The sequence below is a fragment of the Enterobacter sp. DC1 genome (genome assembly GCF_000568075.1).
GTDB lineage: Bacteria > Pseudomonadota > Gammaproteobacteria > Enterobacterales > Enterobacteriaceae > Enterobacter > Enterobacter asburiae.
Genome location: NZ_AZUA01000001.1, coordinates 230,687 through 346,029, shown reverse-complemented (window position 1 = coordinate 346,029; position 115,343 = coordinate 230,687). Strand labels below are relative to the sequence as shown.

Annotated in this window: 103 protein-coding genes and 1 pseudogene (2 of these 104 running past the window's edge); 57 read left to right on the top strand and 47 right to left on the bottom strand. The window is 57.6% G+C overall.

From position 1 onward, the window contains the following. Together P346_RS19800 and P346_RS19805 are read left to right on the top strand one after the other, a co-directional pair. Positions 1–823 carry the 3' portion of an AraC family transcriptional regulator gene (locus P346_RS19800; RefSeq protein WP_032657035.1) on the top strand. 92 nt of this gene lie to the left of the window's left edge, so only the last 823 of its 915 coding nucleotides appear in the window; the start codon falls outside the window, past its left edge; its stop codon occupies positions 821–823. Between the two features lie 123 nt (positions 824–946). Further along, positions 947–1,531: a hypothetical protein gene (locus P346_RS19805; RefSeq protein WP_032657033.1), complete on the top strand. Its 585-nt coding sequence runs from the start codon at positions 947–949 to the stop codon at positions 1,529–1,531. 42 nt (positions 1,532–1,573) lie between these two features. On the opposite strand, the gene silA is transcribed toward P346_RS19805, so the two are convergent. The 4 genes from silA to P346_RS19825 are packed head-to-tail and all read right to left on the bottom strand — an operon-like array spanning position 1,574 to position 7,742. Continuing rightward, a complete protein-coding gene (silA, locus tag P346_RS19810) occupies positions 1,574–4,714 on the bottom strand; it encodes a Cu(+)/Ag(+) efflux RND transporter permease subunit SilA (protein ID WP_032657031.1) in 3,141 nt (1,046 codons plus the stop codon). Positions 4,715–4,724: 10 nt separating this feature from the next. Continuing rightward, entirely contained in the window at positions 4,725–5,975 is a 1,251-nt protein-coding gene (locus tag P346_RS19815) for an efflux RND transporter periplasmic adaptor subunit (protein WP_032657029.1), read from the bottom strand. Positions 5,976–5,986: 11 nt separating this feature from the next. Next, positions 5,987–6,328 (bottom strand): cation efflux system protein CusF, encoded by a 342-nt coding sequence (gene cusF, locus P346_RS19820; RefSeq protein WP_032657028.1) that lies wholly within the window; start codon positions 6,326–6,328, stop codon positions 5,987–5,989. Positions 6,329–6,356: 28 nt separating this feature from the next. Beyond that, positions 6,357–7,742 (bottom strand): efflux transporter outer membrane subunit, encoded by a 1,386-nt coding sequence (locus P346_RS19825; RefSeq protein WP_032657027.1) that lies wholly within the window; start codon positions 7,740–7,742, stop codon positions 6,357–6,359. 162 nt (positions 7,743–7,904) lie between these two features. Here P346_RS19825 and P346_RS19830 point away from each other — a divergent pair, with 162 nt between their 5' ends. Together P346_RS19830 and P346_RS19835 are read left to right on the top strand one after the other, a co-directional pair. After that, positions 7,905–8,588: a copper/silver response regulator transcription factor gene (locus P346_RS19830; RefSeq protein ID WP_032657026.1), complete on the top strand. Its 684-nt coding sequence runs from the start codon at positions 7,905–7,907 to the stop codon at positions 8,586–8,588. After that, a complete protein-coding gene (locus P346_RS19835; RefSeq protein WP_032657025.1) occupies positions 8,578–10,032 on the top strand; it encodes a Cu(+)/Ag(+) sensor histidine kinase in 1,455 nt (484 codons plus the stop codon). Before P346_RS19830 ends, P346_RS19835 begins: the two co-directional genes overlap by 11 nt. Positions 10,033–10,035: 3 nt before the next feature. Here P346_RS19835 and P346_RS19840 read toward each other — a convergent pair whose 3' ends face one another. Next, positions 10,036–10,941: a LysR family transcriptional regulator gene (locus P346_RS19840; RefSeq protein ID WP_032657024.1), complete on the bottom strand. Its 906-nt coding sequence runs from the start codon at positions 10,939–10,941 to the stop codon at positions 10,036–10,038. Between the two features lie 117 nt (positions 10,942–11,058). Between P346_RS19840 and P346_RS19845 the strand changes: the two genes are divergently transcribed. Then, complete coding sequence (locus P346_RS19845; RefSeq protein ID WP_032657023.1) at positions 11,059–12,462, top strand: MFS transporter; 1,404 nt, start codon at positions 11,059–11,061, stop codon at positions 12,460–12,462. Between the two features lie 102 nt (positions 12,463–12,564). On the opposite strand, the gene P346_RS19850 is transcribed toward P346_RS19845, so the two are convergent. The 3 genes from P346_RS19850 to P346_RS19860 are packed head-to-tail and all read right to left on the bottom strand — an operon-like array spanning position 12,565 to position 15,275. Then, positions 12,565–13,560 carry a DUF2891 domain-containing protein gene (locus P346_RS19850; RefSeq protein ID WP_032657022.1) on the bottom strand — a complete coding sequence of 332 codons (996 nt, stop codon included), beginning with the start codon at positions 13,558–13,560 and terminating at the stop codon, positions 12,565–12,567. Positions 13,561–13,569: 9 nt separating this feature from the next. Further along, positions 13,570–14,556 carry a DUF979 domain-containing protein gene (locus P346_RS19855; protein ID WP_032657021.1) on the bottom strand — a complete coding sequence of 329 codons (987 nt, stop codon included), beginning with the start codon at positions 14,554–14,556 and terminating at the stop codon, positions 13,570–13,572. Further along, a complete protein-coding gene (locus P346_RS19860) occupies positions 14,553–15,275 on the bottom strand; it encodes a DUF969 domain-containing protein (protein ID WP_032657020.1) in 723 nt (240 codons plus the stop codon). Before P346_RS19860 ends, P346_RS19855 begins: the two co-directional genes overlap by 4 nt. Before the next feature lie 199 nt (positions 15,276–15,474). Here P346_RS19860 and P346_RS19865 point away from each other — a divergent pair, with 199 nt between their 5' ends. Beyond that, positions 15,475–16,020 (top strand): winged helix DNA-binding protein, encoded by a 546-nt coding sequence (locus P346_RS19865; RefSeq protein ID WP_023335754.1) that lies wholly within the window; start codon positions 15,475–15,477, stop codon positions 16,018–16,020. 2 nt (positions 16,021–16,022) lie between these two features. Here the strand turns inward: P346_RS19865 and glgX are convergent, their stop codons facing one another. Genes glgX through treZ form a run of 3 tightly spaced genes read right to left on the bottom strand, consistent with a single transcriptional unit; the run spans position 16,023 to position 22,366 of the window. Continuing rightward, on the bottom strand, positions 16,023–18,098 hold the full coding sequence (gene glgX / locus P346_RS19870; RefSeq protein WP_032657018.1) for a glycogen debranching protein GlgX: 2,076 nt from the start codon (positions 18,096–18,098) through the stop codon (positions 16,023–16,025). A gap of 15 nt (positions 18,099–18,113) precedes the next feature. Then, entirely contained in the window at positions 18,114–20,582 is a 2,469-nt protein-coding gene (gene treY, locus P346_RS19875; protein ID WP_032657016.1) for a malto-oligosyltrehalose synthase, read from the bottom strand. Next, positions 20,579–22,366 carry a malto-oligosyltrehalose trehalohydrolase gene (gene treZ, locus P346_RS19880; RefSeq protein WP_032657014.1) on the bottom strand — a complete coding sequence of 596 codons (1,788 nt, stop codon included), beginning with the start codon at positions 22,364–22,366 and terminating at the stop codon, positions 20,579–20,581. Before treZ ends, treY begins: the two co-directional genes overlap by 4 nt. Positions 22,367–22,498: 132 nt before the next feature. Here treZ and P346_RS19885 point away from each other — a divergent pair, with 132 nt between their 5' ends. The 4 genes from P346_RS19885 (at position 22,499) to P346_RS19900 (ending at position 25,903) form a co-directional block, all read left to right on the top strand. Further along, positions 22,499–23,026 carry a GNAT family N-acetyltransferase gene (locus P346_RS19885; protein WP_032657012.1) on the top strand — a complete coding sequence of 176 codons (528 nt, stop codon included), beginning with the start codon at positions 22,499–22,501 and terminating at the stop codon, positions 23,024–23,026. Between the two features lie 86 nt (positions 23,027–23,112). Beyond that, positions 23,113–23,862, top strand: a complete 750-nt coding sequence (locus P346_RS19890; RefSeq protein WP_407363999.1) for a 5'-nucleotidase, lipoprotein e(P4) family — start codon at positions 23,113–23,115, stop codon at positions 23,860–23,862. Between the two features lie 141 nt (positions 23,863–24,003). Continuing rightward, positions 24,004–24,990 carry an MBL fold metallo-hydrolase gene (locus P346_RS19895; protein WP_032657009.1) on the top strand — a complete coding sequence of 329 codons (987 nt, stop codon included), beginning with the start codon at positions 24,004–24,006 and terminating at the stop codon, positions 24,988–24,990. A gap of 1 nt (position 24,991) precedes the next feature. After that, the gene (locus tag P346_RS19900) at positions 24,992–25,903 is read left to right on the top strand and encodes a LysR family transcriptional regulator (protein WP_032657007.1); all 912 of its coding nucleotides are present in this window, start codon (positions 24,992–24,994) and stop codon (positions 25,901–25,903) included. On the opposite strand, the gene P346_RS19905 is transcribed toward P346_RS19900, so the two are convergent. Beyond that, positions 25,894–26,778, bottom strand: coding sequence for a LysR substrate-binding domain-containing protein (locus tag P346_RS19905; protein WP_032657006.1), 885 nt, complete (start codon positions 26,776–26,778; stop codon positions 25,894–25,896). The genes P346_RS19900 and P346_RS19905 overlap by 10 nt on opposite strands. 113 nt (positions 26,779–26,891) lie before the next feature. Here P346_RS19905 and P346_RS19910 point away from each other — a divergent pair, with 113 nt between their 5' ends. Continuing rightward, on the top strand, positions 26,892–28,379 hold the full coding sequence (locus P346_RS19910; protein WP_032657004.1) for a UbiD family decarboxylase: 1,488 nt from the start codon (positions 26,892–26,894) through the stop codon (positions 28,377–28,379). A gap of 28 nt (positions 28,380–28,407) precedes the next feature. Here the strand turns inward: P346_RS19910 and P346_RS19915 are convergent, their stop codons facing one another. Genes P346_RS19915 through opgC form a run of 5 tightly spaced genes read right to left on the bottom strand, consistent with a single transcriptional unit; the run spans position 28,408 to position 32,514 of the window. Continuing rightward, positions 28,408–28,833, bottom strand: coding sequence for an ATP-binding protein (locus tag P346_RS19915; protein WP_032657002.1), 426 nt, complete (start codon positions 28,831–28,833; stop codon positions 28,408–28,410). After that, a complete protein-coding gene (locus P346_RS19920; protein WP_032657000.1) occupies positions 28,834–29,172 on the bottom strand; it encodes an STAS domain-containing protein in 339 nt (112 codons plus the stop codon). Next, entirely contained in the window at positions 29,162–30,376 is a 1,215-nt protein-coding gene (locus P346_RS19925; protein WP_032656998.1) for a PP2C family protein-serine/threonine phosphatase, read from the bottom strand. Before P346_RS19925 ends, P346_RS19920 begins: the two co-directional genes overlap by 11 nt. A gap of 9 nt (positions 30,377–30,385) precedes the next feature. Further along, positions 30,386–31,285, bottom strand: coding sequence for a hypothetical protein (locus P346_RS19930; RefSeq protein ID WP_084492142.1), 900 nt, complete (start codon positions 31,283–31,285; stop codon positions 30,386–30,388). A gap of 11 nt (positions 31,286–31,296) precedes the next feature. After that, positions 31,297–32,514 carry an OpgC domain-containing protein gene (gene opgC / locus P346_RS19935; protein WP_032656994.1) on the bottom strand — a complete coding sequence of 406 codons (1,218 nt, stop codon included), beginning with the start codon at positions 32,512–32,514 and terminating at the stop codon, positions 31,297–31,299. A 280-nt stretch (positions 32,515–32,794) separates the two neighbouring features. Here opgC and P346_RS19940 point away from each other — a divergent pair, with 280 nt between their 5' ends. The 9 genes from P346_RS19940 (at position 32,795) to P346_RS19980 (ending at position 45,814) form a co-directional block, all read left to right on the top strand. Further along, positions 32,795–34,612 (top strand): glycosyltransferase family 2 protein, encoded by a 1,818-nt coding sequence (locus tag P346_RS19940; RefSeq protein WP_032656993.1) that lies wholly within the window; start codon positions 32,795–32,797, stop codon positions 34,610–34,612. After that, positions 34,609–35,940 (top strand): DUF3131 domain-containing protein, encoded by a 1,332-nt coding sequence (locus P346_RS19945; RefSeq protein ID WP_032656991.1) that lies wholly within the window; start codon positions 34,609–34,611, stop codon positions 35,938–35,940. Before P346_RS19940 ends, P346_RS19945 begins: the two co-directional genes overlap by 4 nt. Continuing rightward, positions 35,937–37,484, top strand: a complete 1,548-nt coding sequence (locus P346_RS19950) for a DUF3131 domain-containing protein (protein ID WP_032656990.1) — start codon at positions 35,937–35,939, stop codon at positions 37,482–37,484. Before P346_RS19945 ends, P346_RS19950 begins: the two co-directional genes overlap by 4 nt. Further along, complete coding sequence (locus P346_RS19955; protein ID WP_032656988.1) at positions 37,469–38,863, top strand: DUF3131 domain-containing protein; 1,395 nt, start codon at positions 37,469–37,471, stop codon at positions 38,861–38,863. Before P346_RS19950 ends, P346_RS19955 begins: the two co-directional genes overlap by 16 nt. After that, complete coding sequence (locus tag P346_RS19960) at positions 38,860–39,285, top strand: globin (RefSeq protein WP_032656986.1); 426 nt, start codon at positions 38,860–38,862, stop codon at positions 39,283–39,285. Before P346_RS19955 ends, P346_RS19960 begins: the two co-directional genes overlap by 4 nt. Positions 39,286–39,296: 11 nt before the next feature. Continuing rightward, positions 39,297–41,972: a response regulator gene (locus tag P346_RS19965; protein ID WP_032656984.1), complete on the top strand. Its 2,676-nt coding sequence runs from the start codon at positions 39,297–39,299 to the stop codon at positions 41,970–41,972. Next, a complete protein-coding gene (locus tag P346_RS19970) occupies positions 41,962–44,133 on the top strand; it encodes a glycoside hydrolase family 2 protein (RefSeq protein WP_032656982.1) in 2,172 nt (723 codons plus the stop codon). Before P346_RS19965 ends, P346_RS19970 begins: the two co-directional genes overlap by 11 nt. Positions 44,134–44,226: 93 nt before the next feature. Beyond that, positions 44,227–44,514: a VF530 family DNA-binding protein gene (locus tag P346_RS19975; protein ID WP_032656980.1), complete on the top strand. Its 288-nt coding sequence runs from the start codon at positions 44,227–44,229 to the stop codon at positions 44,512–44,514. Between the two features lie 7 nt (positions 44,515–44,521). Beyond that, complete coding sequence (locus P346_RS19980) at positions 44,522–45,814, top strand: glycoside hydrolase family 10 protein (protein WP_032656978.1); 1,293 nt, start codon at positions 44,522–44,524, stop codon at positions 45,812–45,814. A 41-nt stretch (positions 45,815–45,855) separates the two neighbouring features. Here P346_RS19980 and dsbG read toward each other — a convergent pair whose 3' ends face one another. From dsbG to P346_RS20015, 7 genes are all read right to left on the bottom strand, one after another. After that, complete coding sequence (gene dsbG / locus P346_RS19985; protein WP_032656976.1) at positions 45,856–46,614, bottom strand: thiol:disulfide interchange protein DsbG; 759 nt, start codon at positions 46,612–46,614, stop codon at positions 45,856–45,858. 41 nt (positions 46,615–46,655) lie between these two features. Next, entirely contained in the window at positions 46,656–47,267 is a 612-nt protein-coding gene (locus tag P346_RS19990) for a DsbA family protein (RefSeq protein WP_032656974.1), read from the bottom strand. A gap of 7 nt (positions 47,268–47,274) precedes the next feature. Next, positions 47,275–49,299 (bottom strand): protein-disulfide reductase DsbD family protein, encoded by a 2,025-nt coding sequence (locus P346_RS19995; RefSeq protein WP_032656973.1) that lies wholly within the window; start codon positions 49,297–49,299, stop codon positions 47,275–47,277. A gap of 47 nt (positions 49,300–49,346) precedes the next feature. Then, positions 49,347–49,718: a hypothetical protein gene (locus P346_RS20000; protein WP_032656971.1), complete on the bottom strand. Its 372-nt coding sequence runs from the start codon at positions 49,716–49,718 to the stop codon at positions 49,347–49,349. A gap of 87 nt (positions 49,719–49,805) precedes the next feature. After that, positions 49,806–50,366, bottom strand: coding sequence for an RNA polymerase sigma factor (locus P346_RS20005; RefSeq protein ID WP_084492141.1), 561 nt, complete (start codon positions 50,364–50,366; stop codon positions 49,806–49,808). Between the two features lie 5 nt (positions 50,367–50,371). After that, complete coding sequence (locus P346_RS20010; RefSeq protein WP_032656966.1) at positions 50,372–50,791, bottom strand: hypothetical protein; 420 nt, start codon at positions 50,789–50,791, stop codon at positions 50,372–50,374. A gap of 158 nt (positions 50,792–50,949) precedes the next feature. Further along, entirely contained in the window at positions 50,950–51,189 is a 240-nt protein-coding gene (locus P346_RS20015) for a hypothetical protein (protein ID WP_032656965.1), read from the bottom strand. 166 nt (positions 51,190–51,355) lie between these two features. Between P346_RS20015 and P346_RS20020 the strand changes: the two genes are divergently transcribed. Further along, positions 51,356–52,147 (top strand): hypothetical protein, encoded by a 792-nt coding sequence (locus tag P346_RS20020; RefSeq protein WP_032656963.1) that lies wholly within the window; start codon positions 51,356–51,358, stop codon positions 52,145–52,147. 381 nt (positions 52,148–52,528) lie between these two features. Here P346_RS20020 and P346_RS20025 read toward each other — a convergent pair whose 3' ends face one another. The 8 genes from P346_RS20025 to P346_RS20060 all read right to left on the bottom strand — a co-directional run bounded on the left by P346_RS20025 (position 52,529) and on the right by P346_RS20060 (position 63,515). After that, positions 52,529–54,079, bottom strand: a complete 1,551-nt coding sequence (locus P346_RS20025; RefSeq protein WP_032656961.1) for a methyl-accepting chemotaxis protein — start codon at positions 54,077–54,079, stop codon at positions 52,529–52,531. Between the two features lie 89 nt (positions 54,080–54,168). Further along, entirely contained in the window at positions 54,169–55,185 is a 1,017-nt protein-coding gene (locus P346_RS20030) for a LacI family DNA-binding transcriptional regulator (RefSeq protein WP_029741322.1), read from the bottom strand. Between the two features lie 28 nt (positions 55,186–55,213). Beyond that, the gene (locus P346_RS20035) at positions 55,214–56,620 is read right to left on the bottom strand and encodes a sucrose-6-phosphate hydrolase (protein ID WP_032656959.1); all 1,407 of its coding nucleotides are present in this window, start codon (positions 56,618–56,620) and stop codon (positions 55,214–55,216) included. Next, positions 56,620–57,990 (bottom strand): sucrose-specific PTS transporter subunit IIBC, encoded by a 1,371-nt coding sequence (locus P346_RS20040; RefSeq protein WP_032656958.1) that lies wholly within the window; start codon positions 57,988–57,990, stop codon positions 56,620–56,622. The genes P346_RS20035 and P346_RS20040 overlap by 1 nt, the downstream gene beginning before the upstream one ends. 66 nt (positions 57,991–58,056) lie before the next feature. After that, complete coding sequence (locus P346_RS20045) at positions 58,057–59,574, bottom strand: carbohydrate porin (protein WP_032656957.1); 1,518 nt, start codon at positions 59,572–59,574, stop codon at positions 58,057–58,059. A gap of 173 nt (positions 59,575–59,747) precedes the next feature. After that, positions 59,748–60,638, bottom strand: coding sequence for an aminoimidazole riboside kinase (locus P346_RS20050; protein WP_032656956.1), 891 nt, complete (start codon positions 60,636–60,638; stop codon positions 59,748–59,750). A gap of 88 nt (positions 60,639–60,726) precedes the next feature. Then, positions 60,727–61,938 (bottom strand): diguanylate phosphodiesterase, encoded by a 1,212-nt coding sequence (locus P346_RS20055; RefSeq protein WP_032658295.1) that lies wholly within the window; start codon positions 61,936–61,938, stop codon positions 60,727–60,729. A 95-nt stretch (positions 61,939–62,033) separates the two neighbouring features. Further along, positions 62,034–63,515: an alpha/beta hydrolase gene (locus P346_RS20060; protein WP_032656954.1), complete on the bottom strand. Its 1,482-nt coding sequence runs from the start codon at positions 63,513–63,515 to the stop codon at positions 62,034–62,036. Between the two features lie 266 nt (positions 63,516–63,781). Here P346_RS20060 and P346_RS20065 point away from each other — a divergent pair, with 266 nt between their 5' ends. Genes P346_RS20065 through P346_RS20095 form a run of 7 tightly spaced genes read left to right on the top strand, consistent with a single transcriptional unit; the run spans position 63,782 to position 70,617 of the window. Continuing rightward, positions 63,782–64,636, top strand: coding sequence for a MurR/RpiR family transcriptional regulator (locus P346_RS20065; RefSeq protein ID WP_032656952.1), 855 nt, complete (start codon positions 63,782–63,784; stop codon positions 64,634–64,636). A gap of 12 nt (positions 64,637–64,648) precedes the next feature. Then, positions 64,649–65,224 (top strand): D-alanyl-D-alanine dipeptidase, encoded by a 576-nt coding sequence (ddpX, locus tag P346_RS20070; RefSeq protein ID WP_023311885.1) that lies wholly within the window; start codon positions 64,649–64,651, stop codon positions 65,222–65,224. A 15-nt stretch (positions 65,225–65,239) separates the two neighbouring features. Next, entirely contained in the window at positions 65,240–66,772 is a 1,533-nt protein-coding gene (locus tag P346_RS20075; RefSeq protein WP_032656951.1) for an ABC transporter substrate-binding protein, read from the top strand. A gap of 24 nt (positions 66,773–66,796) precedes the next feature. Then, the gene (locus tag P346_RS20080; RefSeq protein WP_032656950.1) at positions 66,797–67,819 is read left to right on the top strand and encodes an ABC transporter permease; all 1,023 of its coding nucleotides are present in this window, start codon (positions 66,797–66,799) and stop codon (positions 67,817–67,819) included. Then, positions 67,816–68,709, top strand: coding sequence for a D,D-dipeptide ABC transporter permease (gene ddpC / locus P346_RS20085; RefSeq protein WP_032656949.1), 894 nt, complete (start codon positions 67,816–67,818; stop codon positions 68,707–68,709). Before P346_RS20080 ends, ddpC begins: the two co-directional genes overlap by 4 nt. Further along, entirely contained in the window at positions 68,709–69,695 is a 987-nt protein-coding gene (locus tag P346_RS20090; protein ID WP_032656948.1) for an ABC transporter ATP-binding protein, read from the top strand. Before ddpC ends, P346_RS20090 begins: the two co-directional genes overlap by 1 nt. Next, complete coding sequence (locus P346_RS20095; protein ID WP_032656947.1) at positions 69,688–70,617, top strand: oligopeptide/dipeptide ABC transporter ATP-binding protein; 930 nt, start codon at positions 69,688–69,690, stop codon at positions 70,615–70,617. The genes P346_RS20090 and P346_RS20095 overlap by 8 nt, the downstream gene beginning before the upstream one ends. On the opposite strand, the gene P346_RS20100 is transcribed toward P346_RS20095, so the two are convergent. Further along, entirely contained in the window at positions 70,614–71,363 is a 750-nt protein-coding gene (locus P346_RS20100; RefSeq protein ID WP_032656946.1) for an SDR family NAD(P)-dependent oxidoreductase, read from the bottom strand. The genes P346_RS20095 and P346_RS20100 overlap by 4 nt on opposite strands. Before the next feature lie 133 nt (positions 71,364–71,496). Between P346_RS20100 and P346_RS20105 the strand changes: the two genes are divergently transcribed. After that, positions 71,497–72,402 (top strand): LysR family transcriptional regulator, encoded by a 906-nt coding sequence (locus tag P346_RS20105; RefSeq protein WP_032656945.1) that lies wholly within the window; start codon positions 71,497–71,499, stop codon positions 72,400–72,402. A 23-nt stretch (positions 72,403–72,425) separates the two neighbouring features. Here P346_RS20105 and P346_RS20110 read toward each other — a convergent pair whose 3' ends face one another. Further along, on the bottom strand, positions 72,426–72,854 hold the full coding sequence (locus P346_RS20110; RefSeq protein ID WP_023311893.1) for an OsmC family protein: 429 nt from the start codon (positions 72,852–72,854) through the stop codon (positions 72,426–72,428). Between the two features lie 115 nt (positions 72,855–72,969). Here P346_RS20110 and P346_RS0121375 point away from each other — a divergent pair. After that, positions 72,970–73,928, top strand: a pseudogene (locus P346_RS0121375) (hypothetical protein). Positions 73,929–73,935: 7 nt separating this feature from the next. Here the strand turns inward: P346_RS0121375 and P346_RS20115 are convergent. Beyond that, a complete protein-coding gene (locus tag P346_RS20115) occupies positions 73,936–74,811 on the bottom strand; it encodes a LysR family transcriptional regulator (protein WP_032656944.1) in 876 nt (291 codons plus the stop codon). Positions 74,812–74,921: 110 nt separating this feature from the next. Between P346_RS20115 and P346_RS20120 the strand changes: the two genes are divergently transcribed. The 6 genes from P346_RS20120 (at position 74,922) to adhP (ending at position 81,674) form a co-directional block, all read left to right on the top strand. Continuing rightward, positions 74,922–75,773: a Vmh family MBL fold metallo-hydrolase gene (locus P346_RS20120; RefSeq protein WP_032656942.1), complete on the top strand. Its 852-nt coding sequence runs from the start codon at positions 74,922–74,924 to the stop codon at positions 75,771–75,773. 232 nt (positions 75,774–76,005) lie between these two features. Beyond that, positions 76,006–76,221 (top strand): biofilm-dependent modulation protein, encoded by a 216-nt coding sequence (bdm, locus tag P346_RS20125; RefSeq protein ID WP_013096534.1) that lies wholly within the window; start codon positions 76,006–76,008, stop codon positions 76,219–76,221. Positions 76,222–76,316: 95 nt separating this feature from the next. Then, a complete protein-coding gene (sra, locus tag P346_RS20130) occupies positions 76,317–76,454 on the top strand; it encodes a stationary-phase-induced ribosome-associated protein (protein ID WP_008501714.1) in 138 nt (45 codons plus the stop codon). Between the two features lie 176 nt (positions 76,455–76,630). Next, positions 76,631–78,328 (top strand): NAD-dependent malic enzyme, encoded by a 1,698-nt coding sequence (locus P346_RS20135; protein WP_023311897.1) that lies wholly within the window; start codon positions 76,631–76,633, stop codon positions 78,326–78,328. Between the two features lie 424 nt (positions 78,329–78,752). Continuing rightward, positions 78,753–80,465, top strand: coding sequence for an ABC-F family ATP-binding cassette domain-containing protein (locus P346_RS20140; protein ID WP_032656939.1), 1,713 nt, complete (start codon positions 78,753–78,755; stop codon positions 80,463–80,465). A 198-nt stretch (positions 80,466–80,663) separates the two neighbouring features. Next, positions 80,664–81,674 carry an alcohol dehydrogenase AdhP gene (adhP, locus tag P346_RS20145; RefSeq protein ID WP_032656937.1) on the top strand — a complete coding sequence of 337 codons (1,011 nt, stop codon included), beginning with the start codon at positions 80,664–80,666 and terminating at the stop codon, positions 81,672–81,674. A 43-nt stretch (positions 81,675–81,717) separates the two neighbouring features. Here the strand turns inward: adhP and P346_RS20150 are convergent, their stop codons facing one another. Further along, positions 81,718–82,224, bottom strand: coding sequence for an RrF2 family transcriptional regulator (locus P346_RS20150; protein WP_029740891.1), 507 nt, complete (start codon positions 82,222–82,224; stop codon positions 81,718–81,720). A gap of 130 nt (positions 82,225–82,354) precedes the next feature. Here P346_RS20150 and P346_RS20155 point away from each other — a divergent pair, with 130 nt between their 5' ends. The 7 genes from P346_RS20155 to P346_RS20185 all read left to right on the top strand — a co-directional run bounded on the left by P346_RS20155 (position 82,355) and on the right by P346_RS20185 (position 90,813). Continuing rightward, positions 82,355–83,557 carry an NAD(P)/FAD-dependent oxidoreductase gene (locus P346_RS20155; protein WP_032656935.1) on the top strand — a complete coding sequence of 401 codons (1,203 nt, stop codon included), beginning with the start codon at positions 82,355–82,357 and terminating at the stop codon, positions 83,555–83,557. A gap of 141 nt (positions 83,558–83,698) precedes the next feature. Continuing rightward, positions 83,699–85,318 carry a TIGR04028 family ABC transporter substrate-binding protein gene (locus P346_RS20160; protein ID WP_032656933.1) on the top strand — a complete coding sequence of 540 codons (1,620 nt, stop codon included), beginning with the start codon at positions 83,699–83,701 and terminating at the stop codon, positions 85,316–85,318. A gap of 10 nt (positions 85,319–85,328) precedes the next feature. Beyond that, entirely contained in the window at positions 85,329–86,273 is a 945-nt protein-coding gene (locus tag P346_RS20165) for an ABC transporter permease (protein WP_024909556.1), read from the top strand. Further along, a complete protein-coding gene (locus P346_RS20170) occupies positions 86,270–87,118 on the top strand; it encodes an ABC transporter permease (protein WP_032656932.1) in 849 nt (282 codons plus the stop codon). Before P346_RS20165 ends, P346_RS20170 begins: the two co-directional genes overlap by 4 nt. Then, entirely contained in the window at positions 87,118–88,725 is a 1,608-nt protein-coding gene (locus P346_RS20175) for a dipeptide ABC transporter ATP-binding protein (protein WP_032656931.1), read from the top strand. The genes P346_RS20170 and P346_RS20175 overlap by 1 nt, the downstream gene beginning before the upstream one ends. After that, positions 88,722–89,711 carry a putative FMN-dependent luciferase-like monooxygenase gene (locus P346_RS20180; protein WP_032656929.1) on the top strand — a complete coding sequence of 330 codons (990 nt, stop codon included), beginning with the start codon at positions 88,722–88,724 and terminating at the stop codon, positions 89,709–89,711. Before P346_RS20175 ends, P346_RS20180 begins: the two co-directional genes overlap by 4 nt. Before the next feature lie 10 nt (positions 89,712–89,721). Next, entirely contained in the window at positions 89,722–90,813 is a 1,092-nt protein-coding gene (locus P346_RS20185; protein WP_032656927.1) for an alkylhydroperoxidase domain protein, read from the top strand. A gap of 6 nt (positions 90,814–90,819) precedes the next feature. On the opposite strand, the gene araJ is transcribed toward P346_RS20185, so the two are convergent. The 3 genes from araJ to P346_RS20200 all read right to left on the bottom strand — a co-directional run bounded on the left by araJ (position 90,820) and on the right by P346_RS20200 (position 93,059). Further along, entirely contained in the window at positions 90,820–91,995 is a 1,176-nt protein-coding gene (gene araJ / locus P346_RS20190; RefSeq protein WP_032656925.1) for an MFS transporter AraJ, read from the bottom strand. 189 nt (positions 91,996–92,184) lie between these two features. Then, on the bottom strand, positions 92,185–92,691 hold the full coding sequence (locus P346_RS20195; protein WP_032656923.1) for a YbjP/YqhG family protein: 507 nt from the start codon (positions 92,689–92,691) through the stop codon (positions 92,185–92,187). Then, complete coding sequence (locus P346_RS20200) at positions 92,691–93,059, bottom strand: hypothetical protein (protein ID WP_032656922.1); 369 nt, start codon at positions 93,057–93,059, stop codon at positions 92,691–92,693. The genes P346_RS20195 and P346_RS20200 overlap by 1 nt, the downstream gene beginning before the upstream one ends. A gap of 254 nt (positions 93,060–93,313) precedes the next feature. Here P346_RS20200 and ppk2 point away from each other — a divergent pair, with 254 nt between their 5' ends. The 3 genes from ppk2 to P346_RS22240 all read left to right on the top strand — a co-directional run bounded on the left by ppk2 (position 93,314) and on the right by P346_RS22240 (position 94,745). Continuing rightward, entirely contained in the window at positions 93,314–94,132 is an 819-nt protein-coding gene (gene ppk2 / locus P346_RS20205) for a polyphosphate kinase 2 (RefSeq protein ID WP_032656920.1), read from the top strand. A gap of 101 nt (positions 94,133–94,233) precedes the next feature. Then, positions 94,234–94,422, top strand: coding sequence for a hypothetical protein (locus tag P346_RS0121370; RefSeq protein WP_032656918.1), 189 nt, complete (start codon positions 94,234–94,236; stop codon positions 94,420–94,422). Next, positions 94,386–94,745, top strand: a complete 360-nt coding sequence (locus P346_RS22240) for a CcdB family protein (protein WP_338010680.1) — start codon at positions 94,386–94,388, stop codon at positions 94,743–94,745. The genes P346_RS0121370 and P346_RS22240 overlap by 37 nt, the downstream gene beginning before the upstream one ends. A gap of 51 nt (positions 94,746–94,796) precedes the next feature. Here the strand turns inward: P346_RS22240 and fdnI are convergent, their stop codons facing one another. Genes fdnI through fdnG form a run of 3 tightly spaced genes read right to left on the bottom strand, consistent with a single transcriptional unit; the run spans position 94,797 to position 99,389 of the window. After that, on the bottom strand, positions 94,797–95,453 hold the full coding sequence (gene fdnI / locus P346_RS20210) for a formate dehydrogenase-N subunit gamma (RefSeq protein ID WP_032656916.1): 657 nt from the start codon (positions 95,451–95,453) through the stop codon (positions 94,797–94,799). Beyond that, positions 95,446–96,330, bottom strand: a complete 885-nt coding sequence (gene fdxH, locus P346_RS20215) for a formate dehydrogenase subunit beta (RefSeq protein WP_032656914.1) — start codon at positions 96,328–96,330, stop codon at positions 95,446–95,448. Before fdxH ends, fdnI begins: the two co-directional genes overlap by 8 nt. An 11-nt stretch (positions 96,331–96,341) precedes the next feature. After that, positions 96,342–99,389, bottom strand: coding sequence for a formate dehydrogenase-N subunit alpha (gene fdnG, locus P346_RS20220; protein WP_152537837.1), 3,048 nt, complete (start codon positions 99,387–99,389; stop codon positions 96,342–96,344). 221 nt (positions 99,390–99,610) lie between these two features. On the opposite strand from fdnG, the gene yddG reads away from it, so the two are divergent. The 3 genes from yddG (at position 99,611) to P346_RS20240 (ending at position 102,711) form a co-directional block, all read left to right on the top strand. After that, entirely contained in the window at positions 99,611–100,489 is an 879-nt protein-coding gene (gene yddG / locus P346_RS20230) for an aromatic amino acid DMT transporter YddG (protein ID WP_032656912.1), read from the top strand. A gap of 621 nt (positions 100,490–101,110) precedes the next feature. Next, the gene (gene ompC / locus P346_RS20235) at positions 101,111–102,193 is read left to right on the top strand and encodes a porin OmpC (RefSeq protein WP_032656910.1); all 1,083 of its coding nucleotides are present in this window, start codon (positions 101,111–101,113) and stop codon (positions 102,191–102,193) included. A gap of 77 nt (positions 102,194–102,270) precedes the next feature. Further along, a complete protein-coding gene (locus P346_RS20240; protein ID WP_032656908.1) occupies positions 102,271–102,711 on the top strand; it encodes a GFA family protein in 441 nt (146 codons plus the stop codon). On the opposite strand, the gene P346_RS20245 is transcribed toward P346_RS20240, so the two are convergent. Beyond that, a complete protein-coding gene (locus P346_RS20245; RefSeq protein WP_029741105.1) occupies positions 102,701–103,645 on the bottom strand; it encodes a LysR substrate-binding domain-containing protein in 945 nt (314 codons plus the stop codon). The two genes, P346_RS20240 and P346_RS20245, sit on opposite strands and share 11 nt — an antisense overlap. 170 nt (positions 103,646–103,815) lie before the next feature. On the opposite strand from P346_RS20245, the gene P346_RS20250 reads away from it, so the two are divergent. From P346_RS20250 to P346_RS20280, 7 genes are read left to right on the top strand one after another with little or no spacing between them, the layout of a single operon-like run. After that, a complete protein-coding gene (locus P346_RS20250) occupies positions 103,816–104,766 on the top strand; it encodes a branched-chain amino acid ABC transporter permease (RefSeq protein WP_032656906.1) in 951 nt (316 codons plus the stop codon). An 8-nt stretch (positions 104,767–104,774) separates the two neighbouring features. After that, positions 104,775–105,881, top strand: coding sequence for a branched-chain amino acid ABC transporter permease (locus tag P346_RS20255; RefSeq protein ID WP_032656904.1), 1,107 nt, complete (start codon positions 104,775–104,777; stop codon positions 105,879–105,881). After that, the gene (locus P346_RS20260; RefSeq protein WP_032656902.1) at positions 105,878–106,645 is read left to right on the top strand and encodes an ABC transporter ATP-binding protein; all 768 of its coding nucleotides are present in this window, start codon (positions 105,878–105,880) and stop codon (positions 106,643–106,645) included. The genes P346_RS20255 and P346_RS20260 overlap by 4 nt, the downstream gene beginning before the upstream one ends. Then, on the top strand, positions 106,638–107,357 hold the full coding sequence (locus P346_RS20265; protein WP_032656901.1) for an ABC transporter ATP-binding protein: 720 nt from the start codon (positions 106,638–106,640) through the stop codon (positions 107,355–107,357). Before P346_RS20260 ends, P346_RS20265 begins: the two co-directional genes overlap by 8 nt. 28 nt (positions 107,358–107,385) lie before the next feature. Then, positions 107,386–108,543, top strand: a complete 1,158-nt coding sequence (locus P346_RS20270) for a branched-chain amino acid ABC transporter substrate-binding protein (RefSeq protein ID WP_032656899.1) — start codon at positions 107,386–107,388, stop codon at positions 108,541–108,543. 18 nt (positions 108,544–108,561) lie between these two features. Beyond that, complete coding sequence (locus P346_RS20275; protein WP_032656897.1) at positions 108,562–109,044, top strand: L-2-amino-thiazoline-4-carboxylic acid hydrolase; 483 nt, start codon at positions 108,562–108,564, stop codon at positions 109,042–109,044. Further along, positions 109,041–110,267, top strand: coding sequence for a Zn-dependent hydrolase (locus P346_RS20280; RefSeq protein ID WP_032656895.1), 1,227 nt, complete (start codon positions 109,041–109,043; stop codon positions 110,265–110,267). The genes P346_RS20275 and P346_RS20280 overlap by 4 nt, the downstream gene beginning before the upstream one ends. A gap of 39 nt (positions 110,268–110,306) precedes the next feature. Here the strand turns inward: P346_RS20280 and P346_RS20285 are convergent, their stop codons facing one another. After that, on the bottom strand, positions 110,307–112,190 hold the full coding sequence (locus P346_RS20285) for a potassium transporter Kup (RefSeq protein WP_032656893.1): 1,884 nt from the start codon (positions 112,188–112,190) through the stop codon (positions 110,307–110,309). A 77-nt stretch (positions 112,191–112,267) separates the two neighbouring features. After that, on the bottom strand, positions 112,268–113,755 hold the full coding sequence (locus P346_RS20290) for an MFS transporter (protein ID WP_032656891.1): 1,488 nt from the start codon (positions 113,753–113,755) through the stop codon (positions 112,268–112,270). A 116-nt stretch (positions 113,756–113,871) separates the two neighbouring features. Here P346_RS20290 and P346_RS20295 point away from each other — a divergent pair, with 116 nt between their 5' ends. After that, positions 113,872–114,447, top strand: a complete 576-nt coding sequence (locus P346_RS20295; protein WP_032656889.1) for a TetR family transcriptional regulator — start codon at positions 113,872–113,874, stop codon at positions 114,445–114,447. Positions 114,448–114,618: 171 nt separating this feature from the next. On the opposite strand, the gene P346_RS20300 is transcribed toward P346_RS20295, so the two are convergent. Together P346_RS20300 and nhoA are read right to left on the bottom strand one after the other, a co-directional pair. After that, on the bottom strand, positions 114,619–115,068 hold the full coding sequence (locus tag P346_RS20300; RefSeq protein WP_032656887.1) for a hypothetical protein: 450 nt from the start codon (positions 115,066–115,068) through the stop codon (positions 114,619–114,621). Between the two features lie 95 nt (positions 115,069–115,163). Beyond that, positions 115,164–115,343: the 3' portion of an N-hydroxyarylamine O-acetyltransferase gene (nhoA, locus tag P346_RS20305; protein ID WP_032656885.1), read on the bottom strand. 666 nt of this gene lie beyond the right edge of the window; the window shows 180 of its 846 coding nt (coding positions 667–846); its start codon lies off the right edge, out of view — the gene reads right to left on this strand; its stop codon occupies positions 115,164–115,166.

Below are 115,343 nucleotides of genomic sequence, written 5' to 3'. Positions count from 1 at the left end.
CGTAGAAGGACTAGAATTATTCCGGCGAAATGAACCCGCTCCGCCGGTGAGCTGCCTGGTCCCTCCCAGTATCGTTCTGGTGGCCGACGGCGCGAAGATCATGTGGGTTGGTGGTGAACCTTACGAATACAATGCGGAAAAATTCCTGATCACCTCTCTTGACCTGCCAGCCAGCTCGGAAGTATTACAGGCGTCGGCAACCCGGCCCTGTGTCGGCGTAGCCTATAAACTTGACCAGCGCGTGCTGATGGAATTAATTGCACAGGGAAGCCTGCCGCCCGTCAAAAAACGAGACGCGGGAACGGGTGTAGGGATTGGTACAGTTACTGATGTTTTACTGGAGCCTTTCTGCCGCCTGCTCTCTTTGCTTGACGAGCCTCAAGCCATTCCTGTTATCGGGCCGCTGATCCAAAGAGAGATACATTACAGGCTTTTGATGAGCGATCGGTCCGATCATATCCGGCAGATTGCCGCAGTAGACGGCCATGGCTACCGTATCGGTAAAGCTATTGACTGGTTAAAGACCCATATCGCGTCACCTTTACGTGTCGAGGAGTTGGCAAGCCGCGTGCAAATGAGCACGCCCTCTTTCCACCAACATTTCAGACAGCTTGCAGGAATGAGTCCACTCCGTTATCAGAAATGGCTGCGCCTCAATGAAGCCAGAAGACTGATGCTGAATGAGCATTACGATGTCACCACGGCGGCCTATGCTGTCGGTTACGAAAGCTTATCCCATTTCAGCCGGGAATATTCGCGGATGTTCGGTCAATCGCCTAAGAGGGATATTACTGTGCTGAGAAAGTCTGCCGGTAAGCTTTAATATTTCCTGAGCTGACATGTTTCACTGCGAGGATATGAAGTGACATTTCTATTACTCGATGGGCTTATTCCCTACCCGTTCCGGTACTCAAGGAGTGAGAGAAACAAAACATTGATTATTAATATGATTAAAATAGTATCCCGTCACCTGCAACGCTGTAACGAGGTGGCTACCAGCATAAGCAATGCCTCCCCAACACAGCTGCAACAGCTAAAAACTGAGTTGGCTGACGAAATGGGCAAACCTGTAGGTCTACACACCATGGGTATTCCAGCGGCGATCAGTACCCTCGGGGTGATTGTCAGTTTCGCTATTCCTCAGCTGTGGCTGGGGTATGGCGTACTCGCCGGACTCGACCAGCCAGCGGAACACGTATTCGTCTGGGTTGTCCTGATCGCCCTTCTGTTCGCTGGCCTTAACGGCGTGACGATGTTTATGATTGGCAAAGGCAGCATGCGCGCCGTGCGGTTACACCTTACGCTGGCGGTGATAAGCCTGGTATTAACAGCAGCCTATCTGCTGGTCGCGCTGAGCGGTAGCGCAGCTCCGGGCGTCAGTCTGACCGCGGCGCTAGTGAGTATCGGCATGCTACTGCTTAGCGGCAGCTGTATCCTTTCAACCGCCTTCTATAAGATGCTGCTGTTTACTCTGCATAATCGAGCCTGGCGCAAGCTTCTCAGCCACACGCGTGCTAAAACAGCGCGCTGAGCGTTCGTCCCGTAAAAAACCCGCCATCGCTGGCGGGTTTTTTTATGGCTTTTTATGCCTGCGCAGCCAAATTAACTTATACGCCGCAGGAATAATAAACAGCGATAGCAGCGGAGCCGTAATCATCCCGCCAATCATCGGTGCGGCTATCCGGCTCATGACCTCTGACCCGGCACCGGTCCCCCACAGAATGGGCAGCAGACCGGCAATAATCACCGCGACGGTCATTGCCTTTGGCCGCACGCGCAGCACGGCGCCATGATAAAGAGCGTCATCAAGCCCCTGTTCGGTGAACGTTTCCCGATGGGATAACGCCGGCTGTGCCTCAACGGCATGACGCAAATACATCAGCATGACCACCCCAAATTCTGCCGCCACCCCGGCCAGAGCGATAAAACCGGTGCCGGTTGCCACAGACATGTGGAAGCCCTGCCAGTAGAGGAACCATATTCCCCCGACCAGGGCGAACGGCAGGCTCATCAGGATCAGCAGCGCTTCATCCACGCGACGGAACGCCAGATACAGCAGAATAAAGATGATCATCACCGTCATCGGCACCATCAGCTTCAGTTTCTTGTTAGCGTGCTCGAGCAGCTCAAACTGCCCGGAGAATGAGACGCTGGTGCCCGGCCTCAGCTTTACGTCCTGGCTGATGGCCGTCTTAATGTCGTTCACCACCGACACCATATCCCTGCCGCGGGCATCGATATAAATCCAGCTCGCAGGCCGGGCATTTTCCGTTTTCAGCATCGTGGGGCCGGAAACCACGTTGATGTCCGCCACATCGCCCAGCGTGATCTGCTGCTTCATCGGCGTGAGGATAGGCATCTGCTTCAACGCGCTCGGGCTGTTCCGGTAGTCCTGGGGATAGCGAATATTAATCGGGTATCGGGCGACGCCTTCCACCGTTTCACCCACCGTCGCTCCGCCGATGGCCGAGGAGACGAACAGCTGCACATCGCCCACCGTCATCCCGTAGCGGGAGGCTTTTTCCCGGTTGATATCAACGTCAATGTAGCGCCCCCCCTCCAGACGTTCAGCCAGGGCAGATACCACGCCCGGCACCGTTTTGGCTACCGCCTCGATGCTCTGCGCCGTAGCGTCGATATCCGACAGAACGGTACCTGACACCTTGATACCAATCGGGCTCTTGATGCCGGTCGAAAGCATATCGATGCGGTTACGAATGGGTGGAACCCAGAGGTTCGCCAGGCCGGGCAACCGAACGGTCTTATCGAGCTCGTCAATAATCTTGTCAATCGTCATGCCGGGCCGCCACTGATCCTCAGGTTTGAGCTGAATGGTGGTTTCCACCATTTCGAGCGGCGCGGAATCCGTAGCCGTTTCGGCCTTACCCGTCTTGCCGAAAACAGAGGCCACCTCAGGCACGGTTTTGATTAACTTGTCCGTCGTCTGTAACAGCGCCGCCGCTTCTGCCGGAGAGACGCCCGGCAATGTTGACGGCATATACAGCAGATCGCCTTCGTTGATCTTCGGTAAAAACTCGCCGCCCACCTGGCTGAGAGGCCAGATCACCGTGAAGATGGACAAGGCCGCAACCAGCAGGGTTGTTTTTGGCCAGTGGAGCACCCTAATCAGTAGCGGGTGGTAGGCTTTAATCAGCAGCCTGTTCAATGGGTTACTGGTCTCAGCGGGAATCTTACCCCGGATCCAGAATCCCATCAGGATGGGGATAACGATGATGGCCAGCGCGGCCGCACCCGCCATGGAGTACGTTTTGGTGAAGGCCAGCGGACCAAACAGCCGCCCTTCCTGACCTTCAAGAGTAAAGATGGGAATGAAAGACAGGGTGATAATCAGCAGGCTGATAAACAGCGCGGGGCCTACCTCGACAGAGGCGTTGGTGATCACCTTCCAGCGGGTGGCGTTATCAATCTGTTCTCCCGGATGCTGGTGATCCCACTCTTCCAGCCGCTTGTGCGCGTTTTCAATCATGACGATGGCGGCATCCACCATCGCGCCGACCGCAATGGCAATGCCGCCCAGCGACATAATATTGGCGTTTAGTCCCTGGAAATGCATGACGATAAAGGCGATACACAGGCCAAGCGGCAGAGAGATAATCGCGACCAGCGCAGAGCGAACGTGCCACAGGAACAGGGCGCAGACGATGGCCACCACGATAAACTCTTCGAGCAGCTTGGAACTCAGGTTGTCGATTGCCCGATCGATGAGCTGGCTGCGATCGTAGGTTGTGACAATCTCAACGCCTTCCGGCAGGCTGGCCTTCAGCGTCTCCAGCTTATCTTTCACCGCCGTAATGACCTCACGCGCATTTTTGCCCGAACGCAGGATCACCACGCCGCCCGCAACTTCCCCCTGCCCGTTTAATTCGGCAATACCGCGGCGCATTTCCGGCCCCGTTTGTACGCGGGCAACATCGCGAAGATAAATCGGTACCCCGTTCTCTCCGGCTTTCAGGACAATGTTATTGAAATCGTCCATCGTCTGCAGATAGCCGCTGGCCCGGACCATATACTCCGCTTCCGCCATTTCAACTGACGATCCTCCTGCCTCCTGGTTAGACGACTCAAGGGCCTGCTTCACCTCCAGCAGGCTAATGCCGTACTGTGCCAGTTTTAACGGATTGACCTGGATCTGATACTGCTTCACCACGCCGCCGACGGAGGCCACTTCGGCCACGTTAGGGATCGTTTTCAGCTCAAATTTCAGGAACCAGTCCTGCAACGAGCGTAACTCTGCGAGATCGTGTTTTCCGCTGCGATCCACCAGCGCATACTCAAATATCCAGCCAACGCCCGTGGCATCAGGACCGATTTCAGAGCTCACGCCGGCAGGCAGCTTGCCCTGAACCTGGTTCAGATACTCCAGCACGCGCGAACGCGCCCAGTACAAATCGGTGCCATCTTCAAAAATGACGTACACGTACGAATCGCCAAACTGCGAAAAACCGCGCACGGTCTTTGCGCCGGGAACCGACAGCATGGTGGTCGTCAGTGGATAGGTGACCTGGTTTTCGACAATCTGCGGGGCCTGGCCGGGATAGCTGGTTTTGATAATCACCTGAACGTCAGAGAGGTCGGGCAAGGCATCGACCGGAGTGTTGATAATGGTCCATGTCCCCCAGACGCTGAGAAACAGCGCCCCCATCATGACCAGGAAACGGTTGGCGACCGACCGCCGGATAATCCATTCAATCATCATCGTCTCCTTAATGGCCAGAGTGCGCGCCGTCAGCGGCTTCAGCGTGGCGCATGCGCTCCAGCGCGCCGGTAATATTGGCCTCGGAGTCAATCAGGAACAGACCGCTGACCACTACCGACGCCCCCTCTTCCAGCCCGCTGCCAATGCCGGACTGCTGCTGAGATTCATGCAGAATGTGGATCTTTTTCGGTACAAAATTCCCGTCCGCATCAACCGTAATCACGCGCTGTTCTTTGCCGGTATCAATAACGGCCTGGGAGGGGATCAGCAGCATTTCCTGGCTTCGGGTATTCAGCTTCAGGTAGGCATTCATGCCCGGTTTCAGCAGCTCATCCTTGTTAGCGACCTGCAGGCGCACCTGCAGCGTACGGGTGGTTGGATCCACGCTCGGCAGAAGACTCCATTTTTCAACCGGGAAGGATTTATCCGGCCAGGCCGGTATCGAAACAGTAAACTGCGAGGTATCGTTCAGCAGATAAGCAATGGATTCAGGCACTGCCGCGCCGATCCAGACCGGATCCATCCCCTGAATTTGCGCCACCACCTTATCTTTGGAAATATTCATGCCGGTACGCAGGTCAAAGGCCGTGATCACCCCGTCGATCGGCGCCCTGATGGTAAACCGGGTCTGGATAGTGCGGGTGGAACGCAGCCTCTGAATATCCTCATCCGGCATACCCGCCAGGCGAAGCCGTTCCAGAACCCCTTTTATTTGCGTTGGCGTTCCGCCGGTGCCGGATAACAGTAGAAACTCGCTCTGCGCCTCTACCCAGTCAGGAATAGTAATATCAATAAGCGGCGTGCCTTTTTTCACCTTATCGCCCGTCGTCAGCGGGTACACTTTCTCCACGAAGCCTTCCGCGCGCGCCTGCACAATGACAAACTGATAGTCGTTATAGCTGACGTTAGCCGGGATCGTCTGGGCATAATTCAGCGTTCCGCGCGTCACCTTTTGCGTTTTTAATCCCAGGTTCTGAACCTGCGTCGGGTCAATACGGATACCGGCGCTGCTTTTATTGTCGTTTTCATCGGCATATTTCGGTACCAGATCCATATCCATAAACGGCGATTTACCGGGCTTATCGAATTTCACGTCTGGCTTCATCGGGTCATACCAGAAAAGCACCTTTCTTTCTGGTGCGCTATTTTCCATTTTTTCAGATGAATGAAGAGCCTGCCAGGCCGTCACCGATATCAGCCCTCCCGCAATAAGGCTGCTGACTATCATGGCAGCATATTTTATTTTTAATGAGGCCATGCCGCGTCTCGCTATTTAATGCACTTGAGTAAAGAGAGATTGCCCTGCTGAACAAACGAAAAATCAACGTGACTGCCGACTTTTAAAGCATTGATACTCTCGTCAGCCTGAATAAAGGTGAAACGCATGGTCATCGCGGGCCAGCCAATCGCCGGGATAGCCTCATGAGAGATCGTGACTTTTTTATTCGTGAGATCAATGTCCTTCACGATGCCGGTCCCGGTGATGAGCTGCTCTGTGGTCCCTTCGCTGGTAGAATTCATCCCCTCGTGCTGATGAACCTCAGCCTGAAGGCCGGCAGAAAACGCAAAGGAGATCGCACCGAATACAACGGCCTTAATTGAATTGCGCATGTTTATTTTCCTGTTTAATTAAATAACGTTATTCGACCCAACCGCCGCCGAGCGCGGTGAAGAGATTAATTTCATTAACCTGCCGGGCATAAATAAGGTCGAGAATATTTTGCTGCGTGGAGAAAAGAGAACGCTCCGCGTCAAGCACTTCGATATAGCTGACCGCACCGCTGGAATATAACCCTCTGGCCCGCTGCAGGGTGATGCGTAGCGAATCAAGATACCGCTGCTGCGCAGCAAGCTGCTGGTTAATGCTGTCACGCAGCGCGAGCGCGTCGGCAACCTGTTTGAAGGCGGACTGAATTTTTTGTTCGTAATTCACAACCGACTGCTGCTGGCGAATTTCGGCCAGCTTCAGGTTGGCCTTATTTCTGCCCGCATTAAAAATGGGAATGTCGATTTTAGGAATAAAATTCCACATCCCGCTCCCTGACGTGAACAGGCTGGACAATTCCGTGCTGCCGGTTGAAAGCCCGCTGGTGAGTGATATGGACGGGAAAAAAGCAGCGCGTGCCGCGCCAATATTTGCATCGGCCGCTTTAAGCTGATACTCCGCTTCCATAATATCCGGGCGCTGCAGCAGTATCGCCGAGGAAAGGTGGGGAGGCAGTTTTACCGGCGCAACGTCGCTGGCGTTCATGCCGCTGTCGCCCGGCAGCGCGCGATACGTGCCGAGGACCAGCTGCAGGGCATTATTGGCCTGCGCCAGCTCTCCCTCTCTTTTGGCAATCTCTGCCTGCGTATTTTCGATCTGTCCCCGGGCCTGTTCCAGCGCCAGGACGTTCGTACTGCCCGTCACCAGCTGCTGCTCAACGAACGCATAAGACTGCTGGTAATTTGTCAGCGTATCCCGGGCAATGCGCAGCTGTTTATACGCCAGCTGCTGGTTGAAATAGCTCTGAGAAACGTTAGAGACGAGCAGGATATGCACCGCGCGACGGGCCTCTTCGCTGGCGAAAAAGTTTTGTCGGTCGGCATCGCTCATGTTCCTCAGCTTGCCGAAGAAATCGAGTTCGTAGCTAAGCGCAAGACCCGCGTCGTACTGCTGCGCGGTGGGTTTGTCACTTTTCAGCCCGCCGCTGTACGTGATGCCCGAGGAGGCATTCAGCTGAGGATAACGATCCGCATCCGTCACGTTGAACTGCGCCCGGGCTTCCTCGACCTTCAGAGCGGCCATTTTGATATCGCGATTGTTATTCAGGGCTTCCGTAATCAGCCCCGCAACCTGAGGATCGACAAAAAAGCGTCGCCAGCCGGTGTCCTGATACCCCGCCGCCGCAGGCGTCAGGCCGTTACGGGAGAGCGAAAACTGCCGGGGTACAGGTGCTTCCGGTCGCTGGTACTCTGGGGCCAGCGAGACGCAGCCTGCCAGAATAAATACCGTGCTGATGCTTAGTCGTTTTAACAGGAACATAACGGTTCAAATGAAGTCCAGAGTAGTTTTAGGGCTACTCTACGGAACGCATCCTGTTTGACGGGTGACAGGATAATGACAATGTTGTCATTTTTAGCGTAAGTCATTGTTAACGGTCGCAGGCTCACTAGAATGTCATCAGCAGCCAGTCAGGGGAGCATGATGAAAATACTGATCGTCGAAGACGAAATTAAAACCGGTGAGTACCTGAGTAAGGGGCTGACTGAAGCGGGGTTTGTGGTGGACCACGCGGATAATGGCCTGAACGGCTACCATCTCGCCATGACCGCTGAATACGATCTTCTGATTCTGGATATCATGCTGCCCGATGTGAACGGCTGGGACATTGTCCGCATGCTCCGCTCTGCCGGAAAAGGGATGCCCATCCTGTTACTCACGGCTCTCGGCACGATTGAACACCGGGTTAAAGGGCTTGAGCTTGGCGCGGATGATTATCTGATTAAGCCTTTCGCCTTTGCGGAGCTGCTCGCCCGGGTAAGGACGCTGTTAAGACGCGGAAATACGGTGATCGCGGAAAGCCAGCTTCAGGTGGCAGACCTGACGGTTGACCTCGTCTCGAGAAAAGTAAGCCGGGCCGGAAGCCGCATCTCGTTAACCAGCAAAGAGTTCAGCCTGCTGGAGTTTTTCATGCGTCATCAGGGAGAGGTGCTTCCCCGCTCCCTGATTGCCTCCCAGGTGTGGGACATGAATTTTGACAGCGACACAAACGCGATTGATGTGGCGGTAAAGCGGCTTCGTGCGAAAATCGATAACGATTATGAACCGAAGCTGATCCAGACGGTGCGCGGCGTGGGCTATATGCTGGAGGTACCGGATGCGCGTTAAGCTTCCCGGGCGCCCCTTTTCTCTCGCCCTGCGGCTGACCTTTTTTATCAGCCTCTCCACGATACTGGCCTTTTTCGCCTTTACCTGGTTTATGCTCCATTCCGTTGAAAAGCATTTCGCCGAGCAGGATATCAACGATCTGCAGCAAATCAGCACCGCGATGCACCGCATACTGCAATCGCCGGTCGATCCCGACCAAAAGAAAATCAGCAAGATCAAAGAGTCGATAGCCAGCTACCGCAACGTGGCCGTTCTGCTCCTGGATCCGCAGGGCAATATCCTGTTCAGCTCGGCGCAAGGAGCGGCACTGCGCCCTGCGATGAACACGGCGGACTTTAGCGATCACCGCCGCGCGCAGGATGTGTTTCTCTGGACGGTTGAAGACCCTGCCGAAAACATGCACGCCGGGTCCGACATGAACATGGAAACGTACCGGATTATCGCCTCTTCAGGCACGGCAACGCTGCAGGGCAAAACGCAGAACTACGTGATGCTGATCGGGCTTTCCATTAATTTTCATCTGCACTACCTGGAGGCGCTGAAAAAGAATCTCCTGATGATTGCCGCGGCGATCAGCCTGCTGATTATTCTTGTCATCCGCATCGCGGTTCGTCAGGGACATTTGCCCCTGCGTAACGTCAGCAACGCCATTAAAAATATCACCTCAGAAAACCTGGATGCGCGGCTGGAGCCGTCCCGCGTGCCCGTTGAGCTGGAACAGCTGGTCATCTCCTTCAACCATATGATCGAAAAGATTGAAGATGTTTTTACCCGTCAGGCGAATTTCTCCGCCGATATCGCGCATGAAATCAGAACTCCCATCACCAACCTGGTGACGCAAACGGAAATCGCGCTGAGCCAGAACCGCTCGCAGAAAGAGCTGGAAGATGTTCTGTACTCCAGTCTGGAAGAGTACAACCGGATGACCCGGATGGTCAGCGATATGCTTTTCCTGGCGCAGGCGGATAATAACCAGCTGATCCCTGACCGGGTGATGTTTGATTTAAGCGCCGAGGTCATGAAAGTCTTCGAATTCTTCGAAGCCTGGGCGGAAGAACGCAACGTTACGCTGAAATTTAACGGGATGCCCTGCCTGATAGAAGGCGATCCGCAGATGTTCAGAAGAGCAGTGAATAATCTGCTCTCCAATGCCCTGCGCTATACGCCAGCAGGAAAAGCGGTGACGGTTTCCATCAGAAATCAGGATAACGACGTTGAACTGATGATAGAAAATCCCGGTACGCCGATCCCTCAGGAACATCTGTCGAAGCTGTTTGACCGTTTCTATCGCGTCGATCCGTCCAGACAGCGCAAAGGCGAAGGCAGCGGGATCGGGCTTGCCATTGTGAAGTCCATCGTCACCGCGCACCACGGAAAAGTCCGCGTGGAATCGGATGCGGTGTCGACGCGCTTCATCCTCTCCGTGCCGGGAAAAGCGGCCTGAGCGTCAGCGCACGGGCCGACACACTTCCAGTACCTTTTCCCTGAGCCATCGATGCCCCGGGTCCCGCTCCATGCGCGGATGCCACATCTGCGACACCGTAATGGTCCGGGTTTTAAACGGCAGCTCAAAGACGTGTACGCGCTCGTTCATCGGCTGATTGAGCAGGTACAGCGCCGGCACCATGGCAATCAGATCGGACGCCAACGCCACGGATAGCGCCGTCGGAAATCCGGGCACCACGCTGGCGACCTTGCGCTTCATCCCCCGTTCCGCCAGCGCGTCATCGACAAACCCGTGTAACGATCCGTCCGGTGAGGCCACCACGTGGCCCCACGCGACATAATCATCAAGGCTGACGTCAGGCTGTAATGACAGCGGATGCCCCTTGCGCACCGCGCCAACAAACCGATCCTGAAAGAGCCGTTGCAGCCGTATTTCAGGCCCCATATTGCTCTGCACGCCGATCTCCAGGTCGACCAGCCCCTCGCGCAAATAGCGCGACGTTTTTTCAGGTTTCGGCGAGAAGCGGATGCACACCCCGGGGGCAACGCTCGCTACCGCCGCAATAAGCAGCGGCCCAAACGCCACCACAAAACCGTCGTTGGCTCTGATGGTGAAAAGCCGCTCGAGATTTTCCACCTTCAGCGCGTCGGTGGAGGGCTGTAGCACCGCCCTCGCCTCATGCACTGCGCTTCTGGCGCGGTCCCGCGTGGCTTCGGCCCAGGGCGTCAGCACCATATGACGCCCGGCCCGCACCAGAATAGGATCGCCGGTCACCTCCCGCAGCCTGCTCAGGGTGCGGCTCATGGCGGAGGTGCTGAGGTTCAAACGTCGCGCCGCGCCCGCCACGCTGGCCTCTGCGAGCAGAACGTCGAGTGCAACCAGAAGGTTAAAGTCAGGATCGGACACGATGGCTCCTCAGATAAGGCGTTATATGCAATGATTAAGTGCAGCTGATGCGTCTTCCGCCCTGTATACCGCATGATTATAGTTTCGTCATCACTATTCTTATCCGGAGTAACGACGATGACGCTATTTTCAAACCAGCCCGGCGATGAAGGTTTGCCCGGGCATGAACGCGCCCGGGTCATGGCCGCCGTCATGACCACCACGCTGATGGGCGTCTTTGACGGCACCATGATCAACATCGCGCTGCCCTCCATGGCAACGGCGATGCAGGTTCCCGCGAACGTGGCGGTCTGGTTCGCCAACGGTTACCTGCTGGCAGCGGCAATGACGTTAGCCCTCTTCGCGGCGCTGGCGGCGCGCGTAGGCTATCGCCCGGTCTTTTTGTGCGGGCTTGCCACCTTTACGCTCACCTCGATCGGCTGCGCGCTGGCGACTACGCCAGAAATGCTGATCGGCATGCGTATTCTGCAGGGCATCGGCGGCGCGGCCACCCTGAGTATCGCCCCGGCGATCCTGCGATCCGTTTTTCCGGGTCGACTGCTTGGCCGCATTCTGGGGCTGCACGCGCTGCTTATCGCCTCCAGCACGGCGATTGCCCCCGTGCTGGGCGGAACCATACTGGACGCGCTGAGCTGGCAGTGGCTGTTCGCCATTAACATTATTCCGGGCAGCATCGCCCTGCTGCTGGCGTGGCGCGCCTTGCCGCGGGAAACGGCCGTTGACCGCTCATCCTTTGACGCGCCGGGTGCCGTACTCTCCGCCGCGCTGTTAGGCTCGGCGATAATGCTGGCCGACAGCCTTCAGCGCGTGACGCAACACATTGGCCAGGAGACCGTCGGCTGGGGGCTGCTCACGCTGGTCAGCGCCCTCGCCTTTATCTGGCGGATTCGGCGCGCGCAAAGTCCCATCCTGCCGCCCGTCATGTTCAAAAACGGACGCTTCACCCTCGCCGCCCTGACCTCGCTGGCCTCGTTTGTCAGCCAGGGCATCACCTTTGTCGCGCTGCCGTTCCTGTTTCAGAGCGTGTATGGCTACAGCCCGGTGGTCTCCGCGCTGCTGTTCACTCCGTGGCCGATTGGCATCGTGCTGATCGCGCCGCACGCGGGGCGCTGGGCAGATACGATTTCCGCGCCGCTGATCTCGACAATCGGGCTGATGATTTTTGTCGGTGGGCTGGTCCTGCTGGCGACGTTGCCGGAAAGCCCTTCCGCATGGAATATCTGCCTGCGCAGTCTGGTTTGCGGGATTGGGTTTGGCTGCTTTCAGAGCCCCAATAACCGGGAGATGCTCTCTAACGTGGCGCGGGAATATGCCAGCTACGCCTCCGGCGTGTTGTCTATCGTCAGGACGTTTGGACAGTGTCTCGGTGCCGCCGCGGTGGGCGTGCTGCTGGCCGCGACGACGGGATGGGACCATCAACATGCCATCCAGGTTGCACTGTGGATAGCCGTCATCGCCTCGACGGGATCGGTGTTGTTTAGCGTGAGTCGTCTGCGCCCTGCGGTTCGCGCATCAGCCTGATTCGCCCGACGGCGCTACGCTTGCTCGGGCCTACAAGGAAGCTTTGCACAATGTAGGCCGGGTAAGCGCAGCGCCACCCGGCAAGAAAGACGGCGCGTTCGTTTACTCCAGCGCCAGCAGCGCAAAGCTCGCCAGCCAGTGCCCGCCGCTGTAGTGGCTGCCAACCACATGCTCGACGCTTGCCGACAGGTGTTTCGTCACCGCCTCGCGCAGCGCCGGATGCGCCGGATGGTTAGCGGGAAGCGCTTTGGCAATATGCTTCATGCACCAGGCGCGGCTGAGGTTTAATCCGTCGAGATGGGCGATTTTCGGGTCGGTACGATCGCTCACTTCCGCCGGGTTCATCAGCGCCGCAACGAGGCCGACCTCCGGGAGAAACGCGTCAAACCAGGCCGGGAAGCCCTCCAACACTTTGCTCATCAGCAGCGCTTCCGTCAGCGCCCCGGAAATGTACTCATCACCGCCGGGCTCGTAGTGGGCAGGATAGCGCGTGTCGGCGAGATAAAACCTCTCCGCCGCCGTGACAATCGCCTGCTCAAGCGCGCTATCTTCGACGGCTCGGGCGTAGTCCAGCCCCAGCGCGAGGGCAAACGCCGTGTTGTAGTGCGTCCCGACGCGGATCGGATAGGTGAGCTTGCTGAGGTAATCCACCAGCCTATTGCGAATATCCTGGGTTAGCGGCTCTAGCGTGCGGTACCAGCCTGCGGCCTGCGGCAGCGACGACTGTTTTAGCTCCTGGGCCAGCGCCAGCAGCCAGCCGTAGCCATACGGGCGCTCAAACGAGGCGCGGAACGGCGCGGTGAAATAGGCCAGCTCCTTCGCCACGTTCTCTTCCGTCAGGTGCTCGTCGAAAAGCGCGACGATCGCGTTCCGGCTCGGCAGTTCCGGGTAGAGGCGCACGCAGCGCAGCAGCAGCCAGTAGCCGTGCACCGCCGAGTGCCAGTCAAAACAGCCGTAGAAAATGGGGTGCAGTTCGCGCGGCGGCAGCACGTCGCCATCATCATTCAGCAGATGCATGATGTGGTTCGGGTATTCCTGGCGCAAATAGGTCAAAGGCATGCGGGCAAACGCGTCAGCCTGATGTTGCGTTAATTCCATAACAGCTCCTTAGCGAAACACGAGGAAATACATGAGGAACACGTTCACCACCAGCAGGGTTAACGCGGTCGGGATCTGGATCTTGATCACCTGATATTTATCTTTCAGCTCCAGCAGCGCGGCGGGAACGATATTGAAGTTCGCGGCCATCGGCGTCATTAGCGTGCCGCAGTAGCCCGCGTACATGCCAATCGCCAGCAGCGGCGCCGGGTTGCCGTGATGCACGTTGATCAGAAACGGCAACGCGATCCCCGCGCTCAGCACCGGGAAGGCCGCAAACGCATTCCCCATGATCATGGTAAACAGCGCCATACCCACGCAGTAAATCACCACCAGCATAAAGCGGTTATCCGGGTTAACGAACAGGCTCACCACCTTCTGCACCGAATCGCCGGTATTGGCCGCCACGAACACGCCGCCGAGCATGGCCAGCATCTGCGGCAGGATCACCGCCCAGCCGATAGTATCGACAAGACGACGAGACTGACGAATGGCGTGCAGCGGCGTGCCTTTGGTCAGCCACCAGCCGGTGAGGATCGCCGCGACGCAGGCCACGCACAGCGCCGCCAGGGTGAGCTGCTTCTGATCGAGCAGGAACACGCCGCCAACCGAAACCCCTTTCAGGAACAGGGTGCCGATAACCGTCACCACCGGGATCATCAGCGCTGGCAGGAACAGCCAGTTTTTAAGGCGGTTTGACGAAGCGATACGTTCGTCTTCGGTGGACATTTTATAGTGCCCTTTCCCGACAAGACCAAAGCCCGCCAGCAGCGCGATAGCGATAACGCCCCCGCCGATTATCCGGTACGCCAGCGATTTCCCCAGCTCCTGCACCATCAGGTCGCCGAACAGGAAGATCCCGCCGAATAAGAACCAGAACAGCGCCGTGGTAAAACGCTTCGGATTGGCGCGATCGCGCAGGGTCATCACAACCAGCAGCATCACGACGAAGCCGATCAGGTAATACACGCGGTTAATGGTGATAAGCGTCATCATTGCGCCACCTCCTGTTTACCCTGCTCTGCACGCCAGGCCATGACGTCGCGACGGATGCTGGCATCGAGGCGCAGCAGGCGCGTCATATGAATAACTAATGCCGCAATGGCGGTTGGAATAGCCCACAGGCCGATATGCAGCGGTTCGATGCCCGGAATACCGTTCTCTTTCAGGAACGCGTCGATCAGCAGCACCGCACCGAACGCAATGAAGATATCTTCCCCAAAGAAGACCGCAATGTTGTCGCACGCGGCGGCATGGGCTTTGATTTTGTCGCGGATGTGCTGCGGCAGCTCGCCGTATTCGTTCAGCGCCGCCCCTTCGGCCATCGGCGCCAGCAGCGGGCGCACCGTCTGGGCATGACCGCCAAGCGACATCAGCCCTAGCGCGGCGGTGCCTTCACGGGCGACAAAATAGAGCATCAGAATTCGCGCCGAGGTCGCGCTGGCGATCTTCGCCACCCAGGCCTGGGCACGCTCCTTGAGCCCGTAATATTCCAGCAGACCAATCACGGGCAGGATCAGAATGAAGGTCGCCAGCGATCGGCTATTCACGAACTTTTCGCCAAAGGTCTCCAGCAGCATCCCGAAATCCATACCGACCAGCAGACCCGTCGCCAGCCCCGCCACCACGACCACCAGCAGCGGGTTGAAGCGCAGTGCAAAACCAATAACCACGATCGGTATCCCGATCAGCGGCAACAGCGTAGTACCGTCCATAACGATTACCCTATCCAAAGTGAGCGTTGCGCGCCGACGGCTATTTTTTTAATTTGCGGCGAGCGATGTTGTGTTTTTCGTCAGGTTTCGGAAAACCTGCGCTAAAAAGCTATATCTGAACCTCAAAAACATGTAAACAAATTATCAATAAAATGTTCTTATTTTATCGATGAGTTTACATTTCTGGCTAAGGAACGTTATGACCTCGAAAAAGAGTGCTTCACCCGATCGCGACGATATCAACGATGGCCGGATCGTCTCTTCCCGCCATCTGGTGTCCGAGCGCTGCGCGGAACTGTCAGAGCTGGAGTACGCGCTGATCATGACCAGCAACGCGTTCAATAAATGGATGGTGCGCTGCATGGCCGCAGCCGGCGAACCGGATATGGGCGCATTTGACGTCTCGCTGCTGCATCATGTGAACCACCGCGACCGCAAGAAAAAGCTGGCCGATATCTGTTTCGTTCTCAACGTGGAAGATACCCACGTGGTGACCTACGCCCTGAAAAAGCTGGTCAAAGCGGGCTACGTGACGAGCGAGAAAGCGGGCAAAGAGCTCTTTTTCTCGACTACCGAGGAAGGAAAAGCGTTGTGTATGAAATACCGGGACGTGCGGGAGGCGTGTCTGATCGCAATCCACGCGGAGAGCGGCATTGCCGGGAAGTCGATTGGCGAAACCGCACAGCTGTTACGCACGATCTCCTCCCTGTATGACACCGCCGCCCGCGCGGCGGCATCACTCTAAAGCTAAGGACGTCTGAAGAGGGTAATACTGCGTCCGGCCAGTTCGTACTCTACGGTTTCGGTGAACGCTGTCCCAGTGGCAGCGTCATCTGCCGTAGACAGCTCCAGCACCCATCCCCCTTCGCCAAACTGCGGGATCTGGAACGGCACGGTGCCTTCAAACGGGTTGAACAGCATCAGCACGTCGTGCCAGATGCCGTCCTCCTGCCTGAGATCCGGTCTGCTGATGGAGACGCCGAGCGTCGAGCCTTCATCCCACTGCTCGGCCTGCTGCGGACCGCCTCCGGCATTAAACCAGCGGATCTCCAGCCCGTCGCGCCAGCTTTCACGGCGCAATAACGGCTGTTGCGCGCGAAGGGCAATAAGCCGTCGGGTAAACTCGCGCAGCGCGGCGTCGTTTTCGGTTATCCCGTTCCAGTCGATCCAGGAGATCTCGCTGTCCTGACAGTAGCCGTTATTGTTGCCCTTTTGCGTGCGGCCAAACTCGTCCCCGGCCAGCAGCATCGGCGTGCCGTGGGAAAACAGCAGCGTGGTCAGGAAATTACGCTTCTGCCGCTCGCGGGTGGCAATAATATCCGGGTTCTCCGTCGGCCCTTCTTCGCCATAGTTGTACGAGCGATTATCGTTATGCCCGTCGTTATTGTCCTCGCCGTTGTCGGCGTTATGCTTTTCGTTGTACGACACCAGGTCATTCAGCGTAAAGCCGTCGTGAGCGGTGATGAAGTTGACGCTGGCCCACGGACGACGCCCGCGCAGGTCGTACAGATCGCCGGAGCCGAGCAGACGCGCGGCAAAATCGGTAGAGACGTTGTCGCCCTTCCAGTATTCGCGAACGGTATCACGGTATTTGTCGTTCCACTCCCCCCAGCCCGGCGGGAAACCGCCGACCTGATACCCGCCGGGGCCAATATCCCAGGGTTCACCAATCAGCTTGAGTCTCGATAACACCGGATCCTGCGATATGGCGTCGAAGAAACCGCCGCGCGGGTCAAACCCTTCGGGCTCGCGGCCAAGAATCGTCCCCAGGTCGAAACGAAAACCGTCAATATGCATCGACTCCGCCCAGTAGCGCAGCGAATCCATCACCATCTGCAGCACGCGCGGGTGCGAGGTATTGACCGTGTTTCCCGTCCCGGTGTCGTTGATGTAGTATCGGTGCTGGTCCGGCAGGGTGCGGTAATAGCTGTAGTTATCAATCCCCTTAAACGAGAGCGTGGGGCCAAGCTCGTTTCCTTCCGCCGTGTGGTTGTACACCACGTCCAGAATCACCTCGATGCCCGCGTCGTGATACGCGCGTACCATGTCGCGAAAGCCCTGGATCCCAGCCGGGCCGTAATAGCGCGACGCCGGAGCAAAAAAGCCGAGCGTGTTATAGCCCCAGAAGTTCTTCAGGCCACGGTCGAGCAGATGCTGGTCGTCCGGGAACCAGTGAACCGGCAGCAGCTCCACCGAGGTGATGCCAAGACTCTTGATGTAGTCGACCGAGGCTTTGTGCCCCATCCCCTCAAACGTGCCGCGCAACTCCTGCGGGATGGCCGGGTTCATCTGGGTAAAGCCCTTCACGTGGCTCTCATAGACAACGGTATGCGGCCAGGGCACGTTCGGCCAGCTGTTGTCCTGCCAGTCAAAGGCGTCCGGGTCGATAACCTTGCATTTCGGCGTGAACGGCGCGCTGTCGCGCGTATCAAAACTGAGATCCAGTTCGTCATGCCCCAGCTCATAGCCGAAATGCGCGTCGTTCCAGTCGATATCGCCCACCAGTTCGCGGGCGTAGGGGTCGATAAGCAGCTTGTGCGGGTTAAAGCGGTGACCGTTTTCCGGATCGTAGGGGCCGTAGACGCGATAGCCGTACAGCGCGCCAGGCTTCAGGTCCGGCACATAGCCGTGCCAGACCTCATGGGTATATTCCGGCAGTTCCAGCCGGGCGATTTCGTTTTTCCCGGACGGGTCAAACAGACAGAGTTCCACCCGCTCGGCGTGAGCGGAGAACAGCGCGAAGTTGACGCCCTTCCCGTCATAATTCGCCCCCAACTGCAGGCCATGACCGGCCCGAATTTCAAACGTTGTATCCTTTGCCATTTTCGTTCTCCACGATTATTCGCAGGTAAGCAGAACCAGTACACATCCCTTTTCTGACGTTAAATCCAGCGTCTCTTGCAGAATGCGGCTTTCACCGCTGAACAGATCCCGATAGCGTTTCCCCGCCAGCTCCTCGGGTATCGCCACCGTGGTATTGACCCACAGCTGATGATTATCGGTGACATCAAAAACCAGACGCGGCACGGCGACAACCAGCGCCTCGTCGTCCTTAACGCGCGCAAAGACAATCAGGTTCTCCTCGCGCTCGCCGGTGACCTTAAGCGGCAGCCAGTCGCCGTAGCGGAATAGCGCGTCGTAATGCGGACGCAGCCGCAGCAGCGTGGCGGTGACGAACTGTTTGACGCGCCCGTCTCGCCAGCTGGCCGGGTTGTCAAACACCGTGGCATCCGCCGCGCTGAGGTTGTGCACCAGCGCGTTGAAGTCCGGCTCCCGTCGGTTATCCGGGTCGACCAGGCTAAAGTTGAGCGCCTCGCTGCCCTGATAGATATCCGGCACGCCGGGAGCCGTCAGCTTGATTACCGTCTGGCTGAGGCTGTTCATCAACCCGGCCCGGATAAAGGGCTGCATCGCCTCGCTAAAATCATGCAGAAACAGCGCGTTGTCCGGCGAAAGCAGATGCCGCGCATAGCTCAGCACCACGCTCTCGTAGCTCTCGTTGCTGTCGATCCAGTCGGTGCGCTGTTTTGCCTCGCGCAGCGCTTTTTCGAGGAAACCAAGAAAACGTTCTTCCAATGATTTAAGCCCTTCGGCATCGTCCGGTGACTGCGCGGCGGGCCAGACGCCCGCCAGCGCCTGATAAATCATCCAGGTGTCGGCGGCGTTCGGCGCGGTGCCGTCATTGAGAAAACGCACCTGGGTCTGGTTCATCTGTCGCCAGCGGGCCAGGTTTTCACCCCACCATTCCGGCGCCTCCGTCAGGGTGTAGAGACGCGCCCGGGCGTCTTCCCCGCGCTTGGTATCGTGCGTGGAGGTGCCCAGCAGCGCGTCGGGCTGACGGGCCAGACGAATGCGCATCTCCTGGTGGAAGCGGGATAATGAAAACGCGCGCGGCGTCGGGTCGGCGCCCACTTCATTGAGCGCCAGCTCCAGGTTGTGGCGGAAGAACAGCGTGTCTTCAACGGATTTCGCCATCAGCGGCCCGGTAAGCTGCTGGAAGCGGGTTCTGAAAAGCGCGGCGGACTCGCGGCAATCTTCCGGCAGGTCGCCGGTAAGAATGCGCACAATCAGGCTCAGCGCCGCTTCAGACGTCTCCACGCTGGCGACCACGCGGTTGAGCAGCGCCACGTCCGGCGGGGTTAATCCCTCCCGGGTGCCGTAGGTGCGGTACACCGGAAAGGCAATAAGCAGCTCGCGCAGCGCGTGGCGGATCTCCTCGCGCGGCAGCGCAACCTCATTGCGCCGGGCCAGATCGTCAGCAAGGTTAAGCAGCGTGGTGAATTCACCCTCAAAATTACGATCGGTCATCAGGCCTTTGGCATCGCGCAGTTCCGCGTGGCGATCGACCGTTATTCCCAGCGTCTCGTCGTGAATGGTCTCCAGGCGCGGCAGGTTAGCGTCGTCGACCAGCACTTCCGCCAGCGAGGCGATAAACTCGTAGCCGGTGGTGCCGGAGATCGGCCAGTCTGCGGGGAGCTGTTCTCCCTTCGCGAGAATTTTTTCAACCGTGATGTAACAGTCGGGGCCAGTTTTCTGCCGCAGGCGCTGCAGATACCCCAGCGGATCGGCCAGGCCGTCGACGTGGTCGATTCGCAGGCCGTCCACCACGCCCGCGTGAACCAGCTCCAGTATCAGCCGGTGCGAATCGTCGAAGACCGCGTCATCTTCAACCCGAACGCCGACCAGCCCGGTGATCTCAAAGAAGCGCCGCCACGAGAGCTGCTTCGGCGCCTCCCGCCAGGACATCAGCCGCCAGCTTTGCGCGTCATGCAGCTCAGCGATGCTCTTATCCTCGCTGTACGTGCCGGGGTTGAGCGGATACTCGGCGTCATAGTAAACCAGCGCGGCCTTGTTGGTGACAGTGTCACGTTTAAGGGTAATCGCACCCTTCTCCAGCTCCGCCTCAAAGCTGTCGCCAAGAAACGGCAGCGTTAGCGGGCGCGAGCCGTCGATATCGAAATAGCGGAAATAGCGGCTCTGCTGGCCGTATTCAATCACGTCCCGCCACCAGGCGTTTTCCAGCGAGGTGGACATATGGTTCGGGACAATATCCAGAATCAGCCCCATGCCGGCCTGCTTAAGCGCCGCGGCCATGCGGTCGAAACCGTCTCGTCCGCCGATTGCGGGGTCAATTTCATTCGGGTTGGTGACGTCATAGCCGTGGGTGGAACCCGCTGTGGCGGTAAACACGGGCGACGCGTAGAGATGGCTGATGCCGAGATCTTTCAGGTAAGGCACCAGCGCCGCAGCGCGGTCGAAGGTCATGCCATTACGGAACTGAATACGGTACGTGGCGGAAGGGATCATAACGATGCTTCTCCATCAGCAAAGCGAACGACAATACCGTTCGGCGGTAAAACGTCAGTGACTTCCGGCCAGGCAAAGCGCGTCTCACCCGCGAGATCGTGCAGCGCGACGGGCTTATTACTAATATTCAGCGCCAGAGAGAGCGTCCCCGACGGGAAATACCAGCCCACCGCCACCATGCCGGGCGCGGTCTTGATTACCTTGCCCTTAACGGTGCCGCCGTGACGCAGAAGCGGAACGATATGGCGATGACGCAGCGTCAGCAGGTGGCGCGTGAAGCGCAGCCACGTTTTGCCTTCGTCGGTGGCAATCTTATTCCAGTCGAGTTTTGAACGGATAAACGTGTTCACGTCGTTCGGATCCGGGACGGTTTCATCGTGCCCGGCATGGCCCGTAAACTCTTTCGCGCGCCCTTCCCGTACAGCCTTTGCCAGATCGCCGTGAAAATCGGTGAAGAACAGGAACGGATGCGTTTCACCAAACTCCTCGCCCATAAACAGCAGCGGGATATGGGGAGAAAGCAGCAGCGCGGCAAGCAGCACCCGCGTCTTGTCGGCACCGGCCAGGGCGATCAGCCGCTCGCCCTGGGCGCGATTCCCGGTCTGATCGTGGTTCTGAATAAAATCGACGAAGAACTGCGGCGGCTGCGTCTGACACTCCACTCCGCGGGATTCACCGGTTTGCAGCGACACCTCGCCCTGGTAGACAAAACCTTCCGCCAGCGCCCTGGCGAACTTTTTCTCCGGCTCAAAGGCAAAATCCTGGTAATACGCGTGGGTCTCGCCGGTGGCAAACACGTGAGCAGCGTTGTGGAAGTCATCATTCCACTCGGCGGTAAACAGCGGCGTGTTGCCCTGTTCATCGCGCGGGTGCAGGAAAATCACGTTGCGGCTGTCTTCCGTGGTCAGGTGAACATGGCGGTACGGGATCGCCTCGCGGATTTTTGCAGCAATCTCCTCCAGAATGTGCGTCTCCGCGGTGTCTTTAATCTGGTCGATGGCATCAAAGCGCAGGCCGTCCAGACGGTACTCCGTCAGCCAGTAGAGCGGCGCATCGGTGATGTACTGCCTGACCGGCTCGCGTTCGTAAGCGATGCCGTTGCCCCACGGCGTCATCCGCTGTGCATCAAAAAACGCGGGCGACAGCAGGGGCAGATAGTTCCCCTCGGGGCCGAAGTGGTTGAGCACGATATCCAGCACCACGGAAAGCCCCAGCCCGTGCGCGGCGTCGATAAGCGCGTGGAAATCCTCCGGCGTACCGTAGGCAGAGTGCGGGGCGTACAGCAGCACGCCGTCATACCCCCAGCCGCGGGTACCGCCAAACTGAGAGACGGGCATCACTTCAAGCTGGGTAATACCGAGCTCTGCCAGATACGGGAGCTTGTCGATGGCGGCCCGGAAGGTGCCCTCCGGGGTAAATGTGCCGATGTGCAGCTCGTAGATAACCGTGTCTTCCCACGGCCGCCCTGCCCAGTCCCGGTTGACCGGCTGATAGCGCTGGGAATCGATAACGATGGAGGGGCCGTTAACCTCGCCCTTTTGCGCGCGAGAGGCGGGATCGGGCACCGTCATGCCGTCCTGAAGAACAAATTGATATTCTGCACCGTGCGTGACGCCGGGTACGTCTGCCTGGAACCAGCCGTCGCCGGTTGCCGTCATCGGCACGTCGGCGGCGGCCAGACGTAGCGTAAGTTCTTTCTGTCCTTCTGCCCAGACGCGAAAACGTACAACGTCATCGGAAATAAACTCAGCACCCCACTGCTTTTGAAATGTCCTGAATTCCATTCATTGTCCTCGAATGACCCACATTTTACGCGGAACGAAGTACAAGCTTAGTTCAGGATTAAAAGTGTGTTAGGCCAGCGAATTTAACCGCTTCGTCTATTCTTTATGAAATAACTCACTACCGGGAATACTATGCAGATTCGAAAAGGACTCAGTACCGACCTCACACGCCTTGAATGCTGTGACTTTTCTTTCACCATTAGCCACATTGCGCGAGAGCCCTTTATCCACTGCGATTTGCATATCGAAGCCGTCGCCGTGCCCTGGATTAAAACCTACGAGCTCGATATCCAAACCCTTGAAAACCACTGCGTTAATCCGGACGCCATATTTCTTATTGCCGAAACGGATGACGGTGAAATTGCCGGATTTATTACCGCGTCAATCGGCTGGAATAAGTTTATCTCGGTGGATTATATTGCCGTTGAGCGTACAAAACGCAGAACCGGCGCCGCGCAAAAATTAATGGCCGCAGCCCACGTCTGGGCCCGCAGCGTAAACGCCCCGGGATTACGGCTTGAAACACAAAATGTGAACGTCTCTGCCTGCCTGTTCTACCGTAACTACGGGTTCACCCTGGGCGGATACGATCGTTATCTCTACAACGCCTTACCGGAAAAAGACGAAGTCGCCCTGTTCTGGTATTACATGCTGGTCTAGCGGCGCGGCCTTCATATTTCTGTCATTGAATTTCATTAGGCTTTCGGGATTTTAACCACGGTGTTGAGGAAAGAAGTGTGAATTCAATGGCTAAGGCATTACTGCTGGCATTACCTGTTTTGAGTGCAACGGCAGCGGCGACGGCCGCCGGGGGCGAGCTGTGTGAACCCAAAGCGTACGAAATGGCGCTGCGGTATCAGCAGAAATCGGCAGAGATCATGGCTCTTCAGCTGCAGACGTATCGGTTTGCCACCGAGCGTTTCAACGAAAAGTTAAAAGAACTGAAAACGCCTGAAAATTACGCCGTGGTAATGGACCTGGATGAAACGGTGCTGGATAACACCCCTCTGCTGGTGCGTGACACCGAGCAGTGTCACGACTATACAAAATGGGACACCTGGAGCGACTGGGAGAAACAGGGTAAACCCGGCTTAATTCCGGGCGCGAAGGCGTTTCTTGACCATGTGAATCAAAGCAAGGTCCGTATCTATTACGTCTCGGACCGCATGCAGGAAAATAAAGCCGATACGCTCAGGACGTTAAAAGCCCTGGGACTTCCGCAGGTGTCCGATGAAAGCGTGCTTCTGGATACTGTCAGCAAGGAAGAGCGTCGCCAGAGCATCCTCAAAAAACAGCAGATCGTGATGCTGTTTGGCGACAGCCTGCCGGATTTCGCCGTGCAGTTTAAAAACAAAAAGTCGAGCGAGCAGCAGCGCGAGCTGGTTGAGGCCAGCGCGGAACACTTCGGTAACGACTGGATTGTGCTGCCTAATGCCGCTTATGGCGCCTGGTCTAAAGCCACGCCGGACGGCTGGAACGCGCCGCTGAAAAAATAACGTTTTACGGGCCGGGAAAGGCATCATCGCCACCCGGCTTCTACGCTCTGCTATCCACCGCGTTTATAGGTCCTATCATTTCTGGGCAGGTTCTTATAATTTTACGAAGAAGTAAGATGAGCGCTTTCAAAGGAGACTCGTATGCTTACCGTGAAAAAACTTGCTCTGTCCACGCTTATTTCCAGTTCACTGCTTTTCTACCCTGCGCTGCAGGCGTCGGCAGAGACGCCCCAGCACGTCGTTAAACAACCGGCGGGCGGATACAGCGTTCAGGTCGGCGACGTTCTGGTCACCTCGTTTACGGACGGGACCGTCGCGCAGGATCTGCACAAGCTGCTGCGCCGGACAACGCCGCAAAAAATTGATGCGCTGCTCGCGAAAAATTTCCAGACCAACCCGCCTGAGGTGTCCATCAACGCGTTCCTGATTGCGATGCCCGGACATAAAATTCTGGTGGATACGGGCTCAGGCCAGCTCTTTGGCCCCGGCAACGGCGGACGTCTGATTGAGAGCCTTGCCACCCAGGGGATTAAACCCGAGGACATTACTGAAGTCCTGCTGACCCACGCCCACTCCGATCACGCGGGCGGCCTGGTGAAAGACGGCAAGGTGGTGTTCAGCAACGCGCGCGTTTTCGTTGGCAAACCGGACGTCGACTTTTTCTTTAACGACGAGAATCAGAAAAAAACCGGCTACGGCAAGAACTACTTTGACGTCGCGCAGAAGACCTTAAAACCCTATCTTGACGCCGGTAAAGTGGTGCCGTTTAGCGGCACATCGGAGATTCTCCCGGGGCTGACCGGCACGGTTCATCCCGGCCATACGCCGGGCTCAGCCTTCTACACGCTGACGAGCAAAGGCGAGAAAATCACCTTTGTTGGCGACATCATTCATGCCGCGGCGGTACAGTTCCCGCAGCCTGACGTGACCATTACCTACGATGAAGATCAGAACAAAGCCGCAAGCGTGCGCGAACATGCGTTTGCGGACTTTGTGAAAAATAAAGACCTGGTTGCCGCGCCCCATCTGCCGTTCCCGGGTATCGGCTATGTCACCAAAGGCGAAAACGGCGGCTATGCCTGGGTCCCTGTGACCTATACCAACCGCGACGCCAGCAGCGCGAAATAAGATGACGCCCGTCTCTGACATGGACATCGACCTGATCCTGACCCTGGACGCCCTGCTTCAGGACAGGAATATCACCCATGCGGCCGCGCGGCTGGGCATAAGCCAGCCCGCGCTGTCCGCTCGTCTGGCGCGTCTGCGAACGCTGTTTGGCGAACCGCTGTTTATTCCTTCCCCACATGGACGTGGGGTGCTGCCCACGCCGCGAGCGGAAGCGCTCAAGCCTCAGGTGGAGAGCGTGCTGCGCGGCATCAGCGCGCTGTTTGCCCCCATCGCGTTTGATGCGCAGACCAGTACCCGGACCTTTGTCATCGCGCTGCACGAAAACCCGGCGCTGATGCTGGGCACCGGGCTGCTTACCCAGGTGGGTACCGAAGCTCCAGGTATTCGCCTGCGCTTCGCCCTTCCACACATGTCCGAACTGGCGCAGCAGCTGGAAAACGGAGATGTGGATATCTACACCGGCGTAAGCGCGGGCGCCCATGACGGCTGGGTGAGGCGCAAACTGCTCGACGACGCGTTTGCCACCGCCCAGCGCAAAGGCCATCCGCGCGGGACCGGAGCGTTAGACCTGGAAAGCTACTGCGCGCTTTCTCATCTGGTGGTGTCATCGGCGGGAGATCCGTTTACCGGCTTTGTCGATCAAACCCTGGCCGGGCTGGGCTATCAGCGACACGTTGCGATGTCCACGCAGAGCTACGCCATGGCGCCTGCGCTTGTTGCCGGTACCGACCTGGTGTGCACCCTGCCGGAACGGATGCTGAAACAGTTTGCCAGCACGCTGGATCTCTTTGCGCCGCCGCTGCCGCTCCAGCCGATTACCATCTACATGTACTGGCATCCGAAAAACAGCCAGGATCCGGCGAACGTCTGGCTGCGCGAGCAGCTGCTGCAGGCCGCCGGGCGTCAGGCGTGATCGAGGGTAATCAGGAATTTTTTAAGCACTTCTGAGCGAATAATCCGGTGGCAAACCAGCGTCAGCTCGCTTTCACGCAGCCGGTCGAGGATGTCCACGTACACCACGTTCTCGACGCTCACCGCCTTTGCCGACGCGGGCAGCAGCGCCAGCCCAACCCCCGCCGAGACCAGGCTTATCACCGTGGGCACGTCGGTCGCGTTTTGCACCACGTCCGGCTGAAAGCCCGCCCCGCTGCAGACGTCATAAAAGTACTGTTCCAGCCCCATCCCCTCCGGGTCGCGCAGGGAGATCCATTTTTCGTCCTTCACCGACGAAAGCGTCAGCGCGGACGATCCCGCCAGCGGATGCTGACGATACAGCGCCAGCACCGTTTTCTCGGCGGTGAACGGGCGGCTTTGCAGATCGTCAGGCAGCGACGGCAGCGGCGCCCGGATAATGGCCACATCGAGCTGGTTGCTCTGCACGGCCGCGTAGAGCGTCTGCACGTTTCCCGTCACCAGCGACATGGTAATGGCCGGCCAGCGCGTATGCATCTGGCGCAGCGCGGCGGGCAGCCTGCCGTCGAACATCGCGCTCGACACGCACCCCAGGTTTAATACCCCCTGCTCGCCCCTTGCCGTTTGCCTGGCGTCGAGAACCGCCTGCTCGGTCAGGGAGATGGCGAGCCTGGCTTTCACCAGAAACGCTTCGCCCGCGGGCGTCAGGGTTAAGCGGCGGTTCGCCCGGCTAAAGAGCGTGACGCCTAAACGTTCTTCCAGCGCCTTTATCTGCTGGCTCAGGGCCGGTTGCGCCATGTTCAGACGCTCAGCGGCCCGGTGCATGTGGAGCTCTTCGGCAACGACGATGAAATGGCGCATCTGACGAAACTGCACGGAACGTCTCCTTTTTTCGATATGAAATTACTTATCAATTTAGCAGTAATGATGCAATTGATGCTATTGGTCATTGCCATAAAAATGGAAGTATTCAAACGAGGGAGGAAAATATGGAAAACCCGATCAACGATCTCCGTAGCGCCATCGCCCTGCTTCAGCGCCACGAAGGGCAGTATCTTGAAACCGATTATCCGGTCGATCCCAACGCGGAGCTGGCGGGAGTCTACCGCCATATCGGCGCGGGCGGCACGGTAAAACGTCCCACCCGTACGGGCCCGGCCATGATGTTCAACAGCGTGAAGGGCTATCCGGGCTCCCGCATCCTGGTGGGCATGCACGCCAGCCGCGAGCGCGCGGCGCTGCTTCTGGGCTGCGAGCCCTCTGAGCTGGCAAAACACGTCGGCCAGGCGGTGAAAAAGCCGGTTGCGCCGGTTGTCGTTCCCGCCTCGCAGGCGCCCTGCCAGGAACAGGTCTTCTACGCAGACGACCCAGACTTCGACCTGCGCAAGCTGCTTCCGGCCCCAACAAATACGCCGATTGATGCCGGCCCGTTCTTCTGTCTGGGGCTGGTGCTGGCAAGCGATCCGGAAGACAGCTCGCTGACGGACGTCACCATTCACCGCCTCTGCGTCCAGGAGCGCGACGAGCTTTCGATGTTCCTTGCCGCCGGGCGCCATATCGAAGTTTTCCGCAAAAAAGCCGAAGAGGCCGGAAAACCGCTGCCGGTGACGATCAATATGGGGCTCGATCCCGCCATCTATATCGGCGCATGCTTTGAGGCCCCCACCACGCCGTTTGGCTACAACGAGCTGGGCGTCGCCGGGGCGCTGCGCCAGCAGCCTGTAGAACTGGTGCAGGGCGTGGCGGTAAAAGAGAAAGCGATCGCGCGGGCGGAAATCATCATCGAGGGCGAACTTCTTCCGGGCGTGCGCGTAAGAGAAGATCAGCACACCAATACCGGCCACGCGATGCCGGAGTTCCCGGGCTACTGCGGCGAGGCGAACCCGTCCCTGCCCGTGATCAAAGTGAAAGCCGTAACCATGCGAAACCACGCGATCCTGCAAACGCTGGTGGGGCCGGGAGAAGAACACACCACGCTGGCCGGTTTGCCGACGGAGGCCAGCATCCGCAATGCCGTTGAAGAGGCGATCCCGGGCTTCCTGCAAAACGTCTATGCGCATACCGCGGGCGGCGGTAAGTTCCTCGGGATATTGCAGGTGAAAAAACGCCAGCCGTCAGACGAAGGACGTCAGGGACAGGCGGCGCTCATTGCCTTAGCCACCTATTCGGAGCTGAAGAACATCATTCTTGTCGACGAAGACGTGGATATTTTCGACAGCGACGACATCCTGTGGGCGATGACCACCCGCATGCAGGGCGATGTCAGCATCACGAATATTCCGGGGATCCGCGGCCACCAGCTGGATCCGTCCCAGTCGCCGGATTACAGCAACTCAATTCGCGCAAACGGCATCTCCTGCAAGACCATCTTCGACTGCACGGTGCCGTGGGCGCTGAAGGACCGCTTCGAGCGCGCGCCGTTTATGGAGGTGGATCCGCGTCCGTGGGCGCCGGAGCTGTTCGCTGAGAAGAAATAGGGAAAATTTCGGGCGTATGGCCAGCAGGTCATACGCTTATTTTCTTTTCAAGCGTGGCAATATTTTTATCCGCCTTTCGCTCCACCGAGAAACGATCGACGCTCAGCAAAATGAGCATCAGCCCCCTGCCGCTCTCCAGCAGCGGCGAGATTTCGCAGAAGCGGTCTCTTCGGGCGGCCTCAAGCCGCTCCAGCGGGAACGCATCACCCGCGTCGGTAAAGACAACGCGGACATTATGGTCCCGGATGTCGAACTGTACGTCGAATGCGCGTGAGGCATCCTCATGCAGCGCGTGCCGGATGATATTCGTCGCCACTTCACAGACGGCCAGATCGAGCGCGAAACGCCACTCATCGTCAACGGCAAGCGCGCTCAGCCTGTCTCCCAGCCAGCCGGCAAGCGGCGTCAGGGAGCCGAGCTCTGCCGGAAATTCCGCATGCTCCGGCGTCTGCATCTACTGCCCCAGCTGCGCAAGCGCGCTGTTTTTATCCGGATAGATGCGGAATATGCGATCCATTCGGGTCAGGGTGAACATATTCATGATCCCGGGGTTCAGGGAGCAAAGCGCCATTTCGCCTTTCCCGTTCATCAGCTTAAACAACGACACCAGCATCCCCAGCCCGCTGCTGTCGATAAAGTCCACTTTGCTAAAGTCGACAATTAAGGCTTTACGATCGCTGCCAATTTCTTCCGTCACAGAGGCCTTAAACGCCGCGGCAATGGACGCATCCAGCCGCCGGACCGCTGGCGTGAGAATGTTGGCATGCGGTAATCGTTCAGTGTTAATAATCATTCTGTTCTCCCTGACGCTCAATCACTAACAGTGAAACGTCATCGGTTAAGGCGGTCGGTTCATGTCTGTTTGCATTGCGCCAGCCGGTCAGGTGTTGGCCGAACCGCGGCAGGAGCTCGTCAACCGGCAGATGGGCATGCTCATGAAGCCAGCGTTCCAGACGTTGCGGGCCGAACTGCTCGCCCTCGCTGTTCTCACACTCCGTGATGCCGTCACTGAATAAGCATAAGCGATCCCCTGGATTGAGGGTAAAAGCGACGTCCTCCCAGCTGAGATCGGGCATCAGTCCGACAGGCGGTCCACCCTCGCCAACGTAAGTGACGGCACTCTCTGCGTTCACAATCACGGGAGTAGGATGCCCCGCCTGGCACAACAGTCCCTGACCGCTTACGGGATCGATCACGCCGTAGATGATGGTGAAATAGCTGGTGATGTCGTTTTCTTCACTGCAAAAGCGGCTGTTCAATATTCTGATGACCTCAGCAGGCGACTGAATTCCGCCCTCTGCGGTAAACAAAAAACGGTCCACCACGCGGCCGTGCAGGAACTGACGCGCTACCGCGAGGGACATCATCGCTGCCCCCACGCCGTGACCGGACACGTCCACGCAATAGAACCCCAGATGAGAGTCCAGAGGAAAAATATTGAAGACATCGCCCGATACCCAGGCAGACGGTAAGAAAAGCCAGTCGGAAAAGTAGTCCCCGAAGCGCAGGCGGTGTGAAGGCAGAACCGAGTGCTGAACGCGCGCCGCCAGCTCAAGATCCTGTTCAATCTGGCGTAACGCTTCACTCAGGCGCTTGTTGTGCGCCGCGAGGGTCGCTTCCAGCGTCAAAATACGTACCCCGGCATGGAGCCGCGCCCGTAGCTCAGCCTGTTCGACGGGTTTGCTTAAAAAATCATCGGCCCCCGCATCAAAACCCTGCGTTAAATCCCCGGCATTCTCGCGGGCCGTCAGCAGAATGATATACACATAGTGGCCAAACTGACGGCTGCGGATCGTCTGACAGAGCGTAAGCCCGTCCATTTCCGGCATCTCCCAGTCGCTTATCACCATGCTGATCGGCTGGCTGGACAATATTTCCAGCGCGGCAACGCCATTTTCCGCCTCGCTCACGATATACCCCCACTGGGTGAGCATTCGGGAGAGCAACCGACGATAAATCAGCGAATCTTCAACGATTAACACGTGCAGCGCTGACATACATCCCTCCTATAGCGGTAAGAACCAGATGAGGCTCACGGTCCCTTCCCTGAATTTTGCATTACCGTTCCCGTGCCCCGGATAGCGGGTTCCCGCGTAGTTAGCGTACTGGACGGAGAACGATCCGGGCGTATAGCCCGCATAGCCGAAGCTGTAGCTGTAATCGCCGTTCCAGGGCTGCTGCTGGCTGCTGTCCGGGAACCAGAACGCCGTTGCGCGAACGAAGAAATGTTGTTTGAAGGTATAGCCGCAGCCGCCGAGCATGACGTTTTTATTTTTGCGGATGTCATTGCTGCTTAGGTCGTAGTAGCGCGGAACCCAGCTGTACCCGACCTGGCAAATGATGGAATCCCCTTTATTAATCAGGAGCGTGTTTTCAACCGGTTTCGGTAGCGAAAACTTGTAGGCCAGCGTAAAGGCGCCCTGTTCGAAATAGGTGTGTCTCCGGCTACCCGACGTCCAGAAGTGGTTATCGCCGTAGTTGCCGTAGACCAGGCTGAACGTATTGGCATGCCAGTCGTCATAGCCGAAGCTGTAGCGAAAATCGGCGGTATAGCGGGTGGTATCTCTGAGTGGCAACCGGGAGGTAATGTTGGCAAACCAGAAGCTGTAGGGTGAATACTGCAGGCTAAGATTCAGCGTCTGGTTAATTTTTTTCGCCTGCGCGGCGCTGTCCGAGCTGTTGGGCACGCTCACCATCTGCTCTTTCAGCCCTGAACTGAAGCTCAGGGCGCCTGAAAATTTCTTGTCATTGCCTGAGAACAGACGCCCCCACCGGCTGGTAAATACGCCTGCCTGAACGGGTTCGCCGTTCTTATCGCGCAACGTCTCTTTCTCACTGCTCTGCGCCGCATCCGCCGCGGGTATTACGGCGAGCAAGACGCCCGCCAGGAGCCATTTTTCGCGCATAACCGCCATCCTTAGTTAGGTATCCAGCGTGCGGCGACGTTGTATTTTGCCATGAGCCACAAAATGCCCAGTGCCGCAGCATGCACTAACGTATTTTCTATCCAGGCATGACGCCACAAATCGAAGGTGATGAACTGACTGACCAGCAGCACCACGTACACATGCAAAATGAAGGTATAAAGCGAGTGCTGGCCTAGCGGAATAAGAAACCATCCCAGCAGGCGGTCGAGCGGCGTCCAGCAGTATGTCAGCACCAGATAGACGGTAACCATCAGGGCGATATCGTTTAACACCCGCACCGGGCCCAGCCCATTCTTCGCCGCCCAGGTGTGGTAAAACGTATTGAAGCTGTCAGGCGGAATCACGTGCATCAGCAGCGCGGGGGGCATAAACGGGTTGGTATGGTTCTGTGCTATGAACCCCAGAATGAGCGCCACTATCACCAGCGCAACCACCACCACTTTACCAGCAGGCGTGCGTGCGAAAGAGAGCAGTTCGGCTTTATACCAGCCGCTGGCCATGCCCAGCACAAAGATGAACTGCCACGCCAGCAGCGGGAAGGCAAATTCGAATTCCGACGGCGTCAGCCGAAGCGGCCACCGCTGCCACAGGCCGTACACCAGCAGCGACAGCCCCAGCAGCCACCAGACTTTCCCTTTCTGCAGCAACCCCAAAAATAGCGGGCTGAAGAGCAGCAAAAAGATATATAGCCCCAGAATTTGCGTCTGATGAGGGCCAATCTGCAAATAGAGGATAATGTTGAACCAGGTCTCTTTTATTTGCGGCGTGACCGGATAAAGCGACCAGCTTTCACCCGAAAAGCGGTCGGTAAAATGAGTGACCTCGAAAAGATTAATATGCGGGATATAGGCCAGGAGAATAAACGACACTATGATAATGATATTTACACGATATATTTTCCACGCTCTGAGATAAAGCCCCCACGAAACCGTGAGCAAAACCACTTTTTGCAGACGAGCGCGATTCAGCATCCCCAGCATAAATCCCGAGAGAATAACAAAACCTTCTGCACCTGTGGTTAACCCAAAACGCTCCCAGGAGAATATATTAAATACCGACATCACCTCCGTATGCGCCACGACCATCATGACGAGGGCTATTCCGCGCATAAAGTCAATTCTCAGGTCCCGAGCGCCTGCAACGGCATACTGCCATGCTGTTGATTTAGCGTCATCTTCTTGCGCAATCGACGGCGCAACATGGCTCATAGGGTGTCCTTTGCCTGAAAACGAAAATTAAGGTCTAAATAAAGTAGATAGACTAAAGGAATAGTAACTGCAATTTATCGCTGGCAGATGAAATATATTAAGCAGAATTAAATCTGGATTAACTCCTGCTACATATTAATAAAAACGGCGCTGGACACTTTTATCCGGCGTTCTACACTTATCTTAAATCTTGTTTAATCGCTATTTTCTTTCGCTTTTGGGCAACTGCCTGCGCAGCAGAATGGGTCTGCATTTTCACGGAATCAGGAACGCCGGAACTATGGATTTTTATTTTTCCCGTTTTGAACATCGTCGACCTCCGGAACCGTTAAAAACGCCGCGCTGGGTAATGATGACCTGGCAGGTGCTAGCGGTCGCGGCGCTTATTCTGGGCGCAAATTATATTTACTGGCGCTGGACCGCCTCCCTGAATACGGACGCGCTATGGTACGCCATACCGCTGGTCCTCGCCGAAACCCTGGCCTGGATCGGTACCGTGCTGTTTACCATTAACTTATGGAAAGAACAGGATCCTCCCCAGAGCCCGCCTCCGAGCGAGATTAACGACTGCCTGTCACCGGAGGAGGCCGTAGAGCCCCGTCCCGTTAAGGTGGATTTGTTCATTGCCACCTACTCCGAAGACACCGAGCTGGTGAGGCTGTCCATTCGCGATGCCCTGAAGATGGATTACCCGTACCCGATTGACTACCGGATCCACGTCCTCGATGACGGCCGTCGCCCGGAGATGAAAGCCGTTTGCGATGAGGAAGGCGTCAATTACATCAGTCGGCAGACCAACATCGGCTTTAAGGCCGGTAATCTGCGCAATGGCCTTGAGCAAACTGACGGCGATTTTATTGTCATCTGCGACGCCGATACCCGGGTATTTCCCACCCTTCTCAGCCATACGCTGGGCTATTTCCGCGACCCGGACGTGGCCTGGGTGCAGACGCCGCAGTGGTTTTTCGATCTTCCGGAAGGAGAAAGTTTGTCGCGCTGGGGCCAGCGGAAAGCGGGAAAAGCGGGCTATGGCCTGGGCTGGCTGATACAAAAATTCGTGGGGCCGGTCACGGTTGGCCGCGACCCGTTTTTTAACGATCCGCGCATGTTCTATGACGTGATCCTGCGGCGGCGCAACTGGGCGAACGCGGCGTTCTGCTGCGGCGCGGCGTCCATCCACCGTCGCGAGGCGGTTATGCAGGCCGCGCTGAGAAGCTACGTCTGGTCCGTCGAAGAGGAGATCCATCGCCATACCCATGACATCCGCGATGACGAAACGCGGAGTGCGCTCCAGGAGGCGATGCGCCCGCACGTGGCATTTGACACTGAGTTAACGCCCTACAAATTCCACGTCTCCGAAGATATTTACACCTCGGTGCTGCTGCACGGTGACGCCGCACGACGCTGGCGTTCGGTCATGCACCCGCGCGTTGAGTCGAAGATGCTCTCTCCGCAGGATATGCTGACCTGGATGATCCAGCGTTTTAAATACGCCGCAGGTTCGCTGGATATTTTGTTCCATGACAACATCTTTAGCCGTCGTCGCTTCAGGCTTTCACTCCCCCAGACGCTGATGTACGCCACGACCTTCTGGTCCTATATGGCCTGCGTATGGAACACGGTGTTTTTGATTTCACCCATTATTTATCTGTTCACCGGCATTCCGCCGGTATCGGCCTGGTCGACGCCGTTCTATCTCCATTTTCTCCCCTTTTTTATTTTCTCCGAGCTGGCCTTTATGTTCGGGACATGGGGGATTTCGGCCTGGGACGGCAGGGCTTCCTACCTCTCCTTCTTTTCCATGAATCTGCGCGCGCTTAATACGGTGCTGCGGGGGGAACAGATCAAATTTCACGTCACGCCAAAAGAGAGGCAGACGGGCCGTTTTCTCTATCTGGTGAAGCCGCAGATTGCCATCGTGGTGCTGACCCTCGCAGGGCTTATCTGGGGCGGGATTCAGGTTGCCCGCGGCCAGGTCGACGATCCTTCTGGCTACGTCATCAATATTTTCTGGGGAGGGGTGAACATCGCCGCCATGCTGCCGCTGATATTCGCAGCCATGTGGACGCCCGCCGAAGACGATGAGGTCACCCAATGAGAATACGTGATGCCCTGCTTTCCGCGCGCAGTTATCTCACTATTCTGCTGGGGTTCCTGCTCGGCTTTGCCATTGTGGTATGGGTTGAGAAACAAATGCCGTCGCGCGTGGAGAGCAGCGGCGGCATCGCGCTCAGCAAAGATTTCCCTCCGCTGCCCGCGAAACGCGGGCTGACCTATGAAGAGGCCATCTGGGCGCGGGTGGCCTGGCAATACTACGTGAATAATACCCAGCCAAACGGCCTGGCGAACGCCAGCGACGGAGAGCCCTGGCTGAGCCTCTGGAGCGTGGGGAGCTACCTGTTTGCGGCCGCTGCCGCAGAGCAGCTCAATATCATTTCCACCGATGAGTTTGACGAGAGGATCAGCGCGGCCCTGTTTACGCTGGGGCAGTTGCCGCTTAATGAGAAAGGCCTCCCTGCCGCGTATTACCATGCGGACACCCTTAAAATTCTGGGAAAACCTGACGCCTCCGCAATAGGCCTGAGCCGCCTGCTGACGGCGCTTCAGACCCTCCTTTGGCGCTATCCTCAGCACGCAGCCGCAATCCGCGATCTATTTAGCATCTGGCGCACCGGCGCGCTGATGGAAAACAACACCCAAAGCCAGGCGGCCGTGCCGCTCCATCACTGGACTCTGACCAATGACGAACAGCGGGACAGCTTTGGCTATCGGCTGTATGCCAGCCATACGCTGCGCTTAATTGACAGTGCGGCGGGCCTCGCGGTCACCAATCCGCCTGAAGGGCAAAAGATGATCGACCTGGACGGGATCATGGTTCCCGATGAAGGGCTGCGCACGCCCTGGGGCAAGCAGACCTCCCTAATCAGCCTCCCCTATTTATTAACCGGCCTTGAGCTTGGCTTTGACGCACAGAGCGCTGAAATTGCGTGGCGGATTATGCAGATCCAGCAGCGGCGCCACGGTCTGCGTTCACCAAAACCTCCCATCAGCACGGATTATGCCGAACCGGCGCCGGATTACGTTACCGATCTGCCAAACAGGCAGCCGGTACAGGCGCGCGCCCTGCGCGAAGAGGTGCCGGAGAAGGTGGCGATCGCCTCCACCCGCACCGCGTTTGCCTGGTATGCCCTGTTCCGCAACGGCTGGAGCGAAGCGCTGCGCCAGCAGGTTCTGCCGCTTCTGGTGCCGGGTAAAGGCTGGCAACGCGGCTTCAATCTTAATAACAGCGTTAATAGCGTCGTGGACGCCGACACCAACGCCATCGTGCTGGAAAGTCTGTCCTACATCGCGCACGGCCAGATGCTCTGTCTGGCCTGCCTTAACACGGCCCCCCATTCATCCACTCCCGCAGGAGCAACGCCATGAAGCCAAGATCCCCGATCCTTTTCCACCTGCTCACGGGAATAACGATCTGCTGGCTGGCGCTCTCGACCGCGCGCGCGGAAACCGGGCTGCCTGCATCTGGTTACTCCCCGCGCAGCGGCGAGCTGACCGCCCGAGAGATGACGATTGCGAAAAACGCCTGGCAGTATTTCGTCTCAAACTATCAGCCCACGACGGGCCTGGTGAATGCGGTTAATAAATATCCCTCCACCACCATGTGGGACAGCGCCTCCTATCTGGCCGCACTAACGGCGGCGCGCGAGCTGGGGATCATTGATAAAGCAGAATTCGACCGCCGGATGCTGAAATTTCTCGCCACGCTAAACACCCTGGTGCTGTTCCGCAACGAGCTGCCCAACAAAGCCTATAACACCATCAGCGGCCAGAAGGTGGACTATACCAACAAGCCCGGCGAAATTGGCTTCTCGGCCCTGGATATCGGGCGAATGCTGGTCTGGCTGAAAATCATCAAAGAACGTTACCCGGAATACGGCAACAGCGTTGATAACGTGGTGCTCGGCTGGGATTTCAGCCATGCAATTGACCCCTGCGGCACGCTGTACGGCGCCTATCTCGAAAACGGTCAACCGAAGTATGTTCAGGAAGGCCGCCTGGGCTATGAAGAGTACGGCGCGGCAGGTTTTCAGCTGTGGGGGTTCAATACCTGTAAAGCCAGCCGCCCGCAGCCGTACGAGCTGGCCGAGATTTACTGCGTGCTGGTCCCGTACGATACACGCGACCCGCGCAATACGTCGCAGCATAACTACGTGGTGACGGAATCCTACCTGCTCTACGGTCTGGAGTTCGGCTTCGATAAGCCGACCGACCGGGATAACGCCCCGCGCGACTACTCCCTGACGTGGATGAAAAACTTTGCCGATCGCGTTTATCAGGCTCAGGAGAACCGCTATACCATCACCGGCGTGCTCACCGCGCGCTCTGAGCACCAGCTCGATAAAGCCCCTTACTTCGTCTATGACACCGTCTTCAGCGACGGGTACAACTGGAACACCATCACCGACAAGGGCCAGTTCGTCCCTAACGCTGCCGCGATTTCACTTAAAGCGGCGCTGGGGATGTGGGTCCTGTGGAACTCGCCTTATACCGACCGCCTGCTGAACACCATTGAGAATGCCAACGAAGAGGGAAAAGGCTACTACGAAGGGCTGTATGAAAACGGCGACGGGCCGATCAAGGAGTTCACCGCGAACAATAACGGCATCATGCTGGAGGCCCTGCTGTTCAAAAAAGAGGGCAAACTGCTGGCCTTCAATACCGACAACCCTAAGAGCAAGGATTTTGCGCCGTCGCTGTGGGATCAAAAGCTGCTCGATCAGTTTGAAGAGAACAACGCCCTGCGCAGCCGCCCGTTCCTGACAAGCACGCCGGCCGTAAAAAGCTGGTGCGACCGGACCGGCATCACGCAGCGCACCAAACCCGCCTGCCAGGCCTGTCAGTGCGCGTCTTGCAGCGCGGACGAGCCGGTTAAACTGCCTCCGGTGACAGCGCAATGCTTAAAACCATAGCCAGAGGGCTCGCGGGATTACTCCTCGCAGGCGTGGTCATCTTTGCTCTGTTTGGCAATCAGGGGGCCGGCTGGCGCTGGCTAATCAACGGCGGCTGGCACTCCAGCGCGCGTATCGCTGCCCTGACGCCGGAAGAACAGAAATGGGCGGCGATCGCCTGGCGCTATTTCGTGAACAATACGCAGCCGCAAACCGGACTGGTCAACGGAAGCGACAAACAGCCCCGCGTTACGCTCTGGCAAATGGGCGATACGCTTATCGCCCTGCTGGCGGCAAAAGAGCTGGGGCTGATTGATGAGGCCGATTATGACGCCCGCCTGACGCGGCTGATGGGCACTCTCAACCGCCTGATGCTGACCGAGACCCGGACGCCAGGGCGGCTCTATTCCAGCCAGACAGCGGCGCCGATCGACTTTAGCGGCAAGCCCGCTAAAAATGGCTGGTCCGCGCGCGACATGGCTCGTCTGATGCTCGCCCTGCGCCTGACCGCTGAGCGGGAGCCGCAGTACAGCGAGTATCTGGATAAAATCATTCTGCGCTGGAACTTCTGCCCGGTCATCGATGGCGAAGGCGAACTGTGGTCCTCTTCCCTGCAAAACGGCCAGCCGGTGGTCCGCGAGGAGCTGCGCCTGGGCGAAAGCGAATATGCCGCGACGGCGTTTCGTCTGTGGGGTTTTTCCCCGGATAAAGCGTTTACGCCCCCTGCGCACCACGTCATCATCGCTCAGCGGCGCCTGGCCGTGGACGCCCGCGATCCGCGCACCACGTGGCAGCCCTCCCTGATCACCACCCTTCCCTATATGCTGCCGGGCCTGGAGTTTGGCTGGGAGCCGGAAGGCGTTGCGGCCGATCTGCAAAAGCGTCTGCGCAAGCAGGCGGAAAACGTCTGGCTCAGCCAGAAAAGCCGCTGGGAGACCGAGAAGATCCTGACGGCCAGAGCGGATTTTTCGCTCCCACAGGCCCCCTGGCACATTCAGGATACGGTCTGGGGAAATGGCTATGCCTGGAACTCTGTTGGCGATGATGGCCGGGATTACACCCGCCTCGCGCAGGTTTCGACAAAAGCGGTTTTTGCGCTGTGGGCCTTGTGGGATACCTCTTATACCGACGTCCTGATGTCGGTCACCGAGCACCTTAACGATCCGCAGAAAGGCTGGTACGAAGGCCGCCTGGAAGCCACGGGCGATACCAACGCCTCCCTGACCCTTTCTACCAATGCCACGGTTCTGGAAGCCCTTTTCTTTAAGCACAACGCCGGGCCGCTGTTTGACGCCCGCCGGTCTAGGAAAGAGAGCTACTTTACGCGCCGTGTGGCAGAGGAATATACGCCAGTCGGGCACTGTCTGCCGGGCGAAAACGCCCTAAGGAGGACGCCGTGAAGTTTTACCGCGATCTGTTTGAATCCAGTCTGAACCGCGTCTTTCCGGATAATGACAAAACGGCGTTTTTTCAGACGTTCTATGACGCCTTCGTCCATATGTCACCCGAGACGGAGCTGCATTTTTCTCGCCTGCCGGATCGGGAAGGTCAGCAGACCCTGTTTAAAAGTTTCTTCGCCATGCTTGCGGTAGACGGCGCCCTGATCGTCCCTGATTTTCTCGAGCGGCTGGCGCGGGAGCAAAGCGACGACGGCCTGCACCTTCCCCCACGATTTTTCGCGCTCTGGCGAGAAGCGATGCTGAACGCGGTGAGCGAGCGCGACCCGCAGTGCGACGAAGAGATCCTGACGGCCTGGGCGATGGCTATCGCGCCCGGGCTGGAGTACCTGCGCCGACAGGCCGAACTGCACTACCGCGCGTAGGGAGGATCGCGATGAGCACATTTACGTACGATCTTAACGCGCTGCCGGCCGCCGTCATGATTTATGACTGCGATGAGCGCCTGCAGGCCTGGAATGACAACGTGGCCCTTTTTTATCCGGTCATCACCCCCTGGCTGCAGGTGGGTAAGCCCCTTGCTGAGCTGGCGGAACGCTTTATCGACGCTGTTTACAACGTCGACCCCGGCCTGCGCCAGACGCTACGCGAGTCGGTCGTACGCAACTGTCGGCAGGATAAACACTGTGAGGTGCGGCAAGTGGGCCAGCGGCGTATTTTCGTTCAGCATCAGCGCCTTGCGGACGGCGGTATTGTCAGCCTGCACAGCGATATTACGGAGCTGGATGAGGCGCAGCGCTCGCGCCACCAGCTGCATGACGATTTTCTGCTGACGGCAGAATCCATTCATATTGGGATCTGGGACTGGCAGGTTTCCGGCGACGCGTTACAGGTTAACGACACGCTGCTTGCCATGCTGGGTCAGTCGCGCACCCAGTGGCGATATCCGGTGCTTTTTCTGCTCAATCAGGTCCACGAGGACGATCGCGCAGCGCTGCGCAAGGCGCTGCACGCTTCGAAGCAGGATCACCGTCCGGTCTTTGAATGTGAAATTCGCGTGCATCACCCTACCGAAGGACTGCGCTGGATGCTGCTGTCAGGCCAGGTGGTCACACTCTCCATTGAGGGAAACGCCGAGCGCGTAATTGGCACGCTGCAGGATATTACGCGGCGCAAGGAGGCTGAAATTCAGGCGTTCGCCTCGGCCATTGAGGCACAAAAAGCCAATGAGGCAAAAAGCGCGTTCCTGGCGAATATGAGCCATGAAATTCGTACCCCGATGAACGGCATTATCGGCATGACCCAGCTGTGCCTGGATACGTCTCTCAGTTCCGATCAGCGGGATTACCTGACGCTGGTGATGAGTTCGGCCCAGTCTCTGCTGCATATCATCAACGATATTCTCGACTTTTCCCGTATCGAAGCCGGCAAAGTGGAGCTGGAGACGGACCCCGTGCCTGTCCGTCCCTTCATTCAGTCGCTTATTCGCCCGCACATGCCGGGGGCGAGCGAAAAAGGCATTGAGCTTCTGGTTGATATTGCGCCCGACGTTCCCGACGTGCTGCTGGTCGATGGCGCCCGGCTGCGCCAGATCCTGACCAATCTGCTGGGCAACGCGCTGAAATTTACGCACCAGGGAGAAGTTATCCTGATTGTTGAGCCGGGCGATAGCGCGGATCGCTGGCGTTTCCGGGTGCGCGACAGCGGCATTGGCATCCCGGCGGATAAACAAATGGCCATTTTTGAAGCGTTCAGCCAGGCGGATAACTCAACCACCCGCCGCTATGGAGGGACGGGGCTCGGGTTAACCATTTCTGCTCGACTGGTTGCGGCGATGGGCGGCGAGTTGACGGTCACCAGCGAGCCGGGGAAAGGCAGCGAGTTTTCTTTCGTCCTGCCGCTTGCAACACAGTTTGTTGCCCCGGAGGAACGCCCGCGTAGCCAGCGCTTTAACGGTGAGCCCGTGCTGGTGGTGGATGATAACGAAACCAACCTCCGGCTGCTGGCCGCCATGCTGAGCCAGATGGGGCTAAAACCCACCTGCGTCAACAACGCCAGCGAGGCCATCAACCGGGTTAAAGCGAGTGCCTGGCCGCTGATCCTGCTGGACGCGCAGATGCCGGATATGGACGGCGTGTCTCTGGCCCTTGAGCTTTCGGTGCTGCCGCAGATTTCTGAAAGCCATATCATCATGCTGAGCTCTATGAGCCGACATTTTGATATCAATATGCTGAAGCGAATTGGCATCAAAAACTATCTGCATAAGCCTATCGCTCAGGACGAGCTGCATCAGGCGATTGCCGCGGCGTTTGAACGTGCGCCGAAGACCGTGGGGGAAACCGCGCCCGCCCCCGTCACCGCCCCGGGCGCTACGGGGCTGCGGATCCTGCTCGCTGAAGATAACCTCGTTAATCAGAAGGTTGCCGCGCGCCTGCTGGAACGCCTCGGCCATACCTGTCAGATCGTCGACAACGGCGTCGCGCTGCTTGAACGCTGGCGCACGGGCGTGTGGGACGTTCTGCTGATCGATCTTCAGATGCCCGAGATGGACGGCGAGACCGCCATTCGCCTGCTTCGCGAGGAGGAACGCGCCCGGCCAGGATCGGCCCAGCCCGCCGTCGCCATGACCGCACACGCCATGCAGGGGGATAAGGAGCGCTGTCTTAACATGGGCTTCGACGGCTACATTGCCAAGCCCATCAGCCAGGAGCGTCTCGCTGAGGAGATAGCTCGCGTGCTCGAGCGTCATGATGATTCCTCCGTTTTTCCTGATGAAGCGCGCCTGCTGAAACAGTGCGCTGACGACTCTGCCCTGGTTCAGGAGCTACTGGCCCTGTTTGGCGAAGGGCTGGAGGAGGCCATAAGAGCGATCGCCCGGGCAATCGACAGCGATGACCGTGAAGCGCTGCGCCGCACGGCCCACAAGCTGCGCGGAGAAGCCGTCACGCTGGATTTCGGGCTGCTCGCCCGTCAGCTGCAGGCTCTGGAGAACGAGGCGCACTCGCAGGACAGGCATCAGCTTGCGGCGCTGAATGAACAACTTCACAAGGAATCGCTGCGCCTGGCGGCGTGGCTCAACGCGCGCGGGGTAAACGTGACTCATGACTCGTAACTGCATGCTGCTCTTTGCCCTGTTTCTCCCCACAATGGTGGCGGCATCAGCGCCGGTAAGCTGGTCGCTTGCGGGCACCTGGCAGGTTCAGGACGCCAACGACGGCACGCCTCCTCCCGCATCAGGCTGGCGCGGGCTGAAAGTCCCCGCCAACTGGTACAGCGCGGGGTACGATCATCAGGGCGCGCTGTGTTATAAGCACGCATTTACGCTACCCCTTCAACCGCCCGACGTAATGAGCACCATGGTGTTTGACGGCGTCGATTACCTTGCCGACGTGACGCTGAACGGCCAGCCGCTGGGCAAGCACGAGGGCTATTTTCAGCGCTTTTCGCTGGATGCCAGCGCCGCGTTACAACGTCACAACCAGTTAGTGGTTCGGGTGGATAGCCCTTACGAAGATCCGCACAAGGTCTGGCCGCTGCATAAAACGGTCATGAAGGGGATTCTTAATCAGCATGATACGCGTCCCGGCGGTGCCTGGTCGCCGGAAGGACAGGACGCCAACTCTGGCGGCATTTGGGCACCGGTCAGGCTGCATCTGAGCCGGGGCGCCACCCTGGATGAAATCATCCTTCGGCCTGACTGGTCGCAGGGGCTGAAAAGCCCTGCACTGAAGGCTGAGATTCGCTATCGCGCGCTCGGTCAGGGCCCGGCAACCGTGCGGCTCACCGCCACGCCCGCTAATTTCAGCGGCAAACGCTTCCAGGCAGATTTTCCTCTTACCCTGGAAAACGGCGCCCATTCCGCCCGTGTTACGCTGCCCATGCCTGCGGCAAAACTGTGGTGGCCCGTCGGCACCGGGAAACCCCATCTGTATACGGTTCGCGTCTCATTACGGGATGAAAAAGGGTTAATGGATACGGCGGTCACCCGCACCGGACTGCGCAAGATCGTTGAGCAGCCAGACAACAAAGGCTGGCTCATTAACGACAGGCGCCTTTTTGTTAAGGGCAGCAATTACATTGGCTCTCCCTGGCTCGGCACCATGACGCGAGAAAAATATCGTCGCGATCTTCGTCTGGCAGAAGCCATGAATGCGAACGCCATTCGCGTGCACGGACACGTTGCCGGGCGCGCGCTGTATGACGTTGCCGATGAAATGGGCATGATGATCTGGCAGGATGTTCCGCTGCAGTGGGGCTACGACAGCAGCGACGCCTTTACCCAAAATGCGGTTCGACAGACGCGGGAGATGATCGAACAGTTTGGCAACTCCCCCGCCATCATCGTCTGGGGCGGCCATAACGAACCGCCCTGGAATTCGCCGTGGATGGAAAAACGCTTCCCGGACTGGAACAAAAACCTCAACCGCGAGCTCACGCAGCGGGTAGCGGACACGCTTGCCGAAGATACCTCCCGCATCGTGCATCGCTTTTCCGCCGTTGAGGAGCACTACTGGGCGGGCTGGTATTTCGGTAGCGTACGTGACCTGCTGACGCCGGCCAAAACGGGGATCATCACCGAGTTTGGCGCGCAGGCGCTGCCCCGCTTGTCCACGCTAAAAACCATCATCCCGGCTGCGCATCTCTGGCCAAAAACCACCGCCGCTGACGATCCCGGCTGGACCGTCTGGAAATACCATAACTTCCAGCCCTTTCAGACGTTTAAATTTGCCGGTATCCCGCGCGGAAACAACATTCAGGAAATGATCCGCAATACCCAGGCGTATCAGGCGCGGCTCGTCGCCACGGCTGCCGAGAGCTACCGCCGACAGCGCTACCAGCCGGTGACGGCTCTGTTTCACTTTATGTTTGTCGAGACCTGGCCCTCCATCAACTGGGGCGTGGTGGACTACCTGCGTAAGCCTAAAGCCGGGTTTTACGCGTTAAAACGCGCATATCAGCCGATTCTGCCGTCCATTGAACCGGTCACCCCGCAGTGGAAATCCGGCACGGCGGCGACCGTGCGTCTCTGGGCCATCAACGACACCTGGAAACCGTGCAGCGAGTGCCGTCTTAACTGGCGCATCACCCAGCGCGATAAGGTGCTGGCAAAGGGGACGATGACGATGACAATCCCCGCAGATTCGGGAACGATGGTCAAAACGCTGACGGCCACGCCCGTGGGTCAGGATGAGGTGTCGATCGGGTTTACGATTGAAAACAAGGCGGGAAAAAGAGTTGGTGAAAATCAGCGGACGGAGTCCATCATAAAATGAGCGAGGGAAAAGGAAAATTGCCGCTTCCCCTGCTTTCTTGTACCCTTTCACCGGAAACCCTGCCCCCACAAACATTGAGACATCCGGACACCTATGACTGCACATATTTCCAAAGATCCTTTGCATGGCGTAACGCTGGAGATGATGGTCAATGCCCTGGTGGCAAAATATGGCTGGAGCGAACTGGGCGACCGAATCAAAATTAACTGTTTCAGAAAAGATCCCAGCGTTAAATCGAGCCTGAAGTTTCTGCGGCGCACCCCGTGGGCGCGCGCGGAAGTCGAAGCCCTGTATCTGGACTCCCTCGACGATGTGGTGAGCACAGAACAGGCGGAGCCCGCCTTTAATCCCTGGGCCAACAGTCGGATTATCAAGAGCTAATACGCAAATGACGCGACACGTAAAACGGATTGGTGCGCTGGCTGCCTGCGCGCTTTTACTTGTGAGCTGCTCCTCAAAACCACCCAAATCACTGGTTACCCCCCTTCCCACCGCGAGCAAGCCGACGCCGCAGGCAAACGAGCCGATGCGCGGGATCTGGCTGGCGACCGTCTCGCGTCTCGACTGGCCGCCGGTGGCCTCGGTGAACGGCCGCAGCGCTGACCAGCGCATCGCGATGCAAAAGCAGGCGCTGATTGGCAAGCTCGACAACCTTAAGCACCTCGGTATTAACACGGTGTTTTTCCAGGTGAAGCCGGACAGCACGGCCCTCTGGTCATCCAAAATTTTACCGTGGTCGGATATGCTGACGGGCAACATCGGCGAGTATCCGGGATACGATCCGCTGCAGTTTATGCTGGATGAAGCACACAAGCGCGGCATGAAGGTCCATGCCTGGTTCAACCCGTACCGCGTGTCGACCAACACTAAGCCGTCAACCATCGCCGCCCTGAACCGGACTTCCTATCAGACCCCGTCCAGCGTCTATGTCCAGCACCCTGAGTGGGTGCGCATCTCGGGCGACCGCTTTGTTCTCGACCCCGGTATTCCGGAAGTGCGCGACTGGATAACCAAAGTGGTGACCGAAGTGGTGGAGAACTACGCGGTAGACGGCGTGCAGTTTGACGATTACTTCTATACCGAAACGCCTGGTTCAGCGCTCAATGACGCACAGACCTGGCGGCAGTACGGTCAGGGATTTTCCTCAAAGGCTGACTGGCGTAGACACAACACGCAGCAGCTGATCGTGCAGGTTTCCCGCGCGATTAAACAGACCAAGCCCGACGTTGAGTTTGGCGTCAGCCCGGCGGGCGTGTGGCGAAACCGCTCCTTTGACCCGGCGGGTTCAGACACCCGCGGCGCCGCGGCCTATGATGAATCCTACGCCGATACGCGGCAGTGGGTGCAGCAGGGCCTGCTGGACTACATCGCTCCGCAGATTTACTGGCCCTTCTCACGGGATGCCGCGCGCTACGACGTGCTGACCAAATGGTGGGCCGACGTCGTGAAGCCGACCCACACTCGCCTGTATATCGGCATTGCGTTCTACAAGGTGGGCGAGCCGTCGAGAAATGAGCCGGACTGGACGGTTCAGGGCGGCGTGCCGGAGCTGAAAAAGCAGCTCGATCTCAACGATTCGCTGCCCAACGTGAACGGCACCATCCTGTTCCGGGAAGATTACCTGAACCAGCCGCAGACGCAGCAGGCGGTGAACTACCTGAAAGGACGCTGGGGAAGCTAAGAGACTATCAGGCAGAAACGCCCCGTTTCTGCCTGATTTTTTTACGGCTTCGGCCCGAACATCGCCTCAAGCTGCTGCGCATCCGGCATACCGACCACCTGCTGCAGCTCATTTTCCGCATTCAGATAGTAAATGGCCGGCGTAGCGTTAGCGCCCAGGCTGTCCATCAGCGTCTGGTGCTTCTGCAGGATCTCGACCGTTTCGCGGGATGCGTCCCCTTCCGGCTTGGGCAATTTTTTCCCTCCGGAAAGCTCGTATTCGCGCCAGGCCGAAACCGGATCTTTCGCATTCAGAATCGCTGAGGCGTTACGTCCGCTATTAGGGTTGAGAAACGCCACCAGCAGCGTGTTGAGCTGAACCTTGCCCGCCTTCACCCACGGCTGGGCTTCGGCCCAGAACTGCTTGCAGTACGGACAGAACGGATCGGCAAACACAAAGACCTTACGCGGAGCGTTATCCGCACCTTCCTTCAGAGGATGCGCCGCGTTGAGGTTCTTCCACATCTCGCGCCCCATCGGGGCGTAGATCTCTTTCTGGAAATAGCCCTCGCTGAGGTTTTTCCCTTTGTCATCGTACAGATAGCCTGAGATGACGTGCTTGCCGTCCGGGGTTAAAAAGAGCGTTACGCCCATATCCTGATACTGCCCAAGCCAGGCCGGTGCGCCGCCGGGCGCATCCAGCTTCTTGATGATTTTAATGTTCTGCTGCTCGCTGAACTGCTTAACCACCTCCGGTATGGCATCAGCGGCCTGTACCAGCCCTGACGTCGCCAGCGCTGAAAGTAACAGTAATTTTTTCATTTCCCTCTCCGGTTTGTCGGGGGCATTACGCCCCCTTCAGGTTAGCGGTTTTTCAGTGCGTCACTGACCATTTCGTCGAACTGTTCAAACGGCACCCAGCCGGGCAGCAGTCCTTCGCCGATGAGCGTGGCGGGCGTGCCCTGGATCCCCATTTTTTCCGCGACGATCAGGCTGCGCTTGATCGTCAGCATGCTCTCGTCATCCGGCGTCGTAACGCTCACGCCCGCCCGCTTCTGCGCCTCCTGAATGCTGGCGTCATCGTGGTACCCCTTTTTCGCCATCAGGGCATGGTTTAGCTTCATAAACTGCCCGGGCTCCTGACGCCAGAGCGTTAACGCATCCCGCGCGGCGGTCAGCGAGCTTTCCGAGCGGAAAGGTAAAAACTTAAAGACCACCGCGACGTCCGGATGCTTTTCGACGATCTTCTCCAGGTACGGATCGAATTTTTTACAGTACGGGCAGTTGTAGTCGGTAAACACCACCAGGATGAGTTTGGGGTTTTTCGCGCCGATGCGCGGGGAGTTCGGATCGTTAAACAGGAAATCAGCGATGATCTTCTGCGCACGCTGCTCCTGGTCCGGCGTCAGCGGCTGGGCAGCGAACACCTGAACCGGGGCCAGCAGGAGCAGCAGCGTAATAAGGAGTTTTTTCATAACAGGTTTAGCCTTTTGCGTTGTTCAGGGTGGTGACCAGGGTGCGCTTGTCCAGCAGCGGCGAGAGGATTTCCCCCTCGGGCAGACCGGGGCCATAAACCGCGTTAAACGGAATGGCGTAGCGGTTTCGCTTCGCCAGAAAATCCGCAATAAACGCGGACGGCTGGCTCCAGTCTCCGCGCAGGGCCACAACGTCCGGCTGGCGCAGCGCGGCAATAACGTCCGGCTGATTCAGCACCCGATGCTCGTTAACTTTGCAGGTCACGCACCAGTCCGCCGAGATATCCACAAACACCCGTTTCCCCTGCGCCAGCGCCTGCTGGATGGCTTCCTCGCTGAGCGGCTGCCACGGGATGGTCTGAGCGGCATTCTGCGCCATAGCGTCAGGCGGCGCGTTAAGCAGCCCGCGCGCCTGATACCCGCCGAGCGCCGACAGCGCGATCACAACGATCCAAAACAATGGGGAGGATTTTTGCCCCTTCAGCGCGAACAGCGCCAGCGCGACGGCGATCAGCACCAGCATCACAATCTGGCTGACCGCCTCGCCCAGATGCACGCTTAACAATGTCGCCAGCCACAAGCTGGAGGCGAGCATCATCAGGCCCAGAACGACTTTTAGCGTATTCATCCAGCGGCCGGGTTTCGGCAGCAGCATGGCCGTTTTCGGCACCAGGGCGACAAACAGCCACGGCAGGCTCATGCCCACGCCGAGCATCAGGAAGATCAGCCACAGGGAGTGCAGCGGTGCGCCAAGGGCAAAGGCGACCGCGGTACCGAGGAACGGCGCGGAGCACGGCGTGGCCAGCAGCGTGGCGAACATTCCTTCGCAGAAGCTGCCGCCAATCCCCGATCCTCCTGCCGTAGCCAGCCGTCCCGTGGCGGCGGAAGGCAGCAGCATCTCAAACGCGCCAAACAGGTTCAGCGCAAACAGGAAGGTGACGGCGACCATCAGGCCGATAAACCACGGGTTCTGGAACTGAATGCCCCACCCCAGCGACGCCCCGGCCAGCTTCAGCGCGGTCACCATCCCCGCCAGCAGCATAAAGGAGGTGAGGATCCCGGCGCTGGTGGCCAGAAAGCGCAGCCTGATCGCGCGCCTGTCCGATCCCACCTGCAGGATGCTGTTAAGCTTCATGCCCATGACCGGCAGCACGCAGGGCATCAGGTTGAGGATCAGCCCGCCCAGCAGCGCAAAGAGCACCATTTTTCCCGTCCCTTCAGGCGCAGAGGGCGCTACGGGCGTCGCGCCAACGGTCATGGTGGTTTGCTGAGCATTGCCGCCACTGGTCAGTACAAACGAAAGCGTCTTTCCTTCCAGCGAGGCGGGTTTATCGCCCCATTCGTCGGTCACGGGTACCGTCACCCGAAGGGTATTGCCGTCGTGTTTAATGACCGGCTCGCCGGGAAGAATGTCACCCTCCAGCGGGTCAAAGTAGATCCCCGGATTATCCCACTTCCCGTCCGTCGTGCCGGTAATCACCAGCTTGTCGCCAGAGAGCCAGGCGGAGAGATCTGCGGATACGCCAGACGTACCGGGCACGGCGCGCATCGCCTGCTCGAACTCGCTACGGAAGCCCTCATCCACCGGCTGGGTAAAATCGAGATGCAGCGGGTAGTCCGTCAGCAGGCAGACGTTACTGCACGTCGAGAGCGTGAGCGTCCCGACGAGCGCGTCCCCCTTCACCCCGTCGAGCGTAATCGGGATAGTGACCTTATCGTGATAGCCCTGCGTCGTCATGCCGGAGATATCGAAGCGCGACGGGACCGGCCAGGACCAGCTATCCGTCACGCCTTCCGGCCAGCTGATTTTTGGCGCGACGCCGCCCTCGCCCGGCGATCGCCAGTAGGTCTTCCAGCCGGGCTTCAGCTCAACGGTGAGCAGGCCTTTAACGTGCGTTTGTTCCCTCTCCGCCTGAAAGCGGATGCGGGCGTGATCGTTTTGTGGGGAAACCAGCCAGCCTGTGTCCGCCGCATGGACAATGCCGATGCAGGACAGCCACAGGAAGACGAATCCCCTGAAGAGGTTAACCATGTTTTACTCCGTGAACAGTGAAAATTATCGTGTGAGGACGATGATTTTCATTCACGGAAAACGCAGTTTTTAAGGTGTATTCGGGGAGGCGGTGCCTGAACGGGCTGTTCCGCGGGAGCCAATGTCCGCCCTTGCGTAAACAGCTGCAGCAGCGCGAAGAAGATGATAATGGCCGGCAGCGCGCCGTCGAAGAACAGCGGCTGCGCGCAAAGCAGCGAGTGAGCGCCAAGTTGACAAGGCGACGGGCCGGGCTGTTCAGTGTTGTTGCTTTGAGCCGGGGCATCTGCGCTCAGAGAAATTTGCGGATCCAGTCCCTGTAAAAAATGGTTGAGCATCACCGCACGCTGCACGAGGCAAAGCGCCATCGCGAGACAGGTGACGATCAAAAGCCATTTTCCGAGGAGCTGACGGTTGCGCATAACGTTCCAGAGTAACAAGACGCCCCGATCATAAACGATAGTGATGAATCTACAAGTGCCGGAAGTGTAAGGTTTTGTCTGTCGCCGCTATTCGCCCGTCAGCGCGTCATAGACGTCGCGCAGCCTTGTGCGGAGAAACAGCACCGCCTTGTGCTTGCGGGATAGCAGCGCCTGCTCGCTGGCACCGGTCTCCTCAGCCAGCATTTTAATGCTGTAGCCGTGGAGTTCGGTCTTTTCAAATACCTCGCGCTGCGGCGGCGACAGTTCAGACAGCGCCTGCCCCAGCTCTTCCCACAGCAGCGTTTTGAGATACTCCTCTTCCGGCGTGTGCGGCATGCCGAACAGGGTTTCGGCCAGCTCGTCCTCCGGGAAACCCTCTTCGTCTTCGCCCGTAAAATAGCCGGAGAGTGAGACCTCGCGCTTTTTACGCGCCCGGTCGGTCATCTCGTTACGCGCCGCGCGAAACAGCCAGGCGGCGACGTTTTCGACCGGCTGCTCCACTTTCATCAGCTGATAGGTCACTTCCTGCAAAATATCGTCGGCATCATCGCGAACGGAGGTCCGTCCGCGAATGAAGGCTTTCAGCCGGGCGCGGCAGGCATTGAGCGCCGACATCAGCATGGATCCGCCCGCCTCCCCGGCTTTCATTTCGCTCACTCTGCTTCCGGCGCTTTTGGCGTGGCGTCGTCGCGCTTATCGTCACGATGACCGTGCCAGCCGCAGTGGCCGCGGCCGTGGCGACCAAACCCTTCGCGACGCTGCTGAATAAACGCCTCGCGCTGCTCGGGCGTCATGTTCATCCAGCGCTCGTGCATCCGGCGATGCGCGCCAAACATCCCCGGACGGAAACCTAACCCGCCAAACAGAATGCGGCTCAGCACCAGAATGCCCAGCGCCTGCCAGAATCCGATGGCCTTAACGCCGAGGATGGCCGGGAGCAAAGCATTCCACAGGGTCATCACCACCAGGCCGAGCACGATGAAAATCACCGCGCCGATGACTAAGCCCTTGCCCATACGGTGGCGACCGAATCCGCGCCCGTGACCTCTGCCGTGCATTTCAAAATCTCTCATGGTGTTTACCTCGTTTACAGTAACTGATTATGGCTTGTGATGAGGTAGACGGATGAGGGAGGGAAATATTGCTGGGGGGAATATAAATTTTTTTGTGCTAACGAATTTGGACTTATAGCAGTTACAGCTGGCGGACGCTATGAGTCTCCTACAGGCCATCATTTTTTTCGAAAGATTCGCTTAACGAATGCGATAGCGATGGCGGCCAGTATGATCGACACCAGTGCGAGGAAGATGAGCAAGGATAATAGTGGATTTAACAAGCCACCTAAACTGGTGAAGTCGCTAATACGGCCAAGTTGCTCGGACGTGCATGCACTGAGAATGATCTCAGGAATAATAAGCAAAAATATAATGACGGTTAGGACATAAACCAGAGCACCCTTGCGCTTTCCCATTTTCGTTGTTGCCCCTCTATCAAACATGATCAATGATAATAAGGTAATGATACTGCAAGGTTATATAAAATGGCACAAAATTCATAAACCACAGACTGCCCGAGGCATTAAAGTTTTACTAACAACTGCCGATTTATGAGTTACCACATAATTTTGAGGCCCCAAAATGTTGTCTGATATTTTTAAAAATAAAGATTTTATCATTTACTTTATCTATGGCGCTGTGTTTATAGTAATTGTCAACAGAGCGTACGGAATATCTAATTTATTAAGATTTATCTTTCGCTACTTGGCAATTGGCTACTCAGATGTAAGAATGAAAAAACTTGATAATACATGGTTTGATATACAACTATTCAAAGTCATCAATGGAATTAATACCACCAACCTAAACGACGCACGACTAATACAAAGAGGGCTAAATGAGGGGGTGTTAAAGCCATCATGGTTTTTATTTACCAGTTCATGGGGAGACATCACCATAAAAATGTCGAAAAAGAAACTAACCTTATCCTATTTGATGGGGTTGGTTATATTTGGCATGGGAAATTATGCATGGATTGAGCAAGCCCAGATTGTAGATGGATTCGTAAAAATCGACTACAAGGAATTTAGTTATTACCTTTCTAAAGAAAAGCTGATCATAACATCACTTAACAGATCCATTGATAACGCCACCGTTCATAGTAAAGAGGATTGCAAAAGTACCCTGAACTCAATCTCTAAAGACTCAATGTTCTTTATAGCATGCACGAAACTACTTGATGATAGATTGTCGTATAAATGGTGGATTGAAAAAGAAATCCAGTCTGTAAATAGCAGAAAAAACATGCTAAGACTGATATCTTACATTTATTGCATCACTAGCATTCTGTGGGGGTTTTCATTATACCAATTCAATCGTGCCAGCACTCATGTCGTAAATTATAAATTATCAATGCAAAATCAGACCACATAGAGAAAAATAAAAGACCACCTTCAACCACTTTTATAGAAGGTGGCTTTCGAAAATGCCTCTGTAAGGGGGTGTTGTTACTGTAAGTCTACCCGTTTTAGCTTCTTGTATTTTAGAGGTATCTAGGTTTGCGTTTTTCGTTTCGAACGTAATTTCAGACAGAGCGATATAGAAAAAATATTTCGAAAAAAAGATTAATAAAAAGACCTACCGACCACCAGAAATGTTCACTACATGTGACAATAGCTACCTTGCTCCATAGCCAATAAAAAAGCAGGTTGGTCATTAAAAATGTAAAAAACACCGCCGAAAACTATCAGAATTAAAAGAATTGTGGTGGAAGTAATTAACGACGAGGCCCCCTGCGGAGCCTCCCTCATACAATCAAGCCTGCACCGGCAAACTAAAACTCGAAATACTCCGCGAAAGCTGCTGCGCCTGCTCTTCCAGCGAGGCCGCTGCCGCAGCGGACTGCTGCACCAGCGCGGCGTTCTGCTGGGTCACGCCATCCATCTCGGTCACCGCCTGGCCGACCTGACTGATCCCGCGGCTCTGCTCTTCAGAGGCGACGGAGATCTGCTCCATCAGCGTATTCACTTTGTTCACCGATGAAATAATCGAGTCAATCACCTCGCCCGAGCGGCTGACCAGCTCCGCACCGTTTTTCACGCTGGAGACCGACTGCGCAATCAGGCTCTCGATGTCCTTAGCCGCAACCGCGCTTTTCTGCGCCAGGGTGCGTACTTCGCTGGCCACGACCGCAAAGCCGCGACCTTGCGTACCGGCGCGCGCCGCTTCAACCGCCGCGTTCAGCGCCAGAATATTGGTCTGGAAGGCGATGCTGTTAATCACGCTGGTAATATCTTCGATGCGCTTCGAGTTCGCCGCGATGGTATTCATCGTGTCGATCACTTCACGGGTCACCGCTTCACCGGTGTGGGCATTTTTCACCGCATCCTGTACCAGTTTACCGGCCTGGTAAACGTTGTCGGTATTGTTCGCCACCGTCGCGCTCAGCTCTTCCATGCTGGCCGCCGTCTGGGTCAACGCGGAAGCCTGCTGTTCGGTACGTGACGCCAGGTCGATATTCCCGGAGGCAATCTCCTGCGCCGCGTGCGTTACGGTATGGCTCGCATCGCGCACCTGGGCGATGGTCGCCAGCAGCGCCTGACGCATCTGCTCCATCGAGCTCATGAGATGATCGATTTCGTTATGTGCGCTCCCCTTGACCGGTACCGGAACGTCCAGCTTGCCTGCCGCAATCTGGCTGCAGTGCTCGCGCGCCAGGTTTACCGGCGCAAAGACAAAGCGCTTCATCAGCAGGCTGACGGCGACAATCACCACCACAAACAGGCAGGCGATAGCGGCAACGATCGCCAGGCCAGAGACGAAGTTACTGCTCGCATCTTCGTTCAGGCTTTTGGCGTATTTCTGGTGGACGGAAAGGACCTGGTCGAGAACGATCTCGTACTGACGGTCGAGGCGAGAGACTTCCGGGATCAGCGCGTTAAATTTGGCGACATCGTGCGCCTCGGCGGCATCGATCAGCGGCGCCAGCCCCTGGTTGCGGTAGTTTTGCCAGGCATCCTGATAGGCAGTCACCAGCGGCGCTTCATCCGTCAGACGCGGCGAAGCCATAAAGGCCGCAAAGGCGTGGTCCGCTTTGGTCAGCGCCTCTTTCACGGCGGTTAGCTTTGCAGCCCCGTCCGCCGAGCTGCCCGCTTCCACCATCTTCACATACTCCATCACCCGCACGCGCAGCGTACGGCTGTGGTTGATCGGGTCAATAATGGACAGCACAACCTGGATCTCTTTGTTGACGTTATCCAGGGAATTATTACTTTTAATGATGAGGCCAACGCTGGTCACAGTGCTGGCAACAAAGAAGAAAAGCAGCGAGAACAGGACGATCAGGGACGACTTTTTCAACGACATAAACCAATACCTCAAGGAGAATTATTCCTTATGGTTATCGGCCATTCCAAAACTTAAATTAATTAAAGTTATTGAAGTATCGAACCGGGCTATTTCGCTGGCTTATAGCGTCGCTGGAGGGTGGCATTAAGCTTGCGCTGCAACGGCTGCGGCGTCTCCCCTTCGATTAATTTGCTAATCAAATCAAAGCAGTGCCACGCCAGCTGACGGTTATCCTGGCGAATGGTATCCACGGGGATCGTCAGCGAATCGTAGAGATAATGATCGTCAAAACTGGCTAACCTAATATCACTTTGCAACAGGTTGTGCTGGCCCATATAGCGCAGCACCCCTTCCAGCAGCCCGCAGGCGGCGGCGAAAAGCGCTTTCGGCGGACGACCCAGACGGGCGCAGAGTTCAGCAAACATCTCGTACCCGGAGCTCGGGTGATAGTTGCCGTGAATGATCCACTCGGGGCGTAGCTCCACGCCGGCCTCTCGAAGACCTTGCTTAAACCCTTCCAGACGATCGCGCGTCGGAGAAAGGCGCGGCTGGCCGCCGAGAAAATAGAATTCATCAGGATGCTGGCGCGCAATGTCGGCCACCAGTTCCGCCGTTGGGGTAATGGAATCGGTGATGACCAGCGGCAGCGCGCTGTCGTTGATGTGGCGGTCAAACAGAACAACGGGCAGCTGCTCGCTCAGCTTGTGGTAGTCCGCATCGTTAAGCATGCTGGAGGCAACAATCAGCCCGTCCACCTGGCGCGCCACCATGTTGTTCACCACCACCGTCTCCTGGCCCGGGTTTTCATCGCTACAGGAGATCAACAGTTGAACACCCGCCTCGCGGCACAGCGTCTCCAGCTCGTGAGAAAACACGGCAAAACCGTAGTTGGTGATCTCCGGAACCACCAGACCAACGGTGTGGCTGCGGTTATCGCGCAGCGACCGGGCGTGAATGCTGGGCTGATAGTGGTGTTCTTTTGCAATCGCCAGCACGCGCTCGCGCGTCTCTTCCGCCACGCGAAGCTCTTTGCTGCGCCCGTTCAGGACTAGGCTGGCGGTGGCTTTTGACACACCCGCCAGCTCCGCGATGTCTTTAATGGTGACGCGTTTTGTTTTTCTCACAACGACTTAGATCCGGCTGCCAAAACCCTCATTCTATCATGCAGGCGCGCAGCGACCAGTAGCGTAATGTGATATCGGACGCACCTTCGAATCGCACCCGGGCCGGATGGTCAGGGAAATAGCGGCTGCTCATCACCCCTTCACCGTGATTGATGAAAATTTCAACGCTGGAGCGGTCGCACAGAACGCGCAAATGGCTGACGTCGCCCTGCCAGTAGCGGGTCAACGTTTCACCGGTTTTCAGGCTCGCGCGTTCGAGACGTATACCCTGCTCATCGACCGTGAGACGCAGCGCGCCGCCAAAATCGACATTCACCTGCGATGCGCTCAGCTCAAACTCCAGGCGCGTCGCGTCCAGGCCTGGAGCCTCGCTGGCGCGTCCCTGCCAGCGCTGCTCATCTTCGCGCAGCGCCGCCAGCTCGCGCGCCGGGGTCTGCCAGAGCCTGCCGTCGCGATAGCGTAATTCACGTGGGCAGGTCATCTGGTGCATCCAGCCGTGCGCCCGGGTTGGCTGAAGCATCTCTTCCCCGTCCGGCACGCCCATCCAGCCGATCATAATGCGTCGACCGTCTTCCGCCAGCGTCGTTTGCGGAGCGTAAAACTCAAAGCCCGCGTCCAGCTCGTGCAGATCGCCGTGATCGAATGCGGCGCTTGCATAGTCAAACGCCCCGCTCATCCAGGTAGCCGGATAGGTGTTGAGATAGCGATGCGGCTCGCGCGCCAGCCCCTGCGGACAGCCGATCAGGACGTGCGTTCCGTCGAGCGCGAACAGGTCCGGACACTCCCACATATACCCCGCATCCGTCAGGCCGTTGACCCCGTGACCGGCGATTTCCCCGCAGGACGTCCAGGCGTGCAAATCGGCTGATTTAAACAGCAGCACCTTGCCGCGATTTTGCACATCCTGCGCGCCGAGCACCATGTACCACTCCCCGTCGTGCTGCCACACCTTCGGGTCGCGCACGTGTCCGGTGTAGCCTTCCGGCAGGGCCAGCACCGGCCCCAGCTTCTTAAAAGTTCCGTCCGGCTGTTCCACGGCGAGGCACTGCCAGGCCGTGCGGCTGCCGTCATCAAACTTGACGTTGCCGGTGTAGCACAGGGTCAGGACGCCCAGGTTATCCACGGCGCTACCGGAGTAGCAGCCGTTGCGGTCATACGCTTCATCGGGCATCAGCGCCAGCGGCTCGTGCCGCCAGTGCACCAGGTTCGCAGAGCTCCAGTGCCCCCAGCATTTAAACCGATGCTCGCAGTCCAGCGGGTTCCACTGATAGAACAGGTGGTAGCGGCCGGCAAACCAGATAAACCCGTTGGGATCGTTCATCAGCCCCGTCGCCGGCGCGGGGTGCCACTGCGGATAGTGACTATCCGCCAGCGCCTGCGGCTGGCCTTTCATAACGGCCTGCAGGATCGCAGGCCAGCGGGAAGGTAACGTCATTATTCAGAGTCCGTTTTATATTTCAGCAGCAGTGAGACGGTAAACGCCACGCCGAAGGCAATCACCATACCGATAATATAGTTGAGCAGCGAGCTGGCCTGCACGATGGCCATGCCCGGAATGGCGGTTAACCCAACGGCGGTCATGTAGACATGGACTGAGACCACCCAGGCCCCGCCCACCGCGCCGCCGATCAGCGCGGCGATAAACGGCTTAACAAAGCGAAGGTTGATACCAAAAATGGCCGCTTCGGTGATGCCCAGCATTGCAGAGAATGCCGACGGTAAGGTAATGGCTTTGATTTTGGCATCTTTGGTTTTGAACCACACCGCCAGACAGGCACCGCCCTGCGCCACGTTCGCCATGGCCCAGATAGGCAGCAGGAAGTTCACGCCAATCGACGGGTTGCCCAGCAGCCCGGCTTCGATCGCGTGGAAGCTGTGGTGAATACCGGTGATCACAATCACCGAATACAGCCCGCCGAAAAGCAGCCCGGCCAGCCAGCCCGCGTGTTCAATTAACGTACTCAGGATAAAGGAGATGCCGTCGCCCAGCGCGCGCCCCGCCGGGCCGATAATCAGCAAGGCGATAAAGCCGGAGATAACGACGGTGAGGAACGGCGTAAGGATAAGGTCTAACGCGTCCGGGATCGCGCGGCGCAGGTTTTTCTCCACGATGCTCATGAACCAGACGGCCAGCAGCACCGGGAATACCGTGCCCTGATAGCCAATCATCGCGATCTCAAGGCCGAAGAAGTTCATGGTGTGGAAGCCGGAGGCCACGCCCCAGGCGTTGGTCAGCGCCGGGTGCGTCAGAATGCCGCCCAGCGTCGCGCCGAGATACGGGTTGCCGCCAAATTCCCGCGCGGCGGTAAAACCAATCAGAATAGGCAGAATGATAAACGCCGCGGAGCTGCACATGTCCAGCATGATGTAGAGAGCGTTATCCGCATTGACCCAGCCGTAGGTTTTCACCATGCCGAGCAGGCCCATCAGCAGGCCGGATGCCACAATCGCGGGAATGATCGGGACAAAGATATTGGAGAGCAGACGGGCAATACGCTGGAACGGATTCAGCTTGCGCGCCGCCAGATCCGCGGCCTCAGACTTGCTGGACTCGCTAATCCCCGCAGCCTGAATAAACGCGGCGTAAACCTTGTTGACCACGCCCGTGCCAAAAATCACCTGCATCTGCCCGGCGTTACGAAAACAGCCTTTTACGCCGTCGACCTTGCCGATCGCCTGCTGATCGGCAAGCGCGTCATCGACCAGCACCAGACGAAGACGCGTTGCGCAGTGCGCCGCGCTGGCGATATTTTCCTTGCCACCGAGCAGCGGAATGAGCTCGCGGGCGATTTGATTAAAATCCATAGATACCTCTGCCTGACTTCTTTTTATGATGTGCGAAACGCTCCCGCCGGGCGGGAGCGTGATGGGTTAAAACCAGGTTTCCATCTGGACCCCAAAGTTCCACTCCCCGCCGGCGTTGAAGCCGCTGCTGCCAAAGGCATCATCGCTGGCGTAATGATCCAGTTTGCTGCTCCAGTCCATCCAGGTGGCAAACAGACGCAGCTCCGGACGGCTGAAGAAATCGCCGATTTTGCTCGCTTTTAACGTCGGCGCAAAGGTCAGCTTGTAGAAACTGCCGTTAACGGCGTTGCGGTCCTTATAGCCTTCCGGATTTAAATCCATGTACTGATAGCTTCCCTCAAACGCCAGGGCGAAGTTCTGCGTCACCTCTTTAATCAGGCGGGTGTTGAGCGTTACCCACTCATAGCTGTCGCCCTTGACGTAGCGATCTTTACTGCTCTGCGCCAGTACGGCGGGCGCCACGCTCCAGCCAGCGCCGATTGGCGTGACACCGTAACTTGCGAAGCGCCAGGTATCCGCCTCAGACAGCAGTGCGCCGTCGGAGCCGATGCTTTTCACTTCCGCACCCAGCCCGTGGCCGTACAGCAGCGCCGTTTTGGCTGTCCCTTCCCGCAGGCCGTAGAAGCTCTCGTTATGCAACCCGACCAGGGCATGAACGCCGGTATTCGCAGCGTCAGTTTTGATGAGATCGCCGTTGGTGTCTTTACGGTCGTCGTTATCCTTCGCCCGCAGGCCGCTCACCATCAGCTGGAACGGTCCGGCGAAGTGGTTCATGCTGAGGATATAGTTCTGAACGTTATTGTCGGTCTGCTCCACGCTGCCGAAGTTGCGGCCGTAGATCGAGAAGTTGCTGCGCAGCGAATCGTTCCATTTCACGTCGTAGACGCCGCCGCCGGTACCGGCGAGGAACACCACGTCGGAATCCAGCCAGTGAATGTCAAAGTTGTCGCGGTCAAAGCGTTTACCCGCCCAGAAGGTGCTGCCCTTCAGCGCGCCGGTAAAATCAGGCAGATTGCCCAGCTCCGCGAAGGCCTGACGAATATTGAGGTCGCTGGTATCGGCTGACCAGTCGTTATAGGTTCTCTGGCCGTCGGCCAGCATCGCTTTGAAGCGCGTGGTGGCCCCGTTGTCCAGGATCTGCTTGTGCTCCAGGTTCAGCTCAACGTAGGTGTCGGCTTCGTTACCCAGACGCCCTACCGCACCGCCGGTTTCACCGGCCGGGGTCAGATAAGGACCGCTTTTGCTGCTGGAGGCCGCATCGTTCATCAGCAGGCCCGAACGGGCGTAGCCGTGGAACTCAAACCCGCTGCTTTGATCCGCCTTCTTCTCCAGCGCGGTGGTGCGCTGCTCCACCGCCTGGGCTGTCGTTTGCGTCTGCTGCTGGGCGGCAACCAGCTGCTGCGTTTTTTGTTCTGCATCGGTGGCGCGCTTCTCAGCAACCTGCGCACGCGTTTCCGCCGCCTGGAGGCGCTGCTCCATCGCGGCAAGACGCGCTTCGATACTTGTCATATCCGTTTGGGCAAAAACAGAGGTACTTCCGGCCAGCATGCCTATCATCACGGCAAGTCTGCGTTTTTTATACATTTTGTCGCATCCCTAAAAGAAGTCATTAAACGTGCTAAATTGCTAAACCGGTTTAGGTTACTGATACTAAACCTCTGAATTTTGGATCGGCAATCTTTTTTGCTAAACCGTTTTAGTAAGTGTGATCGAGGCGACAATTCAGGCCGCCGGATGGCGGCCAGTGGAGGAAAGAATTACAGTTCGTGCTGCCACGGCAAGGCGGCCATCGCCCCTTTGGCCGTGGTGGCTAATGCGCCGCAGCGCTGGGCTAAGGCGATGACGGGCGTCAGGTCATGCCCGGCGGCCAGGCCGTAGAGCAGTCCGGCAACGAAGGCATCGCCCGCGCCGGTCGTATCGACGCACTGAACGGGGGTTGCCGGATAGTGCTTCACGGCGCCGTCATGCCAGGCGATGACGCCCTCTTTTCCCTGGGTGACCAGCACCAGACGCGCCGGGCAGCGCGCCATCAGCGCATGCAGACCGACGTTAACATCTACATTTCCTGTTAAAAACGCCAGCTCTTCGACGGAGAGTTTCACCACGTCGGCGCTCTGCAGGGCCAGCTCCAGGCAGCGGCGCAGCTCGTTCTCATCCGGCCAGAGGTCCGGGCGAATATTGGGGTCGAAGCTGACGTAGCCGCCCGCCTCGCGAATGGCGCCTATCGCCTCAAACGTCGCGGAACGGCTCGGCTCTGCGCTTAACGCGATGGAACAGACGTGCAGCCACTCCCCGGCGCTGAACGTCGGCAGATCGGCAGGTTCCAGAAACAGATCGGCGCTCGGGCGCACCATAAAGGTAAACGAGCGTTCGCCGTGGTCGTCGAGATCGACCACCACCGTTGAGGTGCGGTGCGCCGGGTCAAGGCGCATAGACTTCACGTCAACCTTTTCGTCAGCGAGAGTTTTCGCCATAAAGCGCCCGAAGGGATCGTCGCCAACCCTGCCGATAAAGGCGCTCTGGCCGCCCAGCCGGGCAATACCGACCGCAACGTTTGCCGGTGCGCCGCCGGGACACTGCAGCAATCTGCCTTCTCCATCGGGCAGCAAATCTACCACTGCATCGCCAAGTACCCAGATTTTTTTCATGTGCTCCTCGCAGCTAAACAATATTAAACCGTTTTAGCTATTTAAGCACAGGCAGGGCGAAGGGGAAATAACGCGGGAGGAAAATTGGCTAACGCACCAGATGCGGCCAGTGGATATCACCGACGCCATTAAGCTGCGGACGGGCAAACAGAAAGCCCTGGAAGCGGCGGATCCCGGCAGACTCTAGCCAGCACCACTCCTCTATCTTCTCGATCCCTTCGGCCACCAGGGTAATTTCGAGATCGGAGCAACAGCTGACGATGGATCGCACAATCGCCTGCTTCGGGCCGCTGAGGTGGATATTGCTGACTATCTCCCGGTCTATTTTAATTTTATCCGGCTGGAAGCGGGTCAGCAGCGAAAGACCGGCATATCCGGAACCAAAATCATCGATTGCGAGGCCAATGCCCTCACCGCGAAGCTGCTTGATGGCGCTATTGAACTGGTTGAAGCCGGAGATCATCTCGTTTTCCGTCACTTCAATGACTACCTGCTCCGGCTGAAGGCCATGTTTTTTAATCTGATCGACCAGAAACTCCACTGCGCCGGGGACATTCACCAGCGACATCGGCAGCAGATTGACCGCAATTTTATGGCTACCAATGCCCAGCTTTTCCGCCAGCGCAAAGGCATACGCTTTCGTCTGGAGATCGACTTCGTAGAGTTTGTCCGGGTCGAGGGTGCTGAAGAAATGTTCCGGGCTGCCGCCGTCGTTGCCGCGAATAAGGGCTTCCAGCGAGCTGATCTTCCCTTCGGAGGGCTCAACGATGGGCTGGAGCGCAAACTGGCAGATTTGGTTGGCCATCAGCCCCAGGCGTTCGCCAAAGGGTAACGCCTCGGGTGACAGCGTCCATTTTTCAGGGACATAGCGCGCGCCCGACGGGGCCGGGCGTTTGCCCATAATAAACGTCTGAATAAATTTGAACACCCGATCGTCGGAGGTGAGATAGCTGTCCAGCTTGCTGTAATGCAGGACCGACTGCAGCACCTCTTTCGGCGACTGCGTTTGCAGATCGAACAGCAGCATGCCGACGTTTTCGAAGCGTCTGCGCGGACCGTAATCCCGCATCAGTTCAACCACTCCACTGTGCCGCTTGTCGTCACGGATTTTATGGAACAGCTTAAGCACGCTCTCTTCCGACCCTTCGAGGATTTGCAGCACGTCACTGCACTTTGCAAGCAGAACCCCGGTGATATTCAGATTGGCATTGCGGATCCGGGCGCGCTCAACCAGCTCCCGCAGCTCGGTGGAGGGGCGGGATAAATTCAACTGGCTTCGGTAAATCAGAGTCGTCAGCACAAAAATAGGTTCCAATGAGAAAAAGAGGTGCCTTGAAGCTATTATTTAACATACTTAATCAATGCGACCTAACATATTCACGCCACAGGGGAACGTTACTTTTCCGCGCCTTCGACCCGGCTGTCGATCCTCTCCTGCATATAGTCGTAAAACGGGTTCGAGGTGACCCGCATCAGCGCCTCTTTTCCGACGCTCAACACGGAGGTTTCGCCCCAGAGCGCAATTGTCCCCAGGCTGATGCCGTAGCGGTTTTTCACCCCAGGCTCGCGGCCATAGAGATCGTCATCCGGCGGGAACGGCACCGCAATATGCGACAGGGAATAGACATCCTGCGGCCAGGCCTGCGCCAGCGGCACAACCGTCTCCCGGGTGCTGCCTGCCGGAGTGATTTTCGCCACCGTCGAGAAGCTGTGTGCGTCTGCATTGGTAACAATAGTGACACCGTAACGTCTCTGCGCAACCGGCAGCAGCGCCGAGGTGGCCGTCCACGACGACGGTTTGAACAGCGGACGGAAGCTGGCTGCCTGATTGATATCAAACACCACCAGCTCGCTGCCGTTTGCCGGAAGCTGGTCAAACAGGCCGGTCACCACAGCGCGGGTGCTGACCGTGGAATCCATGACCGACTGGAACGCCAGGATCGGCGGCAAATTCGCCAGCCTGTTCTCCCGCGCCTCGCGGCCGATTTGCTCCTGCAGGGCCTTCGTCAGCAGCCATGACTGGCGGGCGGCGTTCACCGGGAACGAGTTATATTTGTACGGGTTATATTCCGGAGAGATATTCAGCCACGCCGCTTTGGCAAATGCCGGCAGCAGCGCCGGTAGCCCGGCGAATCCGGCGAACCGCGCAAAGGCCGTCACGCCGATCATCGGTGAGAGCAGTATCACCTGCTGCGGTTTACGCAGCGCAGGCGCGTCCAGCGCATCGAGGGCATATTTCATCGCCAGCGCCCCGCCGTTGGAGTAGCCCACCAGATGCAGCGGCACCGCCTCACCCGCCAGACGCGTGGCCTCCCGCACCGCAAGACGCGTCGCCGCGAGCCACATCTCCCAGTCGACGTCCGTCAGCGCGCCGGGCGCGGTGCCGTGCCCGGGCAGACGCGGGACCACGGCCACAAAACCGCGTTGCTGATAGTTCACCGCAAGGCGCCTGACGCTGTAAGGCGAGTCCGTCAGACCGTGCAGCAGCACCACCGCGCCGCGCGGCTTTCCGGCAGGCATCAATACAAACGAGCGGTTGGCATCGGGCGTAAACTGTCCCGGCCACACCAGGCTCTGGCGATAATAGCGGTTTAACGGCGTACGTTCCTCGCCCTCTGTTTTCGCCGTCACCGCATTATCAAGATCGGCGAAAATGGCGCGTTCCCGGGCGATATACCGGGAAAAATCGGCGTTATCCATCTCGCGCACGGACATCTCGTCGGCCCGCCAGGTATGCCAGAGGTGCAGTTCCGGTCCCTGCTGGGAGAGATACACCCGAACCGCCAGCAGGACGACCAGTACGATCCCGACGACAATCCCTATTTTCTTTGCAAGCGTCATCAGGCGCACGCTGACTCGCCAGGGCAAATTTGCCATGCCGGGATCCTTTTTATATTCACGGTACATCTATCTTATCAAAAATGTGAACGGACTGACGTATTCACCAAATTCATACCTGCCGCGTCAGACAGTGCACCAAAAGTGAACTACGCTGCACAAATGTTGATCATTGGTTAAACAAATATTGCATGAAGTTTACTGCACAGCGGGTTTTATCCGCCCTGTGAACATGGCACGCGTCATGCATTGTTAACCAGGTAACAAAAATTCGGCCATTGACAGCCTGTTAACAGCGAGGCGGTATGACGACGAAACCCGAGATGTTGAGCCGTATCGAAGCGACGTTCAGCCAGCTCACGCCCAGCGAAAAGCGGGTCGGAAGCTGGCTGCTGGCGCACGCCGCGCAAATCCCGTTTGAAACGGCGGAGAGCATCGGTCAGGCGAGCGGGACCAGCGGAATTACCGTCGGACGCTTTCTGCGCAAGCTGGGGTATCGCAACCTGGAAGATGCCAAAAAGAGCCTGCGCGATCCGTATCAGCCCTGGGGCATGAACGAGAGGCTGGACTCCTGGCAGCAGCAGCGCCCCCTTTCCAGCCGCCTTCAGCATGCCCTGTCGCTGGAAGTGGATGCCATCACGCAGGTGTACCAGCTGGCGCAAACGGACGCCTTCCGTCAGGTGGTGCACAACCTCGCCCACGCCGACGCGGTGTTTGTGCTGGGGATCCAGTCCACGCGCGGGATTGCCAACGCCTTTTTCAGCCACCTTGAATACCTCCGCCCGCGCGTGAGCTATTCGGAGGGGGCTTCCGGCAGCTGGGTGGAATCCCTCAACTCGGGGTTTTCGCACCCGTACGTCGTGCTGACCGACACGCGCACCTACTCCTCGATGGCCCGCCAGTACTGCCGCGTTGCCAGCGAGAAAGGCATTCCGCTGGCCTTAATCACCGACATCTGGTGCCCGTGGGCGCGGGATTACCCGATGGATTTACTGCAGGTGAAAACCGATACCGGTCATTTCTGGGATTCGCTTGCCCCCGTGAGCTGTCTGTTCAACCTGCTGCTGTCGGGCGTGGTGGAAGCGCTGGGTGATGCGCTCCCGGCGCGTCTGGCGGTCAACCGACAATTACAACAAGAGTTTGGTCAATTCGAACGCTAAAGGAGCGGAGCTATGCCCGAAGAGAGTGAACTGATTGATGTGGCGAAGACGTTTCCCACGCTGCATATCGATCTGAAGTACGCCACCGCCGACAACATCACCGGCCGTCCGATCTATCAGGAGGCGCTGTGCCTGCTGCATACCGACGCGGCCACCGCGCTGGCAAAAGCCATCAGCATTGCCTCGCTGGCCGGGCTGAAGCTGGTGGTCTACGACGCCTATCGGCCGCAGCAGGCGCAGGCCCAGTTGTGGGATGCCTGCCCGAACCCGGAGTACGTGGTCGACGTGGCGATTGGCTCCAATCACAGCCGCGGTACGGCCATCGACGTCACCCTGATGGATGAACATAACGCCGTGCTGGATATGGGTGCCGGTTTTGACGAAATGCACGACCGCTCGCATCCGTATCACCCTTCCGTGCCGCCGCACGCTCAGCGCAACCGTCTGCTGTTGAACGCCATCATGTTCGGCGGTGGTTTTGTGGGTATCAGCAGCGAATGGTGGCACTTCGAACTGCCGAACGCCGCCAGCTACCCGCTGCTTGACGACCGTTTTGCCTGTTTTCCCCTGACGCACACTTCTCTTTAAACCTGGAGCATTGCCATGAAAACATCGCTTGTCTCGACTCTGATCGCCGCCACGCTGGCCCTGAGCGCACCGCTGGCGCTGGCTGCCGTCCCGAAAGACATGCTGGCGATCGGCAAAGCCGCCGACCCGCAAACGCTCGATCCTGCCATCACCATTGATAACAACGACTGGACCGTCACCTATCCGTCCTACCAGCGTCTGGTCAAATACAAGCCAGGCTCTACCGAGGTGGAAGGCGATCTGTCGACGGGCTGGAAGGCGTCCGACGACCAGAAAGAGTGGACCTTTACCCTGGCGGATAACGCGAAATTCTCTGACGGCACGCCGGTCACCGCTGAGGCGGTAAAACTCTCCTTTGAGCGCCTGCTGAAGCTCGGCCAGGGGCCGTCTGAAGCTTTTCCGAAAGACCTGAAAATTGATGCCGTTGATGACCATACGGTGAAATTCACCCTTAGCCAGCCGTTCGCGCCTTTCCTGTATACGCTGGCAAACGACGGGGCGTCCATCGTTAACCCGACGGTGCTGAAGGCCAATGCGGCGGACGATGCGCGCGGTTTTCTGGCGCAAAACACTGCCGGTTCCGGGCCGTTTATGCTGAAAAGCTGGCAGAAAGGCCAGCAGCTGATCCTGGTGCCTAACCCCCACTGGCAGGGTGAAAAGCCGCACTTTAAGCGCGTCTCGGTGAAAATTATCGGTGAGAGCGCCTCGCGCCGACTGCAGCTTTCCCGCGGCGATCTGGACATTGCCGACGCCCTGCCGGTCGATCAGCTTGCGGCCCTGAAGCAGGAAGGTAAAGTCGCCGTCGCGGAATACCCGTCCCTGCGCGTGACTTACCTCTATCTCAACAACGGTAAAGCGCCGCTCAATCAGGTGGATTTACGCCGGGCCATCTCCTGGGCGACGGATTACCAGGGGATGGTGAAAGGCATTCTGAGCGGCAACGGCAAGCAGATGCGCGGCCCGATCCCGGAAGGCATGTGGGGCTTTGACGCCACGGCAATGCAGTACAGCTTTGACGAGGCCAAAGCCAAAGCGGCGCTGGAGAAGGTCAAAGACAAACCCGCCAGCCTGACCTTCCTCTACTCGGACAACGATCCGAACTGGGAGCCTATCGCCCTCTCCACTCAGGCCAGCCTTGGCAAGATCGGCATTAACGTCAAGCTGGAAAAACTGGCCAATGCCACCATGCGCGACCGCGTCGGAAAAGGCGATTACGACATTGCCATCGGCAACTGGAGCCCGGACTTTGCCGACCCGTACATGTTCATGAACTACTGGTTCGAATCGGACAAAAAAGGGCTGCCGGGAAACCGTTCGTTCTATGAGAACAAAGAGGTCGATTCGCTGCTGCAGGCCGCGCTGAAAACCACCGACCAGGCGGAACGCACCAAAGATTACCAGCAGGCGCAAAAGGTGGTCATCGACGAGGCGGCCTACGTTTATCTGTTCCAGAAAAACTACCAGCTGGCGATGAACAAAGAGATCAAAGGCTTCACCTTTAATCCGATGCTCGAGCAGGTGTTCAACATCGCCACCATGAGCAAATAACGGTTTTCGCCGGGGGGAAAGCGTATGACGTTCTGGAGCATCGTGCGCCAGCGCTGCTGGGGGTTAATCCTGGTGGTGGCCGGTGTCTGTATTATCACCTTTATTATTTCACACCTGATCCCCGGCGACCCGGCCCGTCTGCTGGCCGGCGATCGCGCCAGCGACGAAATCGTGCAGAACATCCGCCAGCAGCTAGGGCTGGATCGGCCGCTGTATATACAGTTTGGCCGCTACGTGGACGCTCTGGCGCACGGCGATTTAGGCACGTCCATCCGTACCGGACGCCCGGTCGCGGAAGACCTGAAGGCCTTTTTCCCCGCCACGCTGGAGCTGGCCTTTTGTTCTCTGCTGCTGGCGCTGGTCATCGGCGTGCCGCTGGGGATTTTGTCGGCGGTGTACCGCAACCGCTGGCTGGATCACCTGGTGCGTTTAATGGCGATGACCGGGATCTCCACGCCGGCCTTCTGGCTTGGGCTGGGCGTCATCGTGCTGTTCTACGGGCACCTGCAGATCCTGCCGGGCGGCGGCAGGCTGGACGACTGGCTCGATCCGCCGACGCACGTCACCGGCTTTTATCTGCTGGACGCGCTGCTGGAGGGCAACGGTGAGGTCTTTTTCAACGCGCTTCAGCACCTGATTTTGCCCTCGCTGACGCTGGCGTTTGTTCACCTGGGTATTGTGGCGCGCCAGGTTCGCTCGGCGATGCTGGAGCAGCTTAGCGAGGACTACATCCGCACCGCGCGCGCCAGCGGCCTGCCCGGCTGGTACATCGTCCTGCGCTACGCCCTGCCCAATGCAATGATCCCGTCCATTACCGTGCTCGGGCTGGCGCTGGGCGATCTGCTTTACGGCGCCGTGCTGACCGAAACCGTCTTTGCCTGGCCGGGCATGGGCGCGTGGGTGGTGACGTCCATTCAGGCGCTCGATTTCCCTGCCGTGATGGGCTTTGCCGTCGTCGTTTCGCTGGCCTATGTGCTGGTTAATCTGGTGGTCGATCTGCTTTACCTGTGGATTGACCCGCGAATCGGGCGCGGAGGTGCCGAATGATGTTAACCCAGGAAACGCCCGTCCCGGCTAAAACCGCCAGACAACGCATCAACTGGGCAAAGCTGTTCTGGATGCTGCGTCAAAGCCCGCTCACGATCGTTGGCGGCGTCATTATGATTGCGATGCTCTTCCTGATGGTGGCTTCGCCGTGGATTGTGCCGCATGACCCGAACGCGCTGGATCTGACCGCCCGCCTGCAGGCGCCTTCTGCGCAACACTGGTTTGGTACCGATGAGGTAGGACGCGACCTGTTCAGCCGCGTGCTGACGGGCAGCCAGCAGTCGATTACCGCCGGGCTGGCGGTCGTGGTGATTGCGGGCGGCATCGGCTCGCTGCTGGGCTGTTTGTCCGGCGTACTGGGCGGGCGCGGCGACGCCATCATCATGCGGGTGATGGACATTATGCTCTCCATTCCCTCCCTGGTGCTGACCATGGCCCTGGCCGCCGCGCTCGGTCCGAGCCTGTTTAACGCCATGCTGGCGATTGCGATTGTCCGCATCCCGTTTTACGTCCGCCTGGCGCGCGGGCAAACCCTGGTGGTGCGCCAGTTTACCTACGTCCAGGCCGCCCGCACGTTTGGCGCGTCCCGCTGGCATTTGATCCGCTGGCATATCCTGCGCAACGCCCTGCCGCCGCTGATTGTGCAGGCTTCGCTGGATATCGGCAGCGCCATTCTGATGGCCGCCACGCTGGGGTTTATCGGCCTGGGCGCGCAGCAGCCCACCGCCGAATGGGGGGCGATGGTGGCCGTGGGCCGTAACTACGTCCTGGACCAGTGGTGGTACTGCGCCTTTCCCGGTGCGGCGATTTTGATTACCGCCGTGGGCTTTAACCTGTTTGGCGACGGTATCCGCGATCTGCTGGATCCGAAGTCGGGAGGAAAACAGTAATGACCGAACCGGTATTACGTATTGAGGACCTGCACCTGAGCTTCCCGATTTTTCGCGGTGAGGTCCACGCGCTGAACCACGTCTCGCTGGAGATCGGCAGGGGCGAAATTGTCGGCGTGGTAGGCGAGTCGGGATCGGGTAAATCCGTGACCGCCATGCTCGCCATGCGGCTGCTGCCGGAAGGAAGCTACCGCATTCATCACGGTCAGGTGAAGTTACTCGGCGAAAACGTCCTGACGGCGTCCGAGAAGCAGCTTCGCCAGTGGCGCGGTGCAAGAGTGGCGATGATTTTTCAGGAACCCATGACCGCCCTCAACCCGACGCGGCGGATTGGCAAACAGATGGTGGAGGTGATCCGCCAGCATCAGACGCTTTCGCGGCGCGAGGCGCAGCACAAGGCGATTACCCTGCTGGAAGAGATGCAAATCCCGGACGCGAAGCAGGTCATGGAGCGTTATCCGTTTGAACTGTCCGGCGGCATGCGCCAGCGGGTGATGATCGCCCTTGCCTTCTCCTGCGAGCCGGAGCTGATCATCGCCGACGAGCCCACCACCGCGCTGGACGTTACCGTCCAGCTCCAGGTGCTGCGCCTGCTGAAGCATAAGGCGCGGGCCAGCGGTACCTCGGTGTTGTTTATCAGCCATGATATGGCCGTGGTGTCGCAGCTTTGCGACAGAATGTACGTGATGTACGCGGGCAGCGTGATCGAGAGCGGTGCCACGCAAACGCTGATCCACCGCCCCGTGCATCCCTATTCCATCGGCCTGCTGCAGTGCGCCCCGGAAAACGGCCAGCCGCGCGACCTGCTTCCCGCCATCCCCGGCACGGTGCCCAACCTTAGCCAGCTTCCGCAGGGTTGCGCCTTCCGCGAGCGCTGCTTTGCCGCCGGGGCGAAATGCAGCGAAACGCCGCGCTTAGCGCCCAGTGGCGCAGAAGGCCAACAGGCCGCCTGCTGGTATCCGCAACGGGAGAAACACCATGTCTGATGTACTGCTTGAACTGGATAGCGTGCACGTAAACTTTGCGGCGCGCAAAAACTGGCTGGGCCGCGTGACGGAACAGGTCCATGCCCTCAACGGGCTCGATCTTCAGATCCGTCGGGGGGAAACGCTGGGCATTGTCGGGGAATCCGGCTGCGGGAAAAGCACGCTGGCCCAGCTGCTGATGGGCATGCTTAAGCCCAGCACCGGCGCGTGCCAGCGGGCGCACCACGCGGGCGGCATGCAGATGGTGTTTCAGGATCCGCTCTCTTCGCTCGACCCGCGATTGCCGGTCTGGCGCATCATCACCGAACCGGTGTGGGTGCAAAAACGCAGCAGCGAGCGCGAGCGCCGCCAGCTGGCGGAGGATCTGGCGCTGCAGGTTGGCATTCGCCCGGAATATCTCGACAGGCTTCCGCATGCCTTCTCCGGCGGACAGCGCCAGCGCATCGCCATCGCCCGGGCGCTCTCGTCCGACCCCGATATTATCGTGCTTGATGAACCCACCAGCGCGCTGGATATCTCCGTGCAGGCGCAAATCCTCAACCTGCTGGTGAACCTGCAACAGCAGCGTAATCTGACCTACGTGTTAATTTCGCATAACGTATCGGTGGTCAGACACATGAGCGACCGGGTGGCGGTGATGTACCTCGGGCAAATTGTGGAGCTGGGCAGCGCCGCGCAGGTGCTTGGCGAGCCGCGCCATCCCTATACCCGTCTGCTTCTAGACTCGGTTCCCCGCACCGGTGAACCGCTGGATGAAAATCTGGCGTTACGCAAAACGGAGCTTCCCGGCAACCGTCATCTGCCCGAAGGCTGTTTCTTCCGCGACCGTTGTCCGATGGCAGCGCAGGGGTGTGAGCGTCCCCAGCCGCTACAGCCCTCACGCGAGGGCCGTAACGTCCGCTGCTGGCGCAGTCTGGGTTAAATTTGGGCCATCCCGCCGTCCACAAACAGCTCGGTGGCGTTAATAAAGCTGGCCGCGTCGGAGGCCAGAAACGCCACCGCTTTACCCACCTCGCCCGGCGCGCCTAAACGCCCCAGCGGTACCTGTGCGGCCAGCGCGTCGTACAGCCCCTGACGGTGCTCTTCCGGCACCAGATCGCCGAGACCCGGCGTTTTGATCGGACCCGGGCTCACCACGTTGACGCGGATCCCGCGGCCCTGCAAATCCAGCGCCCAGGAGCGGGCAAAGTTGCGCACGGCGGCCTTACTGGCGCTGTAGACGCTGAAGTTGGCCGTCCCTTTAATGGACACCGTCGAGCCGGTCAGAATGATCGACGATCCGGTGGACAGCAGCGGCAGCGCCTTCTGCACCGTAAACAGCACTCCGCGGACGTTGGTGCCGAAAATCCGGTCAAACTGCTCTTCGGTGATCGCGCCCAGCGGCAGCATATCGCCGCCACCGGCATTGGCGAACAGGATATCAAGACGGCCTTCTTCTTTTGCTATCCGGGCATAGACCTCATCCAGGTCGGCAAGCTTAGAGACGTCGGCGCGAATGCCTGTTGCGGTTGAAGCAATTTCCGCCACCGCCGCGTCCAGCTCGGCCTGGCGACGCCCGGTGATGTATACCTTCGCGCCCTGAGTCGCCAGCTCCTGCGCCGTGGCAAGACCAATACCGGTGCTGCCGCCGGTGACCAGTGCGATTTTTCCTGAGAGAGTGGTGTTCATGTCATTTACCTTTTGTTGGGTTTGCGGTGCGCGCTTTCGCTCGCGTTGGACAAACTTTAGCCCTTGCGGCATTAGTGAAAAACGGGCAAAAATGAAAATGACTATTCACATACAGAAATAATCAGAGGTCATCATGGACCAGCTCATGGCGATGCGCGCTTTTACGCGGGTCGTGGACTCCGGCAGCTTTACCCGAGCGGCGGACTCGCTGAATATGCCGATCGCCACGCTGAGCAAGCTGGTTAAATCGCTTGAGGCGCACCTGGAGATACGCCTTCTGCACCGGACGACTCGCCGGGTGGTCGCGACGCCTGAAGGGATGGAATACTATGAAAAAGCGCTCAGGGTGCTGATTGATATAGAAGATATCGACACCTCGTTTCGCGTTTCCCGCGCGACGCCAAAAGGGCATTTGCGGGTTGACGTGGGCGGCTCCACCGCACGGGACGTGCTCATCCCCCTGCTTCCGGATTTTATGCGGCGCTTCCCGGATATCCGCATCGACCTTGGCGTGGCCGACCGGCCGGTCGATCTCATCAGCGGTAACGTAGACTGCGTGATCCGCGGCGGTCCGATGGACGACTCAACCCTCATCGCCCGTCATCTCGGTAACGCCGAGATGGTCACCTGCGCGACGCCGGGTTACCTGAAAAATCACGGCGTCCCGGCCTATCCGCAGGAGCTGTGCAACGGCCACAAGCTGATCAGCTACCTTTCGCCCGTCACCGGGCGGGCATTTCCGTTTCGTTTCAGAGAAAACGGCGAGGCGCTGGAAATCAACGTTCCGCACTATCTCGGCGTTAATGAAAGTAATGCCCATCTGGCAGCTGCAGCGGCGGGGCTGGGGATCGTTCAGACCTTTGAGTATTCGGCAAAGTCGTATTTGCAGGCAGGAAAGCTGACGGCGATCCTGGGCGACTGGCGCCCTGCCGCGTATCCGTTTCATGTGGTTTACCCGCAGAACCGTCACTTGACGCACAGACTGAAGGTCTTTATCGCCTGGCTGGCGGAGGTGTTCCCCGCCGCGCTGAAGGGGTAGCCGGGCGCGAACCCGGCTGGGGCTTAGTTAAGCTTATAGTCCAGCGTAATTTCAGCTTTCAGGAGCTGCGATACCGGACAGCCCGCTTTTGCTTTCTGAATAATGCCGTCGAACTGCTGGGGGGCGATGCCTGGAACGGTGACCTTGCTTTTCAGGGCAACCTTTGTGATGGCAAAGCCGCCGTCGGTTTTATCCAAGGAGACGTCCGCGGTGGTATCAATGGAATCGGCGGTATAGCCCGCTTCCCCGAGCATCAGCGACAGCGCCATTGAGAAGCAGGCCGCATGTGCCGCGCCAATCAGCTCTTCGGGGTTGGTCCCCTTTTCACCCTCGAAGCGGGTATTGAAACCATAAGGCTGCTGATTGAGAACGCCGCTCTCGGTGGAAACCGTTCCTTTTCCGCGCTTAATGTCGCCAGACCAGTGTGCCGAACCGTGCTTATGAATAGTCATTCTTGCTCTCCTTTTGGCTTACAAAGGGTTAAGTATAGACTACGCATCTGGCCCACCCTGGAACACAGACAATTCCAGGAATTTCACCTGCTGTACCAACAAAAAGGATAATGATATGGCGCTAAAAATCAGGATGGCCGTCGCCGTAACCACGCTGGCTCTGTCGCTGTCTTCACTGGCGAAAACGCCGGAGAATTTTATCTATACCGGCTCGGGCGATCTCGACGCGGCGTTTCCGCTTGTTGCGCGAAGCGATATCGGCGGCGTGCAGATCGTTTACAACTGGCGCCTGCTGGAACCCGAGAAGGACAGCTATGACTTCTCGCGGATTGAACAGGATCTGGCGCGCGTTAAGTCCGCACGAAAAAAGCTCTTTATTCAAATCCAGGATCGTTTCTTTGAGCCGGACGCCCGCTACGTGCCGGACTATCTGATGCACGATAAGCGATACGGTGGCGGGATTGCGCCGCAGTTCGATAACCCCGGCGAAGGCAAGCCAGTCGGTTCAGGATGGGTGGCGCGTCAGTGGGATCCCGCCGTGCGCGAGCGCTATCAGGCGCTGCTGGCCGCCCTCGCGAAACGCTTTGATGGCAAGGTGTACGGGGTAAACCTGCCCGAAACAGCCATTGATATCGACGAAAAAAATCCGCCCGCCGGGTTCACCTGCGACAGCTATTTCGCGGGTGAAATGGAAAACCTGGCCTTTGCGCGAAGGCTTTTCAGAAAACTCTCGTGGTGCAATACGTGAACTTCTGGCCGTGCGAATGGGATAATGACCACAACTACATGGGGCGTCTGTTTGCATATGCCAGCGCCAACAGCATCGGCCTGGGCGGGCCGGACATTGTTCCCAACCGCAAGGCCCACATGAAGAATGCCTATCCCTTCTTTAATAAAAATAAACAGACGCTGCCGCTCATCGCCATGGCGGTTCAGGAGCCGACCCTGACCTATAAGGATCCTCAGACCGGAAAACCGTTCACCAAAGCGGAATTTGTCCGCTTCGGCGAAAGTTATCTCGGGGCCGATATTATTTTCTGGAGCACGGCGTCTCCCTGGCTAAAGGCTAAGTAATCCCCTCTTATGCCAGGTAGCGCGACAGTTCGTCGAGAAACACGCGCAGCGCGGCAGGCTGGTATTCCCGGGACTGATAAATGCCATGGATGGCAAGCGGTTTAGGCTCCAGGGCCTCCAGCACCGGCACCAGTAATCCCTGTTCCAGTGCGGCAGACGCTTCGCGCTCCGGCAGCATGGCGATACCGCAGTGCTTAATCGCCGCGTCCATCAACAGCGAAGAGATGCTGGCGCTCAGGTTGCCGCTGACGGCCACGCTCAGGCCTTCACCTTCCGGCGTCAGGAAGTGCCAGGACTGCCCGGCGAAAAAGCTGTAGTGCAGGCAGTTGTGCTGCGCTAATTCTTCGGGGCTGAGGGGGATACCGTGCTGTGCAAGATAGTCCGGCGAGGCGCAGAGCACCGAGCGACATTCCCCCAGCCGGCGGGCAATCATACCCGGCTCGGGGTTGTCGGTAATGCGTACGGCGACGTCAATGCGCTCTCCCACCAGGCTGACCGGGTGGTTATTCACGTCCAGCTCGATGCGCAGCTGCGGGTAGCGCAAGAGCAGACCGGGCAGGACCGGCGCAATCAGGTGCATGGCGGTAAAATGGGCGCAGGCCACCCGCAGCGTGCCGGACGGCAGATCTTTCTCCGACTGCCCCTCAATTTCCTGCGAAATTTGCGAGAGCGTCCGCGTTTTTTGCAGCACCTTTTCCCCTGCTGCGGTCAGCGTCAGCTTGCGCGTGGAGCGGTTTACCAGCCGCGTTCCCGCCCACTTCTCCATTTGTTCAAGGTAGCGGCTCACCATCGGTCGGGAAATGCCCAGCGCGCGGGCCGCCGCGCTCAAACTGCCCAGCTCGCATATCCGGTTATAGACCTGAGCGGCGATAACGCGATCCATATAAGCTCCATTTGCTCGATTTATGAAACTAAGCATGTCTTGTTTCAGGAATTCTGGCAAATACGAATATCCGTACAATAGACACATTCCTGAACAACAGAGACAACAGCATGAAATTCATTCACCTTGCCCTGCTTTCCACCCTTTTCACTCCGGCTGTTTTTGCCGCGCCGTTAACCATTGATACCTATAACCCGCAGGAAAAAGGCATTTTCCCGGTCTCCTCCACGCTGGTTTCCGGCCCGAAAGAGGCGGTGCTGTTTGACGCGCAGTTCAGCGTGAAGGATGGCGAAGCGCTGGTAGAAAAAATCCGCCGCAGCGGTAAAACCCTGAATAAGATTGTGATCACCTCCGGCGATCCGGATTTCTATTTTGGCCTGCAGCCGCTGGTCAAAGCCTTCCCGAATGCCAAAGTGGTGGCCACGCAGCACGTGGTTGACCATATTAAAGCCACCAAAGATGCCAAGCTCGCCTTCTGGGGGCCGCAGATGAAGGACGGCGCGCCAACGGAGCTCGTCGTCCCGCAGGTGCTTGCCTCCACCACGTTCATGGTTGACGGGGAAAAGGTCGATATCGAACAGCCAGACAGCTACGCGGCCTATGTGTGGATTCCGTCGGCAAAAACGATCCTCGGCGGCACCGGGGTAGCCTGGGGTATTCACGTCTGGACGGCAGACACCCAGACGCCGGAAAGCCGCAAGCAGTGGCAGGAAACGCTGGAAAATATGGCCGCTCACAAACCTGAGCGCGTGATCCCGGGCCACTATCTGGGCACCCCACCAGCGGGTACTGGCGCGATTGATTTTACCCGCGACTATCTGCAGCGCTTTGAAAAGGCTTTAGCCGCGCATAAAGATTCCGCAGGCGTTATCAACACCCTGAAAAAACAGTATCCAGGCCTCGCTGACGAAAGCTCGCTGGAATTAAGCGCCAAAGTGAATACTGGCGAAATGAAGTGGTAATTTAAAAACGGCTCCTGCTATATTTCCGCGATAGCAGGAGCATCGCCAAAATATCCCCGCCGTTACCCGTCGATATAGCCACACCTTTTAAAAGCGCATAAAAGCATGCACTTATGTCATTTTTATTTCTAAGATGAATCTGAACCACAACCGGGAAAATATTTGCCATTCTGTTTATGAATTAAATTTTTTGCGAGCCGTACCATTAAACAGACAACGACACGGAGGCAGCATGTTTACTTATTACCCGGCTAATACCGCAGCAGCACAACCTGAACTCGTTAACGCGATTGCGCAGGGTCTTCACGCCGAGCACGGTGCTGTGACTGAAGATGACATTTTGATGGAACTGACCAAATGGGTGGAATCCACGGATAATGACATCCTCAGTGACATCTACCAGCAGACCATTAACTACGTCGTCAGCGGGCAAAACGCACCATTGTAAAAACCTGCTAAGCTGGATCTGCAACCTAAGGGGTTACATTTCGTTTGCGTAAGCAAACTGGTCCTTAAAACTATCAACAGGATTGAGGAGTTAACATGAAATCGAACCGTCAGGCACGCCATATTCTGGGACTGAACTACAAGCTTTCCAATCAGCGTAAAGTGGTGATTGAAGGCGACCACGAAACGCAGGTCACTCACGCCACCGGCAGAAAACGCCACGCCGGCAAGTAAGTTCCAGACTGAGATCCAGAACACCATCGGTAATCCCGATGGTGTTTTTGTTTATGTGTTGCGGTAATTAATATTTAGCTCCTTTATAATACCGCCTGACCGCACCCCATCGCACAGGCCAGAAAGATGACAAACAGCAGTGTCAGGGACGGATCTTCATAAAAAGAGTGAGTGACATGGACAACAAACTGAAAAAACATCGTTCCTTATACATCCCATACGCCGGACCGGTTTTACTCGAATTCCCCCTGCTCAACAAAGGCAGCGCCTTCAGCATGGAAGAGCGCAGCAGCTTTAACCTGCTGGGTTTACTGCCCGAAGTGGTTGAAACCATTGAAGAACAGGCAGAGCGCGCGTGGATCCAGTATCAGGGTTTCAAAACCGAAATCGACAAGCACATCTACCTGCGCAACATTCAGGACACCAATGAAACCCTCTTCTATCGCCTGGTGCAGAACCATCTCGAAGAGATGATGCCGGTGATCTACACCCCTACGGTGGGTGCGGCCTGCGAGCGTTTCTCAGAGATCTACCGCCGTTCACGCGGGGTATTCATCTCCTATCAGAACCGTCACAACATGGACGATATTCTGCAGAACGTGCCGAACCACAATATCAAAGTGATTGTGGTGACCGACGGCGAACGTATTCTCGGCCTCGGCGACCAGGGCATTGGCGGGATGGGGATCCCAATCGGTAAACTCTCTCTCTACACCGCCTGCGGCGGCATCAGCCCGGCGTATACCCTGCCGGTGGTGCTGGACGTCGGAACCAATAACCAGCAGCTGCTCAACGATCCGCTCTATATGGGCTGGCGCCATCCGCGCATTACCGACGACGAGTACTATCAGTTTGTCGACGATTTCATTCAGGCCGTGAAGCACCGCTGGCCGGACGTTCTGCTGCAGTTTGAAGACTTCGCGCAGAAAAACGCGATGCCGCTGCTGAACCGCTATCGCGATGAGATCTGCTCCTTTAACGACGACATCCAGGGCACCGCAGCCGTGACCGTGGGTACGCTTATCGCCGCCAGCCGCGCGGCCGGCAGCCAGCTGAGCTACCAGAAAATCGTCTTCCTGGGCGCAGGCTCTGCGGGCTGCGGTATCGCCGAGCAGATCATCGCCCAGACGCAGCGCGAAGGCTTAAGCGAAGAGCTGGCCCGCTCCCGCGTCTTTATGGTTGACCGTTTCGGCCTGCTGACCGACGCTATGCCGAACCTGCTGCCGTTCCAGAACAAGCTGGTGCAGAAGCGCGAGAACCTGAAAAACTGGGATACCGACAACGAAGTCCTTTCCCTGCTGGACGTGGTGCGCAACGTGAAGCCGGATATTCTGATCGGCGTTTCCGGGCAAACCGGCCTCTTCACCGAAGAGATCATTCGCGAGATGCACAAGCACTGCGAACGCCCTATCGTGATGCCGCTTTCCAACCCGACCTCCCGCGTGGAGGCGACGCCGCAGGACATCATCGCCTGGACCGAAGGTAACGCGCTGGTCGCCACCGGCAGCCCGTTCGATCCTGTGGTGTGGAAGGATAAAACCTATCCAATTGCCCAGTGCAACAACTCCTACATCTTCCCGGGCATTGGTCTGGGCGTGATCGCGTCCGGCGCATCCCGCATTACCGACGAAATGCTGATGTCGGCGAGCGAAACCCTCGCGGGCTACTCGCCGCTGGTCAACAACGGTGAAGGGCTGGTGCTGCCGGAGCTGAAAGATATTCACAAGGTGTCGCGCGCCATCGCGTTTGCGGTAGGTAAAATGGCGCAGCAGCAGGGCGTGGCGGTGAAAACCTCTGCCGACGCGCTGCAGCAGGCCATCGACGACAACTTCTGGAAGCCTGAATACCGTAGCTATCGCCGTACCTCGATTTAATTCGCTACGACCGTTTCCTCTCCATGTGGGAGACGCGGTGCGGCCCAATCGCCCGGTGGCGCTTCGCTTACCGGGCCTACGGGCAGGGTGTTTTCCCTCTCCCTGTGGGAGAGGGTTAGGGTGAGGGCGGCAAGCCGCACAATCGAATCCCCACTAGCCAAACCCCTTTTCCCCCGCTACACTCCCTTCATCCATTAACCTACTGAATATATAAGGAGGCCAATTATGCTGTACTGTGAAATTTTCAATGTTTCACATACATTTGGTGATCGCACCAGCTCAAGCGTTATCGGTATCGTGCTGCGATAACTTCTGCTTGAGCGAAGACACCAACCCCTGAAATCCCTTCTCTCGGGCTTACTGAGTTATCGTCAGCGATGTTTGACGAGGCATAAACATGCCTGTAACTCTTGGGTAAGCAACAATGAGCACTTTACTCACTGCACAATCTTTACGCGTTGATACGGCGTTTGGCACGCTCTTCGACTCACTCTCCTTTACGCTGAAAAAAGGCGACCGCATTGGCCTGCTGGGCGACAACGGCTGCGGTAAAAGCACGCTGCTGAAGGTGCTGGACGGCACTGACTCCCCCGCCGCCGGAACGGTCGCGCTGGCCGGACACTGCCTTATGGCGCGCGTGGAGCAACATCTTCCGGACGCCATTTTCCCGCTGACCATGCTGGATGCCGTACTCGCACAGCTGCCTTTTGCCGAGCGCGATAGCCTGCGCTGGAAAGCCGAAACGCTGCTGGCAGGCATGGGCTTCACGCCGCAGGATATGATGCTGCAATCCGCCACGCTGAGCGGCGGACAGCACACCCGCCTGCTGCTGGCGCGGGCGCTGATTCACGAGCCGGATCTGCTCCTGCTTGATGAACCCAGCAACCACCTGGACCTGCCGACCATGCTCTGGCTGGAACACTTTCTGCAGAACTGGTCAGGCAGCTTCGTGCTGGTCTCCCATGACCGACAGCTGCTGGATGCCGTCACCAACGGCAGCTGGATCCTGCGCGATAAAACGCTGCACTACTTCGCCCTTCCCTGCACGGCGGCCCGCAAAGCGCTTGAAGCAAAGGATGAAAGCGACGCGCAGCGCCACAAGGCGGAACAAAAGGAGATCGACCGCGTGACCGCCAGCGCGAAGCGGCTGGCGACCTGGGGCAAGGTTTACGACAACGAAGACCTGGCCCGCAAAGCCAAACAGATGGAAAAACAGGTCGAACGGCTGAAGGAGAGCCAGACGGCGCTCACGGCAGGCAGCCAGTGGACGTTAACCCTGCGCGGCGACGCGCTGCAGGCCGACCGTCTGATGGAGATGGAAAACCTCAGCGTCCCGCCTGCGCCCGGGCTACCGCCGCTGTTTGACATCGAAATGGCGCGGCTAAAAAGCGGCGATCGCGTGGCGATTGTCGGTCGTAACGGCTGCGGCAAATCGTCGCTGATGAGGCTTATCTGGCAACAGTTTGCCGATGAGCCCGCAGACAGCGGGTTGAAAATCCATCCGCGCGTCTCGCCAGGCTATTACGATCAAACGCTGAATCAGCTGCCGGATGACGCCACGCTGCTCGACGCGCTGGAGCCTTTCGCGCCGGATCCGCAGAACCGCAAAATGGCGCTGATAAGCGCGGGTTTCCCGTGGGCGCGTCACGGGCAAACGGTCAGCACGCTCAGCGGTGGCGAACGCTCGCGCCTGCTGTTTGTAGGCCTGACGCTTGCACGCTATAGCCTGCTGATGCTGGATGAGCCGACCAACCACCTCGACATGGAAGGCAAAGAGGCGCTGGCGCAAACCCTCCAGCAGTTCGAAGGCGGCGTGTTGCTGGTTAGCCATGACCGTCAGCTAATTAGCCAAAGCTGCAACCGTTTCTGGCTGATTGAAGAGGGAAAGCTGAGCGAGTGGCACGATGCAGAAGCGGTGTTTGAGCGCCTGCGTGAAAGCGCGGGGCTGGTGACCACCGCCGCGCCAGTCATGGATGCGGAGACGGTTCAATCCTCGCCGTATGACGATCTGCTCGAACGGCTGGTCGCGCTGGAAACGCTGCTGGAAGACGATCTGGCGCGTAAGCCGAAGCATCAAAAGCCGCAGCTGCAGGCGCAATGGCGTAAAGAGATAGAGGAGATAGAGGCACAGCTGTAAGTCTGCGCCCGGCGAGTCTCTCTCGTCGGGCCAGTATTTTCCTCCTAAATTATTAGAGGAACGCCGTATTCTTATTCTGAAAATGGATCAAATAATGACATTATGTTGCCGTTGCCTTGCATTACAGCGCCAAACCACTAATCCTTGAGGAGTATTACACCTGCTATGCAGATACTCATCATGAACAAGGAGATACACATGAAGGCTGCTGTTGTCACTCAGGATCATCAGGTTAATGTCACCGAAAAAACCTTACGCCCGCTAAAGCACGGGGAAGCCCTGCTGAAGATGGAATGCTGTGGCGTATGCCATACCGACCTCCACGTGAAGAACGGTGATTTTGGCGATAAAACCGGGGTTATCCTGGGCCACGAAGGGATTGGTATCGTAAAAGAAATCGGCCCAGGCGTGAAGTCGCTGAAAGTCGGCGACCGCGCAAGCGTGGCCTGGTTTTTTGAAGGCTGCGGCCACTGCGAATACTGTAATACCGGCAACGAAACCCTGTGCCGCGATGTGAAAAACGCCGGTTACTCCGTTGACGGCGGCATGGCGGAAGAGTGCATCGTCACCGCTGACTACGCCGTAAAAGTGCCGGACGGTCTGGAATCCGCTGCGGCCAGCAGCATCACCTGCGCTGGCGTTACCACCTACAAAGCGGTGAAGGTATCTGGTATTAAACCGGGCCAGTGGATTGCAATTTATGGTCTGGGCGGGCTGGGCAACCTCGCGCTGCAGTACGCTAAAAACGTCTTTAACGCCAAAGTCATCGCCCTTGACGTTAATGACGAACAGCTGAAGCTGGCGGCCAGCATGGGTGCGGATTTAACCATCAACTCCCGCAGCGAAGACGCCGCGAAAATCGTGCAGGAGAAAACCGGCGGCGCGCATGCCGCAGTCGTTACTGCCGTCGCAAAAGCTGCATTCAACTCAGCCGTTGACGCCGTGCGTGCTGGTGGCCGCGTGGTTGCGGTTGGCCTGCCGCCGGAAGCGATGAGCCTCGATATTCCGCGTCTGGTGCTGGACGGCATCCAGGTAGTGGGTTCGCTGGTCGGCACCCGTCAGGATCTGCAGGAAGCCTTCCAGTTCGCCGCTGAAGGTAAGGTGGTGCCGAAAGTCACGATGCGTCCAATCGAGGACATCAACGCCATCTTTAAAGAGATGGAACAGGGCCAGATCCGCGGCCGTATGGTCATTGATCTACGCTCGTAAAAAACTATCGCCGGGTAGCGGCTTTGCCCTACCCGGCCTACTGTTACGACGAACGCCGGTCCGAAATCCACTCCTGAACCTCAATCTGGAACGTGTCCGGTGCTTTTCGATACATTTTGCGCGCCAGATCGAGAATGGTATGCCGTGCTAACTCCTCTTCCATTCTCTGCTGGGCGCTGTCCATCACCGAACGTACCCCGCACGGACCGTCACATACCCAAGCAGGCGGCGTTTCATCAAACACGGCCAGCCGCTGGCGTATCTCCCTGCACTCAAACATATTTTTCTCGCCGTCTATGGCGTGCGTTACGTCCAGCACGGTGATCAGTTCCGCCGGGCGCGCCAGCTGAAAGCCCCCACCCTTGCCTTCCGTACTGATGACCAGACCGGCACGCGACAAGCGGGTGAATATTTTACCGAGATAATCGTACGGCACGCCCTGAAGGGCAGCCATCTCCCTGACGCTCATTTCCCGCTCATTACCCTTCGCATCCACCATGCACATCAGGCTGTGAATGCCATATTCCACACCGGAACTGTAAAACGCCATGTTTAACCCCAGTTTGCTGTTCAGGCCATTATAACGATTTTTAACTCAGAAAGAAGTTGTCGCAGTTAACTCCGACAAGTATAGTGGCAGTTACGTCAGGTACACAGCCTGGCGATCAAAAGGATCGAGTATGAAAAAGCAGATTTTAATTGTGGGTAGCGGCTTTTCCGGTATGTGGGCTGCGGTCAGTGCCGCTCGCCTCTCGGCGCTGGAAGGAAAAGACAATCTTAAGATTGCCGTGCTGGCACCGGTTCCTGAGCTGCGCGTTCGCCCACGCTTCTATGAAGAAAAGGTCTCAACGCTGGTCGCGCCGCTGACCGAACTGTTCGCTGAGCTGGATATTGAGTTCATTGCCGGAAGCGCAGAACATATTGATACTCATGCAAAAACGGTGATATGGCGTGATAATCAGGGGATAACATCCTCGGTGGCTTACGAACGTTTAGTACTGGCGACGGGTAGCCAGACCAAACGCCCTTCCATTGCCGGGCTTGCCGAGTACGCATTTGATATCGACCAGTTGGAATCGGCGCTGGTATTTGAGCAGCACCTGGATTCACTGGCTTCACGGCCTGCCTCCCCCGAACGTAGCACCGTTGTGGTCTGCGGCGGCGGTTTCACCGGCATTGAGCTGGCGACCGAGCTCCCTACCCGGCTTCGTTCTCGATTAGGTGAAAATACAGCGATTAAAGTCGTCTTAGTTGAACGCGGTGCAGTTATCGGTGGACGTTACAGCGAAGCCTTGCGCAAGACCATTGAAGACGCAAGCCGCGAGCTGGGCGTTGAATGGCGTCTTAACAGTGAAGTGGAAGCCATCGACGCAAACGGCGTTACCTTAAAAAATGGCGAACGTATTGCCGCCTCTACCGTGGTCTGGACGGCAGGCGTCGAGGCCAACGCCCTCAGCCAGCAGATTGACGGCGAACGTGACAACCAGGGACGACTTATCGTTACCGAGTCATTGCAGGTTCCAGCCCATCCGGACATCTATGCAACGGGCGACATGGCGCACGCCAAAACGGACGATGCGGGCAACACGGCGCTGATGACCTGCCAGCACGCGATCCAGCTTGGAAAATTTGCCGGACACAACGCGGCGGCCAGCCTGCTAAACATCGCGCCATATCCTTATCGTCAGGTGAACTATGTTACCTGTCTGGATTTAGGCGCGTGGGGCGCGGTCTATACCGAGGGCTGGGAACAGGCCGTCAAATCCGTCCGCGACGAGGCGAAGAAGATCAAAATCGCCATCACGAACGAGCTGATCTATCCGCCAGCAGCAGACAAAACGGTCGCATTTGCCGCCGCCGACCCTCTGGCGAAATTCGTTTAGCCCCCCGCCATCGCCCCGCTAACGGGGCGTTTTTTATTTTCAGTTTCCGGCAATCCTTATCTTAATTCCTTTGTTCCCTTGCTTTCCCCCGCGCCCGATGATGAATCCGACGCTAACAAGAAGATAACAAAGGAATTCACCATGCAAACCCCATTTCGTCTGCCGCTGCTGACGGCGCTTATTCTGGCGACAACCGCAGCCTGGGCAGCAGATGCGCCCGTCAAAGGCGGCACGCTGATTTATCTGGAGCAACAGGCACACACCAACCTCTATCCTCCTGCCGGTGGCTTTTACCCGAACGGCGGCATTCTGAATCAAATCACCGACAAACTGACGTGGCAGAACCCAAAGACGCTGCAGGTGGAACCCTGGGTAGCAGAAAGCTGGACCACCAACGCCGATAAAACCGAATACACCTTTAAACTTCGTCCCGGCATCACCTTCTCCGACGGCACGCCGCTGGACGCGAACGCCGTGGCGAAAAATTTTGATACCTATGGTTTAGGCAATAAGGCGCAGCGCCTGCCGGTGTCTGAAGTGATCAATAACTACGATCGTAGCGAAGTCATCGACCCGCTGACCGTGAAGTTCTACTTCAAAAAACCGTCGCCGGGGTTCCTGCAAGGCACCGCCACCATTGGCTCGGGTCTGGTTTCGCTCAGCACGCTGAAGCGCAATTTCGAAGAGCTGGGGGATGCCCGCCATATCATTGGCTCCGGCCCGTTTGTGGTGAAGGACGAGAAGCTGGGTCGTGAAGTGACGCTCGAAGCGCGCAAAGACTATCAGTGGGGACCGAAAAACCTGGCGCAACAGGGGCCCGCCAATCTCGATGGCATTAAGTTTATCGTCACTCAGGAAGACAGCGTGCGCGTCGGCGCCCTGCTGGCGGGTCAGGCAGACTTTATTCGCCAGGTGCAGGCGTATGACGAAAAGCAGGCGACAGACCAGGGCTATAAAATCTACGCCGCCCCAACGCGCGGGGTAAACGACAGCATCAGCTTCCGCCCGGATAACCCGCTGGTCTCCGATATTCGCGTTCGCCAGGCGCTGCTGCATGCCACCAATGCAAAACAGGTGGTTGAGACCCTCTTCTCGGCCAACTATCCGCAGGCGAAGTCGGTGATTGCCGGTTCCGCCGCGGGCTTTGTCGACCTCAGCGACAAATTGACCTTTGACCCGGCAAAAGCCAACCAGCTGCTGGACGAGGCGGGCTGGAAAGCAGGCGGCGACGGGATCCGCGCCAAAGACGGCCAACGTCTGGCGCTGACGGTGTATGAATCCCTGCCGCAGCCGCAAAACAAAGAGGTGCTGCAGCTGGTTGCCCAGCAGTGGCGACAGGTGGGCGTGGCGCTGAGCGTCAAAGCCGGAGATGCAGGCAGCCGCACGCTGGATAACCTTGACCCGCTGAAAACCCCGTTAACCGTCTCCGAAGTAGGCCGCGCCGATCCTGACGTAGTGAAAAGTATGTTCTACCCGGCTAACCGCGACGCGCTGCTGCAAAAAGGCGGATCCAGCGACAAGGTCAAAAACTTCCGCGACGACAGGCTGAATGAACTGCTGGTGAATATTTCGGCTGAGGTCGATCCGCAAAAACGCCTGCAGCTGGCGGGGGACGCCCAGCGCTACCTGCTGGATAACGCCTACGTCATTCCGATTTTCGAAGAGCCGCAGGTCTTTGCCGGTGCGCCGTGGCTGAAAGGCGTCAATTTTGAAGCGGTAGGCCGCCCGTCGTTCTACGGCGCGTGGATTGAGAAACACTGAGGAGCTGACGATGCGCCACGCACTTCTTCAACGCTTTGGGCACGGGCTGCTGGTACTGTGGGCCGCCTTTACCCTCTCGTTCGTTTTGCTCCAGGTGCTGCCGGGCGACGCGGTGCTGATTAAATTTCAGAACCCGGACCTGGGCTTAAGCCCGGCGCAAATCGAGGAGATGCGCGTGGCCTACGGCGCGGACAGCCCGCTGTGGCAGCAATACGGCCACACGCTGCTGGCGATGCTGCGCGGGGATTTCGGCTATTCGTTACAGGCCGGCGTGCCGGTCAGCGAGCTGATTGCCAGCAATCTGCCGGATACCCTGAGTCTCGCCCTGCCCGCGTTTGTACTCGCTGTCCTGCTGGCGTTCGCGCTGGCCTTCGCATCGCGTCTGCCGGGTCTGCGCTGGCTGAGTAATACCCTCCAGTCACTGCCGGTCCTGTTTATCTCCTTACCCACATTCTGGCTGGGGATTGCCCTCATCCAGCTCTTTTCTTTTCAGCTGCGGCTGATCCCGGTGATTAACCCGACGCCGCTGCAGGGGCTGATCCTGCCGATCGTGACCGTCGCGATCCCGATATCCGCCCCGCTGGCGCAAATTCTGATGCGCAGCCTGGACCAGGTGGCGACGCAGCCGTTTGTCGCCGTCGCCCGGGCCAAAGGGCTGAGTGAAACCGCCGTCCTGTGGCGCCACGTGACCGGCAACGCCCTGCTGCCGGTCCTGAACATTGCCGGGCTGCTGCTGGGCGAGCTGATTGCCGGGGCGCTGATCACGGAAACCGTTTTTGGCCGCAGCGGGCTCGGACAGCTGACCCAGCAGGCGGTGAATAACCAGGATATCGCCGTACTTCAGGCGGTAGTGATGATTTCCGCCCTCGGTTTTGTCCTGATCAATCTGCTGGTGGATCTGCTGATGCCGCTGCTGGATCCCCGCCTGCAAACCGTTACCGGAGGTGCATCATGAGTCTGGTCGATTACGCTGCCGCCGCGCGAAAACGCGTTCCAGCCTGGCAGGGCGTGGAATGGCAACCGGGACTGTGGCTGGCATGGGGGGTGATTATTCTCGCCGCCTTTGCCGCCGTGGCGCCCGGCCTGTTAACCCACTACAGCCCGATTGAGGGCATCGCCGGGGCACAACGCCTGGCGCCGCAGGCGGGACACTGGCTCGGCACCGATCAGCTTGGCCGCGATGTTTACACGCGTATTGTTTATGGTGCATCACACTCCCTGAGCGCGGCGCTGGCCGCCGTGACGATGGGTCTGGTGGTCGGCACCGGCTTAGGGGTGGTTGCCGGAGCTTTCGCCGGACGCGTCGAGTCTCTGCTGATGCGCTTCGTCGACGTGTTGCTCTCCATCCCGTCTCTGCTGCTCTCGCTGACGGTGATTATTCTGCTCGGGTTTGGCACCGTTAACGCCGCGATTGCCGTCGGCGTTGCCTCCATTGCCAGCTTCGCCCGCCTCGCGCGCGGTGAAGTGGTGCGCATCCGGCACACGGATTACGTCGAGGCGGCGTTTGGCAGCGGCGGGACGTTTTTCGCCGTGCTGTGGCGACACATCCTGCCCAACGCGTTAACCGCCGTCCTCGCCTTTGCCACGCTGCAGTTTGGTCAGGCCATCCTGGCGCTCTCCACGCTGAGCTTTCTCGGCTACGGCACCCCGCCGCCCGTGCCGGAATGGGGATTATTGATTGCCGAAGGCCGTAACTATCTCTCTACCGCCTGGTGGCTAACCACCTTCCCCGGCGTCGTCGTCATCGCCGTGGTGCTGGCCACCAACCGCATCAGCCAACAGTTCAGCGGAGGTCGCTAATGACCGTTCTCTCAGTGGAAAATTTGACGATCAGCTACCGTACCGCGCGTCAGTGGCGAGAGGTGGTGCATAACGTCAGCTTCACGCTCGGGCGAGGGGAAATGCTGGCGTTTGTCGGCGAATCCGGATCCGGCAAAACGACCACGGCACAGGCGATCATTGGCCTGCTGGCCGATAACGCCCGGCGCGATGCGGGAAAAATATCGCTCAACGGCGAGGAGATCAGCCGATGGTCCGCGAAGCGTCTCGATACCCTTCGCGGGGCGAGAATTAGCCTGGTTCCGCAGGATCCGGGTAATTCGCTCAACCCGGTGAAAACCATCGGTGCGCAGGTCGGAGAGATCGTTCAGCTACACCAGAAAGTGACCCGCGCCGAGCGCGACGAGCAGGTGCTCGCCCTGCTGACAAAGGTCGGCCTGAGCCACCCCGAACAGCGCATGACGCAGTATCCCCACCAGCTCTCCGGAGGGATGAAACAGCGCGTGTTGATTGCCATCGCCATTGCCCTGCGCCCGGACGTGATCGTTGCCGATGAGCCCACCAGCGCGCTGGATGTGACGGTGCAAAAACGCATTCTCGATCTGCTGGATATCCTGCGCCGGGAATCGGGTACCGCCGTTCTGTTTGTCACCCACGATCTTGCTCTGGCCGCACAGCGCGCGGACAGGCTGCTGGTGTTTCGCGATGGCGAGGTTCAGGAACAGGGCAACACCGCCGATATCGTCCGCACGCCGCAGCACGCCTACACCCGCCAGCTGTTGAGCGATCTCCAGGGCCAGCGCCTGACCATCGCCCCGGTATCAGGTCTTCCGCTCGCATCACCGGCCATTCGCGCCCGCGCCATCAGCAAGCAATTCTCCCTGGGCAAAGGTCATCAGCTTCAGGCGCTGGATCGGGTGACGTTTGACGTCAGGCGCGGCAGTACGCATGCGCTGGTTGGTGAATCCGGCTCCGGGAAAACCACCCTCGCCCGTATTTTGCTGGGTTTTGAGCAGGCCGACAGCGGGCAGGTCATCATTGATGATATTGATGCCACCGCGCTCAGCCGCGAGGCCCGCCGTCAGCTGCGCCAGAAGATCCAGTTCGTCTACCAGAACCCGTTTGCCTCTCTCGACCCGCGTCAGACGCTGTTTGAGATCATCGTAGAGCCACTGAAGAATTTTTCTCGCCTCGGTAAGGCGCCGCGAAAGGTCCGGGTGGAGACCGTGGCGCAGCGGGTTGCCCTGCCCGTCGAACTCCTGACCCGCACCGCCCGGGAACTTTCAGGCGGACAGCGTCAGCGCGTTGCCATCGCCCGGGCGCTGATCCTGGAGCCGACCATACTGGTGCTGGACGAAGCCACCTCGGCGCTGGACGTCACCGTGCAGGCGCAGATTCTGGCTCTGCTCCAGCAGCTGCAGCAGCAGCTGGGATTGACCTACCTTTTTATCACACACGATCTGTCTACCGTGCGCCGGATCGCCCACAGCGTTACGGTGCTGCGCAGCGGTCAGGTGGTCGAACAGGGCGACGTCGGAACCTTATTCGCGTCGCCGCAGAACGACTATACCCGCGAGCTGATTGACGCCATTCCCCATTTTTCACCCGCTACGGAGGAGTTCGCATGACGCGAAAACGCCTGGGCTTTTTCACCCGCCTGCTTGACGACGCTACGCCGAAGGAGCGCTATCGTCTGGCAAACGAACAGATCCGCCACGCCGAACGCCACGGTTTTGACAGCGCCTGGATTGCGCAGCACCACTTCCATGAAAGTGAAGGCGGTCTGCCGTCGCCGCTGCTGTTTCTGGCGCATGTAGCCGCGCATACCGAAACCATCCGCCTGGGCACGGCCATCATTACCCTGCCGATGGAAAACCCGCTGCGCGTCGCGGAAGATGCCGCCGTGCTCGATTTACTCGCCGATGGCCGTCTTGAAGTCGGTTTTGGATCGGGCGGCACACCGACCTCATTTCTGCCGTTCGGCCTGACGTTTGAGGAGCGCGGCGCGGCCTTTGCCGACCATTTGCATGTGATTCAAAGCGCCTGGCGCGGGGATTCGCTGACCCATCCGGATAACCACCTTTACCCGCCAGCGCCACAGCTTGCTGAACGCATCTGGATTGCCACCTTCTCGGTTGACGGTGCCGTTCGCGCCGCGCAGGCCGGACACGGTTTAATGCTCTCGCGCACGCAGCCGCGCCCTGCAGATCGGCTGGATTTAACGCTCGACGAGATCCAGAACCCGATTGTGGATGCCTACCTCGATGCGCTGCCTGCGGGCATCGCACCGCGTATCCTGGCCTCCCGTACGGCGTTCGTCGCCGACAGCGACGACTATGCGCTGAAGGTCGCAACGCCGGGTCTTACCAAACAAGCCGAGCAGCATCGCGCTGCCGGTCATACGGTAAAAGGTGACAACGTCACTGATTATCGCCGTCAGTTCGACGCCCATATTGGTTCGCCCGATACGGTGCTGCATTCGCTGAATGCTGATTCCATTCTCAGGCGCGCCACGGATATCTCATTTCAGGTCCATTCGGTCGAACCTACGCATCGCGACACGCTGCGTTCAATTGAACTGATCGCCGAACGCATTGCCCCCCACATACTTTGAGGAGACACCTATGTCATTAAGTCAGGACATTCTCGCCGAGCTGGCGGAAATTAAACCCGGTTCCCCTCTGGCAGAGGCGCGCGCCACGCGTGATGCCGCCACGCGCCACGCGCAGGGCAGCTACGAAATCCTGTTTAGCCAGCAGAATGATGATTTTGCACTCGACGAGCGCTTCGCCGTGGCGGCAAAAGTCGCCAGGTGGCACAGCGCGGAGGCGCTGGCCGCGCACTATGCGGGGTTTGGCCTGGCCGACCCCACCTCAGAACGCCTGACCCCGGCGCTGAATTTTGCGCGGCTGCTGACGTTCTCCCCCGTCGAAGCGACGCCTGCGGCGTTAAGGGCGCTGACCCAGGCGGGATGGAGCAAGGAAGGCATTGTTACCCTGGCGCAGCTTATTGCGTTTGTGAGCTTCCAGAGCCGACTCATCACCGGGCTGCGGCTGCTGAACGACAGGCCCGTCGCCAAAAGCGATGCGCCGGTGTCGGCAGGCATCTGGCACACGACCGCAACAACGGTCACCGGGAAGTCGGCCCCCGTCGCGTTTACCCAGCAGGAGCTGGGATGGGAACCGTGGATAGCGGCCAAACCGCTGGCGGACTTCCGTGACGATGAGGTTGCCATTCTGGCGAAATTTGGCCATACCGATTCCGACTACTTCCGCCTGCTGGGGCGCAACCTGCCGGTGCTTGAACAGCGCACGTTGACGGATAAAGGAATTTTTTATACATCGGGGGGATTGCCGCGCGCCGAGCGCGAGCTGGCCGCAACGGTAGCCAGTAAAATCAACGGCTGCATTTACTGCGCATCTGTCCATGCGCGTAAAGCAAGCCAGCTTTCAAAGGATGACGCGGCGGTAGAGGCCCTGCTGGCCGTGAGGCCGGGGCGGACCCTGAGCGAGGGGCAATCCGCACGCTGGCAGGCGGAAATCGATTTTGCGGCGGCGCTGTCGGTCACGCCGCCTGCCGCCACGCCGCTGCACCTTGCCGCGCTGGAAAAAGAGGGGCTGGATACCTTAGCGCAGCTTGATCTGGTGCAGTCCGCCGCGTTCTTCGCGTGGGCCAACCGCCTGATGCTGACCCTGGGTGAGCCCTGGCTTGCCTGAAACCTGTCAGGCTAGCGCGCGAGCGTTAGCCTGAGCCCGTCTGGCCCGCAGGTGACCGTAGATCAGCAGTGCACTCATGGCCGAGAAAGAGAGTATTGCCGCCGGCAGCGTGACGTAACGCCAGCTAAAGCCGAGGACGATCATCATCCCGCCAAAGTACGCGCCAATCGCACTGCCGAGATTAAACGCCATCTGTCCCCCTGCCGCCCCCAGCATCTCACCGCCCTTAGCATTTTGCAGAAGCAGAATTTGTAGCGGCGCAGAGAGCGCGAACAGCCCGGCACAGCAGATAAAGCCCATGACCAGCGAGGCCGTTTTCAGTTCGCCAAAGGCGAAAAGCAGCAGCAGCGAGGCGACAATCACCATGTCGGTGGTGGCCGCAATGCGCAGCGGGCTAAAACGCCCCGAGAGCTTACCGCTCAGCAGATTGCCCAACACCATGCCAAGCCCCATCAGCATCATGACGATCGTCATCACGCCTTCGGTGAAGCCTGAAACGTTGACCATAAATGGCTTAACGAAGCTGAACCACGCGAACACCCCGGCGTTGCCAAACATGGTGGCGGCAAAGATCAGCCAGGGTTCTGGTTTTTTCAGAAAGTGGAACTGCTCGGTCAATTTGATTTCTGACGTGTCGTGGATGTCCGGCACCCAGAGCAGAACCGAGAGGATCACCAGCGCATCGAACACGGCAATCAGAAAAAAGGTATAGCGCCAGCTGAACTGGTGCCCGAGCCAGGTCCCCAGCGGAACGCCCACCAGGTTCGCCACGGTCATACCGGCAATCATTCCCGCCACCGCGACCGTCACCTTACCCGGCGGCGCAATTTTAGACAGGATAATCGCCCCGACGCCAAAAATGGCCCCGTGCGGAAAACCGGAAATCAGCCGTCCCAGCGCCAGCCAGAAGTACGACGTGGAGAACGTAAACAGACCGTTGCCGACAGCGGACATCGCCACCAGAAACAGCAGCGTGGTCTTTAACGAGAACTTACCTGAGAACAGCGCCATAATCGGGGCGCCAATCACCACACCGAAAGCATAAAACGAGATCATATTCCCGGCGGAGGGAATCGAAATACCGGTGTCATGCGCCAGCTCGGTTAACACGCCCATAATGCCAAATTCGGCCATTCCCAGGCCAAATGTGCCAAGTGCCAACGAAAAAATTGTCTTTTTCATACTTCAACCACTGGTTAATGACTCGCGACGGGCATTATTGAATAATCTTGTATGGTGAGCCAGTTCAAATCAGCTGGCTGACAGGTTAATCCATTAATTCAGAAGTTTTCTCCAACTACTGCGCAGCGGGAAGAAAAAACAAACAGCCCCGGCAGGTGTCAGAGCTTGAAAGGTTTTAAGATCTAGCTTTTACAGTGCGCTTTCTGCCGCTGCTTTAGCGCGTGTAATAGCGCCAGCATTGAAAATAGGGTGCTCGTAATTGTTCGTTATGTCACGAACGCGGTAGATTTTCCATGCATCACCTTCACGACGAAGAAATACTTCAAGGTGGATGCTTCTCCCGTTATCCGCCCCTTCAGTGACCTGGACTACTTCACCGTTTAAAAATGGCCTTGCGTTCCCCACTCGCAACGCAGGTATCCATTCGCGAGAGTAATCCTGGGTATACGTAAAATAATCTGACTCTATTAACTCTTGTTCAGAGATTTCCTGAATGGCATTAATGCGAGTAAGAGTATCAGCAGAAACATATTTACGCAGTTCGTTGGCAGGATAAGGCCTGGCTTCATCGCTGCCGAATGCGAAAAGATAGGATTTATAAAATGATTCGGTAGCGTCTTGCGCACTCTGATCTCGATTGGCCGCTGAACTACATCCCACCAACAGCATAACGAATGATAAAAATATTCTTTTCATCAGTGCATCCTGTAAATTTTAAAGGATGGTTGCATTTTGCGGTATCCAGGCCCCGGATACATGCTTTTTTGAACAAAGTCAGAAATCCACTGCGTACCGTCATACATAGTCATGTGACCTATGCCATTTCCACCAGGGTATGGCTGTATCACAGCCACATCGCCAGAAATTAACGTTGAACCGGGCGGCAGCTCACTGAACCCAGCACGTAATAATTCCGCCCCATAATCTTTTGCATAATCTGTGTTCGGCACCTTAACGCCTCCAGCCAGAATGGCCAGGCGGGTAAACTTAGCACATTCACTATGAGAGTGCCCCAGAGCATGTGAACGGAGATACGAAACCGCAGCTTCTTTATTCCAACTCATTCTTAGTTCCTTTAAGTAAGTGAGAAGGAAATTATTACGCTAACCACAAATAGCGTGTGGGATTAAAAGTGCTGATTTTATTGCATCTACATAGGGGAACGGGTGCTAAACACCTTCGCGAATACCTCAGTATCTGCTTAAAAAAAGTGTTGTGAAATTAATTACCTAAAAACATTACGCATAATACCAGGTGGATTACACTTCATAGTGCGGCCTCGCTTTTATCCGCGCCGGACAATCTGAGGATGACCATCATGGGAAGCAAAAAGAAAACCAGTGTCGCTGTTGATGTCGTAAAGAATGCACCGTTAAAGACCAAAGAGTACGAACAAGAGCTACGTCGCCTCCACGTTGAACTGGTTAAGCTCCAGCAGTGGGTCGTCGCCAAAGGGCTAAAAGTGTGTATTGTTTTTGAAGGACGCGATGGTGCCGGTAAAGGCGGCACCATTAAAGCGATCACCGAGCGCGTCAGCCCTCGCGTGTTTCGCGTTGTTGCACTCCCTGCACCCACCGAGAAAGAGAAAACCCAGCTCTATTTTCAACGTTATGTTCCCCATCTGCCTGCCGCCGGGGAGATCGTCATTTTCGACCGAAGCTGGTACAACCGCGCGGGTGTCGAGCGGGTAATGGGATTCTGCACCCCCGAGCAGGTTGAAAAGTTTCTAGATGGTGCGCCGGTGATGGAAAAAGCGATGGTGGATGCCGGGATTATCCTGCTGAAGTACTGGCTGGAGGTCACGCCTAAAGAGCAGGAGCGCCGCCTGCGCGACCGTATTAACGATGGTCGTAAAATCTGGAAGCTATCGCCGATGGATATTAAGTCCTTTAACCTGTGGGACGAGTATACCCTCGCGCGCGACGCCATGTTTGAAGCGACAGATACCGCATGGGCGCCGTGGTTTGTGGCACGTTCAGAAGATAAAAAACGCGTGCGCCTGAATATTATTTCGCACCTGCTCACCCAAATTCCCTATAAAGAAATTCACGTCGAAAAGGTGGATTTGCCGAAGCGTAAAATTGGTAAAGCCAAACCCACAAAATACCCGTTCCGGTATGTGGAGGAGCGGTTCTGAAATTACTGGAATACGCCTCGCAGAATGTAGATTACCAGGGGATACGGTATTGTTTTTTGTTGGTGCGGTTGATAATGACCGCACCAACAAAGGAGCTGAAAATGAAGCCAAACCGAAACAAAGACTATGGCAAAAGGGAAAGCATGGCGAGTGGAGTCCCCCCCGAGGCCCGTACACCAGAGGCTCGAAGACGAGATCGTCAGCAAGATAAAGAATTCATAAGAGCCATGAATGAATTTACGGCTAAAGCGGGATTATTATCAGACGATCCTTTCTTTGGAGGGATTTAAAGTGCTTTCAGTTTGACTTTTACCGTAACCCTTCAGAAAGAACACGGGACTACCAGCCTTATTTTATGATAATTCAACATGACTATTATGATGATTTATCAACAAGACTGATTATTCCATTAAGCTACCATAGCTATCTACGTGGACATATCAATGCCGCGATGCCTTTAGTGAATATTGATTTCGAGCGCTATTTCCTTAACACCGCTGGCATAACACACGTGGAGAAACAGAAACTAAATAATAAAGATTATGTATGTAATCTTCGCAGCGCGAGAAGTACTGTTATCGCGGCGATAGATGCGTTAGTGACCAATACATAACGTAGGCCCGCGCAAGCGCAGCGCCGCCGGGCAAAGCCGACGGCGCAGGTCTTACTTCATTCCTTCCGTGCTTTCCCGTTTCGCTTCCAGGCGTTCCACTTCACGATACCAGCGCGGGTGGTGTTTCTGCGCCCAGCGGCGGCTCACCTTCCCTTCAATCATCCCTTTAATCGATCCCTTTACCCAGAACGCCATATACATATGGATCAGGATGGCGTGGATGAGAATGATGGCCGACGTGGCGTGGATCAGCAGCGCGTAGCGAATCACCTGAATTGGGAAATAGTGCGCAAAATACGGACGCCAGATAATCACCCCGGTCACCAGCAGCACAAAAATCATGCTCATGATGGTCCAGAACATCATCTTCTGTCCGGCGTTGTATTTCCCCACCTTCGCGACCTTATGCTCGTTGCCCTTCAGGACTTCGACGATCCCTTTCACCCACGGGATATCCTGCTTGTCCGGGATGTTATGGTGGACAAAGCGCAAGAACATAAACATCAGCACCACGAAAATCAGCACGCCGAAGAACGGATGCAGAATGCGCCCCATCTGCGGCGTGCCGAAGGTTTCGGTCAGCCACTGCAGCGTCGGGAAGAAGAACGAAATCCCCGACACCGCTACCAGGAAGAAGCAGATCACCACCGTCCAGTGACAGGCGCGGTCGACAAACTTCGTGCGCACGATCGTTTTCGACTTACTCATGATGCTCCTCCTCGTCGTCATCCACCTCTTTGTTTGGCCCGATACCGATGTAGTGATAAATCAGCCCCGCAAAGGTGGCGATAAAGCCCGCCGCCGAGAGCGGCTTAAGCGCCCCTTTCCAGAGGTTGATGGAGGTATCGATCGCCGGATCCTTCGGCAGGTTGTGGTACAGCTCCGGCTGGTCGTTGTGGTGCAGCACATACATCACGTGCGTACCGCCCACGCCCTGCGGGTTGTAAATGCCCGCATTCTGGTAGCCGCGTGCTTTCAGCTTGTCCACGCGCGCCTGCGCCACGTCCAGCATCTCTTTTTTAGTGCCGAAGTGGATAGCCCCGGTCGGGCAGGTTTTCACACAGGCAGGCTCCTGCCCGACGCTGACGCGGTCCACGCACAGGGTGCATTTGTATACCCGGTTATCCTCTTTATTGAGGCGCGGGATATTAAACGGACAGCCCGCGATGCAGTACCCGCAGCCGATGCAGTTGTCCTGCTGGAAGTCGACGATCCCGTTGGCGTACTGAATAATCGCGCCGGCAGACGGGCACGCCTTCAGGCAGCCCGGATCTTCACAGTGCATGCAGCCGTCTTTGCGGATGAGCCACTCCAGCCTACCGTTCTGCTCGGTTTCGCTAAAGCGCATTACCGTCCAGGATTTGGCGCTCAAATCCGCCGGATTGTCGTAGACCCCCACGCAGTGCCCCACCTCGTCGCGGATATCGTTCCACTCCGAGCACGCCACCTGGCAGGCCTTGCAGCCCACGCAGGAGGAGACGTCGATAAGCTTGGCGACCTCTGCCTTGTAGTCCCGCGCGCGTGGCGCGGGCGTTATCGGGTTAGTCGCGGAGCGTTTGATAACGTCTTGTGTTTCCATCGCCATTGAATCGCTCCTTACGCTTTCTCGATATTGACCAGAAACGCCTTGTACTCCGGCGTTTGCGAGTTGGAATCGCCGACGTTTGGCGTCAGGGTGTTGGCGATGTAGCCTTTCTGCGCCACGCCCTCAAAGCCCCAGTGCAGCGGGATCCCAACGGTTTCCACCTGTTGACCATGCACGTTCAGACTTTGCAAACGACGGGTCACCACCGCCACCGCGCGAATAAACCCGCGCTTGCTGCTCACCTTCACGCGGTCGCCGTTGGCGATACCTTTTACTTTCGCCAGGGTTTCGCTGATCTCCACAAACTGTTCCGGCTGCGCGATGGCGTTAAGCCGCGCGTGCTTGGTCCAGGTATGGAAATGCTCGGTCAGGCGGTAGGTCGTCCCTACGTACGGGAACTTGTCCTTTTTGCCCAGGCGCAAGACGTCGTCTTCGTAGATACGCACCACCGGGCTGGAGATGACGTTCGGGTGCAGCGGGTTCGTGCCCAGCGGCGTTTCCATCGGCTCGTAGTGTTCCGGGAACGGCCCTTCTGCCAGCTTGTTGAGGGCAAACAGGCGTCCCAGCCCTTCCGGCTGCATGATGAACGGCCCGGTGTTGCTGCCCGGCGCGGCGGTGTTGTAGTCCGGGATATCGTTCCCCGTCCATTTCGCCCCGTTCCACTGGATCAGCATGCGCTTCGGATCCCACGGCCTGCCGTTTACGTCTGCAGACGCGCGGTTGTACAGCACGCGACGGTTCAGCGGCCACGCCCATGCCCAGCCCAGCGTATTGCCCAGCCCGGACGGATCGGCGTTGTCGCGGTTGGCCATCTGGTTGCCCTGCTCCGTCCAGCTGCCGGTGTAGATCCAGCAGGACGACGCCGTCGTGCCGTCATCGCGCAGCAGCGCGAAGCTGTTCAGCAGCTGGCCTTTCTTCGCCACCAGGTTGCCGCTGGCGTCATAGAGATCCGCCAGCGCGACGCCGTTGTTCTCTTTGGCGACTTCCTCTGACTCAGGATGGTCAGGCTGCTTGTAGCTCCAGCCCATTTTTAAAAGCGGCTCAGCACCCTTGCCGCCTTCGGTGCGGTACATTTCGCGCAGGCGATGGTAAATCCCGGCGAGGATCTCACCGTCGTTACGCGCTTCGCCCGGCGCGTCCTGTCCTTTCCAGTGCCACTGCAGCCAGCGGCCGGAGTTGGCAATCGAACCATCTTCTTCCGCAAAGCAGGTGGACGGCAGGCGGAACACTTCGGTCTGAATCGACGCCGGATCGACATCGTTTGATTCCCCGTGGTTCTGCCAGAACGTTGAGGTTTCGGTCACCAGAGGATCGATAACCACCATGTACTTCAGCTTGCTCAGGCTGCGAACAACTTTGTTCTTGTCCGGGAAGGAGGCAACCGGGTTAAAGCCCTGGCAGATATAGCCCGTGACGTCGCCCTTATCCATCATGTTGAAGTACTTGATGACGTCGTACGCCTGGTCCCACTTCGGCAGCCACTCAAAGCCCCAGTCGTTCTCCTTCTGCGCAGCATCGCCGTAGAAGGATTTCATCAGGCTGACGTAGAACTTCGGATAGTTGCTCCAGTAGTTCACCTGATCCGGCAGCGTCGCTTTCGGCGTATTGGCCTCAAGATACGTTTGCAGATCCGCCTGCTTTTCAGACGGCAGCGTCAGGTAGCCCGGCAGGCTGGTGGAGAGCAAACCGAGGTCGGTAAGCCCCTGAATGTTGGAGTGCCCGCGCAGCGCGTTTACGCCGCCCCCTGCCATCCCCATGTTGCCGAGCAGCAGCTGGATCATCGCCATGGTGCGGATGTTCTGCGCGCCGACGGTATGCTGCGTCCAGCCCAGCGCGTACAGGAACGTCGTGGTTCTGTCTGCGGCGCTGGTTGAGGCCAGCACTTCACACACCTTCAGGAAGTCCGCTTTCGGCGTGCCGCAGATGTTTTCCACCACCTCCGGCGTGTAGCGGGAAACGTGCTGCTTCAGCAGGTTCCACACGCAGCGCGGGTGCGTCAGCGTTTCATCACGCAGCGCATAGCCGTTTTCATCGAACTGATAGTTCCAGGAAGACTTGTCGTACTGGCGTTTTTCGGCGTCATAACCGCTAAACAGCCCGTCATCGAAGGCAAAATCATCACGCACCAGCAGGTTTGCGTTGGTGTAGTGCTTAACGTATTCCGCGTTAATTTTGTTGTTTTCGATCAGGTACAGCAGCACGCCGGACAAGAACGTAATGTCCGTGCCGGAACGGATTGGCGCATAGATATCGGCCACCGATGCCGTACGCGTAAAGCGCGGATCGACGACGATAAGCGTCGCATCGTTGTTGTTTTTCGCTTCCATCGCCCAGCGGAACCCCACCGGATGGGCTTCCGCGGCGTTACCGCCCATCACCACCACGACGTTAGCGTTTTTGATATCAACCCAGTGGTTGGTCATCGCACCGCGACCAAATGTTGGAGCAAGACTTGCTACCGTTGGTCCGTGTCAGACGCGCGCCTGGTTGTCTACCGCCAGCATGCCGAGAGAGCGCACAAATTTTTGCGTCAGCATGCCTGTTTCATTACTCGCCGCCGAGGCGCATAACATGCCGGTTGAAAGCCAGCGGTTAACCGTTACGCCCTGCGCGTTCTTTTCAATAAAATTGGCGTCGCGGTCGGCTTTCATTAATTTGGCAATACGGGAGAAGGCCTCATCCCAGGAGATACGCTGCCATTTATCAGAACCCGGCGCGCGGTATTCCGGGTAGCGCAGGCGATTTTCGCTGTGTACATAGTCAAGCAGCCCCGCCCCTTTCGGGCAAAGTGCGCCGCGGCTCACCGGATGATCCGGATCCCCTTCAATATGGTAAATCGCTTCTCTGGCGTTCTTCGCGCCATCGCCCAGGCTATACATCAAAAGCCCACAACCTACGGAGCAGTATGTGCAGGTGTTACGGATCTCTTTCGCGCGCAGCAGCTTATAGTTGCGTGCCTGAGCCAGCGCCATTTTGGGAGCAAATCCCAGCATGGCTGCCGTTGTTCCGGCCATACCGCCCGCGCAGATTTTAAAAAATTGTCTGCGGCTGACGTCCATTGTTGTCCTCGTGTTCGAATAAGACTTCGCGCCGCAAACTAACAGCAAAGCCCCTGTTTTTTTTGCGTCAAATCAAGGTCATCTGCCTTCACCCCCTTAATAGTCACCCCCGGAATCTTTAAATACCCCTTTTTGATTAACGGTTTAAGAGAATAATTGGCGACAGCGTCAGGATGAATGCGATACATTTTTCCTTTGATTTTTATTGCAATGGCGAAGTAATGGACAGAAAGAGAGCAACGCTTATTGGGCTGGCGGCAATACTGTTATGGAGCACCATGGTCGGCCTTATTCGCAGCGTGAGTGAGGGATTAGGCCCGGTAGGCGGTGCGGCGATGATCTACACGCTGAGCGGATTACTGTGTCTGGTGACGGTAGGATTTCCTGATATCAGGCGGTTTTCACCCCGCTATCTTATTGCCGGCAGCGTTTTATTTGTCAGCTACGAAATATGCCTGGCGCTGTCGCTGGGCTATGCCGCAACGCGATCGCAGGCGATTGAAGTGGGCATGGTCAATTATCTTTGGCCAAGCCTGACCATTGTGTTTGCCATCTTGTTCAACGGGCAGAAATCGACCCTGTGGGTGATCCCCGGCTTAGCCGTCTCATTGCTGGGTGTCTGCTGGGTATTGGGCGGTGAACAGGGTTTACATCTTGATGAAATAACCCGCAATATCGTTTCCAGCCCGCTGAGCTACGCGCTGGCGTTTGCCGGAGCATTTATCTGGGCCGCCTACTGCACGGTCACCAGCAAATTTGCGAAAGGACAAAACGGCATTACCCTGTTTGTTTTGCTGACCGCGCTGAGCCTGTGGGTGAAATATTTCCTGAGCGATCAGCCCGAGATGGTGTTCACGCTTCCGGTGGTAGTGAAACTCGTCATGTGCGGTATTGCGCTTGGGTTTGGTTACGCCGCATGGAATATTGGCATCCTTCACGGTAACGTCACGGTACTTGCCGCCGTCTCCTATTTTACCCCTGTCCTCTCCGCCGCGCTTGCCGCCGCAGTGCTGAGTTCCCCCCTCTCGTTCTCGTTCTGGCAGGGCGCGCTGATGGTCTGCGCCGGGTCGTTGCTCTGCTGGTACGCAACAAGACAATAATGTCGGTTTTGCTGTCGTGAAATATTTATCCCGACAGCAAATAATTAACATAAATTTAATATGTGAGCGCGCGCCAAAATATTCACCTGAACAGTAGAGCACGTGTTTAGATTCTGTTTATATTCCACCCCCCTTTCGTAAATTCCGGCCCTCCCAAATTGACATAAATTGACACCTGCACGTGATTAATACGTTCCAAATACTCACGATATTAATAGCACAAAGTGCAATAGTATGTTTCTGTTTATTTCAGCTTACAGAACGGAAATTCCGTGCATTAAGGTTCTAAAGCAAGGAATTATAGCTACAATAACCCTTCAACTCACCAAAATGAACGGAAATACCGATAATTACCACTTTTTATAAAACCATAAAGAAACTATATTCACAGCAATCAATCCCGCAATTAATTGATTAAAAACTAATCATTAGGCGCTATTTCATCGTCATTTACCCGATCTCGATCACACTAAATGAAATTATTGCTAATAATTTGAAACTTATTATTGAAATAGGACTACAAGATTTTTAAAAATAGCATGCCATTGACGATCAGCCTCGTTTAGAAATCGTTCAAAGTGGCTCAGGAAATACCAAAGAAAATTATAAGGAACATTTAAGATGAAACTTAAATTAGTTGCAGTGGCAGTGACTTCCATGTTGGCAGCAGGCGTTGTAAACGCGGCTGAAATTTATAACAAAGACGGTAACAAGCTGGATCTGTACGGTAAAGTAACAGGTCTGCACTATTTCTCTGATGATACTGATAACGACGGCGACAAAACTTACGTTCGTCTGGGCTTCAAAGGCGAAACTCAGATCAACGATCAGCTTTCCGGTTACGGCCAGTGGGAATATGAGTTCAAAGGCAACCGTTCTGAATCACAGGGCTCTGACGGCAGCAAAACTCGTCTGGCATTCGCGGGTCTGAAATTCAACGAATTCGGTTCTTTCGACTACGGTCGTAACTACGGTGTTGCTTACGACATCGGCGCATGGACTGACGTTCTGCCAGAATTCGGTGGCGATACCTGGACCCAGACCGATGGCTTTATGACTGGCCGTACGACTGGCGTTGCAACCTACCGTAACACCGACTTCTTCGGTCTGGTTGACGGTCTGAACGTTGCCGCTCAGTACCAGGGTAAAAACGACCGTAACGACATCACCGAAGCGAACGGTGACGGCTGGGGTCTGTCTTCTACCTATGAAATGGACGGCTTCGGTGTCGGTGCAACCTACGCGAAATCTGACCGTACTGACCGTCAGGTTGCTGCAGGTCGCGTTGCTAACACCGTTAACGCTGGCGGTGAGAACGCAGAAGTATGGGCTGCTGGCCTGAAATACGATGCGAACAACATCTATCTGGCAACCACCTACTCTGAAACCCGCAACATGACCAACTTCGGTGACGGTTATATCGCGAACAAAGCTCAGAACTTCGAAGTTGTTGCTCAGTACCAGTTCGACTTCGGCCTGCGTCCATCCATCGCTTACCTGAAATCCAAAGGTAAAGACCTGGGTTCATACGGCGACCAGGATCTGGTTGAATACGTTGACGTTGGCGCGACTTACTACTTCAACAAAAACATGTCTACCTACGTTGATTACAAAATCAACCTGGTTGATGACAACAGCTTCACCAAAGCAACTGGCGTTGCTACCGACAACATCGTAGCTGTAGGCCTGACCTACCAGTTCTAAGATTTGTCACGATAAAAGGCCAGCCCATGCGGCTGGCTTTTTTTATACGGATTTCTGGCGTCAAAAAGGAGTACGCCATGCACATATTCAAAGGACGCTGCTTGTGCGGAATGAGTCAGTTCAGCGTGAGCCTCAATAATTTTGACGTATACGCATGTCACTGCACCCAATGCCAGAAGTGGTCGGGCGGCATTGCCATGTATCTTGAGCCGCAGGGCGAACCGCTTCTTGAGCAAGACTCCATCGCCCCTTCTCATTTCGCGTCATCGGCGCGCGGCGAACGCTGGTTCTGTCCCGGCTGCGGCTGCCCGCTGTGGTTCAAACTGACCTCAACGTCGCGCTATTTCATTCCCTGGACGCTGCTTGAGATGGGCGAAGATGAGCGACGCCGGCTGGTGCTCGCCGCGGAAATCTACACCGAAACCCAACCCGCGTTTTTTGGCCTGACCGGGCAATACGCACGCTACAGCGGTTCGGAAATTGAAGCGTTTGATAAACACTGCCTGCTTACGCCGTAAGCGGTTCGACACCTGCCGCCCGACGAAGCCAGTTTTGCAGCAGCTTACCGTCCTCGGTCATCTCTGAATCGGCACGCGTGCAGAGGTAATAGTCGCGCCCGTCGTCAATGGGTAAGTCAAATATCTTCACCAGCTCGCCGCTCTCAAGATAAGGCGCGATCAGCGGCTCGCGCATCAGCGCGCAGCCCAGCCCGGCCTGTACGCCCGCCAGCGTCAACAGCCCGTCTTCAAACAGGGGGCCGCTGCGCCGCAGAGATCGTTTTACCCCCTGCAGCTGAAACCACTGCGGCCAGCTGGTGCGCTCCTCATCATGCAGCAGCGGCATTTGCAGCAGTTGCTCAGGCGTATCAATATGGCCATGAATGCGCAAAAACGCTCGGCTGCACACCGGCACCATCTGTCCGGAAATCAGCTTTTCGCTCTGATAGCCCGCCCACTGGCCGTTACCAAAACGAATCGACATATCCGACGCATCGCTCAGATAGTTACGATGGTTGGCATACACAACGTTGATCTCGGTCTGCGGGTTGGCACGCATGAAATCAGGCAGACGCGGGATAAACCACCCCATGCCAAAAAGCGGGATCAGGCTGATGGTGACCTGACGCGTTTGCGCCTGCTCTGCCAGATGCTCCGTTGCCTGGCGCAGCACGTTAAACGCCGCACGGATCGAGCGGTAATATTCACGTCCGTGCTGGCTCAGCACCAGCCTGCGCCCCTGACGTTCCGTCAGCGGCATTTGCAGATACCCTTCGAGGACCTTGAGCTGATGACTGACCGCCGACGGTGAGATATCCAGCTCCTGCGCGGCCAGCGTGACGCTGCCCAGCCGGGCGATGGCCTCAAAGGCCCGCACAGCCCGAAGCGGCGGATCGTTCGCCAGCCGACTATCTGCATACGCAGACAAACCCGACGATTGTTCTGTTTTATTCATATGTTGATTTCTTTAGGCTTTTTACCTTAAAACGCGATTACATTATCTTTATATAAATCATTAAGATAAAGCAATAGCGGTTTATCATAAGAAATAATATATGTGTATTTTACAATTTAATTCATTTATCGGATGGTAGCCGCAGAAAGAGCACTTTGCGGGTACAAACGTTGGATACACTCATACAACAATTGATCAACGGCGTGATGCTGGGAAGCATTTACGCGCTGATCGCGCAGGGCTATACCATGGTGTATGGCATCTTGCGCATTATTAACTTTGCTCACGGCGATATTCTGATGGTCGGTGCGCTCACTACGCTTTCCGCCATTAACGCCCTGAACGCCACCTTTCCGCACATGCCGCTGCTGTTGCAGCTTGGCGTTGCCCTGGTGATTGCCATGGCCGTTTGCGCCCTGCTGGCAATGGCCGTGGAGCGCTTTGCCTACCGCCGACTGCGCAACGCCCCGCGCCTCGCGCCGCTTATCTCGGGTATCGGCGTCTCGGTCCTGCTGCAAACCGTGGCGATGATTATCTGGACGCGCAACCCGCTGATGTTCCCGCAGATCCTGCCCATGGAGCCGATCGCCGTGACGTCAGGAAGCGAACTGCATCCTCCAGCCATTGTGACCGTCACCGGCATTGTTACCGTGGCGCTGGCGCTTGCGGTGATGACTGGGCTATGGCTGCTGGTGGAATACACCCGCCTGGGCCGCGGCATGCGCGCCGTGGCGGAAAACCCGCGCGTTGCCACGCTGATGGGGGTTAACCCCAATGCCATTATTACCCTGACGTTTGCCGTTGGCGGCGTATTTGCCGCGCTGGCAGGCGTCATGATGGCGAGCAACTACGGCAACGCCAGCTTCTCGATGGGCTTTTTGCCCGGGATCAAAGCCTTTACCGCCGCCGTGCTGGGAGGCATTGGCAACATTCGTGGCGCAATGATTGGCGGGATCCTGCTCGGCATTATCGAAGCGCTGGGCGCAGGTTACCTGGGTGAACTGACCCACGGCGTCTTCGGCAGCAACTATCAGGACGTCTTTGCCTTCATGGTCCTGATTCTGGTGCTGGTCTTCCGTCCGGCAGGCCTGCTGGGCGAGCGCGTGGCGCACAGGGCATAAGGAAAACAATGACAACGCTTCAACTACAACCCCCGGCGGTGCCGCGCAAATTCTGGTCAGGCATGGTTCTGTTCTGCCTCGCGCTGCTGGTTGCGCCCGTGGTGGCCACGCAGCTTGGCGGCAACTACTGGGTGCGCGTTATCGACTTTGCCCTGCTCTACATTATGCTGGCGCTGGGGCTCAATATTGTGGTGGGCTATACCGGCCTGCTGGATATGGGGTTTATTGCCTTTTACGCGGTCGGCGCCTATCTCGCCGCGCTGATGGCCTCGCCACACCTGCTGGAGGTGTTTCCTCTCCTCGGCGTCTGGTTCCCGGACGGGCTGCACACCTCATATCTGCTGATTATTCCGCTGGCGGCGCTCGTCGCTGCGGTCTGCGGCATTTTACTGGGGGCTCCTACGCTGAAGCTTCGCGGGGACTATCTGGCGATAGTGACCCTCGGCTTTGGCGAAATCATCCGCATCCTGATGCGCAACCTCGACCGTCCGGTGAACATCACCAACGGTGCGAAGGGCATTACCGGGGTGGATACGCTGAATCTGTTCGGCCTGAAGTTCAGCGGCGTATACCACTGGTTTGGTTTCAAAGTGCCCGCGCTGTGGCTGTGGTACTACCTGCTGATGCTGGTGATTGTGGCGATTATTTTTGTCTGCCTGCGCCTGCAGCATTCCCGTATTGGTCGCGCCTGGCACGCCATCCGTGAAGATGAGGATGTGGCCCGCGCGATGGGCATCAACGTGCGTAACTATAAGCTGCTGGCCTTTGCGATGGGTGCCTCATTTGGCGGCGTGGCGGGTGCCCTGTTCGGCGCGTTTCAGGGCTTTGTCTCCCCGGAATCCTTCACGTTACAGGAATCCATTGCCGTGCTGGCGATGGTGGTGCTGGGCGGTATGGGACACATTCCGGGCGTGATCCTCGGCGCGATACTGCTTACCGCCCTGCCGGAACTGCTGCGCAGTCAGGCAGCCCCGGTTCAGCAGGCGCTGTTCGGTACGGTACTGATTGACCCGGAAGTGCTGCGTCAGCTGTTCTACGGCCTGGCGCTGGTGCTGGTCATGCTGGTACGTCCTGCCGGGATCTGGCCGGTACGCCACAAGGAGGTGAATACATGAGTCTGTTAACCGTACGCAACATGTCAAAACGCTTCGGCGGGCTTACCGCCGTGGATGATGTTTCGATCGCCGTGAACAAGGGCGAGATCTACGGGCTGATCGGCCCCAACGGCGCGGGAAAAACCACCTGTTTTAACCTGATCACCGGCCTTTATCCGGCGGACAGCGGTGAATTTTCCATTGCCGATAAGCCCTATTTTCCAAAGCACATTGAGAAAGTCACCGCCGCCGGGATTGCGCGCACCTTTCAGAACGTGCGCCTCTTTAACGACATGTCGGTGCTGGAAAACGTGATGGTAGGCCGCCACGTGCGCACCCGTAACGGCCTGTGGGCCGCGCTGAGCCGTCACAAACGCGCTCGCGCGGAAGAGACGCAGACCCGGGAACTGGCCTGGCACTGGCTGGAGTACACCGGCATTGCGAAGTTCGCCCACTACCGCGCCTGCGATCTGGCCTATGGCCACCAGCGCCGTCTGGAGATTGCCCGCGCGCTGGCAACGGATCCGCTGCTGCTGGCGCTGGACGAACCCGCCGCCGGGATGAACGCAGCGGAAAAAGTGGCGCTCGGCGAGCTGCTTATCCGCCTTCGCGATGACGGCAAAACCCTGCTGATGATTGAACATGACGTCAAGCTGGTGATGGGCATCTGCGATCGCCTGACGGTGCTTGATTACGGCAAAACGCTCGCCAGCGGCACGCCGGAGAGCGTGCGTCGCGACCCGGCAGTGATCGCCGCCTGGCTTGGAGGCAACGCCCATGTCTGAATTACTGAAGGTGGAACGCGTGGACGTGCATTACGGCGGCATTCAGGCCGTACGCGATGTCTCTTTTACCCTGCACGAGGGAGAACAGGCTACGCTGATCGGCGCTAACGGCGCGGGGAAAAGCTCCACCGTGCGCGCCATTACCGGGCTGGAAAGCTTTAGCGGCAGTATTGAGTTCAACGGTAAAGCGGTACGTAAGCACAGGCCCGAAACCCTGCTCCGCGACGGGTTGGTCATGGTCCCGGAAGGACGAGGGATCTTCTCCCGAATGACGGTGCTGGAAAACCTGCAGATGGGCGCCTGGCTCAGGCGTGACACCGTCACCGTTAAGCAAGAGATGAATGCCATTTTCGAACGCTTCCCGCGCCTGGGAGAACGCCAGCATCAGCTCGCCGGCCTGCTTTCCGGCGGAGAGCAACAGCTGCTGGCCCTTAACCGCGCCCTGCTCAGCCGCCCGCGGCTGCTGATCCTCGACGAACCCTCGATGGGCCTTGCGCCGAAGATGGTCGAAAACATTTTTGCCGTCATTGCCGGCCTGCGCGAACGCGGCGTTGCCCTGCTGCTCATCGAACAAAACGCCCGTCTCGCGCTGGAAGTCACCGACAGCGCGTGGGTGATGGACAGCGGCAGCATTGTTCATCATGGCGAATCGAAAGCGCTGCTCAATGACGACCAGATTGCACAGATTTATTTGGGCGAAATGCCCGTTTAACAACACCAGCCAACATCAGGGAAACACAATGAAAACAGTAAAAATCAGTGCGCTCAGCGCCGCTATCCTCCTCGGCAGTTTTGCCTCGACGGCCGCGTGGGCAGCCGACGGTGAAACCGTGGTTATCGGTCTGGCAGGCCCGCTCACCGGCCCGTCCGCCCGTATCGGTAAGGATCTGGAGAACGGCGCGCAGCTGGCAATTGACGACATTAACAAACAGCACCCGACCATCGGCGGCAAAGCGGTGACCTTCAAACTGCAGTCCGAAGACGATCAGTCCGACCCGCGCACCGCCGTGGCTGTTGCGCAGCGTCTGGTGGATAGCGGCGTGGCGGGCGTGGTCGGTCACTGGAACACCGGTACCAGCATTCCTGCCGCACGCGTCTATCACGATGCGGGCATCGCACAGGTGGCACCGGTCGCGACCGGTCACGCCTATACCAAACAGGGTTTTGATACCAGCTTCCGCGTGATGGGCCACGACGACGACGGCGGTCAGCTAGCCGGTCAGTACGCGGTTAATACGCTGAAAGCCAAACGCATTGCGGTGATCGACGACCGTACCGCCTTTGGTCAGGGACTGGCGGACCAGTTTATTAAATCGCTTGAAGCGCAGGGCGTGAAGGTTGTCGATCGTCAGTACGTGGATGACAAAACGGTGGACTTTAGCGCCGTGCTGACCGCTATTCGCAGTAAAAACGCCGATCTGATCTTCTTCGGCGGCGTCGACAGCCAGGCCGCACCGCTGGCGCGTCGTATCAAACAGCTGGGCATGAACGCCACCCTGATGGGCGCAGGCGGATTTGTCAGCCAGACGTTCCTGCAGCTGGCGCAGAAAGAAGGCGAAGGCGTTGTCGCCCTCGAACCAGGCCTGCCAGTTGACCAGATGCCGGGTGGAAAAGCATTCGAACAGGACTATCAGTCCCGCTACCATACCCATATCGAACTGCACGCCCCGTTCGCCTATGACGCCACCCGCGTGCTGGTCGCGGCGATGGAAAAAGCAAACTCCGTTGAGCCGTCCGACTATCTGCCCGCCCTGCGCGCCATCAGCTACTCCGGCGTCACCGGCCAGATCGCGTTTGATAAAGAAGGTAACCTGAAATCGCCGTCCTTCACCGTTTACAAAGTTGTCGACGGCAAATGGCAGCCGCAGACCGTGCTGGGTGGCGCAAAAGCGAAGTAACGCAGCGAGGGCAATGTGATGAGTGATAATAACGAGCTGGGCATTCTCGCCCGCCGCAAAATTGAAGCAGAAATTATTAAGCCAATTTATGAAATCCTGGTGCGCGAGATAGGGAAAACCCGCGCCCAGGCGGTCATTGGCGAGGCTATCGAGCAGGCCGCGATTGACGCAGGCAAAGCGTTTGCCAGCAAAGAACCCAACGGCGCGGACGTCAAGAGCTTCATCGCCCTGCAGTATCTGTGGGAAAAAGATAACGCCCTGGACGTGAAGGTGATCGACGCCGACGACCAGCAGTACAACTACAACGTGACCCGCTGCCGCTACGCGGAGATGTATCACGAGATGGGGCTGGGCGAGATTGGTCATCTGCTCTCCTGCGCGCGCGATGAAAAATTCATCGTTGGCTATGCGCCGGACGTGAAGCTGACCCGCACGACCACCATCATGCAGGGCGGTTCGTGCTGTGATTTCCGCTACCGCAGCAGTAAGGACAAGACATGATCCGCGTTAACGCCGAACGGCTGTGGGCAACGCTTGAGATGATGGCGCAGATCGGCGGCACGCCCGCCGGTGGCGTGACCCGTCTGGCACTGAGCGAGGAAGATCGTATTGCGCGTAACCTGCTGCGCGACTGGGCGCTGGACGCGGGTTTCAGCTGCGACGTCGACAGCATGGGCAATATGTTTATCCGCCGACCGGGGAAAAACCCGCAGCTTGCCCCGGTCATGACGGGTTCACATGTGGATACCCAGCCGCTGGGCGGTAACTACGACGGGGTGTACGGCGTGCTGGCCGGGCTGGAACTGCTGCGAACCCTTAACGACCATAACGTTGAGACCGAGCGTGACGTTGTGCTGGTGAACTGGACTAACGAAGAAGGCGCGCGCTTTGCGCCAGCCATGCTCTCTTCAGGGGTCTGGACGGGACAGTTTAGCGAAGCGTACGCCCATGCCCGCGCGGATAACGATGGCACCACCGTAGGCGAAGCGCTGGAGAGCATTGGCTACCGGGGTGTAACCCCTGCCCGCGCGTTTCCCGTTCACGCCTGCTACGAACTGCACATCGAACAGGGCCCGATCCTGGAAGATGAAGCCATCGATATCGGGTTAGTCCGCGCGGCAATGGGCCAGCGCTGGTTTACCCTGACGCTGGACGGATTCGCCGCCCACGCGGGCACGACGCCGATGCACAGCCGCCGCGACGCGCTGACCGCCTTTGCCGAGCTGGCGCTGAAGGTGGAAGAGATTGGCTATCGGCATGCGCCGGACGGACGCGCGACGATCGGTATGGCGAAGGTTACGCCAAACTCGCGCAACGTCGTGCCGTCTCGCGTGGAATGCAGCGTTGAGTTTCGCCATCCGGCGCAGCAGGCGCTGGAAACCATGGAAGCGGCGCTGCATAAGGTGGCTGAAAGCCTCAGCCTGCGCGGCGTCGCGGCTGCCGTTGAACGCATTTTTGACTATGCGCCCATCGCGTTTGATGCCGAATGCCTGGCTCGTTCGGAGAAGGCCGTAGTGGCACTGGACTATACGTCGAAACCGATGGTCTCCGGTGCGGGACACGACGCCTGCTATGTCAGCAAAATTGCGCCCGCCAGCATGATCTTTATCCCCTGCGTGAAAGGCATCAGCCATAACGAAGCGGAGAGGATCCTGCCAGAGTGGTCGGAGAAAGGGGCGAATGTGTTATTGCATAGCGTCCTGTCCGCGGCCCTTGAGAGGTAGAACGGTGCGAAAGCAGAGGACCTCTGCTTTCGCCTGAGTCTACACGGCAACGCGTCGGCTGATTTCTACAACCCGATCGCTGGGAAGGTGATAGTGGTTGATGACGTGCGTGCAGTTGCGCTTCATAAAAGCAAATATGTGCCGTTGCCAGGCCGCCATGCCTGCCTCACCCTCGCCTGCCACAATGGTTTCATGCCCGACATACCAGGTGGCGTCATCCGTGGCAAAAAGCGCGTTAATCTCGCTGACGCCCTGCAACAAACGCGGGATGTCCGGGTGTTCCATAAAGCCATACTGCGCCACGCCGTGCCAGTAGCCCGGCGCGCGCTGCTCTACCCTGATACGCTGTTCTTCCCCCACGTAGGGCACATTCAGAATATCAATGGTAAGCGACAACACATCCTGCTGTAGCGCCCGGTTTCGCGCGACGTGCCAGCGCATGACCGGCGGAATATTGTTCTGCGTACGGGTCAAAAAGACGGCGGACCCCGCCACTCTGGGCACCGTCTTTTGCTGAAGCTGGGCAAAGAACGCATCCACGCTGACGCCCTTCTCGCCCACCGATGCGGATACCGCCTTAACGCCGCGGTGCCAGATCAGCATCACCGTACAAATCGCTGCGGCCATCAGCAGTGGAATATAGCCGCCCTCCAGGACCTTAATTAGATTGGCAAACAAGAAGGTGGCATCAATCACCAGGAAGCAGAGGGCAATCACCGCGCTGCTGGCCAGGCTCCAGCGCCACACTTCGCGCATTGCCACAAACAGCAGCCCCGTGGTCATCAGCATGGTTAACGACACGGCAATACCGTACGCGGCGGCAAGCTTATCGGAGGATTTAAAGAACACCACCAGCCCGATGGTCACCCCCATCAGCAGCCAGTTGATTATCCCGATATAAATCTGGCCGTAGCTTTCTGCCGCCGTCTGTTTGATGCGTAATCGGGGTAGCCAGCCAAGCTGAATGGCCTGGCGCGTCATGGAAAAAGCGCCGGTAATAATCGCCTGACTGGCGATGATCGTCGCCAGCGCGGCAAGAACGATGAGCGGAACCTGGAGCACAGGCGGACAGAGCGTGTAGAAAAGGTTTTGCTTGCTGTCGTCACCGGCCAGAATCAGCGCTGACTGGCCAGCATAGTTGAGCAGCAGCGAAGGAAAGACGATACCGTACCAGGCAAGCCAGATCGGCTTTTTACCAAAGTGCCCCATGTCTGCATACAGGGCCTCGGCACCCGTCACGCAGAGAAAAACGCCGCCCAGGACCAGGAAACTGGTGTACCCGTTCGAGAACAAAAACGCGATGCCGTACGCAGGATTGAGGGCCAGCAGTACCGAGGGGTGTTGGACGATCCCCCGCACGCCCAGCGCAGCAATCGCCAAAAACCACAGCGCCATCACCGGACCAAATATTTTCCCTATGCGGGCGGTACCAAAAGGCTGGATAAGAAACAGCGCCAGCAAAACCGCCACCGTCAGGGGTAATATGTACGGCTGGGACTCAGGAATGACCATCTCCAGCCCTTCAAGGGCAGAAAGCACGGAGATAGCCGGGGTTATCGCGCCGTCACCGTAAATCAGCGCTGCGCCAATCAGAGCGGCAAAAATGACCCAGCGCCCGCCTTTGCCTTTCTCCACCAGAAGCGACATCAGGGCCATGATGCCCCCCTCGCCATGATTATCAATTCGCATGGCGAAAGCGGCATATTTTATGGACGTTACCAGGATGAGTGTCCAGGTAATCAGGGAGAGCAGGCCCAGTATGACGCCGGGCGTAGGGTCATGCTCAGAGAGCGAAAGCACCGTGCGGAAGGTATAGAGCGGGCTGGTGCCGATATCACCAAAAACGACGCCCAGCGCGCCTCCTGCAAGCAGGGTTAACCGGGAGAGCGGTTGGGACGGTTCACTGCTGTGGCGAGGGCTCATATTTTCCAGCAAGAGTCAGATAATCCTATAAAAAACATAGCCCATCTGCCCCGCCCGCGCCAACCGCGCGCCCTGTATTACTGCGGCTTGACCTTTGCCAGGCTGAACCAGATCCCCACTGCCAACAGCAGCAGCATTCCGCCCGCGCTGCCCAGCGCCACGCTGTGCGAGGTGATAAACGCGCTTTTCGCCGCCTCAATCACCGACTCCGCCAGCGTCGGGGTCAGATCCTGCGCCACCTTCATCGCCTCACCAATGGATGACGAGGCTTTATCAACGAGCGAGGCGTTCAGCCCGTGCGGCAGGTCAATTGACGCCGAGAAGCTGCGGGTCAACAGCAGACCAAAGATGGCGATCCCCAGCCCGGCGCCCAGTTCATAGGACATGGTTTCAATTGCCCCTGCGGCGGCGGCCTTCTCTTTAGGCGCGGCCGCCATAATTGCCGAGGTCGAGGCCAGCAGCGCGCTGGCGGCACTGAAGCCGAGCAGCACCATCAGCCCCCACGCCTGCCACTGCTGCGTGCTGAAGTCGAGCATTGACAGGCCGATAAAGCTGACGGCGCTGAGCCCCATTCCGCCGGCGGCGACGATGCGTAGCCCTAATCGACCGACCAGCACACCCGCGATCGGACCACTGAACCCGCTGGCGACCATCACCGGCAGCATGAACATTCCCGCTTCAAACGGCGTAAAGCCATGAACAAACTGCAGCTCCTGAGCCATCAGCAGCTCAAATCCGACCAGGGCAATCATGGCGGTCATCGCCATCACCACGCCGCTTAAAATGATGCGATGGCAGAACAGACGCATGTCGATCATCGGTACGCGAGCGCGGAGCTGAATACGCACGAAGATAAACAGCAGCACCGAGCCGGTCACCAGCGCGGACGCGACTACCCACGGTGACAGGGCGCCTTTTAGCGCGGTTTTCGCGCTGTAGACCAGCAGCAAAATCGCCACAATCAGCATAATGGCATGGCTAATATTCAGCGGCTGCTCCGGGCGGCCCTGCTGAGGAGGCACAAAACGCGCGGCCAGCGAAACCACCACCAGCACGATCGGCACGTTAATTAAAAACACCGAGCCCCAGTAGAAATGCTCGAGCAGCATACCGCCAATCAGCGGGCCAAACGCCGCCCCACCGGACCCCACCGCGGCCCAGACGCCGAGCGCAATATTACGATCCCGCGCGTCGATAAACAGCGTGCGGATCCCAGCCAGCGTAGCCGGAATAATCATCGCCGCGCCGATTGCCAGCGAGGCGCGCGCCGCAATCAGCCACCCTGCTGACGGGGCAAACGCTGCCGCCAGCGACGACAGGCCAAACAGCGTGCTGCCAATCATGAGCAATCGTTTAAAACCAATGCGGTCACCCAGGGCGCCCATCGGCAGCACCATTCCCGCCATCACCAGCGAGTAAATATCGATGATCCACAGCAATTCATTGCCGCTGGCGCCCAACGTCATGCTCAATGTCGGCGCCGCCACGTGCAGCACCGTCGCGTCGATCGCCACCGGGATATACACCAGCACGATAATCACTAACGCTAACCACTGACGAAACATAAATTTCCTTTTCTTTTAAAACATGGACACATGTCCAGGATGCGATCCTACGTAAAGTTGAACGCATGTCCAGCTTTTTGTTACACTCGTTTCATTCCCATTGAGAGTGAGTAAATATGCGATATCTGAGCAAGGATGAACGGCGGGAAGCCATCTTACAGGCCGCTATGCGCGTGGCGCTGGCTGAAGGACTGGCTGCAATGACGGTACGCCGTATTGCCGCCGAGGCCGGAGTCGCCACCGGCCAGGTGCATCATCATTTTACGTCCGGCGGCGAACTAAAATCGCTGGCCTTCGTACGGCTAATTCGCGAGCTGCTGGATGCGGATGTCGCGGGTAAACAGGCCGGCTGGCGGGAACAGCTTCATGCCATGCTCGGCAGCGATGACGGGAGGTTTGAGCCCTATATTCGACTGTGGCGTGAGGCGCAGATCCTGGCCAGCCGCGATGCCGACATCAAAGGCGCCTATGTGATGACCATGGAGATGTGGCACCAGGAAACGGTGGCGCTAATCAAAGCGGGAACGGAGGCCGGAGAATTGAAGCCGGGCGATCGGGCGGAAAATATTGCCTGGCGCTTGATTGGTCTGGTGTGCGGTCTTGACGGAATGTATATCTTAAACATGCCCGAAATGGACGACGCGGCATTTAATAAGCATCTCGATAAGCTTATTTCCCTCGAATTATTTTAATACTCCAAACGCCTGGTGCACGTGTGGAGCGCACCGTTTGAGTAGTTCACGCGTCGGTACCAGGTGGTGAGATCGCGCCGCTGACTGTGTCGGGTGGCGGCTTCGCCTTACCCGACCCTACGTTCGAACCCTGTAGGCCCGGTAAGGCGTAGCCGCCCCCGGGCTATAAGGTCAGAACGGAGTGCTTCCGCTTATGATTGAAACAACTAATATCAGGAGCAAAACCGCAGCGATAAGACCAAAAGCCAGTAACGCCGCATGAAAAGCGATCGTGGCCCCGGAAAAAAAGAGTGCCCCACTCACGGTCCATTTGTTCTCTTTACGCAGGCCACTAATGAAAGCAAGTCCCAACGCCATGACAGATAACATTATTCCGCTAGCGATCAGTAACCGGTCAATATCTACCGGTTCCTTTTTCTTCTCAACGGTCGGCTGCTCTCCTTTTATACCAGCCATTATTCCTTTTTTTACCGCCGAAACCTTTTCAGCCACAACAACTTCAAGCGCTGTCGACTTTGAAGAAAACGGACCGAGGGTGAACTGAGCTAATGAGAGAAGCAGTGCAATAACCCCGAGCAACATTCCCACTGAACTGAATTTATTCCGAATCAAGATTTCCATATCAGTATGCCTTTGATATTGTCGGGTGGCGGCTACGCCTTACCCGACCTACGTTCGAGCCCTTGTAGGCCCGGTAAGGCGTAGTCGCCACCAGGCTATTTTCCTGCCTGCGGATGCGTATCAAACCCTGCCATCACCGCCGTCAATTCTGACAGTGTAAAGCCGTGCTTCGGATCGTCAACCCCAAGACCAAAGCGCTCCTGCATCAGCTGATACAGCGCCGCAGCGTTGGGAAGATGGAGCTGCTCTTCTACGTGACCGTTCTGCCAGTGGGT

What these genes read in the sequence shown, in the direction of transcription:
- P346_RS19805 (WP_032657033.1), top strand. Translation starts at nt 947, where the DNA reads ATGATTAAAATAGTATCCCGTCACCTGCAACGCTGTAACGAGGTGGCT.
- silA (WP_032657031.1), bottom strand. Translation starts at nt 4,714, where the DNA reads ATGATTGAATGGATTATCCGGCGGTCGGTCGCCAACCGTTTCCTGGTC.
- P346_RS19815 (WP_032657029.1), bottom strand. Translation starts at nt 5,975, where the DNA reads ATGGCCTCATTAAAAATAAAATATGCTGCCATGATAGTCAGCAGCCTT.
- cusF (WP_032657028.1), bottom strand. Translation starts at nt 6,328, where the DNA reads ATGCGCAATTCAATTAAGGCCGTTGTATTCGGTGCGATCTCCTTTGCG.
- P346_RS19825 (WP_032657027.1), bottom strand. Translation starts at nt 7,742, where the DNA reads ATGTTCCTGTTAAAACGACTAAGCATCAGCACGGTATTTATTCTGGCA.
- P346_RS19830 (WP_032657026.1), top strand. Translation starts at nt 7,905, where the DNA reads ATGAAAATACTGATCGTCGAAGACGAAATTAAAACCGGTGAGTACCTG.
- P346_RS19835 (WP_032657025.1), top strand. Translation starts at nt 8,578, where the DNA reads ATGCGCGTTAAGCTTCCCGGGCGCCCCTTTTCTCTCGCCCTGCGGCTG.
- P346_RS19845 (WP_032657023.1), top strand. Translation starts at nt 11,059, where the DNA reads ATGACGCTATTTTCAAACCAGCCCGGCGATGAAGGTTTGCCCGGGCAT.
- P346_RS19850 (WP_032657022.1), bottom strand. Translation starts at nt 13,560, where the DNA reads ATGGAATTAACGCAACATCAGGCTGACGCGTTTGCCCGCATGCCTTTG.
- P346_RS19855 (WP_032657021.1), bottom strand. Translation starts at nt 14,556, where the DNA reads ATGATGACGCTTATCACCATTAACCGCGTGTATTACCTGATCGGCTTC.
- P346_RS19860 (WP_032657020.1), bottom strand. Translation starts at nt 15,275, where the DNA reads ATGGACGGTACTACGCTGTTGCCGCTGATCGGGATACCGATCGTGGTT.
- P346_RS19865 (WP_023335754.1), top strand. Translation starts at nt 15,475, where the DNA reads ATGACCTCGAAAAAGAGTGCTTCACCCGATCGCGACGATATCAACGAT.
- glgX (WP_032657018.1), bottom strand. Translation starts at nt 18,098, where the DNA reads ATGGCAAAGGATACAACGTTTGAAATTCGGGCCGGTCATGGCCTGCAG.
- treY (WP_032657016.1), bottom strand. Translation starts at nt 20,582, where the DNA reads ATGATCCCTTCCGCCACGTACCGTATTCAGTTCCGTAATGGCATGACC.
- treZ (WP_032657014.1), bottom strand. Translation starts at nt 22,366, where the DNA reads ATGGAATTCAGGACATTTCAAAAGCAGTGGGGTGCTGAGTTTATTTCC.
- P346_RS19885 (WP_032657012.1), top strand. Translation starts at nt 22,499, where the DNA reads ATGCAGATTCGAAAAGGACTCAGTACCGACCTCACACGCCTTGAATGC.
- P346_RS19890 (WP_407363999.1), top strand. Translation starts at nt 23,113, where the DNA reads ATGGCTAAGGCATTACTGCTGGCATTACCTGTTTTGAGTGCAACGGCA.
- P346_RS19895 (WP_032657009.1), top strand. Translation starts at nt 24,004, where the DNA reads ATGCTTACCGTGAAAAAACTTGCTCTGTCCACGCTTATTTCCAGTTCA.
- P346_RS19900 (WP_032657007.1), top strand. Translation starts at nt 24,992, where the DNA reads ATGACGCCCGTCTCTGACATGGACATCGACCTGATCCTGACCCTGGAC.
- P346_RS19910 (WP_032657004.1), top strand. Translation starts at nt 26,892, where the DNA reads ATGGAAAACCCGATCAACGATCTCCGTAGCGCCATCGCCCTGCTTCAG.
- P346_RS19915 (WP_032657002.1), bottom strand. Translation starts at nt 28,833, where the DNA reads ATGCAGACGCCGGAGCATGCGGAATTTCCGGCAGAGCTCGGCTCCCTG.
- P346_RS19920 (WP_032657000.1), bottom strand. Translation starts at nt 29,172, where the DNA reads ATGATTATTAACACTGAACGATTACCGCATGCCAACATTCTCACGCCA.
- P346_RS19925 (WP_032656998.1), bottom strand. Translation starts at nt 30,376, where the DNA reads ATGTCAGCGCTGCACGTGTTAATCGTTGAAGATTCGCTGATTTATCGT.
- P346_RS19930 (WP_084492142.1), bottom strand. Translation starts at nt 31,285, where the DNA reads ATGCGCGAAAAATGGCTCCTGGCGGGCGTCTTGCTCGCCGTAATACCC.
- opgC (WP_032656994.1), bottom strand. Translation starts at nt 32,514, where the DNA reads ATGAGCCATGTTGCGCCGTCGATTGCGCAAGAAGATGACGCTAAATCA.
- P346_RS19940 (WP_032656993.1), top strand. Translation starts at nt 32,795, where the DNA reads ATGGATTTTTATTTTTCCCGTTTTGAACATCGTCGACCTCCGGAACCG.
- P346_RS19945 (WP_032656991.1), top strand. Translation starts at nt 34,609, where the DNA reads ATGAGAATACGTGATGCCCTGCTTTCCGCGCGCAGTTATCTCACTATT.
- P346_RS19950 (WP_032656990.1), top strand. Translation starts at nt 35,937, where the DNA reads ATGAAGCCAAGATCCCCGATCCTTTTCCACCTGCTCACGGGAATAACG.
- P346_RS19955 (WP_032656988.1), top strand. Translation starts at nt 37,469, where the DNA reads ATGCTTAAAACCATAGCCAGAGGGCTCGCGGGATTACTCCTCGCAGGC.
- P346_RS19965 (WP_032656984.1), top strand. Translation starts at nt 39,297, where the DNA reads ATGAGCACATTTACGTACGATCTTAACGCGCTGCCGGCCGCCGTCATG.
- P346_RS19970 (WP_032656982.1), top strand. Translation starts at nt 41,962, where the DNA reads ATGACTCGTAACTGCATGCTGCTCTTTGCCCTGTTTCTCCCCACAATG.
- P346_RS19975 (WP_032656980.1), top strand. Translation starts at nt 44,227, where the DNA reads ATGACTGCACATATTTCCAAAGATCCTTTGCATGGCGTAACGCTGGAG.
- P346_RS19980 (WP_032656978.1), top strand. Translation starts at nt 44,522, where the DNA reads ATGACGCGACACGTAAAACGGATTGGTGCGCTGGCTGCCTGCGCGCTT.
- dsbG (WP_032656976.1), bottom strand. Translation starts at nt 46,614, where the DNA reads ATGAAAAAATTACTGTTACTTTCAGCGCTGGCGACGTCAGGGCTGGTA.
- P346_RS19990 (WP_032656974.1), bottom strand. Translation starts at nt 47,267, where the DNA reads ATGAAAAAACTCCTTATTACGCTGCTGCTCCTGCTGGCCCCGGTTCAG.
- P346_RS19995 (WP_032656973.1), bottom strand. Translation starts at nt 49,299, where the DNA reads ATGGTTAACCTCTTCAGGGGATTCGTCTTCCTGTGGCTGTCCTGCATC.
- P346_RS20000 (WP_032656971.1), bottom strand. Translation starts at nt 49,718, where the DNA reads ATGCGCAACCGTCAGCTCCTCGGAAAATGGCTTTTGATCGTCACCTGT.
- P346_RS20005 (WP_084492141.1), bottom strand. Translation starts at nt 50,366, where the DNA reads ATGAAAGCCGGGGAGGCGGGCGGATCCATGCTGATGTCGGCGCTCAAT.
- P346_RS20010 (WP_032656966.1), bottom strand. Translation starts at nt 50,791, where the DNA reads ATGAGAGATTTTGAAATGCACGGCAGAGGTCACGGGCGCGGATTCGGT.
- P346_RS20015 (WP_032656965.1), bottom strand. Translation starts at nt 51,189, where the DNA reads ATGGGAAAGCGCAAGGGTGCTCTGGTTTATGTCCTAACCGTCATTATA.
- P346_RS20020 (WP_032656963.1), top strand. Translation starts at nt 51,356, where the DNA reads ATGTTGTCTGATATTTTTAAAAATAAAGATTTTATCATTTACTTTATC.
- P346_RS20025 (WP_032656961.1), bottom strand. Translation starts at nt 54,079, where the DNA reads ATGTCGTTGAAAAAGTCGTCCCTGATCGTCCTGTTCTCGCTGCTTTTC.
- P346_RS20035 (WP_032656959.1), bottom strand. Translation starts at nt 56,620, where the DNA reads ATGACGTTACCTTCCCGCTGGCCTGCGATCCTGCAGGCCGTTATGAAA.
- P346_RS20040 (WP_032656958.1), bottom strand. Translation starts at nt 57,990, where the DNA reads ATGGATTTTAATCAAATCGCCCGCGAGCTCATTCCGCTGCTCGGTGGC.
- P346_RS20045 (WP_032656957.1), bottom strand. Translation starts at nt 59,574, where the DNA reads ATGTATAAAAAACGCAGACTTGCCGTGATGATAGGCATGCTGGCCGGA.
- P346_RS20050 (WP_032656956.1), bottom strand. Translation starts at nt 60,638, where the DNA reads ATGAAAAAAATCTGGGTACTTGGCGATGCAGTGGTAGATTTGCTGCCC.
- P346_RS20060 (WP_032656954.1), bottom strand. Translation starts at nt 63,515, where the DNA reads ATGGCAAATTTGCCCTGGCGAGTCAGCGTGCGCCTGATGACGCTTGCA.
- P346_RS20065 (WP_032656952.1), top strand. Translation starts at nt 63,782, where the DNA reads ATGACGACGAAACCCGAGATGTTGAGCCGTATCGAAGCGACGTTCAGC.
- ddpX (WP_023311885.1), top strand. Translation starts at nt 64,649, where the DNA reads ATGCCCGAAGAGAGTGAACTGATTGATGTGGCGAAGACGTTTCCCACG.
- P346_RS20075 (WP_032656951.1), top strand. Translation starts at nt 65,240, where the DNA reads ATGAAAACATCGCTTGTCTCGACTCTGATCGCCGCCACGCTGGCCCTG.
- P346_RS20080 (WP_032656950.1), top strand. Translation starts at nt 66,797, where the DNA reads ATGACGTTCTGGAGCATCGTGCGCCAGCGCTGCTGGGGGTTAATCCTG.
- ddpC (WP_032656949.1), top strand. Translation starts at nt 67,816, where the DNA reads ATGATGTTAACCCAGGAAACGCCCGTCCCGGCTAAAACCGCCAGACAA.
- P346_RS20090 (WP_032656948.1), top strand. Translation starts at nt 68,709, where the DNA reads ATGACCGAACCGGTATTACGTATTGAGGACCTGCACCTGAGCTTCCCG.
- P346_RS20095 (WP_032656947.1), top strand. Translation starts at nt 69,688, where the DNA reads ATGTCTGATGTACTGCTTGAACTGGATAGCGTGCACGTAAACTTTGCG.
- P346_RS20100 (WP_032656946.1), bottom strand. Translation starts at nt 71,363, where the DNA reads ATGAACACCACTCTCTCAGGAAAAATCGCACTGGTCACCGGCGGCAGC.
- P346_RS20105 (WP_032656945.1), top strand. Translation starts at nt 71,497, where the DNA reads ATGGACCAGCTCATGGCGATGCGCGCTTTTACGCGGGTCGTGGACTCC.
- P346_RS20110 (WP_023311893.1), bottom strand. Translation starts at nt 72,854, where the DNA reads ATGACTATTCATAAGCACGGTTCGGCACACTGGTCTGGCGACATTAAG.
- P346_RS20115 (WP_032656944.1), bottom strand. Translation starts at nt 74,811, where the DNA reads ATGGATCGCGTTATCGCCGCTCAGGTCTATAACCGGATATGCGAGCTG.
- P346_RS20120 (WP_032656942.1), top strand. Translation starts at nt 74,922, where the DNA reads ATGAAATTCATTCACCTTGCCCTGCTTTCCACCCTTTTCACTCCGGCT.
- bdm (WP_013096534.1), top strand. Translation starts at nt 76,006, where the DNA reads ATGTTTACTTATTACCCGGCTAATACCGCAGCAGCACAACCTGAACTC.
- sra (WP_008501714.1), top strand. Translation starts at nt 76,317, where the DNA reads ATGAAATCGAACCGTCAGGCACGCCATATTCTGGGACTGAACTACAAG.
- P346_RS20135 (WP_023311897.1), top strand. Translation starts at nt 76,631, where the DNA reads ATGGACAACAAACTGAAAAAACATCGTTCCTTATACATCCCATACGCC.
- P346_RS20140 (WP_032656939.1), top strand. Translation starts at nt 78,753, where the DNA reads ATGAGCACTTTACTCACTGCACAATCTTTACGCGTTGATACGGCGTTT.
- adhP (WP_032656937.1), top strand. Translation starts at nt 80,664, where the DNA reads ATGAAGGCTGCTGTTGTCACTCAGGATCATCAGGTTAATGTCACCGAA.
- P346_RS20150 (WP_029740891.1), bottom strand. Translation starts at nt 82,224, where the DNA reads ATGGCGTTTTACAGTTCCGGTGTGGAATATGGCATTCACAGCCTGATG.
- P346_RS20155 (WP_032656935.1), top strand. Translation starts at nt 82,355, where the DNA reads ATGAAAAAGCAGATTTTAATTGTGGGTAGCGGCTTTTCCGGTATGTGG.
- P346_RS20160 (WP_032656933.1), top strand. Translation starts at nt 83,699, where the DNA reads ATGCAAACCCCATTTCGTCTGCCGCTGCTGACGGCGCTTATTCTGGCG.
- P346_RS20165 (WP_024909556.1), top strand. Translation starts at nt 85,329, where the DNA reads ATGCGCCACGCACTTCTTCAACGCTTTGGGCACGGGCTGCTGGTACTG.
- P346_RS20170 (WP_032656932.1), top strand. Translation starts at nt 86,270, where the DNA reads ATGAGTCTGGTCGATTACGCTGCCGCCGCGCGAAAACGCGTTCCAGCC.
- P346_RS20175 (WP_032656931.1), top strand. Translation starts at nt 87,118, where the DNA reads ATGACCGTTCTCTCAGTGGAAAATTTGACGATCAGCTACCGTACCGCG.
- P346_RS20180 (WP_032656929.1), top strand. Translation starts at nt 88,722, where the DNA reads ATGACGCGAAAACGCCTGGGCTTTTTCACCCGCCTGCTTGACGACGCT.
- P346_RS20185 (WP_032656927.1), top strand. Translation starts at nt 89,722, where the DNA reads ATGTCATTAAGTCAGGACATTCTCGCCGAGCTGGCGGAAATTAAACCC.
- araJ (WP_032656925.1), bottom strand. Translation starts at nt 91,995, where the DNA reads ATGAAAAAGACAATTTTTTCGTTGGCACTTGGCACATTTGGCCTGGGA.
- P346_RS20195 (WP_032656923.1), bottom strand. Translation starts at nt 92,691, where the DNA reads ATGAAAAGAATATTTTTATCATTCGTTATGCTGTTGGTGGGATGTAGT.
- P346_RS20200 (WP_032656922.1), bottom strand. Translation starts at nt 93,059, where the DNA reads ATGAGTTGGAATAAAGAAGCTGCGGTTTCGTATCTCCGTTCACATGCT.
- ppk2 (WP_032656920.1), top strand. Translation starts at nt 93,314, where the DNA reads ATGGGAAGCAAAAAGAAAACCAGTGTCGCTGTTGATGTCGTAAAGAAT.
- P346_RS0121370 (WP_032656918.1), top strand. Translation starts at nt 94,234, where the DNA reads ATGAAGCCAAACCGAAACAAAGACTATGGCAAAAGGGAAAGCATGGCG.
- fdnI (WP_032656916.1), bottom strand. Translation starts at nt 95,453, where the DNA reads ATGAGTAAGTCGAAAACGATCGTGCGCACGAAGTTTGTCGACCGCGCC.
- fdxH (WP_032656914.1), bottom strand. Translation starts at nt 96,330, where the DNA reads ATGGCGATGGAAACACAAGACGTTATCAAACGCTCCGCGACTAACCCG.
- yddG (WP_032656912.1), top strand. Translation starts at nt 99,611, where the DNA reads ATGGACAGAAAGAGAGCAACGCTTATTGGGCTGGCGGCAATACTGTTA.
- ompC (WP_032656910.1), top strand. Translation starts at nt 101,111, where the DNA reads ATGAAACTTAAATTAGTTGCAGTGGCAGTGACTTCCATGTTGGCAGCA.
- P346_RS20240 (WP_032656908.1), top strand. Translation starts at nt 102,271, where the DNA reads ATGCACATATTCAAAGGACGCTGCTTGTGCGGAATGAGTCAGTTCAGC.
- P346_RS20245 (WP_029741105.1), bottom strand. Translation starts at nt 103,645, where the DNA reads ATGAATAAAACAGAACAATCGTCGGGTTTGTCTGCGTATGCAGATAGT.
- P346_RS20255 (WP_032656904.1), top strand. Translation starts at nt 104,775, where the DNA reads ATGACAACGCTTCAACTACAACCCCCGGCGGTGCCGCGCAAATTCTGG.
- P346_RS20260 (WP_032656902.1), top strand. Translation starts at nt 105,878, where the DNA reads ATGAGTCTGTTAACCGTACGCAACATGTCAAAACGCTTCGGCGGGCTT.
- P346_RS20265 (WP_032656901.1), top strand. Translation starts at nt 106,638, where the DNA reads ATGTCTGAATTACTGAAGGTGGAACGCGTGGACGTGCATTACGGCGGC.
- P346_RS20270 (WP_032656899.1), top strand. Translation starts at nt 107,386, where the DNA reads ATGAAAACAGTAAAAATCAGTGCGCTCAGCGCCGCTATCCTCCTCGGC.
- P346_RS20275 (WP_032656897.1), top strand. Translation starts at nt 108,562, where the DNA reads ATGAGTGATAATAACGAGCTGGGCATTCTCGCCCGCCGCAAAATTGAA.
- P346_RS20280 (WP_032656895.1), top strand. Translation starts at nt 109,041, where the DNA reads ATGATCCGCGTTAACGCCGAACGGCTGTGGGCAACGCTTGAGATGATG.
- P346_RS20285 (WP_032656893.1), bottom strand. Translation starts at nt 112,190, where the DNA reads ATGAGCCCTCGCCACAGCAGTGAACCGTCCCAACCGCTCTCCCGGTTA.
- P346_RS20290 (WP_032656891.1), bottom strand. Translation starts at nt 113,755, where the DNA reads ATGTTTCGTCAGTGGTTAGCGTTAGTGATTATCGTGCTGGTGTATATC.
- P346_RS20295 (WP_032656889.1), top strand. Translation starts at nt 113,872, where the DNA reads ATGCGATATCTGAGCAAGGATGAACGGCGGGAAGCCATCTTACAGGCC.
- P346_RS20300 (WP_032656887.1), bottom strand. Translation starts at nt 115,068, where the DNA reads ATGGAAATCTTGATTCGGAATAAATTCAGTTCAGTGGGAATGTTGCTC.